This window comes from Brasilonema sennae CENA114, assembly GCF_006968745.1.
GTDB lineage: Bacteria > Cyanobacteriota > Cyanobacteriia > Cyanobacteriales > Nostocaceae > Brasilonema > Brasilonema sennae.
In genome coordinates this window covers 6,792,668-6,908,010 of the sequence record NZ_CP030118.1, presented here as the reverse complement: position 1 = coordinate 6,908,010, position 115,343 = coordinate 6,792,668, and the positions used below count along the sequence as shown (strand labels likewise).

General features: G+C 42.5%; 98 protein-coding genes and 2 pseudogenes. 58 read left to right on the top strand and 42 right to left on the bottom strand.

Annotation, left to right across the window (positions count from 1 at the left end; genetic code table 11):
- Positions 1–9: 9 nt before the first annotated feature.
- Positions 10–810 (bottom strand): aspartyl/asparaginyl beta-hydroxylase domain-containing protein, encoded by an 801-nt coding sequence (locus DP114_RS28765; protein WP_171977758.1) that lies wholly within the window; start codon positions 808–810, stop codon positions 10–12.
- 237 nt (positions 811–1,047) lie between these two features.
- Here DP114_RS28765 and DP114_RS28760 point away from each other — a divergent pair, with 237 nt between their 5' ends.
- The 7 genes from DP114_RS28760 (at position 1,048) to DP114_RS28730 (ending at position 8,381) form a co-directional block, all read left to right on the top strand.
- Positions 1,048–2,517, top strand: coding sequence for an amidohydrolase family protein (locus DP114_RS28760; RefSeq protein WP_171977757.1), 1,470 nt, complete (start codon positions 1,048–1,050; stop codon positions 2,515–2,517).
- Between the two features lie 334 nt (positions 2,518–2,851).
- Positions 2,852–3,298 (top strand): DUF3598 family protein, encoded by a 447-nt coding sequence (locus DP114_RS28755; protein WP_169265359.1) that lies wholly within the window; start codon positions 2,852–2,854, stop codon positions 3,296–3,298.
- Between the two features lie 205 nt (positions 3,299–3,503).
- A complete protein-coding gene (hisS, locus tag DP114_RS28750) occupies positions 3,504–4,892 on the top strand; it encodes a histidine--tRNA ligase (RefSeq protein WP_171977756.1) in 1,389 nt (462 codons plus the stop codon).
- Between the two features lie 161 nt (positions 4,893–5,053).
- On the top strand, positions 5,054–5,878 hold the full coding sequence (locus DP114_RS28745; RefSeq protein ID WP_169265361.1) for an alpha/beta fold hydrolase: 825 nt from the start codon (positions 5,054–5,056) through the stop codon (positions 5,876–5,878).
- Positions 5,879–5,959: 81 nt separating this feature from the next.
- The gene (locus DP114_RS28740; RefSeq protein WP_169265362.1) at positions 5,960–6,868 is read left to right on the top strand and encodes a DUF4437 domain-containing protein; all 909 of its coding nucleotides are present in this window, start codon (positions 5,960–5,962) and stop codon (positions 6,866–6,868) included.
- Positions 6,869–6,945: 77 nt separating this feature from the next.
- Complete coding sequence (locus DP114_RS28735; protein WP_171977755.1) at positions 6,946–7,953, top strand: zinc-binding dehydrogenase; 1,008 nt, start codon at positions 6,946–6,948, stop codon at positions 7,951–7,953.
- 38 nt (positions 7,954–7,991) lie between these two features.
- On the top strand, positions 7,992–8,381 hold the full coding sequence (locus DP114_RS28730) for a nuclear transport factor 2 family protein (protein ID WP_171977754.1): 390 nt from the start codon (positions 7,992–7,994) through the stop codon (positions 8,379–8,381).
- A gap of 12 nt (positions 8,382–8,393) precedes the next feature.
- On the opposite strand, the gene DP114_RS28725 is transcribed toward DP114_RS28730, so the two are convergent.
- On the bottom strand, positions 8,394–8,858 hold the full coding sequence (locus tag DP114_RS28725) for a hypothetical protein (protein ID WP_169265365.1): 465 nt from the start codon (positions 8,856–8,858) through the stop codon (positions 8,394–8,396).
- A 483-nt stretch (positions 8,859–9,341) separates the two neighbouring features.
- Here DP114_RS28725 and DP114_RS28720 point away from each other — a divergent pair, with 483 nt between their 5' ends.
- The 5 genes from DP114_RS28720 (at position 9,342) to rpsU (DP114_RS28700) (ending at position 14,094) form a co-directional block, all read left to right on the top strand.
- Positions 9,342–9,983 carry a nucleotide exchange factor GrpE gene (locus DP114_RS28720; protein WP_171977753.1) on the top strand — a complete coding sequence of 214 codons (642 nt, stop codon included), beginning with the start codon at positions 9,342–9,344 and terminating at the stop codon, positions 9,981–9,983.
- A 172-nt stretch (positions 9,984–10,155) separates the two neighbouring features.
- Positions 10,156–11,904: an Hsp70 family protein gene (locus tag DP114_RS28715; protein ID WP_171977752.1), complete on the top strand. Its 1,749-nt coding sequence runs from the start codon at positions 10,156–10,158 to the stop codon at positions 11,902–11,904.
- A gap of 6 nt (positions 11,905–11,910) precedes the next feature.
- A complete protein-coding gene (locus DP114_RS28710; protein ID WP_171977751.1) occupies positions 11,911–13,134 on the top strand; it encodes a J domain-containing protein in 1,224 nt (407 codons plus the stop codon).
- A 281-nt stretch (positions 13,135–13,415) separates the two neighbouring features.
- The gene (locus DP114_RS28705; RefSeq protein WP_171977750.1) at positions 13,416–13,763 is read left to right on the top strand and encodes an RNA recognition motif domain-containing protein; all 348 of its coding nucleotides are present in this window, start codon (positions 13,416–13,418) and stop codon (positions 13,761–13,763) included.
- 142 nt (positions 13,764–13,905) lie between these two features.
- Complete coding sequence (rpsU, locus tag DP114_RS28700; protein ID WP_048867264.1) at positions 13,906–14,094, top strand: 30S ribosomal protein S21; 189 nt, start codon at positions 13,906–13,908, stop codon at positions 14,092–14,094.
- A 10-nt stretch (positions 14,095–14,104) separates the two neighbouring features.
- Here the strand turns inward: rpsU (DP114_RS28700) and DP114_RS28695 are convergent, their stop codons facing one another.
- Together DP114_RS28695 and DP114_RS28690 are read right to left on the bottom strand one after the other, a co-directional pair.
- Positions 14,105–17,890 carry a tetratricopeptide repeat protein gene (locus DP114_RS28695; protein WP_171977749.1) on the bottom strand — a complete coding sequence of 1,262 codons (3,786 nt, stop codon included), beginning with the start codon at positions 17,888–17,890 and terminating at the stop codon, positions 14,105–14,107.
- A 271-nt stretch (positions 17,891–18,161) separates the two neighbouring features.
- A complete protein-coding gene (locus DP114_RS28690) occupies positions 18,162–18,848 on the bottom strand; it encodes a hypothetical protein (protein ID WP_169265390.1) in 687 nt (228 codons plus the stop codon).
- A 322-nt stretch (positions 18,849–19,170) separates the two neighbouring features.
- Between DP114_RS28690 and dnaX the strand changes: the two genes are divergently transcribed.
- Positions 19,171–22,467, top strand: coding sequence for a DNA polymerase III subunit gamma/tau (dnaX, locus tag DP114_RS28685; RefSeq protein WP_171977748.1), 3,297 nt, complete (start codon positions 19,171–19,173; stop codon positions 22,465–22,467).
- A gap of 79 nt (positions 22,468–22,546) precedes the next feature.
- Positions 22,547–22,816 carry a hypothetical protein gene (locus DP114_RS28680; RefSeq protein WP_172195323.1) on the top strand — a complete coding sequence of 90 codons (270 nt, stop codon included), beginning with the start codon at positions 22,547–22,549 and terminating at the stop codon, positions 22,814–22,816.
- A gap of 63 nt (positions 22,817–22,879) precedes the next feature.
- Here DP114_RS28680 and DP114_RS28675 read toward each other — a convergent pair whose 3' ends face one another.
- Together DP114_RS28675 and DP114_RS28670 are read right to left on the bottom strand one after the other, a co-directional pair.
- A complete protein-coding gene (locus DP114_RS28675) occupies positions 22,880–24,292 on the bottom strand; it encodes a glycosyltransferase family 2 protein (protein ID WP_171977747.1) in 1,413 nt (470 codons plus the stop codon).
- Complete coding sequence (locus DP114_RS28670; protein ID WP_171977746.1) at positions 24,246–25,220, bottom strand: radical SAM protein; 975 nt, start codon at positions 25,218–25,220, stop codon at positions 24,246–24,248. The genes DP114_RS28675 and DP114_RS28670 overlap by 47 nt, the downstream gene beginning before the upstream one ends.
- A 522-nt stretch (positions 25,221–25,742) precedes the next feature.
- Between DP114_RS28670 and ebsA the strand changes: the two genes are divergently transcribed.
- Entirely contained in the window at positions 25,743–26,114 is a 372-nt protein-coding gene (ebsA, locus tag DP114_RS28665; protein WP_171977745.1) for a type IV pilus biogenesis protein EbsA, read from the top strand.
- Positions 26,115–26,428: 314 nt separating this feature from the next.
- Entirely contained in the window at positions 26,429–27,523 is a 1,095-nt protein-coding gene (locus DP114_RS28660; RefSeq protein WP_171977744.1) for a phosphotransacetylase family protein, read from the top strand.
- A gap of 23 nt (positions 27,524–27,546) precedes the next feature.
- Here the strand turns inward: DP114_RS28660 and DP114_RS28655 are convergent, their stop codons facing one another.
- On the bottom strand, positions 27,547–28,032 hold the full coding sequence (locus DP114_RS28655; protein WP_169265376.1) for a DUF3291 domain-containing protein: 486 nt from the start codon (positions 28,030–28,032) through the stop codon (positions 27,547–27,549).
- A gap of 120 nt (positions 28,033–28,152) precedes the next feature.
- Here DP114_RS28655 and DP114_RS28650 point away from each other — a divergent pair, with 120 nt between their 5' ends.
- The 4 genes from DP114_RS28650 (at position 28,153) to DP114_RS28635 (ending at position 30,329) form a co-directional block, all read left to right on the top strand.
- The gene (locus DP114_RS28650; protein WP_169265377.1) at positions 28,153–28,683 is read left to right on the top strand and encodes a PadR family transcriptional regulator; all 531 of its coding nucleotides are present in this window, start codon (positions 28,153–28,155) and stop codon (positions 28,681–28,683) included.
- Between the two features lie 100 nt (positions 28,684–28,783).
- Positions 28,784–29,287, top strand: a complete 504-nt coding sequence (locus DP114_RS28645) for a DNA recombination-mediator protein A (RefSeq protein ID WP_169265378.1) — start codon at positions 28,784–28,786, stop codon at positions 29,285–29,287.
- Positions 29,288–29,317: 30 nt separating this feature from the next.
- A complete protein-coding gene (locus DP114_RS28640; RefSeq protein WP_169265379.1) occupies positions 29,318–29,713 on the top strand; it encodes an MAPEG family protein in 396 nt (131 codons plus the stop codon).
- Between the two features lie 124 nt (positions 29,714–29,837).
- Entirely contained in the window at positions 29,838–30,329 is a 492-nt protein-coding gene (locus DP114_RS28635; RefSeq protein WP_169265380.1) for a YajQ family cyclic di-GMP-binding protein, read from the top strand.
- A gap of 82 nt (positions 30,330–30,411) precedes the next feature.
- Here DP114_RS28635 and DP114_RS28630 read toward each other — a convergent pair whose 3' ends face one another.
- Positions 30,412–30,969 (bottom strand): glutathione S-transferase family protein, encoded by a 558-nt coding sequence (locus tag DP114_RS28630; protein WP_171977743.1) that lies wholly within the window; start codon positions 30,967–30,969, stop codon positions 30,412–30,414.
- Between the two features lie 80 nt (positions 30,970–31,049).
- Positions 31,050–31,514, bottom strand: coding sequence for a hypothetical protein (locus tag DP114_RS28625; RefSeq protein WP_171977742.1), 465 nt, complete (start codon positions 31,512–31,514; stop codon positions 31,050–31,052).
- 444 nt (positions 31,515–31,958) lie between these two features.
- On the opposite strand from DP114_RS28625, the gene DP114_RS28620 reads away from it, so the two are divergent.
- Positions 31,959–32,681 (top strand): tetratricopeptide repeat protein, encoded by a 723-nt coding sequence (locus tag DP114_RS28620; RefSeq protein ID WP_169265383.1) that lies wholly within the window; start codon positions 31,959–31,961, stop codon positions 32,679–32,681.
- Positions 32,682–33,327: 646 nt separating this feature from the next.
- Here the strand turns inward: DP114_RS28620 and DP114_RS28615 are convergent.
- The 3 genes from DP114_RS28615 to DP114_RS28605 form a co-directional block, all read right to left on the bottom strand.
- Positions 33,328–33,732, bottom strand: a complete 405-nt coding sequence (locus DP114_RS28615; RefSeq protein ID WP_169265384.1) for a slr1601 family putative cell division protein — start codon at positions 33,730–33,732, stop codon at positions 33,328–33,330.
- Between the two features lie 235 nt (positions 33,733–33,967).
- Positions 33,968–34,066 (bottom strand): photosystem I reaction center subunit XII, encoded by a 99-nt coding sequence (gene psaM / locus DP114_RS28610; protein WP_169265385.1) that lies wholly within the window; start codon positions 34,064–34,066, stop codon positions 33,968–33,970.
- 84 nt (positions 34,067–34,150) lie between these two features.
- On the bottom strand, positions 34,151–34,384 hold the full coding sequence (locus tag DP114_RS28605; protein ID WP_171977741.1) for a hypothetical protein: 234 nt from the start codon (positions 34,382–34,384) through the stop codon (positions 34,151–34,153).
- A gap of 71 nt (positions 34,385–34,455) precedes the next feature.
- Here DP114_RS28605 and DP114_RS28600 point away from each other — a divergent pair, with 71 nt between their 5' ends.
- Positions 34,456–35,709, top strand: coding sequence for an FGGY-family carbohydrate kinase (locus DP114_RS28600; RefSeq protein ID WP_171977740.1), 1,254 nt, complete (start codon positions 34,456–34,458; stop codon positions 35,707–35,709).
- A 164-nt stretch (positions 35,710–35,873) separates the two neighbouring features.
- On the opposite strand, the gene DP114_RS28595 is transcribed toward DP114_RS28600, so the two are convergent.
- Positions 35,874–36,947 (bottom strand): quinone oxidoreductase family protein, encoded by a 1,074-nt coding sequence (locus tag DP114_RS28595; protein WP_169267179.1) that lies wholly within the window; start codon positions 36,945–36,947, stop codon positions 35,874–35,876.
- A gap of 102 nt (positions 36,948–37,049) precedes the next feature.
- Between DP114_RS28595 and DP114_RS28590 the strand changes: the two genes are divergently transcribed.
- On the top strand, positions 37,050–37,910 hold the full coding sequence (locus DP114_RS28590; RefSeq protein WP_171977739.1) for a helix-turn-helix transcriptional regulator: 861 nt from the start codon (positions 37,050–37,052) through the stop codon (positions 37,908–37,910).
- Positions 37,911–37,973: 63 nt separating this feature from the next.
- Here DP114_RS28590 and DP114_RS28585 read toward each other — a convergent pair whose 3' ends face one another.
- The 3 genes from DP114_RS28585 to DP114_RS28575 form a co-directional block, all read right to left on the bottom strand.
- A complete protein-coding gene (locus DP114_RS28585; protein ID WP_171977738.1) occupies positions 37,974–38,945 on the bottom strand; it encodes an N-acetylglucosamine kinase in 972 nt (323 codons plus the stop codon).
- Between the two features lie 210 nt (positions 38,946–39,155).
- Complete coding sequence (locus DP114_RS28580) at positions 39,156–40,430, bottom strand: MFS transporter (protein ID WP_171977737.1); 1,275 nt, start codon at positions 40,428–40,430, stop codon at positions 39,156–39,158.
- Between the two features lie 39 nt (positions 40,431–40,469).
- Positions 40,470–40,889: a GxxExxY protein gene (locus tag DP114_RS28575; protein WP_169267175.1), complete on the bottom strand. Its 420-nt coding sequence runs from the start codon at positions 40,887–40,889 to the stop codon at positions 40,470–40,472.
- Between the two features lie 68 nt (positions 40,890–40,957).
- Here DP114_RS28575 and DP114_RS28570 point away from each other — a divergent pair, with 68 nt between their 5' ends.
- Together DP114_RS28570 and DP114_RS28565 are read left to right on the top strand one after the other, a co-directional pair.
- Positions 40,958–43,681: a valine--tRNA ligase gene (locus DP114_RS28570; protein WP_171978331.1), complete on the top strand. Its 2,724-nt coding sequence runs from the start codon at positions 40,958–40,960 to the stop codon at positions 43,679–43,681.
- Positions 43,682–43,813: 132 nt separating this feature from the next.
- Positions 43,814–44,257, top strand: a complete 444-nt coding sequence (locus tag DP114_RS28565) for a hypothetical protein (RefSeq protein ID WP_169267174.1) — start codon at positions 43,814–43,816, stop codon at positions 44,255–44,257.
- Between the two features lie 24 nt (positions 44,258–44,281).
- Here the strand turns inward: DP114_RS28565 and DP114_RS28560 are convergent, their stop codons facing one another.
- Positions 44,282–45,367 (bottom strand): ABC transporter substrate-binding protein, encoded by a 1,086-nt coding sequence (locus DP114_RS28560; RefSeq protein WP_171977736.1) that lies wholly within the window; start codon positions 45,365–45,367, stop codon positions 44,282–44,284.
- A gap of 5 nt (positions 45,368–45,372) precedes the next feature.
- The gene (locus DP114_RS28555; RefSeq protein ID WP_171977735.1) at positions 45,373–46,503 is read right to left on the bottom strand and encodes an ABC transporter ATP-binding protein; all 1,131 of its coding nucleotides are present in this window, start codon (positions 46,501–46,503) and stop codon (positions 45,373–45,375) included.
- A gap of 209 nt (positions 46,504–46,712) precedes the next feature.
- Here DP114_RS28555 and mrdA (DP114_RS28550) point away from each other — a divergent pair, with 209 nt between their 5' ends.
- From mrdA (DP114_RS28550) to DP114_RS28535, 5 genes are all read left to right on the top strand, one after another.
- On the top strand, positions 46,713–48,566 hold the full coding sequence (mrdA, locus tag DP114_RS28550; RefSeq protein WP_171977734.1) for a penicillin-binding protein 2: 1,854 nt from the start codon (positions 46,713–46,715) through the stop codon (positions 48,564–48,566).
- Between the two features lie 46 nt (positions 48,567–48,612).
- On the top strand, positions 48,613–48,756 hold the full coding sequence (locus DP114_RS34555; protein ID WP_171977733.1) for a hypothetical protein: 144 nt from the start codon (positions 48,613–48,615) through the stop codon (positions 48,754–48,756).
- A 263-nt stretch (positions 48,757–49,019) separates the two neighbouring features.
- Positions 49,020–50,861, top strand: a complete 1,842-nt coding sequence (mrdA, locus tag DP114_RS28545) for a penicillin-binding protein 2 (RefSeq protein ID WP_171978330.1) — start codon at positions 49,020–49,022, stop codon at positions 50,859–50,861.
- Positions 50,862–50,881: 20 nt separating this feature from the next.
- Positions 50,882–51,352, top strand: a complete 471-nt coding sequence (locus DP114_RS35450) for a transposase domain-containing protein (protein WP_246162858.1) — start codon at positions 50,882–50,884, stop codon at positions 51,350–51,352.
- Positions 51,353–51,600: 248 nt separating this feature from the next.
- Positions 51,601–53,223, top strand: coding sequence for a DUF2079 domain-containing protein (locus DP114_RS28535; protein WP_169267170.1), 1,623 nt, complete (start codon positions 51,601–51,603; stop codon positions 53,221–53,223).
- Positions 53,224–53,479: 256 nt separating this feature from the next.
- Here DP114_RS28535 and DP114_RS28530 read toward each other — a convergent pair whose 3' ends face one another.
- The gene (locus DP114_RS28530) at positions 53,480–54,325 is read right to left on the bottom strand and encodes a M15 family metallopeptidase (RefSeq protein ID WP_171977732.1); all 846 of its coding nucleotides are present in this window, start codon (positions 54,323–54,325) and stop codon (positions 53,480–53,482) included.
- A gap of 100 nt (positions 54,326–54,425) precedes the next feature.
- Here DP114_RS28530 and DP114_RS28525 point away from each other — a divergent pair, with 100 nt between their 5' ends.
- From DP114_RS28525 to DP114_RS28500, 6 genes and pseudogenes are all read left to right on the top strand, one after another.
- Positions 54,426–55,343 (top strand): AEC family transporter, encoded by a 918-nt coding sequence (locus DP114_RS28525; RefSeq protein WP_171977731.1) that lies wholly within the window; start codon positions 54,426–54,428, stop codon positions 55,341–55,343.
- Between the two features lie 204 nt (positions 55,344–55,547).
- Positions 55,548–56,257: pseudogene (locus DP114_RS28520) on the top strand (S-layer homology domain-containing protein).
- 201 nt (positions 56,258–56,458) lie between these two features.
- Positions 56,459–58,366, top strand: a complete 1,908-nt coding sequence (dxs, locus tag DP114_RS28515) for a 1-deoxy-D-xylulose-5-phosphate synthase (RefSeq protein WP_171977730.1) — start codon at positions 56,459–56,461, stop codon at positions 58,364–58,366.
- 537 nt (positions 58,367–58,903) lie between these two features.
- Positions 58,904–59,020 carry a photosystem II reaction center protein I gene (locus tag DP114_RS28510; protein ID WP_169267166.1) on the top strand — a complete coding sequence of 39 codons (117 nt, stop codon included), beginning with the start codon at positions 58,904–58,906 and terminating at the stop codon, positions 59,018–59,020.
- Between the two features lie 264 nt (positions 59,021–59,284).
- Positions 59,285–61,783 carry a DUF3769 domain-containing protein gene (locus DP114_RS28505; RefSeq protein WP_169267165.1) on the top strand — a complete coding sequence of 833 codons (2,499 nt, stop codon included), beginning with the start codon at positions 59,285–59,287 and terminating at the stop codon, positions 61,781–61,783.
- Between the two features lie 104 nt (positions 61,784–61,887).
- Positions 61,888–62,187 (top strand): HigA family addiction module antitoxin, encoded by a 300-nt coding sequence (locus tag DP114_RS28500; RefSeq protein ID WP_169267164.1) that lies wholly within the window; start codon positions 61,888–61,890, stop codon positions 62,185–62,187.
- Between the two features lie 56 nt (positions 62,188–62,243).
- Here DP114_RS28500 and DP114_RS28495 read toward each other — a convergent pair whose 3' ends face one another.
- The 5 genes from DP114_RS28495 to DP114_RS28475 all read right to left on the bottom strand — a co-directional run bounded on the left by DP114_RS28495 (position 62,244) and on the right by DP114_RS28475 (position 65,733).
- Positions 62,244–63,032 carry an Rpn family recombination-promoting nuclease/putative transposase gene (locus DP114_RS28495; protein WP_171977729.1) on the bottom strand — a complete coding sequence of 263 codons (789 nt, stop codon included), beginning with the start codon at positions 63,030–63,032 and terminating at the stop codon, positions 62,244–62,246.
- Between the two features lie 152 nt (positions 63,033–63,184).
- The gene (locus DP114_RS28490; protein WP_169267162.1) at positions 63,185–63,889 is read right to left on the bottom strand and encodes a pyridoxamine 5'-phosphate oxidase family protein; all 705 of its coding nucleotides are present in this window, start codon (positions 63,887–63,889) and stop codon (positions 63,185–63,187) included.
- A gap of 308 nt (positions 63,890–64,197) precedes the next feature.
- On the bottom strand, positions 64,198–64,689 hold the full coding sequence (locus tag DP114_RS28485) for a GNAT family N-acetyltransferase (protein WP_169268850.1): 492 nt from the start codon (positions 64,687–64,689) through the stop codon (positions 64,198–64,200).
- A gap of 2 nt (positions 64,690–64,691) precedes the next feature.
- Positions 64,692–65,156, bottom strand: a complete 465-nt coding sequence (locus tag DP114_RS28480) for a GNAT family N-acetyltransferase (RefSeq protein ID WP_171977728.1) — start codon at positions 65,154–65,156, stop codon at positions 64,692–64,694.
- A gap of 100 nt (positions 65,157–65,256) precedes the next feature.
- Positions 65,257–65,733, bottom strand: coding sequence for a GNAT family N-acetyltransferase (locus tag DP114_RS28475; RefSeq protein ID WP_171977726.1), 477 nt, complete (start codon positions 65,731–65,733; stop codon positions 65,257–65,259).
- 174 nt (positions 65,734–65,907) lie between these two features.
- On the opposite strand from DP114_RS28475, the gene pdxR reads away from it, so the two are divergent.
- Positions 65,908–67,380, top strand: coding sequence for a MocR-like pyridoxine biosynthesis transcription factor PdxR (gene pdxR, locus DP114_RS28470; protein ID WP_171977725.1), 1,473 nt, complete (start codon positions 65,908–65,910; stop codon positions 67,378–67,380).
- Here the strand turns inward: pdxR and DP114_RS28465 are convergent.
- On the bottom strand, positions 67,363–69,177 hold the full coding sequence (locus tag DP114_RS28465; RefSeq protein WP_171977724.1) for a hypothetical protein: 1,815 nt from the start codon (positions 69,175–69,177) through the stop codon (positions 67,363–67,365). The genes pdxR and DP114_RS28465 overlap by 18 nt on opposite strands.
- Positions 69,178–69,364: 187 nt before the next feature.
- On the opposite strand from DP114_RS28465, the gene DP114_RS28460 reads away from it, so the two are divergent.
- On the top strand, positions 69,365–72,691 hold the full coding sequence (locus tag DP114_RS28460) for an alpha-mannosidase (protein WP_171977723.1): 3,327 nt from the start codon (positions 69,365–69,367) through the stop codon (positions 72,689–72,691).
- A 43-nt stretch (positions 72,692–72,734) separates the two neighbouring features.
- Here the strand turns inward: DP114_RS28460 and psbN are convergent, their stop codons facing one another.
- Positions 72,735–72,866, bottom strand: a complete 132-nt coding sequence (psbN, locus tag DP114_RS28455; protein ID WP_169263313.1) for a photosystem II reaction center protein PsbN — start codon at positions 72,864–72,866, stop codon at positions 72,735–72,737.
- Positions 72,867–72,949: 83 nt separating this feature from the next.
- Here psbN and psbH point away from each other — a divergent pair, with 83 nt between their 5' ends.
- A complete protein-coding gene (gene psbH / locus DP114_RS28450; RefSeq protein WP_169263314.1) occupies positions 72,950–73,156 on the top strand; it encodes a photosystem II reaction center phosphoprotein PsbH in 207 nt (68 codons plus the stop codon).
- Between the two features lie 75 nt (positions 73,157–73,231).
- Here the strand turns inward: psbH and DP114_RS28445 are convergent, their stop codons facing one another.
- The 3 genes from DP114_RS28445 to DP114_RS28435 all read right to left on the bottom strand — a co-directional run bounded on the left by DP114_RS28445 (position 73,232) and on the right by DP114_RS28435 (position 81,648).
- On the bottom strand, positions 73,232–78,130 hold the full coding sequence (locus tag DP114_RS28445) for an nSTAND1 domain-containing NTPase (protein WP_171977722.1): 4,899 nt from the start codon (positions 78,128–78,130) through the stop codon (positions 73,232–73,234).
- Between the two features lie 343 nt (positions 78,131–78,473).
- On the bottom strand, positions 78,474–80,180 hold the full coding sequence (locus tag DP114_RS28440) for a C25 family cysteine peptidase (RefSeq protein ID WP_171977721.1): 1,707 nt from the start codon (positions 80,178–80,180) through the stop codon (positions 78,474–78,476).
- A gap of 43 nt (positions 80,181–80,223) precedes the next feature.
- A complete protein-coding gene (locus DP114_RS28435; RefSeq protein ID WP_171977720.1) occupies positions 80,224–81,648 on the bottom strand; it encodes a hypothetical protein in 1,425 nt (474 codons plus the stop codon).
- Positions 81,649–82,256: 608 nt separating this feature from the next.
- On the opposite strand from DP114_RS28435, the gene DP114_RS28430 reads away from it, so the two are divergent.
- Together DP114_RS28430 and pth are read left to right on the top strand one after the other, a co-directional pair.
- Positions 82,257–82,553: a TatA/E family twin arginine-targeting protein translocase gene (locus DP114_RS28430; RefSeq protein WP_169263318.1), complete on the top strand. Its 297-nt coding sequence runs from the start codon at positions 82,257–82,259 to the stop codon at positions 82,551–82,553.
- Positions 82,554–82,565: 12 nt separating this feature from the next.
- Positions 82,566–83,207, top strand: coding sequence for an aminoacyl-tRNA hydrolase (pth, locus tag DP114_RS28425; RefSeq protein ID WP_169263319.1), 642 nt, complete (start codon positions 82,566–82,568; stop codon positions 83,205–83,207).
- A gap of 289 nt (positions 83,208–83,496) precedes the next feature.
- On the opposite strand, the gene rpsU (DP114_RS28420) is transcribed toward pth, so the two are convergent.
- On the bottom strand, positions 83,497–83,676 hold the full coding sequence (rpsU, locus tag DP114_RS28420; protein WP_171977719.1) for a 30S ribosomal protein S21: 180 nt from the start codon (positions 83,674–83,676) through the stop codon (positions 83,497–83,499).
- A 121-nt stretch (positions 83,677–83,797) separates the two neighbouring features.
- Complete coding sequence (gene rsmI / locus DP114_RS28415; protein WP_169263321.1) at positions 83,798–84,658, bottom strand: 16S rRNA (cytidine(1402)-2'-O)-methyltransferase; 861 nt, start codon at positions 84,656–84,658, stop codon at positions 83,798–83,800.
- Positions 84,659–84,774: 116 nt separating this feature from the next.
- Here rsmI and DP114_RS28410 point away from each other — a divergent pair, with 116 nt between their 5' ends.
- Together DP114_RS28410 and DP114_RS28405 are read left to right on the top strand one after the other, a co-directional pair.
- A complete protein-coding gene (locus DP114_RS28410) occupies positions 84,775–86,136 on the top strand; it encodes a TrpB-like pyridoxal phosphate-dependent enzyme (protein WP_169263322.1) in 1,362 nt (453 codons plus the stop codon).
- 5 nt (positions 86,137–86,141) lie between these two features.
- Complete coding sequence (locus DP114_RS28405) at positions 86,142–86,999, top strand: sugar kinase (RefSeq protein ID WP_169263323.1); 858 nt, start codon at positions 86,142–86,144, stop codon at positions 86,997–86,999.
- Between the two features lie 98 nt (positions 87,000–87,097).
- Here DP114_RS28405 and DP114_RS28400 read toward each other — a convergent pair whose 3' ends face one another.
- On the bottom strand, positions 87,098–87,964 hold the full coding sequence (locus DP114_RS28400; RefSeq protein ID WP_171977718.1) for a TauD/TfdA dioxygenase family protein: 867 nt from the start codon (positions 87,962–87,964) through the stop codon (positions 87,098–87,100).
- A 351-nt stretch (positions 87,965–88,315) separates the two neighbouring features.
- On the opposite strand from DP114_RS28400, the gene DP114_RS28395 reads away from it, so the two are divergent.
- From DP114_RS28395 to DP114_RS28385, 3 genes are all read left to right on the top strand, one after another.
- The gene (locus DP114_RS28395; RefSeq protein ID WP_169263325.1) at positions 88,316–89,152 is read left to right on the top strand and encodes a 3'(2'),5'-bisphosphate nucleotidase CysQ family protein; all 837 of its coding nucleotides are present in this window, start codon (positions 88,316–88,318) and stop codon (positions 89,150–89,152) included.
- 193 nt (positions 89,153–89,345) lie between these two features.
- Positions 89,346–89,516 carry a hypothetical protein gene (locus tag DP114_RS28390; protein WP_169263326.1) on the top strand — a complete coding sequence of 57 codons (171 nt, stop codon included), beginning with the start codon at positions 89,346–89,348 and terminating at the stop codon, positions 89,514–89,516.
- A 223-nt stretch (positions 89,517–89,739) separates the two neighbouring features.
- On the top strand, positions 89,740–90,591 hold the full coding sequence (locus tag DP114_RS28385) for an ABC transporter ATP-binding protein (protein ID WP_171978329.1): 852 nt from the start codon (positions 89,740–89,742) through the stop codon (positions 90,589–90,591).
- A 2-nt stretch (positions 90,592–90,593) separates the two neighbouring features.
- Here the strand turns inward: DP114_RS28385 and DP114_RS28380 are convergent, their stop codons facing one another.
- Complete coding sequence (locus DP114_RS28380) at positions 90,594–91,277, bottom strand: tetratricopeptide repeat protein (protein WP_171977717.1); 684 nt, start codon at positions 91,275–91,277, stop codon at positions 90,594–90,596.
- A gap of 255 nt (positions 91,278–91,532) precedes the next feature.
- On the opposite strand from DP114_RS28380, the gene DP114_RS28375 reads away from it, so the two are divergent.
- On the top strand, positions 91,533–91,859 hold the full coding sequence (locus DP114_RS28375; protein ID WP_169263327.1) for a YbjQ family protein: 327 nt from the start codon (positions 91,533–91,535) through the stop codon (positions 91,857–91,859).
- A 386-nt stretch (positions 91,860–92,245) separates the two neighbouring features.
- Complete coding sequence (locus tag DP114_RS28370) at positions 92,246–92,875, top strand: hypothetical protein (protein ID WP_171977716.1); 630 nt, start codon at positions 92,246–92,248, stop codon at positions 92,873–92,875.
- Between the two features lie 508 nt (positions 92,876–93,383).
- On the opposite strand, the gene DP114_RS35975 is transcribed toward DP114_RS28370, so the two are convergent.
- Positions 93,384–95,714, bottom strand: coding sequence for an NACHT domain-containing protein (locus DP114_RS35975; RefSeq protein WP_305764688.1), 2,331 nt, complete (start codon positions 95,712–95,714; stop codon positions 93,384–93,386).
- A 242-nt stretch (positions 95,715–95,956) separates the two neighbouring features.
- Here DP114_RS35975 and DP114_RS28355 point away from each other — a divergent pair, with 242 nt between their 5' ends.
- Entirely contained in the window at positions 95,957–96,667 is a 711-nt protein-coding gene (locus tag DP114_RS28355) for a CHAT domain-containing protein (protein ID WP_246162855.1), read from the top strand.
- A gap of 519 nt (positions 96,668–97,186) precedes the next feature.
- On the opposite strand, the gene DP114_RS28350 is transcribed toward DP114_RS28355, so the two are convergent.
- Together DP114_RS28350 and sufR are read right to left on the bottom strand one after the other, a co-directional pair.
- Positions 97,187–97,447: a hypothetical protein gene (locus tag DP114_RS28350; protein WP_169263329.1), complete on the bottom strand. Its 261-nt coding sequence runs from the start codon at positions 97,445–97,447 to the stop codon at positions 97,187–97,189.
- A 159-nt stretch (positions 97,448–97,606) separates the two neighbouring features.
- Positions 97,607–98,284 (bottom strand): iron-sulfur cluster biosynthesis transcriptional regulator SufR, encoded by a 678-nt coding sequence (sufR, locus tag DP114_RS28345; RefSeq protein ID WP_171977715.1) that lies wholly within the window; start codon positions 98,282–98,284, stop codon positions 97,607–97,609.
- Between the two features lie 232 nt (positions 98,285–98,516).
- Between sufR and sufB the strand changes: the two genes are divergently transcribed.
- The 4 genes from sufB (at position 98,517) to DP114_RS28325 (ending at position 103,567) form a co-directional block, all read left to right on the top strand.
- Positions 98,517–99,956, top strand: coding sequence for a Fe-S cluster assembly protein SufB (gene sufB / locus DP114_RS28340; protein WP_171977714.1), 1,440 nt, complete (start codon positions 98,517–98,519; stop codon positions 99,954–99,956).
- 104 nt (positions 99,957–100,060) lie between these two features.
- Entirely contained in the window at positions 100,061–100,849 is a 789-nt protein-coding gene (sufC, locus tag DP114_RS28335) for a Fe-S cluster assembly ATPase SufC (protein WP_171977713.1), read from the top strand.
- A complete protein-coding gene (gene sufD, locus DP114_RS28330; protein WP_171977712.1) occupies positions 100,849–102,279 on the top strand; it encodes a Fe-S cluster assembly protein SufD in 1,431 nt (476 codons plus the stop codon). Before sufC ends, sufD begins: the two co-directional genes overlap by 1 nt.
- A 19-nt stretch (positions 102,280–102,298) precedes the next feature.
- The gene (locus DP114_RS28325) at positions 102,299–103,567 is read left to right on the top strand and encodes a SufS family cysteine desulfurase (protein ID WP_171977711.1); all 1,269 of its coding nucleotides are present in this window, start codon (positions 102,299–102,301) and stop codon (positions 103,565–103,567) included.
- 104 nt (positions 103,568–103,671) lie between these two features.
- Here DP114_RS28325 and DP114_RS28320 read toward each other — a convergent pair whose 3' ends face one another.
- From DP114_RS28320 to DP114_RS28300, 5 genes are all read right to left on the bottom strand, one after another.
- Positions 103,672–104,160 carry a hypothetical protein gene (locus tag DP114_RS28320; protein ID WP_171977710.1) on the bottom strand — a complete coding sequence of 163 codons (489 nt, stop codon included), beginning with the start codon at positions 104,158–104,160 and terminating at the stop codon, positions 103,672–103,674.
- A gap of 125 nt (positions 104,161–104,285) precedes the next feature.
- Positions 104,286–105,128, bottom strand: coding sequence for an ABC transporter ATP-binding protein (locus DP114_RS28315; protein WP_169263336.1), 843 nt, complete (start codon positions 105,126–105,128; stop codon positions 104,286–104,288).
- A gap of 46 nt (positions 105,129–105,174) precedes the next feature.
- A complete protein-coding gene (locus DP114_RS28310; protein ID WP_169263337.1) occupies positions 105,175–107,181 on the bottom strand; it encodes an ABC transporter ATP-binding/substrate-binding protein in 2,007 nt (668 codons plus the stop codon).
- Between the two features lie 184 nt (positions 107,182–107,365).
- Complete coding sequence (gene ntrB / locus DP114_RS28305) at positions 107,366–108,205, bottom strand: nitrate ABC transporter permease (RefSeq protein WP_171977709.1); 840 nt, start codon at positions 108,203–108,205, stop codon at positions 107,366–107,368.
- A 50-nt stretch (positions 108,206–108,255) separates the two neighbouring features.
- Positions 108,256–109,617: a CmpA/NrtA family ABC transporter substrate-binding protein gene (locus DP114_RS28300; RefSeq protein ID WP_171977708.1), complete on the bottom strand. Its 1,362-nt coding sequence runs from the start codon at positions 109,615–109,617 to the stop codon at positions 108,256–108,258.
- 518 nt (positions 109,618–110,135) lie between these two features.
- On the opposite strand from DP114_RS28300, the gene DP114_RS28295 reads away from it, so the two are divergent.
- The 5 genes from DP114_RS28295 (at position 110,136) to DP114_RS28275 (ending at position 114,812) form a co-directional block, all read left to right on the top strand.
- A complete protein-coding gene (locus tag DP114_RS28295) occupies positions 110,136–110,996 on the top strand; it encodes a DUF6671 family protein (protein ID WP_171978326.1) in 861 nt (286 codons plus the stop codon).
- A 279-nt stretch (positions 110,997–111,275) separates the two neighbouring features.
- Positions 111,276–111,821: an outer membrane beta-barrel protein gene (locus tag DP114_RS28290; protein ID WP_169263340.1), complete on the top strand. Its 546-nt coding sequence runs from the start codon at positions 111,276–111,278 to the stop codon at positions 111,819–111,821.
- Positions 111,822–112,150: 329 nt separating this feature from the next.
- Positions 112,151–114,178: a sulfite reductase, ferredoxin dependent gene (gene sir / locus DP114_RS28285; protein WP_171977707.1), complete on the top strand. Its 2,028-nt coding sequence runs from the start codon at positions 112,151–112,153 to the stop codon at positions 114,176–114,178.
- A 128-nt stretch (positions 114,179–114,306) separates the two neighbouring features.
- Positions 114,307–114,555 carry a hypothetical protein gene (locus DP114_RS28280; protein ID WP_171977706.1) on the top strand — a complete coding sequence of 83 codons (249 nt, stop codon included), beginning with the start codon at positions 114,307–114,309 and terminating at the stop codon, positions 114,553–114,555.
- Positions 114,552–114,812: a type II toxin-antitoxin system RelE family toxin gene (locus tag DP114_RS28275; protein ID WP_171977705.1), complete on the top strand. Its 261-nt coding sequence runs from the start codon at positions 114,552–114,554 to the stop codon at positions 114,810–114,812. Before DP114_RS28280 ends, DP114_RS28275 begins: the two co-directional genes overlap by 4 nt.
- Before the next feature lie 131 nt (positions 114,813–114,943).
- Here the strand turns inward: DP114_RS28275 and DP114_RS28270 are convergent.
- Positions 114,944–115,270: pseudogene (locus DP114_RS28270) on the bottom strand (DUF2887 domain-containing protein); the annotation flags it as partial.
- Positions 115,271–115,343: the final 73 nt, after the last annotated feature.

Here is a 115,343-nt window from a genome sequence, read left to right as displayed (position 1 = left end):
TTGTGAAGATTAAGCCCCTAAAGCTTTATCCCACTCTAACTGATGAGCTAAACCATACTTGATAAAATCTTCAATTTTGGCTTTATCACTTTTACCAAAAACACCTAAACTGTAAGGATTATCTTGCATACGTTGTGTGACTTGTTCTTTTTCAAATCGTATTAATTCTTCTCTAGGCTTATCTGTTTTTAAAAAGTCTACAACCAAAACAGTTCTGTCATAATTGGTGTAATTATGCGGACAGTGTGGATAGCTGTGATCTAAAACCATGAATTCTCCTTCATGCCAATAAAGCTGCTCATGGCATATTTTCATCGCTATATCCCCTGGTGGCACAATCAATCCTAGATAGCCACGATTCATATGAGGGTTATCGTTCACATGCAGTTTGATATCCAAGCCCGGATGAAATGTCCCAAAATAGACATTTCTAATCACATTATCATCAATTAAGTTGACTTTTTCGATTACATTAGCCAACTTTGGAAAATATTTATCTCTTAATGCAAGTGATTTTGCTGATGCATCATTTTGGCTATAATTAGGATATTGTATTTGATGAAATTGAATATATTCTTCAATGAAGATACCTTGATATAAAATTCCAAAAGCACTATATTTTGAATTTCCTTTGGTTTGAATTGTTTTACTTTTAGGTCCTAAAACATCATAAGCAAATTGTAACTCTTCATTAGATGCATGTTTAATAAAGTGTGTGAACTCATCTCTAATAACTTGCCAGTTATCTTGAAAGCTGTTCAAAAAAGGAAATTGTTTTGGCTCTAGATGATACTCATTAAAACTTTCCATTATCTTTTCTCCTAAAGAAGATTGAATAAAAAACATTACATGGTGAGCAAATTTGGTCTGCGTCCCAGTACGATATTGGAATTCCTGATTAAAGCAGAGTATTTATCCATCACTAGTTAAAAGACCATGCCTAGAGTTATAGTTATAAACTTATACAACGGTTGAATCAAATAAAATCATCTGTGTTGATATTCTTAAACTTTTGAGTTATGTACTTATTTTAGTGTGAGGTCTAGTGTGTCTGAAGCTCCCATATTAGATAAAATAATCAAAAATGTACGAGTAGTTCGTCCCCGTCATGATGTTGTCGAACTACTTGATTTAGGAATTAAGGATGGAAAATTTGCTACTATTACTCCTAATATTAGCCCAGAGCAAGCCAAAGAGGTCTTGGATGGCAAAAACTTGCTGGGCTTTCCTGGGGTCGTAGATGCCCATATGCACATCGGTATCTATCAACCCCTGGACAAAGATGCTGTGACTGAAACCAAAGCAGCCGCAATGGGAGGAGTCACAACTAGTCTTAATTACATTCGTACAGGACAGTATTATCTCAACAAAGGTGGTTCTTACCACGATTTTTTTCCAGAAGTATTAGCGTTATCTGCAGGTCATTTTTTTGTTGATTATGGGTATCACGTCGCACCTATAGCTAGTCAGCATATCAACGAAATACCCCTACTATTTAAAGAACATGGTGTATCTTCGTTCAAAATATTCATGTTTTATGGCGGTTATGGTTTGCATGGTTTGTCAGACCAGCAAAACCTCTTTTTAATGATTAATAAAGAGGAACGTTACGACTTCGCCCATTTTGAATTTATTATGCGCCGTTTAAGTCGCTTGATGGAAGAACATCCAGAAGCACGAGAAACTATTAGCTTAAGTTTACACTGCGAAGTTGCTGAAATTCTCAACGCCTATACCAAAATAGTTGAAAATAATTCTAATCTTAGCGGACTGCACGCTTACAGTGCAGCGCGTCCCCCTCATTCCGAAGGTTTAGCTATTTGTATTGCTTCCTATTTAGCACATGAGACGAACTGTGCAAATATCAATTTGTTGCACCTGAGTTCGCGCAAAGCTATGGAAGCAGCTTTGACTATGCAAACTGCTTTTCCCCATATCAATTTTCGGCGAGAGGTTACCGTCGGACATTTGCTATTAGATGTTGATACCCCCACCGCTACTTGGGCAAAAGTAAACCCTCCTATTCGTCCGCGTGCCGATGTGGAATACTTATGGCAAGCAGTACTCAACCATCAGGTAGACTGGATAGTAAGTGACCATGCTTGCTGTTCTGCTGAACAAAAAAGAAGTGCTAAAGACCCAAATAATATTTGGTTGGCAAAGTCTGGTTTTGGTGGTACTGAATATTTACTTTCTGGTGTCTTTAGTGAAGGAAGTAAGCGGGGAATGTCGTACAATCACATGGCTAAGCTGTTATCGTGGAATCCGTCGCGACGCTTTGGTTTGTTACAAAAAGGGGATATCGCCATTGGCTACGATGCTGATTTAGTACTGGTAGATCCAAATGAAACCTTTGTGGTACGTGCTACTGAATCGGAGTCACAACAAGGTTACACACCCTTTGAAGGGGTGGAGTTAACGGGACGGGTAAAAAATACGTTTTTACGTGGAAATCTTATTTACAATAATGGACAGGTTGTAGGTTCACCCAGTGGACGTTATCTCAAAAGATGTTAGAGCAATCTCGATTTAAATCTTGTTGCTTATAGCGAGTTGTATTCAGAGATAGAATTTACTAAACGAACCGCCAAGACGAGGCAGTGCGTTGCGGAGCCAGTACTGCAGGAGGGTTTCCCTCCGTAGGTATCTGGCGTTGGGGTTCCCGAGCCAGTGCGTTGGGCGGGTTCCCCGACTTGAAGCACCTGGCGTCCCGTTGTAGCACCTGCCGTGCCAAGAGCGCAGAGGAAGAGAAAAGAGAAAAGAGTAAGTTATCTGTATGAATGCAACTTAGTATTACTTGTTGCTTAAAATCTTTATTAATTGCTATCTGCAAAGACAAAGGAGTTGTGTTATGTCTGCGATTCGAGAAGAAATGCCTGTACTTACTCGCCACGAAGGAGATTGGGTAGGTACGTATACAGTGGTTGATACAGAGGGAAAAATTGTTGATAAATATGAATCTCATTTAACCTGCCAATTTCCAGAAGACGGTTCCCATTCCTACTACCAAATCAATCGTTACAAGTGGTCTGATGGGAAACATGAGGAGTATGAGTTTCCGGGAACTTACCGAGACAAAGCGCTGTGGTTTGACACGGAACGTATTGACGGAAAAGCTTGGGAAGTCGATGATGCAACGGTTATTTTGTGGTTCTCTTATAAGACCGTGCCAGATATGTACTTGTATGAAATGATTGTGATTAGTCCTTGCAATAATCATCGCGCCCGCACTTGGCACTGGTTTAAGAACCATCAACTTTTCAAGCGAACCCTGATTCAAGAGGAACGGCTAAGATAAGAGGTTGAGCGATCGCACAGAATTTGTAAAATGGATCTTCAATGCTTCAGGTGTGTTAAGCAGTTTAACGCACCTGAATAGTGTAACCTTTTTAAATTTTATGAGTCATTGGTAAATGCTTATCTGTACTTGATAAAATTTTGGACTGTTACCCATTAATTTCTTTCTTCAATTACATATTAACTAAAATTAGCAAGGCAAAGGCATGGCAAAAAGTGACAAAATAAATTTCTCGACCCCAAGTGGTTTTCCAGAATTTCTTCCTGGCGAAAAGCGTTTGGAACTTTATTTACTAGATACCATCCGGAGAGTTTTTGAAAACTACGGATTTACACCAATAGAAACTCCTGCTGTGGAACGCTTGGAAGTTTTGCAAGCAAAGGGCAATCAAGGCGACAACATTATCTATGGTCTTAACCCTATTTTGCCACCAAATCGTCAGGCAGAAAAAGATAAAGCGGGTGAAACAGGTTCGGAAGCAAGAGCTTTAAAATTTGATCAAACAGTTCCTTTGGCAGCGTATATTGCTCGTCACCTAAATGAGTTGAGCTTTCCTTTTGCTCGCTATCAAATGGATATGGTGTTTCGTGGAGAAAGAGCAAAAGATGGTCGATTTCGTCAGTTTCGTCAGTGTGATATTGATGTTGTCGGTCGTCGTGAACTGAGTTTGCTCTATGATGCTCAGATGCCTGCGATTATAACCGAAATTTTTGACGCAGTTAATATCGGTGATTTTCTGATTCGCATCAACAATCGTAAAATTCTCACTGGTTTCTTTAAATCAGTAGGAGTTGAGGAAGAAAAAATTAAATCCTGTATTGGGATTATTGACACTTTGGATAAAGTCGGTGAGAACAAGGTAAAAAACGAGTTAGAAAAAGAGGGAGTGTTAGCAGATACTACTCAAAAAATCATCTACTTTATTCATATAGATGGCACTGTAGATGAAGTTCTAGATAAACTCAAATACTTAACAACGTCAACACCAGAAGCTGAGGAATTTGCTCTTGGAGTCACGGAATTAGAAACAGTTATTTGTGGAGTTCGCAATCTTGGAGTTTCAGAAAACCGTTTTTGTATTGACTTATCCATTGCTCGCGGTTTGAATTATTATACAGGTACAGTGTACGAAACAACCCTAATAGGACATGAAGCTTTGGGCAGCATTTGTTCTGGTGGTAGGTATGAAGAATTAGTGGGGATGTTTTTGGATGAAAAAATGCCAGGTGTTGGCATTTCTATTGGCTTAACTCGCTTAATTAGTCGGTTGATAAAAGCTGGTATTCTCAATACCTTCGCGGCTACTCCAGCGCAAGTTATGGTAGTGAATATGCAAAATGATTTGATGCCTGTTTATTTGAATGTGTCGCAAAAACTGCGTCAGGCTAAAATTAATGTTATCACGAATTTTGAACAGCGACCTTTGGGCAAACAATTTCAATTGGCTGAAAAACAAGGAATTCCATTTTGTGTGATAATTGGTTCTGAAGAAGCTACAGCGCAAAAGGCGTCTCTCAAAGATTTGAGAACACGCGAGCAAGTGGAAGTCGCGTTGGAAGATTTGGCGGAGGAAATTAAACGCAGACTAGCATAATTCCTCGTATTCCTCGTTCCCAGGTTTCACCTGGGAATGCCCTCAGAGAGGCTCAGCCTCCTAAAATATACTACTAAAATATACTAGAGGCAGAGCCTCTAGCAAGGCGTTACCAGGTTTCACCTGGTAACGAGATGAAAACTTAAATTTATCAGGGGGATATGAACAAACCAATCAAGCGAGCTTTTTTAGACACCGAAGATGGGCAGATTCTCTACCGCATTGGTGGCGAGGGAAGTCCTCTGCTTTTACTACATCAGCAGCCAATGAGTAGTAACGAATATCGAGACTTAATGCCTATTTTGGCAAAAAATCGATGCGTCATTGCTATGGACTTGCTGGGTTATGGTGATTCAGATAAACCCCCCAAAATGTACTCGATAGAGGACTACGCTAAAACCGTCATTTTGCTTTTAGACAAATTAGGCATAAAAACTACAACCATCTTGGGACACCTAACAGGTGCTTTTGTAGCAGGAGAAGTCGCAGCAGAATATCCTGAACGAGTCGAAAAACTTGTCTTATCTGATCCCATTGTCTTAGGTGAAGAAGGAAAAGCAGCCCTATTACAGCAATTTTCAGAAGGTTTTCAAATAAAAACTGACGGATCCCACCTGATGGAAAGATGGGCAGCCCGTGCAAAGTTTGTAGAATCTAATGAATTAAATCACAGGTTAGTTTTAGATGATTTAAAAGGCTTTGGCTATCCTTTCTATGCCGTTTGGGCTGTAGCAAACTACTGTTTAAAGACGCAAGAAAGATTTACACAAATAAAATGTCCCTCCCTAATTCTATGGGGAACTGAAGGTATAAAACAGTTGGAACAGCTGGGTTTAGCAAATGCAGACAATCACCATTTGATTTTAACAGCAATTCCTCATGCAAAAGTGATTGAGATTGAAGGCGGAACTACATACATGATGCTCCAGAGATTTGAAGAAATATCGAAGGTAGTCATCGAATTTTTAGAAGAGAAAAGTTTTTAAAAAATATACTAGAGGCAGCAGCCCAGTAACGAGATGAAATCAACAATGTAACGATATTAGTGGCAATTAGGAAGAAAATACATGGAAAATAAATACGATTGTGCACATGAAGAAGAGGCTGATGACTTTTTGCATATAGCCTCTGTACCGGAAGATTGGGGTGGAGACGGTAGAGGGCGTATGAATCTATCGGGAAGGCGCACAGCAATCTCTAAAGAGTACGTACCTCGCCAGTACCAGTTCTTTGACACGAATACTGTGCCAGAAGAAGACGGGTGGCGAATTAGTGGAATGCCAGAGAACGTAGTATCCGGAAGACGTAAGTTACTCACGTGGCATGACTGTGGTGCATGTACTTCAAAAGTGTTGCTACCGCCCCAGTTTGAGGCACCGTCTGGTATATTCACAGCCGATCTGGAGATTTTTGTGCTTAAGGGTGTAATCCAATTGGGCGAGTGGCAACTCAGCAAGCATGGTTACTCCTTTATCCCCGCAGGAGTCAACGTTGGATCTTGGAAAGTGCTAGGTGGTGAGGAAGCAGAAATCCTCTGGATGGAGAACGGTCCTATTCCATTGAAGTATAAAAATGCACAAAAAAATCATCTAGATGCTAGGGTAGGTGACTTCATTCCAGGATTGGATAGTAAATTGCTACCGTGGGGCAAGACAGATACAGTTCAATTTGAAGTGTCAAAAAAGAAGTACCTAAGGAAAGATGGTAACGGGGGTGGAACATGGCTCCTTACTGTCTTGCCACATTATGACGGCAAGTATCAAATGATTCAATCTTATAATGAAGAAGCATATGGTTTAGTTGGATACTGTGATATAGGAGATTACCGATTCGGGAAGAATCACTTTGGCTATAGTCCTAGCTTTAGCACTCTTCCTAGGCACAAGACTGAGGATGGTGCTTTATTCTTCGTAAGAGTTGATAGGGATTTATCAAAACTTGGAACAGTCTTGTCATATGCATCTCCTGGTGCATAGAAATTGTAAGCAGCTTAAAACAGGTATTTGGTTGTTTGAAAAACGATGGCTGATAAGACATGACTCACGTATAAGAAATGATTTCAAAAACCTATAAAAAACTGGTTGCAAAACAGTTTGCCCAAGATTTCAAATCAGCTATTGAAGTCGTAGAACTCCCCATTCCCGAACCTGCACCAGATGAAATTCTCATTCGCAACAAATTTGCTGGAATCAACGCTGGGTTTGACACCTTACTTTGCCGAGGCGATGTCAGCTACATTAACTTAACTCCTCCCTTTGATTTAGGTGTGGAAGCACTGGGAGAAGTTGTAGCAGTAGGCAATAATGTCAAAGATTTCCAAGTTGGTAATGCTGTAGTCACTACCATACGCGGCGGAGGGTATCGCGAGTACCAAGCGATAAATGCCAACCTTGCAATCAAGGTGCGCCAAGCAACGCCAGAGGTGCTAACCCTGATACCTACTGGTGTCTCAGCAATGGTAGCCTTAGAACAAGTGGGGGAAATGAAAAGCCAAGAAGTTGTTTTGGTGACAGCTGCGGCGGGTGGAACCGGACACATTGCGGTACAATTGGCGAAGTTAGCGGGTAACCATGTGATTGGTACTTGTGGAACTGATGCAAAGGTAGAGTTACTGGAGGAGTTGGGGTGCGATCGCATCATCAACTACCGCACACAAAACCTCAATCAAGTCCTCAAGCAAGAATATCCCAATGGCGTTAACCTAGTTTTTGAATGTGTGGGTAAACAAGTCTTTGATACTTGTGTGGATAATTTAGCAGTTCGCGGACGTTTAGTCGTGGTTGGTTTCGTTTCCGAATATGGCAAGAATTTTGAGCCTGTGACACAAGCGCGAATTTATCACAAGTTGTTTTGGAAAGCAGCTTCGGTGCGGGGGTTTCTTATGCCTCTGTATAAAGAGTATATGACAGAGGGACGCGATCGCCTCTTCAATCTCTTCTACACAAACAAGCTAAAAGTTGCTGTTGACTCAACCCAATTTCACGGCATAGAATCCATTACTGCTGCTGTCGAATACCTCCTTAGTGGTCAAAATTGTGGCAAAGTCGTCGTCAGGTTTTAAAAAACAATCATATATTTAGAAGTACACAGGAAGTCACAATGACACAACAGTCAGAAAATACTTTAAAAGTTGCTCATCAAGCATTTGAACACTTCCAACACGGTTTAGCAACAGGCCAGTGGAATCACTTCTTGGATATGCTCACAGAAGACTTTAGCTTCTGGTTTCCTATTGGGAAATATCACGGTTTACATCAGGGAAAAGAAAAAGCTAGAGAATTTTTCCAATATATTGCTGAATCATTAAGAGGTGAACTCATTTTAGAGCACGTTACAAGTAACGAGACAACAGTCGTGTTTGAGTTCCGCGATGAGGGAACGTTGTTTGGAGAACTTTACAAAAATCGGGTAGCAGTTTCCTTTGATGTGCGGGGAGACAAAATTTGCGGTTATAGAGAATATTTTGGCAGTGATGGTAAATCGAATTGAAGTAGGACTGCGTTAATTTTTATCAGCATTTTTCTGATTCAATTCTCTGCACTTAGCCTCTGCTGCTTGATAAGCCTCTAAGTAATCCTTAGCACCCAACATCACATTCCCGTAATACTCGTAAGGTGGATCACCATAAATTGGCAATGGATCATCTTCTGGATAATCTTCTTTAGATTCTTCTATGATTGCTTTTAGTTCCTTCACGGTGAAACGTTGTGCTGTAAAGTAGCAAAGTTGTTGAGCATTCTTGTTAAGGTACGCTAATGTTGGATCGACAATACAATCTTCCAATTCCATCCAACCGTGTTCGATGGGTTTGTATGGCTTGCCAGCAAAAACTAAAAAACCTTGTACGTAAATTGCTCCCTCAGTCGCTAATGCTGCTCTGTAAGCATTATCAAACGGAGTTTTAGCTTTGCTTTTTACACGTTGGGCAATCTCAAGAGAAAGCGCTTCATTCAGTGGTTTGTTCATTGAGAGCGAGCATTAAGCCATGACTCTAACATAGTATCACTTGTAAATCCCTTGACCAAATGAATCATAGCGATTTTCAATTTGCAATACACTAAAGACCTTACATTATGTATATTTGCTCTGATGTTAAGCGTCTACACGAGTAAGTTCATAAATAAAACCGAATTCCTATATTGGATTTATAAATATTAACCGCCCTTGGCGACACGCGAGTGCGTTCTTTGAGTGCGACGAGTGCGTGTCCGCAGGACATAAACGCCTCCGCAGGCTAGGACGCCAAGAAACACATATATATATAAAAGTTTCACGGAGCGCGTAGCGTGCCGTAGGCATACGCCAGTGGTGCCCGTAGGGCAAATCAATTAGGATTGCTATAGCGAACTGCTTTGTTATCATTGTGATCAATTAGCTAATATTAGCAGTAGCATATATTTGATTGAACAGTTAGAAACTTTACATAATTTTTATTATTGGTAAAATGAGATGAGCTTCAGTCACAATAACAATAAAGATTTTCAAGAATTAGAGAAAATTTTACAGAACTTACTCAATGATAATTTACAGAGCTATTTAGATAATCTCTTGAAAAATAATCTAGAAAAATCTATCAAAGAATCTTTAAATGAATATGTATCTGAACAAATAAAAATACAACGTGCTTCTTACACAAATACTAACGCAATTCTAGATAATACTGCTGCGATTAAAGAATTAAATGAAAAACTTGAATACACATTGGCAGAACTGAACGATTTTAAGAACTCTGTGGAAAACATGCTTGTGGAGCAGCGTCAGAAGAATGGGGAACTGCAACGAAAGATTAACTATTGGGAACAGTCAGCCATAGAGTTTTTTCGGTTATTAGAGAGGGCAGTTGATTACGAAACAGATGAACACAAACTGTTAATCAATAGAATATTAGATGGTTATAATGGAATATTTCTGAATTTAGGAATGGAGCGTATCATTCCACAAGAAAAAGAATCTCTTTCTGAAAGATTTCATGAAGCAATTGATGAGGAAGAATCAGATATAATACCAGGCAATATCGTTAGATGTATCAGTTGGGGTTACAAAATTGGTGACAAAGTTCTTGAGAAAGCAAAGGTTGTTGTAGCAAAATAACTAGCACCATAACAGGAAAAAATCAAAATATGCTCTAGGCATACGCTTTGGATGAGCGCCTGTTACTTTTTTGCAAGAGGTACAAAAAAAAGTGCATAGCTTGTTGAGTGTATGCACTTTTTTTAGCATGACAGCTTATAAAATTTACAGTGATAAAGGAATTAGTTAGGCAATGACAAAAAATTATGCTATCGGAATTGATTTAGGAACATCGACATCTGAAATTTGCGTCTACCGAAATAATGAGTCATTTCCGATTCCTGATCCTGTGACAAAAATGGCGATTATTCCCTCAATTGTTGCTATTAATAAAAAAGGTGAAATCTTAGTGGGAGAAAATGCCAGGAGTTGGGTTGATGTCTCAAATCGAGGGTCTCGTGAAATCAAGCGGAAAATGGGAACTGGAGAAACAATAAAACTGCTAGAGAAAGAGTATCGACCTGAAGAAATTTCTGCTTTAATTCTTCGTCAACTTAAGGAAAATGCGGAAGTTGCACTAGGAATAGAAATTCGAGAAGTCGTCCTTTCTGTTCCAGCCAACTTTCCAGATGCGGCTCGACAAGCTACACTCAATGCAGGTGAATTGGCAGGATTAAAAATTATTCGCCTGATAAATGAACCAACAGCAGCCGCTTTAGCTTTTGGAATCAAAAATATTGATGTTGAAGAACAGCTTGTTGTCTTTGATTTTGGTGGTGGTACATTAGATATCACTGTACTGGAAATGCTTGCAGGTGTTCTTGATGTAAAGTGTAGTTTCGGAAATCCTCAATTGGGGGGTAAAGATTTCGATGAAGCAATGATAAGATTACTTCATCGAAAATTTAAGACAGAAAATCCTGAGGCAGAAATTTCTCAAAAAGCTCATGGTGCACTGAAAGAAGCTGCAGAAAAAGCTAAAAAAGTTCTTTCTACACAACAATCGTATGATGTACGAATCCCGTATTTTGCAGCAAGTCATGGTGAATTTCTTGACTTAGAGGTGGAAGTGACGCAGCAAGAGTTTGAGCAGGCGATCGCACCTCTACTGCAAAAGGCGCGAGACTGCATCCATCAAGCACTAAATGCCAAAAATCTGCACCCCAGTACAATCAATCGAGTATTACTTGTAGGTGGAACAACTTACATTCCTGCTGTTCGCCAATTAGTCGTCCAGATGTTTGGTAAACAAGGAAAAGCACTTGATGTTGGTGCAGACTTAGCTGTGGGTGTTGGTGCATCTATTCATGCTGCTCTAGCCAAAGGTTTCATTCCTCAGGATTCCGGTGTTATTCTCACCGATGTAGCTCCTTTTGGATTGGGTATTGAAGTGGTGAGTTACGTAGGTGGACAGTATATGCTTACCTATGAACCTTTGATCCAACCCAATACAACGATTCCTTATTCTACTCTGAAAACTTACACTCTTTTGAAACCAGATCAAAAGCGGTTAAAAATTCGTCTCTATCAAGACAACACAGGGAGAGCAAAGCTACCAAATGAAGCTATTGACACAGGAATAGAAGCACAGATCACAGATATTCCTCCAGCTGTTGATGGTATTCCCTATGCAGTGCAAGTGGAATTTTCTTATGACATTAATGGGATAGCTAAACTAAAAGCGACTATTCCTAATATTAATAAAAGTGTAGAGCTATCTTACGGTTCTTCAGCCAAGCGCATGGCTAACAAAGATATAGCTGATGCTGCTTCTCGTCTCAAAGAACTGTGGAAGCAAAATGCTAAAGCAAGACAATACGAAGGACTTATTAATAAAGCAGAAAGGTATATGGCTGGAATACCTCCTCAAGAAAGATCGCCGTTATCTGATATTGTTATGGAACTCAAAAAAGCTCTCATGAATGACAATATTCAAGAAATTCAAAAAGCAGGCGATAGCCTTGTGGACTTATTGTTTGATTTAGAAAATCACATGGAATAATCATAGATGGTATATGAACTCTATCATATCCTGGAAATTTCCTCTCAGGCATCTGCTGATGAAATAAAACGAGCTTATTTTCAGTTAGTTCGTAAATATTCTCCAGAAAAAGATCCAGAACGGTTTCAACAAATTCGGATAGCGTATAACACGCTCTTCGACTCAAAATCACGAGAAAATTATGACGCCATGCAGAAGTATGGCGAACAAGTTAAAGATCTGATCTCGCAAGCTCAAAATAAAATGCAGGTAGAAGAGTGGTCAAACGCCATTCCTTTACTTAAGCAAGTTCTTGTATTAGCACCAAGAATTGACATAGCTCGTCATCTACTCGGTCTTTGTTACATTCACACTGAAAATTGGGATTTTGCTGTGAAAATCTACACAGCACTAACGAAAACTAATCCAAACATGACACTTTATTGGAGTAACTTGGGTTCTGCTTACAAACTGCAAGCTGAATGTTCCGATAATGAAGATTTTAGTAAAATTCCAATTTATCATAATGCTCGTGACTCCTTTCAGCAAGTAGTCAAATTAGAACCATTTAATTCTGCACCCTATTTAGATATAGCGGAAACTTATCTTGATCAAAAAAATTACTCTGAAGCACTTGCTTGGGCAGAACGTGCTATTGGTGCTGATGGGAAAGCTGATTCTAATGACTTTGAAGCACTTTTCTTTATCTGCCGCATTCACTTTTACAGTGGTGAAGTACAAAAAATAGAAATCTTAGGCAGGAGAATTATATCCTTACTACCGAAAAACTCAGACATTCGACGATACGCTGCTAGTAGATTTGCTAACATGGGAATCGAAATCGCAAACATTGCTGCAAAGTCTAGTAACTTTGATATGTGGAGAGCAGCTTTTCAATTCCTCAAAACAGCTACGGATCTAGAACCAGATAATTTAGATATTCAAGAAATTTGTACAAAAGTTGAGGAAACCGTTGCAGCTATTGACCAATATGAAAATCTCAATCGTGATTATCTCATCAATCAAGGATTTAAAAGACTAGCTGCTTTTTGTTTAGCTGATTATTTTAATTTTTATGATTCACAGCAAGAAAGAAAAACTTTTTTGAATGACATACTCACAGAAATTTTAGTCTCTCCCGCCAGCACAATTTTTGCGTCACTTGAGAGAATTAAATTTTACTATCCTGCGGTGTATAAGCTGAATGTAGAACTTTTTCATCGAATCGAGCAAGTGGCTTGTGTACCTTAACACCCTTTAGTATAGTAGTGATCCGCAAATTTGTGATAACTATTGTCACAACAATCAGGTGCTAAATCTGCTGCAAAGCAAGGGGCTTGGGAAGCCAAGAGCTTATGTTGTTAATCAATTTGAACATTTCTGAACTTTTTTCATAGAGACAACAGAATCTTGTCATCTTATGCTAAAATTACTAACGAGGAATTATATTCGGTTGTGTAGTTTGTGTTTATCTATTTACAAGCGTCTCTCCGAATCTAACTTTCTACAACATTTGATTCTGGAGATGTTTCATGTCGATTTACGTGGGTAATTTATCTTACCAAGTTGAGCAAGATGACCTCAGACGGGTTTTTGAAGAATATGGGACGGTGAAAAGTGTTCAATTGCCAGTAGACCGGGAAACAGGTCGTGTGCGAGGATTTGCTTTTATAGAAATGGCAGAAGAGGCACATGAAACTGCAGCAATAGAAGCTCTAGATGGTGCTGAGTGGATGGGTCGTAACCTCAAGGTTAATAAGGCTAAGCCCAAAGAGAACAGAGGCTCATCTGGTGGTGGTGGTGGTAGATACGGCGGTGGCGGTGGCGGTGGAGATAGAGATAGAGGAGGATACTCTTCTCGCGGACGCGGCGGCTACTAATTAAGCTTTGCGATAAAGAATTTAACTCTAAAGTCTCAAGGGCAGACAAAGAGTCTGCCCTTTTTTGCGCTTCAGCTTAACTTACGTTCCTCAAACTTATCCGACCATTTATTCATTTAATCAATTTAAGGAGGAGATAATAATGACCCAAGTGATTCTTGGCGAAAATGAAGGAATTGAGTCAGCCCTCCGCAGATTTAAGCGAGAAGTTTCCAAGGCAGGAATTTTTCCGGACGTGAAGAAACACCGTCACTTTGAAACACCCCTTCAAAAACGTAAACGCAAAGCAGTTGCCAAGCAAAAGCAGCGTCAGAATCGTTTCCGCTATTGAGGGGAACTGTTTAAAAAGAAAACTTACCTGCAATTTTAAAAGCTGCCCAGTAGTAAGGGTGATTATAGAGCTTGGTTTCGGCTGACATTTCACGACTTCTATGTAATTCTGTTGTTAAACTTGCCCTAATTTTTTGCCCTTCTTGAGGTAGTTGGTTGAGTAATTCTTCATACCATTGTTTCAGTTCACCAGCAGTCAGTTCCTTAAGCCACGCGGTTGTTTCCGCCAATGCTTTGGCTGCTGATTTATTTTGTTGAAGCCGCAGATAAAACTCTATCATAACCAAAGTAGTAGCAGCTGATTCCACACTCCACACAGTACTCAATACATGATTAACTCTTTGACTAAGAAAGGCAGTGACTATTCCAACATATTCAGTCGTGATATTCTGGTTGCTAGTCATGGTTGTTTCACAAGTTAAAAGAGTCATAAGGTTATAACTTGCAATTGGCTTTTTGCAGATTTCCTCTAGAGTTAATTTCTCTTCACCTGCTAATAGAAATTCTGATTTGTGCGGCTGATTTAAATTATCAGTTACATAGCCTGTAAAGTGAAAAATATTGTAATTTTCAGATAGAGCATTTTCTATCTGTTGTTTTGTAGCTTGTAAGCCTTGAATGCGTCTGCAATAAGTAAACATCTGGCTAATAGCTTCAGATTCAAGTTCAGCAAATTGTGGTGTCGGATAATTTATGCTTTCTTGGGGTTCCACAATGAGTAATGATTGGTTTTGAACCTGCAAGAGTTGTTGGGATTTGAAAGAAAACCCGATTTGGATGCTAGGTAGATAGGTACATGTATAATTGTTTTGCTTTGAGGATTGTTCTTCCCAAACAGAGGAAATATTCAAAAGGGCGTGAAGAGGAAATCTGTGTAAGTCGCGGTGGGGAATTAAAATCAGATTGGTGATGTCCTCAAGCTCATTCACAATTGTAGAAAAGTTGAGAATTTGTTTCAAATTCAATAACCATCTATCCATTTCTGCTTGCCATGGATGGACACTTTTGTCTGATGCGTCGTTAGTTTGAAGTTGTTGATATGAGCTGTATTGTTGATTCCAATCTTTTAGCCAATCTTCAAATTCAACCAAGCGTTGTACCATCTCGGGTAAAGGCAGTTGATCAATCACCCTATCAAGTACGGGTTTAAAAATGAGAATAGGTTCTGGAGACTTGTATTTAATGATGAATGTGTGTAAGGCGCAAGGGCTAATATGCCAGTAAATAATTGCAGTTGTAGGATTAAGAAGCTGCTGAATTGACTGATAGCTAAGTGGTTTGATTTCATCTGTCCAACCATACAGAAGCCAAGTTAAACAAGCATTTTTGCCACGTTCGGCGATTTCTATAGCTTGCGCTATCTCACCAGACTGCACAGCGATATCAACTGCTAACTGTTCAAAACCTGCAAACTTGAGTGCTAACTGTTTTTTCTCTTGATCAGATTGAGTCGTTTCGCTGAGTAAAAATTGTATGAAATCTGTTCCATATAGATGAAAATCTTGCGCTTGGGAAGTTTGCCCCAAAGCTACAAGTGTTTTGATCAGGTTTTGCAAAACCTCCAGGTGTAGTAAAGCAAAGGGTTCAGGTGTGAGAGTATGAAGCGCCTGATTGTAGGCAGTGACGGCTTGTTGCCAATAATAGGAGGGTGTAGAATGTCTCTTACCTTGATCGTAATAGGCATTGCCAAGCGCGAGATGCAATCTGCCCCAACCTTCTGGCTGTGTATTTTGATCAACATATTTCAGCCCTTGTTCATAGCTTGCTAATTTCTCTTCAAGCCCTTGTTCATACACCTGTGCTGAACGAGAGTGTGAATTGTTCCTATAAACGACACTTTCTGCTGCATTCCCTCGGGCGATCCAGGCTTCCCAATACTCAGGTTTGATTTGTAAAGCGCTATCATATGAGGCGATCGCTTCTTCAAATCTCTGCAAATAAAATAGCAGCATAGCTCGGTTGTACCAAGCTAATTCAAACTGAGGATAAAATTCTATCGCTTTATCATAACAAGCAATTGCCTCTTCACGCTGTCCGAGATTGTCCAACGCCACAGCACAGTTGAACCAGCCTAAATAGTAGTCGGGTTTGATTTCTAAAGCTTTTTCCCAGGATGAAATTGCATCATCCCAGCGTCCCAAACTGAACTGTACCACACCTTTATCAATCCAAACTTCATGAGAATTTGGATCGATTTGAGCCGCTTTTTCATAAGATGCGATCGCATCTTCATGTTTTCCTACTTTCTCCAACGCACCAGCCAAAGCGTACCAAGCTTCCGAGAAGTCGCTTTGAATTTCTGTTGCTTGTTCTAAGCTGGCAATTGCATCTTCAAATTCTCCTAAATCAGAAAGTTCCACACCTCGTTTGTACCAAGCTAAGTGAAAGTCCTTTTGGATTTCTAAAGCTTTCTCATATGAGGCGATCGCATCATAATTTCGTCCATCCTGCGCCAATGCCAGACCTCGATAATACCAATTATCTTGGTCTTGTGGTTGCAGTATGGTTGCTTTATCGTAACTGGCAACGGCTTCCGATGGACGCCCTAATCTCTGCAATGCTATACCTCTGCCAGACCAAGCTTCTGGGTAATTAAACTTAATTTCTATAGCTTTATCAAAGCACAAAATTGCATCTTCAAAGCATTCTAGTTCACCTAATGCCCCGCCTCGGTAATACCAACATTTATAAAAGTCTGGTTTAAGTGCAATTGCTTCGTCGTAAGATGCGATCGCATCATTAAATTCTCCTAAATAAAATAGTGTTAGCCCTCGGTTAAACCAATATTCCTGCGAGTTGGGATTAATTTCTATAGCTTTGTTGTAAGATACAATTGCTCCTGATAAATCACCTGTTTTAGCTTGGTTAAGACCTTCGTAAAACCAAGCTTCTGCTTGTTCTAAAGTCGTTTTTTGTTGATTTTTTGGTAAAGTTGTATTTATTGATGCTTCGCTTTGAGAGCCTAACCCAGAAGCCAGTTCCTCAACTAAACTTGTACTCTGCTCTAACCTAACTAGCAATTCATCCAGCCTGACAGCAATTGGTGACTGAAGATCGGAAAAATCTTGGGTTGTAGGACTTTGTGAACCTGCTTGCACGCTTTGTTCTACCCCGTAGTAGTAGGATTCTTCCTCCTTTTGCTCATCTGATGAAGTCCAGGCAGATTCTGGTATTAGCAAATCAACACCTGGTTGATCAAATTGCCATATAAATTGTTCTTGATTGTTGATATACTCTTCTTGTGGAGGATTGAAAAAGGGTGCAGGCATCGCTGCAGAAATATTGTCTGAATCCTCTATGCTTTTGTTTTGTGTCAACCCCTGTTCTAATTGGGTTCGCACTGTTGTATCAGTTATGGTTTGCGTATCTTGTGTTTGATCACTTTCCCAATACGAATTGTCTAAGTTTCGCGTCAACAATCGTATGCCAATGTCGTAAGATAAATCTCCAACCTTCCCAACACCCAACTCGCCTAGTTGCACCATTTGTTCTGCTAATTGGTTATTTGGTGCTGGCGATTTTAACAATCTTTCCCCAAAATCTAGTAGCCAATCTATCCAGCGATCATTGGAGATACGCTTTTCCATTCTTTGTAGATATTTAATCGCCCACTGTTGCCCTCTTCCTTGATGCACACCTTCCAGCAGTTGGGTAAATAGAAATTCTAAATCCGCATTTGTCAATGCGGGTGGAGGTGTCATCTTTTGTTCTTCTGCGCGATATACAGAACGAGTCTGCTTTTTCTTGAAAAAGAACTTCAAATACTTCTTAATCCACTTAAGTAGCCACTTGAGCATTTCGGCAATTATTGGAGATTAGATTGGTCATCATCAGATTTTAGCGAGCACAGTGTTAAAAAGTTATGTTGACTTAAAAACCTATAACAATTGAATGAGCGATCGCACAGTCAGTTGAAAATATAACATACCATACTAACACTCACATAAGGAAAATTGTTTACTACTTAAGTATTTTTACTTAAGTCACAAACTCGTACACAAAATTTTACCCAGATGTCTAAAATCTGGTATTTTCATCTACAAAATACTTTGATCGTCAAGGATTGAATTACGATTCAGCTTGATTTGTAGTAGATTCATTCGCCGCTTGGAATTGATCAAGCAAAGCTTGGATAATTATTTGTGGATCGTCTGTCTCCATTCCTAATTGCTCGCAAATTTGCTTGCGTAAATTCTCGTCTTGCTGTATCAGCACAAATAACTGATCTAAAGTAACACTTTGGTATTCTCCTTCTGGAAGATTTTCTTCTTCCATATCATCGTGTTGCTGATTTTGAGTTTGTGTCGTTACAGGAGTTTGCTTGAGTGCATCTGGCCCAGTATACTCCCAGATTGGCTCGGCAGCTGTGCGCGTTAACAACTGCATCCCAATATCATAGGCGACGTTTCCCACTTCTCCAATTTCCAACTCACCTAGTTGTACCATTCGCGAAGCTAATTCGTTATTGGGTGTGGGTGATGCTAACAATCTTGCACCAAAACGTTCCAACCACTGCACCCAACGTTCTTCTGGGACGCGATGTTCAATATTATTTAGCCATTTCTGCGCCCATGCTTGTCCTCGTGCTTGATACACACCTTCTAATAGTTCTGTAAACAGAAATTCCAAATCTGTATCGCTTAAAGGTGGAGGCGGTTCTTTATGAACGTTTTCCCGTGTTTTAGCTGGACTCTGATTTGAGCCAAACAAACGTTGCAAAAACTTTTTGAACCATTGAATTAACCGCTTGAGCATCTCCCGCACCCGTAAGTGTTGGTGGTCATCATAGATTGTAGCGGTGTCTAAGGACAACCTGCTAGACGTTTGTCAACTACACTCTGAAGTTTTACGAATATCGAGTAGAATATACAGACACAAAATTTTTCGCTCACTTTAGTCAAGAAAATTAGCATCAAGTCGGATGATATCCCCAAGCTAGACTTTCTTGGCTGTATGGTATATTTGTACTATAAAAAAGAATCATCAATACCTGAAGTTACGTCATAAATTTAAAATGATCTAACCCAAAGTCATGGGTGCTAGTTATTAACCATCAAAGGCATTGACATCCTCATCTATGTCTTACGAACCCCTGCACCACAAGTATCGCCCAAAGAGTTTTGCTGAACTGGTGGGACAAGAGGCGATCGCTACCACCCTAACAAACGCTATCCGCGCCGCCAAAATAGCCCCTGCCTACCTGTTCACCGGTCCCAGGGGTACAGGGAAAACTTCCAGTGCTCGCATTTTGGCAAAATCGCTTAATTGTCTCAAAAGTGACAAACCCACGCCTCAACCCTGTGGTGTGTGTGATGTTTGTCAGGGAATTACTAAGGGCTATTCTTTAGATGTTATTGAAATAGACGCTGCCAGCAACACTGGTGTTGATAATATTCGCGAAATAATAGAAAGAGCGCAATTTGCTCCCGTACAGTGTCGGTACAAAGTTTATGTTATCGATGAGTGCCTGACTGGAGACTCTTTGGTCTTGACTGATAGGGGACTTGTTAGAATAGATGATCCCAATATCAAAGGCAAAAGGGTTCTTAGTTATAACGATTCATCGCTCAAGTGGGAATTCAAGAAAGTTCTGAGATGGCTAGATCAGGGTGAGCGTCAAACTCTGGTTATTAAAACAACTAACCGAGAAATCAAATGCACGGGCAATCATTTAATTAAAACAGACCAGGGATGGGTACCAGCAAAAGACGTAAAAGAAGGAATGAGGATACTATCCCCTGTGAATGTGGATGCGGTACTCTCATCTACAAATTTGGCACAGATGGACGCATTCGGAGATTTGTTCCTGGGCACCAATTTAAAGGTAATACCTACGGGCAAAAAACATACGATCTGGAATCCATCCTTAAAGAAGCTGAATTACTCCGTCCCTTATGTGCCTGTGGTTGCACAGAAAAACTTGATATCCCTACCTTTTTACAACAAAAAGGTAGAGGACTTGGTAGCATGCAGTCTCACTGGAAAAGACATCCATACAAGAAAGGGCACGGAATTTGGGAACTTAGAACAGAACATTTCCTTGCCAATGCCGAAGTTCTCCAACCAGAAACACTGGGACTTATTTACGGAACGCTACTGGGAGATTGCTCCGTCACTTACCCAAATAAATTCAGTAGATTCCCTAGATTGGCTTTCGGACATGGACAGCAGCAGCAAAAATGGTTGGAATACAAAGCCCAACGCCTTGCAGTACTCCGACCAAAACTTTTCTCAGCACCTAACAGAGGCTACGGTTCTGGAAATATCGCGGTCTATTGCAACACATCCTGCCATCCTCAACTCAGGGAAGTTTTTGATATCGTCAAACCCAGTGGGGATAAAAAACGGGTTTCGATGGAGTGGCTCAATCAAGTTACTCCAGAAGGACTTGCTTGGTGGTACATGGACGACGGCTCACTCAGTTTTACCACTTCAGGAAGTCCAAGGATTAGATTACACACAGAGGGATTTTCTCCCGAAGAAAATCAAATCCTTGGCGATTGGCTTGCAGCAATGGGGTATTCAACAACAAAAGTTTACAGCAGAAGTAACGGAGACAAGACATACTGCTACATTAACGTGGGTGCAAGCAGTAAAAAATGGATCTCAGACCTTCAAAGATATTCAATTCCCACAATGGATTACAAGTTTAGAAACTGTTGAATCTGTTCATCTGGGTGAAATTGAGCGAGTCTATGATATCGAAGTTGAGGATAATCATAACTTTGTTGCTAACGGGCTTTCCTTGCATAACTGTCACATGCTCAGTACACAAGCATTCAATGCGCTACTAAAGACACTCGAAGAACCACCGAAACAAGTTGTCTTTGTACTAGCAACAACTGACGCGCAACGAGTCTTACCTACCATAATTTCTCGGTGTCAACGCTTCGACTTTCGCAGAATAGATTTAGAAGCGATGACGAAACACTTGAGTCACATCGCTTACAAAGAAAATATTGATATTACTATCGAAGCGATAACCTTAATAGCCCAAATTGCTCAAGGCGGATTGCGAGATGCAGAAAGTCTGCTCGATCAGTTAAGTTTATTGTCGTGTGAAATCATACCTGAGCGAGTTTGGGATTTGGTTGGTTCAGTTAGCGAACGCGATTTACTTTTCTTGCTGAATGCGATCGCCTCTAACAACCCAGAAGCTGTTTTAGATTGCGCTCGTCAAATCTTAGATCGCGGTCGAGAACCTTTGATTATTCTCCAAAATCTCGCTGCATTTTACCGAGATTTACTCATCGCCAAAACTGCCTCTAATCGCAACGATTTAGTTGCTTGTACTCCCCAAACTTGGGAAGCACTGATTGATTTTGCCCAACACTTTGACATCAGCACAATCTTGGTGGGACAGCAACACTTGCGAACCGCTGAAGTGCAACTAAAAAACACCACACAACCGCGTTTGTGGTTAGAGGTGACGTTGCTGGGATTGTTACCCTCAGCTCATATCTCAGTTCCGCAAAACGGTAGAGGCGCAGTTTCCGTACCAACGATTTCGCTGCCTACAGTTTCACCATCTTTAGGAAAAAGTGAACAAAACTCAATTACAAGCCGTGAACCACCTTCAGTATCAGCACCAGAAAACAATTCAAAAACTGTAGAACCAGTTAAAATTGACCAAACCCATACCTTACCAAAAACTCCTGCTACCCCCTCATCACCACAACGAACCCCGATTTCTCCTAATCCTCCAAAACCACAGCCTGAAATAGAAGTACCTATTTCAGTATCCCAAACACAGGAAGTTAGTCAGAGCACAGAAATAGACTTAACTCAGGTTTGGCAAGAAGTGCTGAGTAATCTCGAACCAATCTCAACACGAGAGCTATTTCGTCAAATGTGCTATCTTGTAGAATTTGATGGTACTGTAGCTCGTGTTGCTATTCCAAAAGCATGGTATAAAAAAGTACAATTAGATCTTCCCATAATCGCAGCAGCATTTAAGAAAACTTTTAAATGCGAAGTCAAGATAAACCTAGAAATAGCAACGACATCAACTTCTGCCCGACCTCAAACTTCTCGTCAAAAAAAGCCCACGACTCGTCCGAGTTATGAACCTCCATCCGCGCCTTCTCCAGAAGTTCCCAAATCAACCAAACCACCGATAACAAAATCCCCAAATCCAGCAAATACTCCTGCGGTGGAAAGTTCACACACAACTCATCGCAGTGATCCACCCTCCCCAACTCAACCATCCGCGTCCACACCCGATTGGGAAGTTGATGAAGTCACAGCCGCCGCACAAAATCTGGCACAGTTCTTTTATGGAGAAGTCATCCCATTGACACATGACACAGAACGCTCAACTTCAACAACCCCAAGTGAGTGTGAAGATCAACCAGAAGCTGATGATGAGTTTTAAATCAGTGAACAGTCAACACTGAACAAATTGGAGAAGAAGTCACAACTTAGAAGTCAAAATAAAAATTTGGGACAGGATTTTGACCTCTTCCAAATTAAAACCCTCCCACACGGAGAGGGTTTTAAACATTTATACTCAAGAGTCAGTTATTCACGAAGCCAGTTTTTTCGTAATATTCATTTCTTCGGAACGCCAGACACCTAAGTCGGGTTTGCCAGAGCCGGAACGAGGAGCCAGTACTGTTCAAAGCAGCGTGGCATTTTGTGCCATAGTCCTTGTTTCCCGACAGAGGTATCTGGCATTGGAAACCCTACCAAAAGCACGCTGGACTCACCTCCTGCATGGCTAGCGCTCCTCCTGAGTTCTTTTTGATAACTACTGACAACTGCTAACTGCTAACTGGTCAGTACGTTCATTCTTCATCTTTGCCTTGATGTACTGTTTTTACCCATTTCAACCGCTTGGGACGTACTGACATCCGGGCGGTTGTGCTACTTATGACTACTATCCAATGGAGCATGTAAAATGTGCCACGCAATGCCTGTAAGAGCAGCAGAAAATAAGTAGATATTTGGAATTTATTGTCTTGACGTATACGTCTTAGACCAGCAAACATACCTGCCATTGACATCGTTACCGTCAAGCCTGTCACTGGACTAAAAATGGGTGGACGATGTCGTGCGATCGCCATCAATAAATCTGGCACAGCAGCTGTGGGTAAAATGTACTGAATCAGCATAAACACGAATAGATCCCAGGTTTTACGCGTACCCATGCGATTTCTGAGAATCAAATCCCAGTAATCTAGATACCGCTGATATCCACCTTCTGCCCAACGGTTACGTTGATGCCAAAGGGCGATCGCATTAGTCACACCTTCCTCTTCTACCGTTGGGTTGAATACACACTTCACTTCCCATTTTTCTAGATGTAAGCGCAGTGTCAGATCCAAATCATCGGTAATTGTTTCTTCATTCCAGCCACCGCCACACAAAAGTGCTTTTCGCCGGACAAATTGACCGTTACCCCGTAGTTCGCCAATACCACCATTCGTACTCCGTTGGTGTTGTAGGAATGTATCAAATGCCATTTCTGAGGCTTGACCTTTTGTCCAGAAATTCTCTTTGGCGTTGGCGATCGCCTTTCGTACCTGCACGGCACCTACGTTCTCTCGTTGAAACAACGGTATGACACGCTGTAACATATCTGGTGAAACTTGGGCATCGGCATCAAATACCGCCAAAATTTCTCCTTTTGTCAGCGCTAACACCTGATTCAACGCTCCTGATTTTCCTCCTCCTGCTTCTGGCTTTCGTCGCAGTACTTTCAGTTGGTCGTATTCTTGGGCTAGTTCTGATAGTAACTGCGGCGTCCTATCGCTGCTGTTATCATCAATGATCCAGACTTCGTATTCCCCTTCTGGGTAATCTAGATTACAAAGATTTTTGACTAATCTGCCTATAACTGCTTCTTCATTTTTTGCTGCCACCAACACAGACACAGATGGCAAATCTCCCTGCATTTCTTCTGGGTGGGGTTTGGATCGGGCGAACACTACCACAAAGGCATGAAATCCTATGATAGTGGTCAGTCCCAATACAAACAAACTCCCCCAGGAAACTAAATGCAGAGCGATAGTACCACTCCAGACTATCGTCAAAACTAGAGCGGCTTTGCGTCTACGACCTTGAAACCGGGATGGAGGAAACACGCTTACGGATGTCTCCTCCTCCAACTCCTCTGAACCAGATAGATCAGATAATAGGGAATTGAGCGGATCAAGCTCGTTGTAAGAATCGTTTTCGGGCCAGGAATTCGCTGGCATAGGTTACTTGATTTAACCACCAATATTTATCTACACCCATAAAGAAGCTGGGTATTAGGTAACACCAAACTGTGCATCCTTCACATACCTTGAGCTTACCTTGAGACTGGCGGTATTTTTCAACTTCCTCAGACTCGCGATACAGTTCGTAAAGTCGCCCATTAATGGGAACTCCACTTTGAGCGAAGTGGTAGCAAGGTAGCAGCAATTCGTCGTTAGGAGAAATAGCAATGACAGCATCTACCGCTTTACAGCGGGGATTTTGTGTATCATTGCCCCCAGCCTCAATAAAAGCTAGTGCAGCCTTATTGTAACCGACATTGTTATATTTCTTCGCAGTGACTTCTATTGCCGTTACCATTTCTGGTGTCGGATTTTTGTTCGAGTTGTAGTGTTCGTGTGCTGTAAAGGCTGGATTTAGCCAAACCCGAACACCAAGTTTTTTGCCTAATTCTCCAATTTCTTCTATCCGCTGGTAATTCTGAGCGGTGACAGTGTGGTTGAGTACAGGGTATTCTCCAAAAGACTTGGCGATCGCCACCGACTCAACCAAGTTGTCAAAAATTTTGACTCCGCGAGATTGATCGTGAGTCTCAGCATCTGAACCATCTAAGGAAAAATTTAAATAGTCTATTAATCCCCGAATTTCCTTAGCTTTCTTCGGATACAAAATGGTGTTTGTTGTCATACTGGTGGCAAAACCCAGACGTTTCGCCTCTGTATAAATTTCTCCCACATCATTCCGCAGCAGTGGTTCACCACCTGTAAAGTCCACATATCTGACTCCCAAGCGGCGTAAATCCTTCAAATTGTGCTTGATTGTTTCAAAATCTGCTTCTTTTCCAGGTTCGAGTGACCAAATATTACAAAAATGACATCTAGCATTACAACGGTAGGTTAAGTAGTAGTTTGCAACCAGTGGAGCCATAGGGTAAAAGCACTTAAGTGTTATTTAGGACATCTTTAAACAAAAAGTCAAAATTGAGAAGTCAGCCAGTGCTCGATTAAGTTTCTTGACACAAACGAGCCAGTGCGCACTTTAAGCAAAACTAGGGGTGTAGGGGAGCCACTGCCCTTCGGGTATCTCCTGCACCAGACGCTACGCGTTCGCCCTCTGGGCGTGCGCTTACGCTTACGCAGAGCCGGCACGAGGGAAACCCTCCCGCAGCGCTGTCTCACCCTGCGCGGGTTAAGCGCGTTGAGGAGCCACTGCGTTGCGGAGAGCAGCGCCTTGCGGAGCCAGTCCTGCAGGAGGGTTTCCCGACCTAGGGATCTGGCGTTGGGGTTCCCCCCGTTGTAGCAAGTGGCGTGCATGTGGCGTGAGCCAGATGCCTGGCTGTCGGGAAACTTAGCCTGTGCACTGGCTCCCCTTACCCCCTTACACCCCTTTTTGAGGACACAAATCATTAAACTACGCAAAGAGTCAAGTTACTTAAGGAGTATTTATAAAATGTCATTTGAACAATTGCACCCCGCTACTCAACAACAAGCAAGCGTCTACTTGCCCTACATTCAGGGTAACAAGCGTAACTTCTTACCTTATGCGATTAGTCTTTATCAAAAGGGTGTTTTGGAGGGATACCGCAAGATAGAAGGCAGTGATAACATTCCCTTTGTCGCCACTTGGAATGTTGCGACTCTGCCCTCAGACTTAACCCGTTGCCGAATGCAGTTTGATGGCAACGCCGAGTTGAGTTATGAAGTCATGATGGCAAGCTTTGAGTTTATTAATTTTTTAATTGAATTCATAGAAAATTACGAACGCTATCACGTCACTGATTTTTCTCAAGTATTTTACCGCAAACTTCTGCGTTTTGAGTGAAGTATTATACGCTATTTTGACCAGGTCATTCTATCATTGTCGGTTTTGGCTATGCTACCGTAAAAAAAAGCTGTTGTTAGAATCATCAACATTTCCTTAAGTTGAGCAATTATTCCTATGGTTGAGTAGGAGTTCCCTTGAGCGGTACCGGCAAAGCTCGTATACCTTGCTTTTTTGTGCCTCCTATAGAAAAATTGTGCGAATCCCAAAGCAGCGTGTCCGTAAGTTTTGTGGATAGGCTATCTACAGCTAAAATCAAACTGACTGCTAAATGTTGAAAGTTACCTAAACTTTTGTAAAGTAGGAGTGCATGCGTGCCAAAATCCGCTAAGTATTTATTAATTGGATCTACGGAGGCTTACTGTGGTAAATCTGCAACAGTCCTAGGTTTGTCTTATCAACTACAACAAAACGGGCTGGACATTGCCTATGGCAAACCGCTAGGTACTTGTTTAAGTGAATCTGCAGGAACGATGGTTGAGGAGGATGTTCAATTTATTGCTAACAATCTCAACTTACCAAAAAACCGCGTTGCAGCCACGATGCTGGCTTTAAATGAAGTCGCCGTGCAAAAACGTTTGCAAGGGTTAGACAAAACCAACTACCAAAACTTGCTGCAAGTGCAATATTCGCAAATACAAGTTGGCGACTTGGTGTTACTAGAAGGTCCAGGTAACTTAGAAGAAGGCAGTTTGTTTGATTTGTCTTTGCTGCAAGTAGCAGAAGTGGTGGATGCTGCGATACTTTTAGTAGCCCGTTACAAATCGCTGCTTTTAGTTGAAGCACTATTGTGTGCTAAACAGCGTCTGGGCGATCGCTTAGTTGGTGTTGTGATCAACGATATCCCCGCAGAACAATTACAAGCCGTCAACACCACTATTCGTCCATTTCTAGAACAGCAGGGTATCCCTGTGCTGGGGATGTTACCGAAAAGTGTATTGTTATGCAGTGTTAGCGTGCGCGAACTGGTAAACCAGTTAAAGGCTGAAGTTCTTTGTTGTGGCGATCGCCTGGATTTGATGGTGGAAAGTTTGGCAATTGGGGCGATGAATGTGAATGCAGCGGTGAAGTATTTTGCTATGCGCCGGAATATGGCAGTAGTTACAGGGGGCGATCGCGTAGAAATTCAGCAAGCGGCTTTGGAAACTTCCACCCAATGCCTAATCCTCACCGGACAATTACCTCCTCCCTCCTTCATCCTCAATCGTGCAGAAGAACTTGAAATCCCAATCTTATCAGTTGATTTAGATACCTTAACAACTGTGGAAATTATCGACCGCACTTTTGGTACAGTTCGTGTCCATGAACCCCTAAAAGTCGAGTGCATTCGCCATCTCATGGCTCAACATTTTGATGTTGATCGCTTGCTTGCTTTGCTGAATTTAAATCCAGCTGCGGCGATATCTTGAAAATTTTTAACACTAAGTTCGATTCAGTCATGAAGATCGAGAGTAGGGGTATCGTACTGGGATGCGGTACCCTTACTTTTTTTTCTGGGATGTAGTGGTACTCCCTTTGGTGATGCTGGTTCTGGAATTTGCCGCTTTTGCTGATTATCTGATGGCTGAAGCACTTTGGTGAAGTGTCCCTCAGACACCATTCGGCGGTAAGCTTCTGAGGCTTCAGGTAAAGTTGTATCTTCTTGCTGCCAGTGAACAACTGCGGCTTCATCACACCAACGGGGCAGATATCGCATAGCTTGGCGATGTGCCCCAGAGTTACGGTACTGTCGCATTGCTGACTCATCCTTCCAAAGCGTCACAGTCCAAGCGCCTGCCTGCTTGTCACCTATAAGTTGACCGCCCAAAAACCCAGGAATGTTAACGATTTGCCATGATGAAAGCGCAGTGTGCCATAAAAAGCCTGGAAAATAACGAGGTGACACCAGATGCAAGCGTGTGACTGAAACTAATACCATTTGACGTTTTTCCTTTGTGTTGAGAGTTTTGAGGAGCTTTGTATGCAACTTGTAAATATGCAACTAATTGCATATAAATAAAATATATTCAATTAGTTGCATATGTCAAGGAGAATTCCTATGGCTTTAGCTCACGCAATATTGGCATCTCTGGTGGATCATTCCTGTAGTGGGTATGATTTAGCCAAGCAATTTGATGGTTCAGTCGGCTTTTTCTGGTCAGCAAGTCACCAGCAAATTTATCGGGAGTTATCTAAACTCGAAGCTCAAGGCTGGATTGCCTCCGAGACAATACCGCAAGAAGGACGCCCAGATAAAAAGCTTTACCAAGTTACACAAGAGGGTAAACAGCAGCTTAAGAAGTGGATTGCACAGCCATGTGAACCCACACCAATAAAAGACGATTTACTGGTGAAAATTTTTAGCGGTTATGTTGCTCAAAAGCAGACAATTTTGGAAGAGTTAGAGCGTCATCGTCACAGCCACCAAGAAAAATTGTCTACATACAAAGTTTTAGAGCAACAATACTTCAAAAATCCTCAACAACTGCCAGAACAAGCAAAATTTCAGTACCTGACTCTACTCAATGGCATAAGTTATGAAACATATTGGCTTGCTTGGTGTGAACAAGCAATTGGGCTATTAAGTTAAGCAAATAGAAAAATAGCATGACTACATGACAAATCGCTGACAGAGAACTCCCCTACGTCTGTTACAATAGCTAGGTCGTTTAATCTGATTTTGTCCGTCTTTGAGTCAGTCAACAGACCTTATCAACGTCGATACATTAGCGCAAGAACTGGCGACAATCCAGCAAACAGGTTCTAAGCGAATTGCCTTGCTGGGTTCCCGTCATGTCCCCATTACCCATCAGAATCTAATTGAGATGATGACCTACGCCTTGGTTTTATCCGGTAATCGAATGATCACCTCTGGCGCTACGGGTACAAATTCAGCTGCTATTAGGGGAGCAATGCGGGCTGATCCGAATTTGTTAACGGTGATTCTACCTCAAAGTTTAGAACGCCAACCTCATGAATCGCGTCAGCAATTAGAAAAGGTGATGCATCTAGTGGAAAATGCTAGCAAGGATCATATGTCTCTTGCCGAAGCCAGTTACTTGTGCAACAAGGAGATTGTCTCCCGCTGCCAGCAACTGATATGTTTTGCATTTCACGACAGCGGCATCCTGCTGCAAACTTGTAAAGATGCAGAAGAACAAAGAAAGGTGGTGACATTATTCTACTTTGATTAATCATGTGTCATTGACTTTTGTATTTGACTAATGACTATTTTTTTGTACTCTATTGCAGCTGCTGCAGCACTCATCTATCTACCGTTTTTAGTGGTAGCTTATGCCCGTGTTCGTGTTGGGTATGATTTGTCTGCTCCCCGCGCCATGTTTGATAAGCTACCACCATACGCTCAACGAGCAACTTGGGCACACCAAAACTCGTATGAAGCGTTTATGATTTTTTCGGCCGCAGCATTAATGGCATACGTAACGGGTGTTTTTTCTCCCCTAGCTGTAGCGGCTACCATCGCTTTTCTTGTAGCTAGGTTGCTATACTCCATTTTTTATATTTTGAATATACCCGTTTTACGCTCGCTCATGTTTGGCATCGGCTCCCTTGGATCTGCTAGTCTTATTGTCCTGAGCATCATTCAAGCAAATAGCTAATGAGCAAATGAGCATTAGTTAGTGGTTAATCATTTATTGGTTAGTAAAAAATTCCATAACCACTAACAACTAATAAAAATCAATTACCAATCCAAAATGCAAAATTTAAAATCTAGAATCTTCTATGGCTTCTACGTATTCCTTTGACATTGTGAGCGATTTTGACAGACAAGAATTGGTCAACACTATTGACCAAGCTGTACGAGATATTAAAAGTCGCTACGACCTCAAAGATACTCAAACAACTGTTGAGTTAGGTGAAGAAAGTATAACGGTGAACACCGACAGTGATTTTACTTTAGAATCCGTACACAACATACTGCGGGAAAAAGCAGCAAAGCGCAATCTTTCGCAGAAAATATTTGATTTTGGCAAAGTAGAATCATCTAGTGGAAACCGGGTTCGTCAAGAAATCAAACTTAAAAAAGGCATTGATCAGGACAATGCTAAGCAAATTTCTAAGTTGATTCGTGACGAATTTAAGAAAGTACAACCTTCAATACAAGGCGACGCAGTACGTGTGACTGCTAAAAATAAAGATGATTTACAAGCTGTCATCCAACGCCTAAAGCAAGAAGATTTTCCGGTTGCTTTGCAGTTTACAAATTATCGTTAGCCATCCGCTATTCCCTTCATTCGCTGATTCAAAATTATTTTTTTGAATCAGTGAATGAGCGAATATGAGCGTAAGCGAGTGATTAACTGCGTCCGCCTATACTTATTTGAAAAGCTGGACGTTCAGATATCTGTTTCATGTAGTTTAATACAGCCGGGTAGGGGCTTAGATCTAACTTGAGCAGGATGGGAATGTAAGAGAGAATAGAACCTACAGCCACGTCAGCAACTGTGAATTCATTACCCAGCAAAAAAGGTTGATGCTCGAAAATTCCATTCAAAACAGTCATCAAGTTCGGCATTTCTCGTTCTCGGTTTTCTTCCCCAAAAATTCCTGGTCCCAAAGTCGCATTGGCAAACAACACCCATTGAGCTAATTGGGCTTGTTCCTCTGGAGAGTGGGCAGATTTACCATACTTGTCTGCTAAATATAGCAAAATTGCCCCAGATTCCCAAAGCTGGAAATCTCCATCAACAATTGCTGGGACTTTGCCTATTGGGTTAATTGCCAGATACTCAGGCTGACGATGCTCACCTGCTTGCATATCAAGCTTGACAAATTCATAGGGAATTTCTAGTTCCTCTAAGTACCACTGAGCAATTGATGCACGACTACGTGCGCCGCCATAAAGTTTTAGCATGAGCAAATCAGTAAACAGTTAACAACCATCAGTCATCAGTAATTATATTGTGATTTCTGAGACTGAAAGTAAATAACCGATTAAAGAACTTTATGAGTATTGGGGTGCTGTTTGACGTTATCTTCTTTGGTGACAACTCGCGAGACATTTAACACCCGCTTGCGTTCAGTAGAATATTTAAAATCTGTATAAGTTGTGCCCAAAGGTATCAGAGATTTAGCAGCTTCACGACGCTTGTATGTGCGAGCTGCGGCGATCGCCCGTTCCACAAAATCATCACCAAATTGAGCCGTCTGGGGAAACTCAGGAGGCATTTGAGATTTGTCTTGGTCCAGCACAGATCCCAAAGTTGTGGCGCAAGCAAGCTTGAAGGAGGTAGGAATACCTTTAACAAGTGTTTCCAGTGATGCAGAGGCAATAGGTTCTATAACCTCGATCTGATATACTTCTCCATCTTCTTTGACAAAGCAAGTTGCCAATCCGATCACAATGTAATCATCGGCTACTAAATCAGGAGCATTGGAGTAGGAGGTAACGGTTGTCATAAGAATATTTTATCAAAACTTCCAAAAACAGAGAGAATTTAAAATTCCGCAACGCAGCATAAGAGGTGTTTTTGTTCTTCTGTGCTCTGACACTTGAGTTGGGGAGTTTTTTTTATGCGGGCATTCTGGCATTTTATCAATTTGTTGCCTACGCTACTTGAATAGTCTACTAAATTAATCTTTATATTATCTGGAATTTGCCTTGGGGAAGACGTATCAATTATTAGATTCAAGCATCTATTGGGTATGCTTTACGTTTATCTGGTTAAACACAGATCAGGCAACCTCTGGCTCTGGTCGCCGTAAACTCTTATGCTATAAGGGCTTGTGGCATTACTTATGAATGACTCATAGACACCTTAACAAGTGACACAGTTAGAAAACCACAGAAGCTTGGAACCTTATAAGTTGATCTCACAGAGCAAGCCGCTCAGGTAGTAATATATGAACACTCATTCATCTTTCCCATTTGGTGGCGAACAAAATCACCGCAACCCATGTGTCTCACACACTACAAAAGTACGACAGGAGCAAGGGACTAACGGTAGCAGTAAATCTTTTGGGGACACCTACTTGCGCTCGGATGCTATAACAAAAGCCCAACAAGGGCATTACATTGAGGCGATCGCCCTGTTGAATCAATTAATTCATCGTCATCCGCACAACGCTATTGATTACAACAATCGAGGGCTAATTTATTTTCAAAGTGGTGAAACGCAAAAAGCGTTTTGCGATTATAACACAGCATTGCAACTTAATCCGAAATTAGCCAGTGCTTATAATAACCGGGCAAATTACTATGCCGCATGTGGAGAGTTAGCAGAAGCAATTGCTGATTATGATCGGGCTTTAGATCTCAACCCAAGCCACGTTAGGGCGTGGATAAACCGAGGTATAACCTTGCGTGATTTAGGGCAATACGAAGAGGCAATTGAAAATTTTGAGGTTGCTCTGCTGTTTAATCAATTAGAAGGTCATGTTCTAGCAGAACGAGGTAGGACTTATCATCTTTGGGGAGATTGGAATTGTGCGATCGCCGATTATCGTCGCGCCTTGACTCAACTGCCTTATCCTAGCTTCAAAACGGGAGAGTCCGGTTCACACTTACGTTTACAAGTCGAAAATTGGTTACACGAGTTGCTACCAACGCAGCATCCTACCTGGTAGATATTGCATTCATCGTCACTGGCATAGCCTCTGTATGAAACACAGAGTGAGAAACATCCTGATAACGGTGTAATGGCTAATAGATGATAACTATATAGCTGCTATACAAAACTTGACTAAACTTTTTCAAACCTAGTCATTCAACTAAAGGAAACTTTAGAGGGTTTGCTTCCTGCTTCTACCAAGGGAGTCGGCTCCTTCTTGTGAGGCAGTGCGTTGCGGGGGTTCCCCCCGTTGTAGCACCTGCCGTCCTACAGGCGTAAATTCGGGTGTAGGCCAGCCTATTTTTTTTGACTCCGAGCAATTTTTCTTGAAGCTTTTAGCTATTGTTCATCCATTATTTTCAGCAAATTTAACGAATCGTGATCTCCAGTTCGACCTTTTTACAGGCTTGCTAGTTTTGAATCAGCTGTGGTTTACAAACCAGATGATTTTGGGCTTTGGTTTTCAGCATTGTCACTAAAGTATCAGAAAGCTACAACTGTGTCAAACTTCTCTTTATGACTAATTATGAAAAAGTTTAGTAAAGTATTTGGCTATTTAGTCAAGCTCCTAGATAGTAAGCGACTAGCTATGAACTATCAGCTTTTAGCTTTACTACCAAATTCCAAATTTGTTTATGGAATAACAATTACAAGGAAGGGAATTAGTTTGATTCTGGTTGTTTATGTTCTATAGTATCTTTTGGGAACACGACCTGACGCTGATTAGGGTCAAATCGATAGCCCTGTTCTTGCATAATCATCTTAGCTTGGCGCGGATCGAAATTACGGCTAAATTCTCCCTGCAACTGATATACACGTTCTTCCATCTGATTGACATCAATGCGGATTGTTCGTAATTTTTCTTGCTGCGACCAATGATAAGGTAAAAGCTGCATGAGAGCAGAGACTGCTGCTGTTGAAATGACAACGTTAACAGCTATCTTTGCCGTAGTTTCCAGTGCCATCACTTGATAAGAGCGTTGACGAAGATGCCGCTTCCGTCGAGGAGTGACTCGACGCTGTTGTGGTGGTTGTACCGGAAGTCTAGAGGGTTGAAATGCGTTCATGGTGATAAAAAGAACCTCGCTAAATGAGTAGACGCATGCCAAATGCACACCTGCGTCTTTTGCAGTTTTGTTTAGCTGCCATATTACTTCAATTTTTTCGGACTTGGTACACTGATCATCTGTCAAGTAAAAAACCTGGCATTTATACGTATACAGTCTCGAACAATTTACGACAATACCGCAAAAGTCCGAGAACTGTACCCCGTACTACCAGGTTACTCAGCTCTTCAGGGTCTTATGAATTGTAAAGTGTTGTACACAAACGCCAAGCCAGAATGCCTGGAATCAGCGCGACAACTAGAGCAATGTACACTTGGGTATCTGAAATAGACATTGTTTGAAACCTCTCAATTTCAAAAGATATTGAACATTTCGTTTACTACTTTTCACTGTTTTGCCAAGATAAGGAAATAGGTTGTTACAAGATGAAACAATAACTAGTGATCAGTGAGCCAGCACTGCAGGAGGGTTTCCCTCCGTAGGGAACTGGTGAGTCCAGCGCTGCGGGAGGGAAACCCTCCGGAGCCACTTCTGTGCGGAGAGCAGCGCCTTGCGGGGGTTCCCCCCGTTGTGGCGACTGCGGAGGGTTCCCCCCGTTGAAGAATGTGGCGTCAGGCGACTGGCGTTCGCCGTAAGGCGTGGCGTTAGCCATAGGGCGAACCCGTAAGGGTCATTAGTTATTAGTCATTAGTGAGAATAAAATATAAGCAAAAATTATAAAAAATGAATTTTTATTTGGGAATAGACTTTGGCACGTCAGGTGCAAGAGCGGTGGTTGTTGACGAGCAAGGTTGTATTCAAGCGGAGGGGCGATTTCCCTTTGAGAAGTCAGAAGTATCTGAGTTGGCAAATTCTTGGCAGAAAGCTTTATTTAGCTTGCTTGAGGGAATTCCTCAAGAATTGCGGCGAGAAATAAGAGCAATTGCGATCAACGGTACGTCTTCCACAGTTCTGCTGTGTGATGCTGCGGGGAAACCTGTAGACACACCGCTGCTGTACAACGACGCACGGGGAGCAGTGGTGATAGAGGAATTAAGAAGCATAGCGCCTGCAAATCATACAGTATTAAGTGCTACTTCCAGCCTTACCAAACTTATGTGGATGTCGCAATTGCCATCTTTTGCTCAAGCCAAATATTTCCTGCATCAAGCAGACTGGTTAGCATTTCTGCTGCATGGGCAGTTGGGTATTACTGACTACCACAATGCTTTAAAGCTGGGTTATGACGTGGAAGAATTGAAATACCCGAAATGGCTAGAAAACTTAAAAATAAAAATTCATCTACCTAGAGTAGTAACTCCTGGAACTCCGATTGCAGAATTACGCGCTGAAATTGCAGATCAATTCGAGTTTCGTCGAGATTCTATGGTGTGTGCTGGGACAACTGACAGTATTGCAGCTTTTCTTGCTAGTGGTGCCAAACTCCCTGGTGAAGCAGTGACTTCGCTTGGTTCAACACTCGTGCTGAAGCTGTTGAGTGATACCCGCGTGGAAGATTCGAGGTACGGGATTTATAGCCATCGCTTCGGGGATTTGTGGCTGACTGGCGGTGCTTCCAATACAGGAGGTGCAGTGCTACAGCAATTTTTTACTAAAGCCGAATTAGAAAGCTTGAGTTGTGAAATTGATAGCTCAAAAGTTAGCGAGTTAGATTACTATCCCTTGTTGAAAGCTGGGGAACGCTTTCCGATAAATGACTCAAATTTATTGCCAAGACTGGAACCGCGTCCAACTAGCAACGTAGAATTTTTGCATGGGTTGCTAGAAAGCATTGCTCGGATAGAAGCCAGAGGGTATGAATTATTGCAAGAATTGGGAGCTGAGCGATTAACCCAAGTTTATACTGCTGGTGGTGGTGCGGTGAATCCTACATGGACGGCGATTAGGGAGCGGATTTTGCAAGTTCCTATGGTGCAGTCTGTGAATATGGAAGCGGCTTATGGGACGGCGCTATTGGCGATGAGGGGAGTGGGATAAATGAACCGCACCAGAGCGAATTTGCGGTGTGGATGTTCCTCCCGCAAAGTTCGCGGTGGGCGCAGAGGACGCAGAGGAATAGGGGGAGATGAGGGAGAAGAGGAGGGGGGACAAGGGGATGCTACGGACTTGAATTTCTCTCTGTGTTACATCTAAGAAACAGGTTATTGCGTATTTGGTACAAGTACGCAGTATTCTAGTCCTTTTAGCTTTGCCGCCTTGTCAATTGCGTGGCTAATGTCATCCAGTTTGAAAGCGTGGGTTTGAATTGCGTCTAGCTTAAGCATTCCTGCGGTAATCATCCGCAGAAGTTCCTTCGGTGCCTGCCTTGGGAACATATGTGCTCCTGTAATCGTCAATTCCATGTGCATGATTTTCGGGTAGGATAAGGGAATTTCTGCTTTGACTCCTCCCAGAAAAACCGCTGTTCCGCGTGGGCGAAGGGCGTTGATACAGGCTACCGTTGGTTCTGGGGTACTTACCCCACCTAGAACGTCCAAAACCATATCAGCCCCGCCAGCAGCCTCGCTAATACGTTCAGTGTATTCAGCAGCATTACCTGAAAGGGAAGCGGTAACTACCCGTTTGGGGTCAAGCTGCACCAGTTTTTCGAGAGTCACGCGATCGCGTCCGACGACTACTATCTTGGATACCCCCATCGCCAACGCCACTAGCACTGCTGCTGCTCCCAAGTTACCTGTAGCACCGTTGACAATCAGAGTTTGACCGGGACGCAACTCGCCACGTAAAAAACCACCATAAGGAATTGTCAGATAACCTAAGCAGGCTAATTGATTCAGGTCAATAGTTTCTGTGTCTTCTAGTGGTGTTAAACACTCACCCGGCCATAGGATTTTTTCAGCAGATGTGCCATCCTTCCACAGAGATTGCATCTGAGGCGAAGCTGCTGCCAATCCAGTCCAGCCGATGAGGATACTATCAGGTTGTCCGCCTTGGGTTTGAGACGAGATCAAAGGGTCGCAGAAGACTTTTTGACCAACTTGCAGTCCAAATACATCATCAGCAACTGCTTCCACCACCCCAATGGCACTTGGACCAGGTGTGAAAGGTAGGGGAGGCAGCATATAGCCGAGTTCTCCGGAAAATACCTGCCCTGCAAAAGAAAGTATAGGCGCACGTAACACCCGAACAATTGCACCACCAGATCTAAGAACCGGTTCTGGTACTTCCTCAACTTTTAGCGGCTTTCCAAGTTCGTATAAACGTGCAGCTTTCATGAGATCATTGCTTAAGCTCTAACAAGATTACTGTAAAACTCAATTTATCCAAGTACCAGGAGTGCATTTATCCTGGTATTAATTCTGCTAGGCTAGAGTTTTATGGATGACAAGCAACGACGCAGAGAACTAGGGGACTTTCTCAAGACACGCCGCGCCCGCCTTTCACCCAATAATGTAGGTTTACCGGAAGGTACACGCCGTCGCACGCCTGGATTAAGGCGTGAGGAGTTGGCTGGGCTGGCAAATGTCGGTTTGACTTGGTACACTTGGCTTGAGCAAGGGCGCGACATTCAAGTGTCAGCCCAGGTTATTGAAAGCATTGCACGAGCGCTGCAGCTAAGTCCAGATGAGCGAACGCACTTGTTCGCGTTAGCACGTTGTGAAATACCTGCAGCTCCATATTTATTAGAGGAAACCGTTTCCCCTGCACTGCAAGATATTCTTGATAGTCTCGGAACCAGTCCAGCATTAATTAGAGGACGGCGGTTAGACGTCTTAGCTTGGAATCAGGCGGCGTGTGCAGTATTTTTAGATTACGCCTCGATGCCACCTGATGAACGCAACAGCCTCTGGATCATGTTTACCAATCCAGCCATACGACAGATGCTTGGAGATTGGGAGGGACACGCCCAACGATTGCTGGCTAAATTTCGTGCTATGTGCGATCGCTATGCTGGTGATTATCGGTTCACACAACTAGTAGAGAAGCTGCACGCAGTCAGTCCAGAATTTTGTCAGTGGTGGCAGAAGCATGATGTACAGGGAAGATCTGCAGGTTGCAAAGAATACGAACATCCGGCTGTTGGGCAATTACTGCTGAATCATACGACTTTACAAGTTTCACATAACCCTGAATTGGAGGTAGTAGTATACACGCCGTTACCTGATTCGGATACTTTAAGAAAACTGCAACAGCTACGGGATTTACACAGGTTAGAAAAATTCTTACTTAAGTCCTAATAATTTCAAAGTCGGGTTTGGGAGTTGCCCAAGCATAAAGAAGTTTCACAAATTAATCAACAGCTAAAGATTGGGTAGAGTCAAACTCTGTAACGCCAACAACCCAGCACCTAAAGCCGGTTCATGTCGAGGAAAAATCACTTTTGCAGAAGGAAACATCGTGAGAACAGATGCAGTGAATTTATCATGAATTCTTGATTTTCCTTGCCACACACTTCCAGTGGTGACGACTTCAAAACGTTCATTGTTACTAAAAAGTGCCTCAATAACTGTAGAGGTCGCTTTGATTAACTCTTTCGCCGCGTCATCAATAATTTTTTGAGCAACTTCATCTCCATAAGCTGCTACGTTATCAACAATAGGTGCCAAAGCAGCAATCTCTTTCACACCCCATCCTCTTCGATAAATAACTTCAATTAAATCTTCTATAGTCGCAAGTTCAAGAGACTGTTTGAACGCTTCAACAAGACTTGTTGACATCTCCCGTCCATCATAAGCTTTTAATGCTGCTTGCATACCAGCAACAGCAATTTGATAAGCGCTACCTTCATCTCCTAAAAGATAGCCCCAACCGCCAACTCGTTTTGTCTGTCCATTATGATTTCGCCCAAAAACTATAGAACCAGTACCTGCTGCAACTACAATTCCTACGGGATAACCAACTCCCCCTACTAAAGCAATCAAAGCATCATGACAAATGATAATATTAGATGCAGATAATTTCCAAGTTATAGGAAGCAAGCTGCTATTTTTTAATTCTTGTACTATACCTTTTACGACCTCGATATCTTCTGGACGACCTACACCTGCTAGCCCAATGCAAATGGCTTCAATTTTAATATTATCTGTTAACTTTTGTGCTTCAACGACGGCAGTATAAATTGCAGATTGAATTGACAGTAGTGTTGCTTTTGTACCTATACTTTGATAATTAGATGCTCCTGCTTCACCACGACCAAGTACTTTACCTTTATCATCTATCAATAGACAAACTGTTTTGGATCCGCCGCCATCAATTCCTAGAACGTAACTCATAGAATTTGGAATTTTAAACCGCAGTTTAATGCAGGTTACTTTATATTATATGGCAATACTATTTGAGTTGTGAAAATTATTTTGTGAACGAACCGCCAAGTCGCCAAGGACGCCAAGAAAAGAGAAAAGAGAAAAGATAGAATTTCAGGAATGATTCCGGATTGCTATATCAGCGTTCATCTATATTTCTTGATTTTTGCAATTTATCGCTTAACTTTTTTGACGACTGTTCTCCTCGTCTAAAGGAATAAAAAATAGAGTTATCATACCGGGAATTGTCAGTAAACAGACTAATATAAAGAATAATGGATATCCAACTTTTTCTTGAATATAACCGCTGATTAATCCAGGTAACATCATACCTAATGCCATAATTCCTGTAGATATGGCAAAATGAGAAGTTTTGTATTGACCTTTGGAAATATACATCAGATAAACGCTAAAAGCTGTGAACCCAAAACCATATCCAAGTTGCTCTAAAGAAACTAAAAGATAGACTAATGCAAGTGAGGGTTTGGCATAAGCCATATATACATAAAAGATATCAGGTAAGTTCAAAGCTAAAGCCATAGGAAACAGACTCTTTTTTAATCCATACTTGGAAATCACAAACCCTCCTAAAATACCTCCGACAATTAGGGAAATGACTCCAAAAGTACCGTATACTAAACCGACTTCCGATGTCGATAATCCCAAACCTCCAACTTCTGGTTTATCTAATAAAAATAACGAGGCTAATTTAACAAGCATTGCCTCACCAAATCGGTAAAGCAAGATAAATGCTATAATAGTTATTATTTTATATTGTTGAAAATATGAACCGATAACATTCCAAAAAGGTAGTCTGTTTATTGCTATTTGTGATTGGTGTTGAGAATCCGACTCAGCCGAAGGTAGAATAAGTTGATGGAAAATAAACAGTATTGCCAAAACTAAAGCTGAAAAACCAAGAGCAATAGTCCAGCTTAAAGGAGTATTGTTGAGAGAGAATTCAAGCTGACCAGCTAAAAACACTAAAAATCCTGAGCCGAAGATAACGGCAAGACGATAAAAAAGTGAGCGAACACCAGAAAAAAATGCTTGCTGTGCTGGATTTAGACTTAATAGATAGAAACCATCAGTAGCAATGTCATAAGTTGCGGAAAGAAATGCTCCTATAGTTAACGCTACAAGGGAGATAAAAAAGAAATTTGGTAACTGTAAAGAAAAGGCTATCAAACCCAAACAACAGAACATAGCAAATTGGCTGGCAAGAATCCATGTTCTTTTGGTTGAGTAAGTATCAACGATAGGTGCCCACAACATTTTGATGACCCAAGGGAGATAAAGAAAACTCGTCCATAAGGCAATTTGAGTATTATTTATTCCGAGTTTTTTGTAGAAAATGACAGAAACTGTGTTGATGATGACGTAAGGTACGCCAGAGGTAAAGTATAAGGTAGGGATGAAAGTCCAAGGGGAACGGGACATTGTTGGATTTTTCATGAATAATGAACCGCAGAGGCGCAGAGGACGCAGAGAGAATTAACAAGAGAGTACGATACGTTTAATACCTTCTTTGAGGATAGGGACATTGAAGTTGATGAGAAGGGCGAGGGGATGATTTGTCATTTTAAGGTAAGAAATGACTTGAGCTTCGTGGATAGGAGCTAACTTCTCCACAGCTTTCAATTCAACAATGAGGACATCACTAATGAGAAAATCTAATTCGCCTTCGCCAACCTGATATCCTTTGTAATTCACTGCTACTGGCGGCTTAGACTTGTAAGATATCCCACGCATCTGAAATTCCACCTCTAAAGCCTTGTGATAAACCGACTCCAAAAACCCTGGTCCCAACAGCCGATGCACCTCAATCGCCGCCCCAATCACTCCTCCCGTCAGCTGTCTCATCTCCTCTCCTAACTCTCTTCTCTCTGCGTTCTCTGCGCCTCTGCGGTTCATTTCCTCTTTTCCTCCTTAACCCTGTGGCAAAATTTATAAAAGTCCTTCCACAGTATCCTTTTCCCAGCATGATCGCATCAAACATTAACCTTCCTAGTCTTTACGAACCCTTCTCCACCGAAGCCAAGTGGCAAAAATTCTGGGAAGAAAACCAACTCTACAAAGCTGATCCCAACAAAGGTGGCGAATCTTACTGTATCGTTATCCCGCCGCCCAACGTTACCGGCAGCTTGCACATGGGACACGCTTTTGAGATGTCGCTGATTGACACCCTTGTACGTTATCACCGGATGAAGGGACGTAATACCTTATGGTTACCCGGAACTGACCACGCCAGCATCGCTGTGCAAACAATTCTGGAAAAGCAACTCAAAAAAGAAGGTAAAACTCGCTACGATTTGGGACGCGAGAAATTTCTAGAACGCGCTTGGCAATGGAAGGCGGAATCTGGAGGGGCGATTGTTCATCAATTGCGACGCTTGGGTGTATCGGTGGATTGGTGGCGGGAACGCTTTACGATGGATGAGGGCTTGTCCAAAGCTGTTTTGGAAGCTTTTGTCCGACTTTACGAGGAAGAGTTAATTTATCGTGGCGAGTACTTGGTCAACTGGTGTCCGGCTTCCCAATCTGCAGTGTCGGATGTGGAGGTGGAAAATCAGGAGGTCAATGGAAATCTCTGGCATTTTCGCTATCCTCTTACGGATGGTTCTGGTGATGTTGAGGTGGCGACGACTCGACCAGAAACGATGTTGGGTGATACTGGTGTGGCTGTGAATCCCAATGATGATAGATATAAGCACCTGATTGGGAAAACCGTAACTCTACCAATTATGAATCGGGAAATTCCGATTATTGCCGATGAGTTTGTTGACCCCAGTTTTGGCACAGGTTGTGTGAAGGTGACTCCAGCACATGATCTTAATGACTTTGAAATGGGCAAGCGTCACAATCTGCCGTTGATCAATATTATGAATAAGGACGGCACTTTGAATGAAAATGCTGGTTCGTTTCAAGGACAAGACCGCTTTGTTGCTAGAAACAATGTGGTTTATCGTCTAGAGACTGACGGGTTTTTGGTGAAGGTGGAGGATTATAAGCATACTGTTCCTTATAGCGATCGCGGCAAAGTTCCCATTGAACCCCTCCTCTCGACTCAGTGGTTTGTCAAAATTCGTCCTCTGGCTGATAATGCGCTAGAATTTCTTGACCAAAAGAACTCCCCAGAGTTTGTCCCCCAACGTTGGACAAAGGTGTATCGTGATTGGCTGGTGAAGCTGAAAGATTGGTGTATCTCTCGTCAACTGTGGTGGGGACATCAAATCCCTGCTTGGTATGCGGTGAGTGAAACAGGCGGAGAAATTAGTGACAATACACCGTTTGTTGTGGCGAAGTCTGAGGCAGAAGCACAGGAGAAATTAGTTGCACATTTTGGTGATAATGTCAAGATTGAACAAGATCCAGATGTGTTGGATACCTGGTTTTCTGCCGGACTCTGGCCTTTCTCTACTTTGGGCTGGCCCGAACAAACTCAGGACTTAGCGACTTATTACCCCACCACTACTTTAGTCACAGGTTTTGATATCATCTTTTTCTGGGTTGCCAGAATGACAATGATGGGTGGGCATTTTACAGGACAAATGCCGTTTAAGGATGTTTACATCCACGGGTTGGTATTGGATGAAAATGGCAAGAAGCAGTCTAAGAGTGCTGGTACTGGCATCGATCCGTTGTTGCTGATTGACAAGTACGGTACTGATGCCTTGCGTTATACCTTGATTAAGGAAGTCGCAGGGGCAGGGCAAAATATCCGCTTGGAGTACAATCGCAAAACGGATGAGTCGTCATCGGTGGAAGCATCCCGGAATTTTGCGAACAAGTTGTGGAATGCGGCGCGGTTTGTGATGATGAATTTGGATGGGCAAACGCCGCAACAACTGGGAAAACCAAGCGTCAGTGAGTTAAGTGACTGTTGGATTCTCTCTCGCTACTACCAAGTTGTTAAACAAACTAATAACTATATCGACAACTATGGATTAGGAGAAGCCGCAAAGGGACTTTACGATTTTATCTGGGGCGACTTCTGCGATTGGTATATTGAACTTGTTAAATCTCGTCTCCAGAAGGATTCGGAACCCACTTCTCGTCGGACTGCACAACAAACTCTTGCGTATGTGCTGGAAGGAATTTTGAAATTACTTCATCCTTTCATGCCTCATATTACCGAGGAGATTTGGCAAACTTTCACACAACAAGGTGAGGATTCCAAGCAAAGTTTATCTTTACAATCTTACCCGGAAGCTGAGAGAAACTTAATTGATCCCACTCTGGAGGAACAGTTTGAACTGCTGTTTGGTATCATTCGTACAATCCGTAATTTGCGAGCGGAAGCGGATGTTAAACCGGGGATAAAAGTGACGGTGAATTTGCAAACTGAAAGCGAGAATGAACGCCAAATTTTCACAACCGGACAGTCTTATATTAAAGATTTGGCAAAGGTTGAGAATTTAGTCTTTGCTGGTGAGCAAAATAAAGAAACGTTCGCTGACGTTGTTGGTACTGTACAAGTGCTACTTCCGCTTGCTGGCGTTGCTGATATCAGCGTGCTGCGAGCCAAAATAGAAAAACGCTTGAGCAAGGTAGAAGGAGAAATTAAACCTCTGAGCAATAGGTTAAATAATCCTAACTTTGTGGAACAAGCACGACCAGACGTGGTAGAAGGAGCAAGAAATGCTTTAGCAGAGGCTGAAAAACAAGCAGAAATTTTGCGCGATCGCCTACGTAGGTTAGCATAGTTCCGAGGGATTATTTAATGTTAGTTGTTAGTAGTTACTTATATAAAAGTATTCTTAACTACTAACCACTAGCTATTCAAGAATTTATACTATCTTTATGTATTAAGTGTACAAAAACAAACACAAAATTCTATGCTGTATCTAGCCCAAGTGCATAAAAACGAATTTTTAAATCAGCTTCAGTTGCGATTATTAGCACGTGAGGAAGCTGAAAATATGTGGTCGCTTATTCCAGAAGAAGCTTTGATTCTTTTGGGTAAGGGCAAATTTTTAGCTGAGAACTTACTCGTTTTGGTAGAACTTTCTCCCGCAGGGGATATAGAAAGATTGGAAAATGCCACAAATTGGGTGCTAAATTTGGTGAAAGTTTACCTAAGCACTGGTATTACTCCAGAGTTTTTGCAACAGGAAGCGGATCGAGCAGAAGAGTGGCGACAAAATCTAACGTTGCAAAATCAAGATTTAGCACGTCGTTCATTAGAATTGGAAGCCCGTAGAGAACAAATTCAAGCCTTAGAAGAAAGTTTGAAACGAGATAAAAGTGGCGTTCAAAAAGAAGAGAGTGCTAGTTCTTAGATTTTGGATGACAGCCTCAGCATTTTAGCCACTGGTTAATTCAGTCCAGTAACGTTCATAAACTTCTTCAATTTGCCCTAAAGGAGCTATACGTTCACACTTATTGAGAATTGACTCTGGGGGAAACAAGCTGGAATTATTCTGCACTTTTTTTGGCAATTGCTCAAACGCTGCACGATTGGGTGTAGAAAGATTCAGGCGTTGACTCGTCTTTGCTGCTACTCCTGGTTGTAAAATCCAATTGATCCAAGCATAAGCCCCTTCTACATTTGGGGCTGTTTTAGGAATAACTATAGTATCTGTCCATAGTGAGGTACCACTTTTGGGAATCACATATTTTAGTTTCGGGTTTTCTTTAGAGAGTTTCACAGCATCTGATGAGACACACATTGCTAATAATAAATCTCCTGCCAAAATTTGATTGCGCCAAGCATCTGTTGTGAAGGCTGCAACTGATGGTTTTAGAACCTTCAACTTTTCATATGCTTGTTTAATTTCCTTTTCGTCTTTTGAGTTGTAAGAGTAACCCAGCATCCGCAGAGTTCCACCCATGACTTCTCGGATATCATTTAGCAACGTCATTCGCTTAGATAATTGTTCTTGATTTTGCCAAAGATAGTCCCAATCTTCTGGCGGATTTTTTAGCTTTTCCGAATTATAAATAAAACCTGTTGTTCCCCAATTAAAAGGTATACTATGGCGGTTATTGGGATCGTAAGTAGGGTTTTGAAACCGGGGAAAGAAATTATCTAAACCAATTAAGCGCTGATGATTTAATTCTGTGAGTAACCCTAAGTTGACCATTTTTCGCACCATGTAGTCACTTGGATTAATGACACTATAAGCACCTCCACCCCCAGCTTGCAGCTTACTTAACATAGTTTCATTGGAGTCAAACACATCCGCCTGTGGCTTGATTCCTGTTTGGGCGTTAAAGGTTTTGAATAATTCTTCATCTGTATATATATCCCAAGTATAAACAAAAAGTTGGTCGCTAGAACCTTTCGTTGCAGAATAAGCTCGCACATCACCGAGTCTCCAGCCACAACTCGCTAAAGATAAGCTAGAAACTGCTGCTATGCTTTTTAAAAATTTCCGTCTGTTAGTCATGACTTTTAAGTTTTAACTAAAGCCAAACAATCAGTCTCACCCCACCAAGCATAAATAGGAGTTTCACGATTTGGCAAATTACCAAAAGTATTGGGCTGTAAAACGGTCATGCGTACACCGTTTGTCAATTGCACAATATAATTAACGTGGGTTCCGAGATACATGATGTTGACGAGCCGTCCTTCAAAGCAGTTCGTTTGCAAACTGGGTTTATAAAGCGAAAGCTGAATTTTTTCTGGACGTACGCTGACGACGACCGCTTGGGATATTTCAGTTGGTGTGTCATGCTGACGAGCAACTACAATTGAGAATCCGGTTTTTGTAAAAATTATGACAGTTGAAGCATCTACACCTGCTATCTCACCTTCAAATAAATTAGTATTACCAATAAAATCAGCGACAAAGCTTGTGCGTGGTTGTTCGTAGATTTGACCTGGGGTGCCTATTTGTTCAATTTTGCCTTGATTCATCACAGCAATCCGATCCGACAAGGATAATGCTTCTTCCTGGTCGTGAGTCACCATAATAAAGGTCAGCCCTAGTTGTTGATGTAAATTTGAAAGTTCAACCTGCATTTCCTTACGCAATTTTAAGTCTAGCGCCCCAAGAGGTTCATCTAGTAGCAAGACTGCGGGTCGATTCACAAGTGCCCGTGCTAATGCGACTCTTTGCTGTTGACCACCAGACAGTTGACTGGGAAAGCGCGATCGCAACCCTTCCATTTTCACCAGTTCCAAAGCTTCTTTAACTCTGCTTTGAATTTCCGTCCTGTGTATTTTTTTTAACTGTAGTCCAAACGCGACATTATCCCAAACATTTAAGTGATTAAACAAAGCATAGCTTTGAAAGACTGTGTTGACAGGTCGGCGATAAGGGGGAACGCTTGTCATGGACTGACCTTGAATCAATACCTTACCAGCATCGGCTGTTTCAAACCCTGCAATTAAGCGTAGGGTAGTTGTTTTGCCACACCCAGAAGGACCTAGAATACTGAAGAATTCTCCGTGTCTGACGCCTAAGTCTACCCCGTGTACTGCTGGATCTTGGTTAAAAAATTTGAAAACGTTATGCAGTTCAACATCCAACGACTCAATAGCCGTCCTCCCAGCCTGATTCTGCGTCAAATGTTGAGCCATAATCCACCAGTTAGATCCTATTATCTTCAGTTTTTTTGTCTATTAATATAGTCGATTCGGCAAACCACAGGTTACACTTTGGTTGATTCGACTCTCCAAGAAGAATTTACAAAAAATATGCTGTTCCGGTTATCTTAACGCGGAATACAGAAAAGAATTTCACCTAACTTTATACCAATAAAAATTATTTTGGAATTGGATATTTTTCTATGTCTACAGTAAAGTCCCGTCCTAGCAGCAAAAATAGAGAAGTACGTACAGTCGGACAAGGTTTGCAGCCTATATTTTTTATTGTATTTACCTTGTTGATGATCACTGGTATCAATATTCGCTTAGGATATTTGCAAATTCTTCAAGGACATAAATTCAAGGAACGAGCACAGGCAAACCGGGTTAGGACAATTTCAAAACAACCAGAACGAGGTAATATTTTTGACCGCAATGGAAAACTGTTAGCGACAACTCGCTATCCGCGTTCTGTATACTTGTGGCCAATGGCACACACTAAGCCATCCTGGTCAGTCGTCGCTCCGCGTCTTGAGAAAATTCTTAATATACCCCAAGAGGAGATAGAAAAGAAGTTAGACGAGGCTGGTGCTAGCGCCACTAATTTAGTACGGATTGCTCGCGACCTCAGCGACGCAGAAATCACTGCATTGAAGGAGTATGAAAACGAACTACCAGATGTTCAAATTAATACAGAAGCCGTACGCTACTACCCGCATGGCAAGGAGTTAGCTCATATACTCGGTTATACTAGGGAGTTAACGCCCGAACAGTTGAAAAAAAAGAAATCAGAAGGCTACCGGTTGCAAGATGTGATTGGTCAGATGGGGGTAGAAAAAGCGTATGAACAAGTGTTGCGGGGTGAATGGGGTGGTCAGCAAGTAGAAGTAGATAGTAAAGGTCGCCCAATTCGAGTCTTAGGAGAAAAACAAGCAAAAGCAGGTAATGATATTCACCTGACAGTAGATTTAGATGTACAAAAGGCAGCCCAAAAAGCTTTGACATTACCTAGGGGTGCAGTTGTCGCATTAGACCCCAATAACGGTGCAGTTTTGGCAATGGTGTCTCATCCTAATTTTGACCCGAATATCTTCTCGAAGCAAAGACTTTCCCAGAAGGACTGGCAAACTCTACAAGGTAGTGAACATCCCCTAGTTAATCGCGCCTTGAGTGCTTTTCCACCTGCGAGTACTTTCAAAATCATTACCACAACTGCGGGGTTGGAATCAGGTAAATTTTCTCCCAGCACAGTGCTGCAAACTTACGGTTCTCTGACTGTTGGGGGAGTTACCTTTGGTGAGTGGAACCACGCGGGATTTGGTCCATTGGGATTTCCGCGTGCTATGGCTATGAGTAGCGATACATTTTTCTACCAAGTTGGTCGCAGAGTCGGTGGTCCAACCTTGATTGAATGGACTCGCAAGTATGGATTTGGTCAAAAAACCGGCTTTGAGTTTTCAAATGAAGAATCAAAAGGTAATGTTCCAGATGATGCTTGGAAGCGAAAAGTGTGGAAGATGCCTTGGACTGTAGGCGACACTATCAATATGTCCATCGGTCAAGGTGCTTTGCAAGTCACTCCACTGCAAGCTGCGATCATGTTCGCAGTTCCTGCTAACGGTGGTTATAGAGTGAAACCACACTTGCTCAAAGACCATGAAGAAGCAAAGAACTGGCGGGAATCTCTGAATATGAAACCAAGTACTATCAAAGTTCTCCGCGAAGGATTGCGCAAAGTAGTCACAGAAGGTACCGGAACACGATTAAACCTACCATCAATTGCCCCTGCTGCGGGTAAGAGTGGTACTGCTGAAGCTGGTATTAATCGCCCAAATCATACTTGGTTTGGAGCATACGCCCCAGCAGATAAGCCAGAGATAGTCGTTGTAGCGTTTGGTGAAAACTCTGGTGGACACGGTGGTACCGACTGCGGGCCAATTGTCTTACAGGTCTTGCAAGAGTATTTTCAGAAGAAGCATCCAGGTAAGTATCAAAAATCTGAGTCTGAAGAATCAAAAGTGAAAACTAGAAACTCAAGAGATAGATCTGGAGATTAACAACAAAGAACGCAGAACACAGTTCTCATAAGCACGTTTGTACTCAATGACCTTACCCCTCGGCTTAACAAGGGGTGAGGTTTTTCGTTTTTTACAAGACTTACCCAACACGCATGCGGCGATCGCCCCCAGCACTTGGCGAGCGTTTTCAGCCAAATTTTCACCAGAATCCCTAATTTTCTCTGAATAACGCTCATTAGACCAATGCGCAAAAGTGAGATTTTTGATGGTTCTGTTAAGGGTTAAGCGTTCCCAACTTCTCCAAAAAGTCTATTGATGTATTTCCTCATGCAAAATACTGACAACAATTTGGTTTATTCTATATAACAAAAACCAAATCACAAATACTCCACTACCGGGGTTGTTTTTCTTGTAGTCCCAGGTAGAAATTTGGTGTGAAATTTGGCGCGATCGTATACAGTTCATGCGATTCTCGGAATCGCTATTTGTGACATGAGGCTACTGCAACAACCTCAATTAGCGAGCAAAAAAGAGACACGTACTGTAGGACGGGGTTTCCAGCCGTTGTTCTTCATCATATTTACCTTATTGATGACAGCTGGTATTGGTGCTCGTCTAGTATATTTGCAAATTGCGGAAGGTCCAAATTATCGCAAGCGAGCTGAGGCAAACAGGATTAGGATGATTCCCAAACAACCGGAACGGGGTAATATTTTTGACCGTAATGGCAAGCTACTAGCAACAACTCGCTATCCGCGTTCTGTCTACCTGTGGCCAATGGCACACACCAAGCCTTCCTGGTCAATCGTCGGTCCGCGTCTGTCCACAATTCTCAACATTACTGTAGAAGAGATAGAAAAGAAATTAGACGACGCTGGTTCTAACTCTTCTTTAGTGCGGATTGCTCGTGACTTGAACGAAGCGGAAATTACGGTATTGAAGGAGTACGCTAATGAACTCAAAGACGTAGAAGTTCATACAGAAGCTGTACGCTACTACCCACAGGGTGACAAGTTAGCTCACGTGCTGGGTTATACTAGAGAATTGACACCCGAACAGTTGAAACGAAAGAAACAAGAAGGTTATCGCTCAGGAGATATGATTGGTCAAATGGGGGTAGAAAAGGCGTATGAACAACTACTGCGGGGTGAATGGGGTGGTCAGCAAGTAGAAGTAGATGGTAAAGGTCGCCCAATTCGAGTGTTAGGAGAGAAACAGGCAAAAGCAGGTAGTGACGTTCACTTAACTATAGATTTGAATGTGCAAAAAGCTGCTGAAAAAGCTTTAACCGGACGTAACGGCGTTATTATTGCACTAAACCCCAATAACGGGGCTGTTTTAGCAATGGTGTCTCATCCCACCTTTGACCCGAATCTTTTTTCCAAGCGAAGACTTTCTAAAAAAGATTGGGAAAGTATACAAGGCGAAAACCATCCCTTGCTGAATCGTGCTGTTAGTAGCGCCTTTCCACCCGCCAGTACTTTCAAAATAGTCACTACGACAGCAGGGCTGGAATCCGGCAAATTTTCTCCCGATACAGTACTACCAACTTATGGTTCCTTGACTGTTGGTGGAGTCACGTTTGGAGAATGGAACCATGCTGGATTTGGTCCATTGGGATTTACAAGAGCTTTAGCAATGAGTAGCGATACTTTCTTTTACCAAATCGGTAGAGGAGTAGGTGGTCCTACCTTAATTGAATGGACTCGCAAATACGGATTTGGTGAAAAAACTGGCATTGAGTTCATCACTGAAGAAACGAAAGGTCATATTCCAGATGAAGCCTGGAAGCAGAGAACGTGGAAAATTCCTTGGACTGTGGGAGATAGCATTAATATGTCCATAGGTCAAGGAGCTTTGCAAAGCACACCACTGCAAGTTTCTGTTATGTTCTGTGTCCCAGCCAATGGCGGTTATAAAGTGAAACCACACTTGCTCAAAGATCATGAAGAAGCAAAAAACTGGCGAGAATCTCTGAATATGAAGCCAAGTACCGTCAACACTCTACGTGATGGACTGCGGAAGGTGATAGCTGAGGGTACGGGTAAAGCTCTTAATGTGTCAACAATTCCTCCAACATCCGGTAAAAGTGGTACGGCTGAAGCATGGAAAAATCATGTGAAAGCAAACCATGCATGGTTTGGAGCATATGCCCCGGCTGAAAAGCCAGAAATTGTGGTGTTGGCATTTGCTGAACACTCTGGCGGTGGTGGCGGTAGTGTTGCTGCGCCAATGGTGTTACAGGTGATGCAGGAATATTTTCAACAGAAAACGGCTGGAATCTCCGTCTCTTCTAGGGCAGACAAGGTAGAGGGCAGGCGTTTTAGTCATTAGTGAGCCAGCGCGGACGCCACATGCCTACGGAGGGAGACCCTCCTGCAGCAGTGGCTCGTCTTGGGGAGCTACTGCGTTGCAATAATGCTCGCTTAAGGCAAATGGGAGGTGAAATCAAGAAAAAACTGTTCGCCTTTTATTTACGAGAACAAGTCATCCCATCTCAAACCATAACGAGCGCAATTATAAGTACCTCTTGTGTTAAGCAACGACAACGAATACTTTCCACACATGTAGTTGTAGCTTTGGTAATCGCCATGAGTTTCTGGTCATCCGACTCTGTTGTATCGGTATTTAAAAATCTGATTCATGGCTTGGCATGTCTACGTATCAAGGATTTGATACGTTTTCAAACACCAACTTCTTCATCAATTACCGAAGCAGGGCAGCGGACCGGAGCATTTGTAATGACTCGTTTGTTTGAGATGGTCAACAAACCATTTTTTATTGGTGCAAAATGTGAACCTCCGACTAGCGCCGCAACGTGCTAGCAACAAATTAAAGAAGCACATTTTTCTTCACTTTCTGAAAACCATGCTATATAAGTGTTATAAAATGTGCTTCTTAAGAGTAACCTGATTTGAGCCTGTAGATATTTGTTTTAAACTTTACTATCTAGTGCAGAATACTTCTTTTATGTCAATTTTTTCGCTCGTACTGCCTATCTAGCTTTTCGCAATGCTTAGCGGCACAAACATCTACACAAGAGTATTTTTAGAACTATTGGATTTAAATAGTAATGCTTGAAAAGCGCTTTGACCTAATCAAAAACAATTTTGGCTTGAAGATTGCACTGACATTAGCAGCATCTTTTTTCATCTTAATGCTAGTTTTTTGCCTTCATCGCTTCTACACTTTCTACGCATCTTACGACCAAGGTCTTTTCGACCAGTTATTTTGGAACACTATACATGGACGTATCTTTCAAGGTTCTCTCTCTTCTGGTCAATCCAGTGCTTATACCCAAGATGGTCAAATACAGACAGTGTTCTACTGCCATTTAGGACAACACTTTGTCATTGATTTCTTGCTATGGATGCCCATATATGCATTGTTTCCCACTGGCGCGACTCTTGTTGTTTTACAAGTTAGTTTGATAACTGCTGCGGGGTTAGTCTTGTATGCTCTATGTCGCCACTATTTACCTCTTTCTATAGCTATTTTAATCACTACCAGTTTTTATGGAGCTAATGCTGTAATTGGACCAAATTTAGCCAATTTTTACGAGCATTGTCAGATTCCTTTGTTTGTTTTCTCTTTACTTTTGGCTTTAGAAAAACGTAAATGGTGGCTTTTTTGGCTCTTCCTAATTTTGATATTAGGAATACGGGAAGAAGCAGGAATAATTACATTTGGTATTGGTCTTTATCTATTTTTAAGTCGTCGCTATCCGCGCTTAGGTCTAGCTGTATGTTTAATTAGCTTCAGCTATGTCACAATCGTGACAAATGTAATTATGCCCTTGTTTTCTAATGATAATTCGCGACTTTACTTAACTACTCGTTTTGATCAATATGTTCCAGGAAATAATAGCCCCAGTACTTTACAGCTTCTATGGGGAATTATTACCCATCCTAAAGAACTGATACAGAGTTTGTTGACTCCGTTTGACAAGCGAGTAAAGTATTTTCTCGGTCAGTGGCTACCGTTAGCTTTTATACCTGCTATCTCACCATCAGCTTGGATAGTTGCAGGTCCTCCATTACTAGTGTTGTTGATGCAAGATGGTCAATCTGCTCTTGCTATGAGTATTCGCTATGCCTTAACTGTAGTTCCAGGTTTATTCTACGGCACAATTTTGTGGTGGTCTCAACATCAAGAGCGATTTCAACCAAGTTTTCGTCGCTGGTGGATCAGATTTATTATCCTATCTATTTTCTTCACAATTACATCTAATCCTAACCGTGCTTTTTACTTTTTAATTCCAGAATCTATTCATCCTTGGGTTTATGTTCCTCTAACTCGTCAGTGGGAACATGTCGGACATATCCGCTCATTAATGCAGTACATCAAGAGCGATGCTAGCGTTTCTGCAACTACTTATCTGCTTCCACATTTGGCAACTCGTCGGGGAATTATTCGTTTGCCAGCTATACAGTTACGACTCGATTCGGGAGAGGTTATAGACGTTGATTTCGCCTTAGCAGATTTGTGGCAACTGCAACAATATCAACCAGCCTTCAAGGGCGATCGCCAGCAACTGCAAGATTTTATAGCTTTTATTGACCAACTTTTGGCTCAAGGCAAGTATGGACTTGTGGATGTGCAAGATGGAGTTGTTTTGCTGCAAAAGAAAGTTGCTTCTCAACCTCAAGCAATAACGCGTTGGTTGGAGTGGAAAACACAAATCCAAAAAGTTTAGCAATATTCAGAAATTTTCTTCTAGCAATCCTATTTGATTTGTGAAAATCGCACATCCCAGATTCCCGACTTTTTAAAGAAGTCGGGAATCTTGTTGTTCACCTAATCGCAAGCACCCCTGCGCGGTTTTCCTTGGGAGCATCGGGAAGAGTGCAGCTACGCCCGTCAGGATGAGGCGATGATGGGCGCGTTGTCAAAATTTATTTTGTAGGCAGAAAAGTCAATCGAGCGAACAAATGCCTCATCTGTTTACTCCCTCATCTCCCCCCACTCCCCGACTCTTCCTGTTGTGAGATCTGAGCAGGTTTCAAATTTCTGGCTTTGTAGAAAGTTTCCAAGCTGTCGCGATCGCCCACAAAACGCCAGTGCCAAGGTTCATAACTCACACCTTGAGCATTGTTGTTAGGAAAGGATATTTCAAAGCTGAAACGTGCTGCATTCGCTTGTAGCCATTGATAAGCCTTAGTTTTTTCAAAGTTGGTAGTGAGATTTGTTGCTGGTACTGTGCCATCCCCAACATCTAAAGCATAACCTGTGTGATGTTCGCTATGACCAGGGGGGGCGCTGACAGCAGCCCGTTGCGCTGGCGTCTGATTCCGCTGGGCACCAACGGTAAAAAACAACTGTTCTTGCTCTTTTATAGAGCGAAAAGCAGAAACAGGTACTAATGCCACACCTGCATTCCGTGCGGCTGCTGCCATTTCTATAAACTTTTGCGCGGCTGCTTTTCGCATTCTCAGACGTCTATCACTAGAGATCGGTTGTAGTTCAGACTCAGGCGCTTCTGAGTAAGGAAAATGACCTAAAACTGTATTATCTTTTGAGGTGGCGGAATTACCCGATTTTGACGGAGTTGCGGGAGTTGAACTCGCAGGGGAAGGTTGAGAATCTTTCGTCTTTTTTGGTGTGACAACGAAAAATAAAAAACCGCTCGCAACGGCTATCAACAGAACTCCTACCACTCCACCAATGATCAAATACAACGGGCGAATGCTGACCTTTTTGGGTGCTGCATCAGGAGTATCACGCAAAGCTTCCGGAATATCTGGGCCGGAACTAGATGGTTTGTTTTGCGGTTTCTCGGAAAACCCAGCATTATCCAAAGCTCAACTCCTGCGTTTGCTCAATATCATAACAAATTGTAAACTGGAGAAAAGGGAACGCAATAGGTAAAATGTTGCATCTACATCTATAGGTTTAATTTTGACAAACCTCCTAGAACTCTATCTCAAATTAGTGTTCCTAGTCCTAGTAGGATACATTTTAGGACGCAGGCTGTCTACGACAGTTCCAAAGCGTTTGGGACAGTTCCTTTTTTGGATAGGAGTGCCGATAGGTATTATCGTTTTTCTACGCAAAGCTGACTTATCAGGACAAATTTGGATTGCACCAGCGATAGCCTACTGTGCCATTTTACTAGGAGCACTTTTCGCTCTTGCAGCAATTAAAGGACAGGCTTATCTCACAAATACCGCTCCCCGAAAATCGACTCAAGGGAGTTTTATCTTAGCGGCGATGGTGGGTAACACAGGATATCTTGGGTATCCTGTTACCTTGTCACTTGTTGGCACACAATACTTTGCTTGGGCGTTGTTTTATGATTTGCTGGGGACAACATTGGGAGCTTATGGACTCGGTGTTGCCTTGGCAGCTCGTTTTGGTGGTGGTATTCATAGTCATTTGCAGGTTCTTAAAGCAATTGCTATCAATCCCGCTCTATGGAGTTTTGGGTTTGGCTTGCTGTTTCGGGAAGTCAAAATCCCTGCACCCGTTGAATTTTGGCTAGACTTAGTTGCTTGGAGTATGGTAGCTCTATCTCTAATCTTGATTGGGATGCGATTAAGCAAACTGACTTCGTGGCACAGTTTACCAAGGGCAAGCATCAGCATCGCAATCAAAATGCTACTCGTCCCCCTGATTTTAGGTAGTATACTACCATTTTTTGGTTTAACTGGGACAATTGCACGGGCGATTGTTCTGCAAATGGCTATGCCGCCAGCTTTTGCTACGCTGGTGATTGCCGAAACTTTTGATCTCGACCGCGACCTTGCTGTGACTGCATTGGCTATGGGTTCTATGATGTTGCTACTGACTCTGCCAATTTGGTTGTGGCTGTTTTGATTTTAGGAAATTTCTCCGCACGCAACATTACTAAACAAAATGTCGTCAATAAATGTGCTGTGTTTAGGTGCAAACAGCTAAACCAAAGTTGGTAATTCTTGCATTCACAGTTGCAGTCCAAAGTGGTTGTTATCGTAAATTAGGGGTAGAAATCACCAACTCAAAATATATTTCATTTTAAATTTTGAATTTTGAATTGTTATCATGCGTCAGCTTATAAGTACTCTTTCATTGGTCGGACTACTGCAATTAGTTCCTAACATAGTTTTTGCCCAAGAAAAACCCAGCACTGAAAAAACATCCAACCCAAGTGCACAGGTAGTTGCTGCCAAAGTGATGACGAACTACCCGGATGGACAGTTCTATCCAGAACGTTTGTTAAGTCGGGCAGAATTAGCCTCTATTATGGTGAAAGCTTTTCATCTGGAGAAACGACAAGCTGTTACCAAAGAGAATGTAAAAGTGACAGATGTCGCTTCTTCCAATCCAGCATTTAATGACATTCAGATAGTCTTAAAAACTGATATTATGAAAGGCTATCGCGGCAATCTTTTTTTTCCAAATCAAAGAATAACTAGGGCTGAAGCTTTGGCGATTTTTGCTCAGGCATATGGAGTCTTTCAGTTTCCAGACCAAACTGTAAATGAAATACTTTCCCAATATCCAGATGCCGGTTCTATTCCTGCTTGGGCAAAAAAGGCGATTGCCCAAAGGGCAGACGCCAGAGGCGTATCGCCACAGCAGCAACTGAAGGATTTATCAATACAGATACACAAGGCAATCTTTCACCCTCTCAACCCATGACTCGTGGGGATATGGCTTATATTTTGAGTAAATATTTGCAAAGACAACAGCCACAAGCCGAAACACCAGAAGTCCCAGGTGGTAATAATAGCCCAGAATCTTCTCGCTGAAGCAAGCATATACATTGTTTTAAGTACTCTTAAGATTTTACGTAAAACTTTGTAAATGCAAAGGTGTTGATTTCCGTTCTAACTATTGCTGTACCTCAACTTCAGTCTTGGTAAATAAATGCGAGACTGTATGAGATACTGCTTTACCTGAGCGTGGGAAAATCAAAAATACGAAAAAGTTAGAGAGGAAAACACTACAATATGCATTTGAGTGAAATTACCCATCCTAACCAGTTGCACGGTTTATCAGTTAGACAACTGCAACAAATTGCCCATCAGATTCGAGACAAACATCTCCAAACTGTAGCAGCGACTGGGGGACACCTGGGACCAGGATTGGGTGTTGTAGAGTTGACGTTGGGGCTTTACCAAACGCTAGACTTAGATCGCGATAAAGTCATTTGGGATGTAGGACACCAAGCATATCCTCACAAACTGATTACAGGGCGTTACGATCACTTCCATACTTTACGGCAAAAAGATGGAATCGCTGGTTACCTTAAGCGCGGTGAAAGTAAGTTTGACCACTTTGGCGCAGGACACGCTTCTACTAGTATTTCTGCGGCTTTGGGTATGGCTTTAGCGCGGGATATCAATGGCGAAAAATTTAAAGTTGCTGCTGTCATAGGTGATGGTGCACTGACTGGCGGTATGGCATTAGAAGCCATCAACCATGCTGGACACATGCCCAAAACCAATCTGCTGGTTGTCCTCAACGACAACGAGATGTCTATATCTCCCAACGTCGGCGCAATACCCCGCTACTTAAACAAAATGCGCCTCAGTCCGCCGATGCAGTTTCTCACAGATAACTTTGAGGAACAGTTCAAGCAAATTCCTTTCGTGGGTGAATCCCTTTCTCCGGAACTAGCACGGATCAAAGAAGGGATGAAGCGCTTGGCTGTTCCCAAAGTCGGCGCAGTGTTTGAAGAACTCGGCTTTACCTACATGGGACCTGTAGACGGGCATAATTTAGAGGAATTGATTGCGACTTTCCAACAAGCACATCAAATCCCAGGACCAGTTTTGGTACACGTCGCAACAGTCAAGGGCAAAGGCTATGAAATTGCCGAACTAGATAAAGTTGGCTACCATGCCCAAAACCCCTTCAACCTGACCACTGGAAAAGCCGTTCCTTCTAATAAACCCAAGCCCCCTGCTTACTCCAAAGTCTTTGCCCATACCCTAGTTAAACTCGCTGAACAAAACCCCAAAATCATTGGTATTACTGCCGCAATGGCAACAGGGACAGGGTTGGACAAACTGCAAGCCAAACTACCCGATCAATATATTGATGTGGGTATTGCCGAACAACACGCCGTCACCCTTGCTGCGGGATTAGCAACTGACGGAATACGTCCTGTTGTCGCCATCTACTCCACTTTCTTGCAACGCGCCTTCGACCAAATCATCCACGACGTCTGTATCCAAAACTTGCCAGTATTCTTCTGTCTAGACAGGGCGGGAATCGTCGGTGCTGATGGTCCGACTCACCAAGGCATGTACGACATTGCTTACCTGCGTTGCATTCCTAACATGGTACTCATGGCACCCAAAGATGAAGCAGAACTGCAACGAATGATAGTCACTGGTGTTGAACATACCACAGGACCAATCGCCATGCGCTTCCCTCGCGGTAACGGTTACGGCGTTCCCCTGATGGAAGAAGGTTGGGAAGCCCTAGAAATCGGCAAAGCAGAAATTCTCCGTAACGGTGATGATGTGTTGATGCTAGGTTACGGCACAATGGTGAATACGACACTGCAAGCTGCGGAAATTCTCTCAGAACATGGTATCGAAGCCACTGTGATTAATGCCCGTTTTGCTAAGCCTCTAGATACCGAATTAATTTTCCCATTAGCTCAAAAAATTGGGCGCGTAGTCACCTTGGAAGAAGGTTGTGTGATGGGCGGCTTCGGTTCAGCAATCGCAGAAGCGCTGTTAGATGCGGACATCGTTGTTCCTGTTAAACGCATTGGTGTGCCAGATGCTTTAGTGGAACATGCTGAACCAAATCAATCTAAAGCACAAATCAGTTTGACGAGTCCTCAAATAGCCCAAACAGTATTACAAGCTTTCTTCAAGCGAGAACTTTCTGCTGTCGGCTAAACTGTTGGCAAATCTAATGTAGGGTGTACATTGCTCAGGAATTATCCAGAAAGTGGGCAATGTACACCTTAATTTTTTGTGGAGGTAAATAGGTCAGGCAAAAGAAACGCGCATTTTATAGCTAAACCTTTGTTTGGTTAAAACCCTTGCCCCAAGTGCGCTCATAGGGATTGCCGGAGGCGCTTGCACGCCTAACGCTAAAAACTAATAATATATTTCGTCTGTTGCTAGGAAACATCTGTCTCAAGTAAACGTCTAACCCTAACTAGAGACATTAACGATCTCACCGCTTAAAATTAAGGAGACAAAAACGTCAGATAACCCTAAACTAGGACACTAGTTGCGCGGTTAAATTATTTGTTAAGTTTCTTTGCAAACAAAGTAAAAGACTTCTTACCTACTCGGTAAAAAGCAACTGTTTGGACATCTACGATCAGTGTTATCCAAAAAGAGAACAATATTTGGGTAAGATAAAGAAGCTATCTTTTCTGCATCGCAGACACTGGAAGCTTCTCATATCCGAAGGAGATATCTCTAATGCTGACTTTAAAAATCGTTGTTTATATAGTTGTTGGCTTCTTTGTCTCTCTGTTCGTCTTTGGATTTTTGTCGAACGACCCTGCTCGTAACCCTGGTCGTCAGGATGGCGAGTAAAAGCGCGACAAATCTTCATTCGACTACCGGAAGGCGGACTACATTTTACGCCAAAGGACACTTAGCTCAAATTGGGAAACCCTAACGCCCGTCGCCTGCATAGGAATACCTCCTGTGAGCTTACGCTCAGACTTCATAGTGTCCTCCTCCGGGGCGGCTTGCCTAAATCTTAATCTAGATCAAAGGCAACAGCTGGAAGGCACAATGTGTAATGTCCTTCCAGCTATTTATTGGCTGTTTGTTAGCTTGATTCGGTGCTAGATTATGCCTCATCCAGTTCCGCCGCCCGAACCGTCTCCTATTTTTGAATCTTCACAATCTGCAAATCCTATATCAGTCGTAACGACTGACACACAAGCACTAAAAAAACAGAAATCAGTAAGACAACAAGAAACGACTCCACTGCAAACTGCTGGGCAAAAGCCATTAATTTATAGTGCGAAAGCTTTAGCAGCACCAAGTGATCCGGAAAGTTTACCGCCGGAACTTTCTCCCATCACTGCTTCTAAAAGTGCAGCTTCACTGGGTGAGGTTTCAGTTGGCTATCCGCTACAGCAGCCCGAAACCACTCATCCATCCAATGGTGACACTACAAATCCACCAACTAAAACATTTTTTGCTGGAGAACCAGTTGCTCAAACACTCACTAAACTGAAAAACTTATCTCAAAAGGTGTCGCGACAGGTAATCAAGACAGCCCAAACACCAACTCAGGGTGAGGCCTCAACCGAAAAATCCCCGAATGAGCAACCAGTACACATCGAATTCAAGACTCGCAACCAAACAACTGATCCATCTACTCCCATCCCAAATTCCCAAACTCAGTCAGCACCAACAGAACCAAGGGTCACAACTGAGCAAAAAAGTCAACCATCTGGCACAACTCCACCATCCAATACGCCGACAAGTGGAGGAAGAATTGTGGAAGTGACTTCTGATAGACAAGAGTATGACGAGCAGCGGCGGATTGTCACGGCTGAAGGTAATGTGGTAGTACGGTTTGATGGAGCTGTTGTAGATGCCGATCGCCTGCAAGTCAGTTTGAACAATTTGATTGCAGTCGGAGAAGGAAATGTTGCTTTAACACGGGGCGGTCAAGTTTTACGTGGTGAGCGCTTTACTTATAACCTTGTCCAAGATAATGGAGAACTGACAAACGGCAGAGGTGATATTTTCTTACCAACAGCAGGGCAAGATTTATCTTTCCTACCCACGGACATCACAGCGGGAGGAACACCAGCGCGTCCTCTGAGCGATCGCATTACAGAAAATCAACCTTTGCAAGCAAGCAGTCCTGGTGGACTCAACATTAACGTAGGTGGTGGAAGCGGTGCGAGTAACCTAGCTGCGCCAAAACAAGGCGGTCAAGTCAGACGAGTACGTTTTGAAGCTGGACGAGTTGATTTTAATCCCCGAGGTTGGCAAGCAAGGGATGTCCGCCTGACGAACGATCCTTTTTCACCTCCAGAGTTAGTCATCAGGGCAGACAAAGTGACTCTGACGCGCGAGACGCCTTTACGAGACCGAATTAAGACACAGGGACAACGTTTAGTTTTGGATCAACGAACGTCTTTACCCATTCCCAAAAATGAGCAGGTGATTGACCGTAACAAGCGAGATGTTACCCCTGCGATCGCATCTATTGGCTTTGATGGAGATCAACGAGGGGGCTTATTTGTTGAGCGTAGCTTCCAACTCATCAATACAGAAGGGACGAGCTTTAGCATTGCACCTGAATTCTTCGCTCAAAAAGCAGTCACTGGTAACGTTGGTAATTTTGTATCGCTGTTTGGCTTAAAGTCAAGATTGAGGTCTACTTTGGGTCCACGAACGGATGTAACGGGTTCTGCATTGTTGACGAGTCTTGACTTAGGGGATATACAAAACAATTTGCGGGCGAATTTGCAGTTGCGCCAGTTCTTAGGTGATCAAAATCCCTACAAGGCAACATTTGAATATAGTTACCGCGATCGCTTTTACAATGGTAGCCTCGGCTTTCAAACTGTCCAGAGTAGTATTGGCGGTATTCTTACTTCTCCTGTGATTCCTTTAGGTAACAGCGGTGTCACTTTGAGCTATCAAGGTAGTGCTCAATATATTGATGCTGATGCAGCCCGTCAAGACTTGCTCAAACCTAACCGAGATAATGATCGCATTTCACTGAGTCGTCTGCAAGCGAGTGCAGCTCTCAATAAAAACTTTTTACTCTGGCGGGGAAAAGGATTACCACCGACACCTACTGAGGGATTACGATATACACCAAACCCAGTCGTTCCCTTTGTTCAAACTTTTGCTGGGCTGACAGGCACTACTAGTTATTACAGCAGTGGTGATACTCAAAACACCTTTACTGGTACGGTTGGTCTAGAAGGGCAGTTTGGTCATTTCTCTCGACCCTTATTTGATTATACCGCGTTTAGAGTTAGTTACTCCCAAGGTCTAAATAGTGGCTTGTCGCCTTTCAAGTTTGACCGTGCTGTTGATAACAGAGTATTTAGTGGCGAAATTGTACAGCAAATTTACGGACCATTCCGGGTTGGCTTTCAAACAACAATCAACCTCGACAGTGGGCAACGTACCAGCACCGACTACATCGTGGAATATAGTCGCCGCACTTATGGAATTACCTTGCGTTACAATCCAGTGCAAGAATTAGGTGGTATAAGTTTCAGGATTAGCGACTTCAATTGGAGTGGTGGTACTGATCCATTTTCTGATCCTTCTGAAGTTAAGCCAGTTGTCAATGGTGTCAGGCGGGATTAGCTTTTTACGTAAAATTTAGACGTGCTTCGTCGCGTGCGTACGTAATCGCAGGATGGGGATGCTTACGACGTAAATTACGAGGATTATCACTAAAATTTTAAATCATGATTACTAAAAGAAAACCCAGACATCCGGGAGAATTAATCAAGCGTCAATACCTTGAACCTCTTAACATGACAATCACTGAACTTGCCGAAATTCTTAATGTATCTCGTAAAACTGTATCTGAGATAGTTAATGAACAGGCAAGCGTGACACCGAATATGGCGCTTCGATTGGCTAGAGCATTTCAAACCACTCCTGAACTTTGGTTAAATCTTCAGCAGAAATATGACGTTTGGTGTGCTGCTAATGAATCAGAAGCTTGGAAAGAAATATCGCCTATCAATCTACAAACTTGTTGATAAGCACAAAATTATACCTCACTTGTGAATCTTCTGCACAACGTTCTTAAGACTTTTCAACGCAAAGCATTTCTAATAGTGTCAGTATCCAATTCTAAAATTGTTGCTATCTCTTGAATACTCATCCCTCGTTGCACAAGCTTTGGCAAAATTTTTAACTTAGCCTTGATTTCGCCTTCTTCTTCACCTTCTGCTTTTGCTTCTTGATAAACTTTAGTCTCTTTCAGCAAGTTTAAATTCAGCATGGTTTCTATTTCCTCGCGGCTTAAGTTAGGAAATTTGTAGACTACGATTGTCTCTATAAATTCTACAACTTTCTTTTGGATGAGAGTATCAGTCAATTCCTCCTTAGCTTTGTTAATGAGCGTTTTTGCGAATTCTCCAGTTTTATTCTCACTCTCTACAACTAAGCGTACAATTCCTAGTCCCAAAGAATCATCTGGTACGTCTTCAAGTTCGTCTAGATAAAAGCGACGCAGATGAGGTTCCAACAAGGAACGATAACGTAGAGGATAGCTACGTTCATTGCTGCGTTTGTCATAAATGACTATTGCAAACCAGTCAGAATTGGGTGGCTGATATTGGGTGAAGTAAAGGAAAATACTTGTAAACAGTCGATCATAAAATTCTTCATCTTTGTAAAACTGAATCTCTACAAAATACAGTGGTTCATTAGAGAATTCTTCAAGAGGAGAAAATACTCCATCTAATCGGAAGCTTTTTTGTTTAATTTCAGGTGCGCTAAACTCATAAGTATTGGTGTTAATCTCAGGTTTGCCAATGATTTCAAAAAAGATGTTGGGAAATTCTTTAAATATCTCGTAGAAAATTGCATCTGTCTTCATACTTACGAGTTACGAATTTTTGAAACATTGTAAACTACGAGGATGACCACTTGGTTAAATCTTCAGCAGAAATATGACCTTTGGTGTGCTGCAAATGAATCAGAAGCTTGGAAAGAAATATCGCCTATTAATCTACAAAGTTGTTGAAAAGTTCACTCCCGCCTGTTATTTGGCTGCGCTTGGCGAGTATATTTTTCTATATATTTTGGTAAAGCAGTTTCTGTATGCAAACGTGGATCAGCAATCGCATCACCAGTAACCACTTGCAAAGGCAAAACACCCGCCCATACGGACAAGCTATAATCTTCCTCATCATCCAATGGTGGACCTGTCCGCACTTTGGCAGATGCTTCTGTAATAGGAAGAGAAAGCACTAAAGTTCCCTGTAATTCTTGACGATTGGGTGGACGTACCTCCGCCCATCGTTCTGGCACAATATGCTCAGTAAAAGCTCGTAGTGCTTCTAGTTTTTGCTCAGCGTCTTGTACAAGGGTAGCTGTACCAAATATCACCACAGAACGGTAGTTCATGGAATGGTGAAAAGCTGACCGCGCTAGTACTAAACCATCTAACAAAGTGACCGTCACACAAACTTCGATACCTGTAAGCAAAGAACGCAACATTCGACTTGCAGGTGAACCATGAATATAGAGTTTGTCTTCCACACGACCGTAAGCAGTTGGAATCACGAACGGTTGGTTGTCTACAACAAATCCCACGTGACAAATCAACCCTTCATCTAAAATTTGATAGATAAGTTGATGTTCGTAATGACCGCGCTGAGGAATTCGCTTAATTGAGGTGCGTTGTGTAGGGGTTAACTGTTCGTGGTTGATTTGATTGTTTAAAGAACTCATATTTATTAACTCCAATTACGATTCTTTTGTGGGATGGGCATCTTGCCTGTGCGCCTCGATTCTTGCTACAAAGACGTACTACTCCCTTCGCTGCTTTTAAATTACACAGGACTTACGCAAAATAATGAAAAATAAACCGCAAAGGACGCAAAGAGCACAAAGTTAAGAGGGTTTAAAAGGGTTTTTGCGTAAGTCCTATTACATATACTCTCTATTTTCTCCTCTGCGTACTCTGCGCCCACCGCGAACTTTGCGGGAGGAACATCCACACCGCAAATTCGCTCTCTGCGGTTTTTTTCAACGCTAATTTACGGTATAAAAGCAGTATCAATTAAGTCCAATTGCATAGCATTGCCACTGGAAAAACCAAGACTTTCATAAACTGGTTGACCCATTGTAGAGGCGTCAAGACGTACTCGCGTACAACCAATTTCTTTCAAATAGTTAACCGTCGTGCTAATTAATTGTTTGGCGATACCTTGTCTGCGGTAAGCTGGTTCAACATAAACGCCCCAAATGTAACCAGTTTTGCGAAATTGCTGCTTGAGAATATTTGGGTAAAGACCTCTGACTGTATAGAGTTGACAACTTGTAGAACCAACAATTACACCCTCAACTTCTGCCACAAATGCTTTGTAAAATAAATCCTGACGAGCCTGCTCTATAAACTGAACGATAATATCAAGCCAATCAGGGTTAATAGCATCATCAGCAACACCAATATCTTTCGACATATGATAGAAGTGCTTTGCAATAAGTGAGTCTTCTTGTTGAGTAGCTTCTCTAATAGCAATTTTCATCTTTACAAATCTAAATGCATGGCGTTACTACTGGAAAAACCAAGTTGCTCATAAACTGGTTTACCTAATGGAGAGGCGTTAAGAATGACTTGGGTACAACCTACTGCTTTCAAATAGTTAACTGTTGTGCTGGTTAATTGCTTAGCAATACCTTGTCTACGGTAAGCTGGCTCAACGTAAACGCCCCAAATGTATCCATATTTGCGGTAATGTGGTATGAGAACATTTGGGTATAAACCTGAGTAAAGTTGACAACTTACAGAACCAACAACTGAACCATCAACCTCTGCAACAAACGCTTTGTAAAACAAATCCCGACGCGCTTGTTCCATGAACTGGAGGGTTATCTCAAGCCAGTTAGGATCAATGGCGTCATCAGGAACACCAATATCGCGCCACATATGATAGAAGTGCTTTGCAATCAGTGTGTCTTCCTGTGGAGTTGCTTGTGTAATCGCAATTTTCATTTTTAAGACTTAGGTAGAAGTTACGAAAGAACAAGACTGTAAGATTGCTTCCTGACGTCGCAATGACGCAGCTATGTTATTTTTGCGTAAGTCCTGAACTTCACAAATCTAAATGCATAGCATTACTACTTGAAAAACCAAGTTGCTCATACACTGGTTGACCTAAGGGAGAGGCGTTAAGAACCACTTGCGTACAACCTATTGATTTGAAATAGTTGACTGTTGTGCTCGTTAATTGTTTAGCAATACCTTGTCTACGATAAGCTGGCTCAACGTAAACGCCCCAAATGTATCCATATTTGCGGTAATGTGGCATGAGAACATTTGGGTATAAACCTGAGTAAAGTTGACAACTTACAGAACCAACAACTGAACCATCAACCTCTGCAACAAACGCTTTGTAAAACAAATCCCGACGCGCTTGTTCCATGAACTGGAGGGTTATCTCAAGCCAGTTAGGATCAATGGCGTCATCAGGAACACCAATATCTCGCCACAAATTACACGAGTGCTTTGCAACCAGTGAATCTTCTTGTGGAGTTGCTTCTCTGACCTGAATTGTAGATTGTGTCCGCATAAGTAACTTCACCTCAAATTTGGAATTATACCAAAGGAGGCTAATGATAGAAAAAGTGTATGTTAGGCAAAAGTTTTGCTCGATAGTCTATTGTTAGGGTAATTTTTCATAGTGGTTTTTTACAAGAGCCACTTTTGTGATTTTATATAAGTCCACTTTGAACGCTCAGCAAGTATGGATTTTGCCCTTACGCTCTTACGCAATTCCCCTTCACCACTTCATCAACAGCTTTACGAAGAACTGCGTCAAGCCATTCTTGGCGGGAGGTTATTACCAGGAAGACGAATTCCTTCTACACGTCAGCTTGCCAAATCTTTAGGGATTTCTCGCACAACTGTGACTCAAACTTACGATCAACTCTTGAGTGAGGGATATATAGAAACTGTTCTAGGTTCTGGTACTTTTGTTTGCACTCAACTTCCTGATGATTTACTGCGTTCAACGCCGATTTCATCAACTGAAAAAATGACTCGTCCACCAGTCAAGTTATCTAAATATGGTGATTCATTAATTCAAACAAAAAATGTCCCTAGAATTCCTGAGCCGGAAATGCCAATTAACTTCCGCTACGGACGACCAGCTTTAGAGCAATTTCCGATCAAGCTATGGCGCAAACTACTTTCTCATTACTGTTGCTCTGATTTGCAATGGCTTGACTACTCAAGGGATATTCTAGGATACAAACCTTTGCGGGAAGCTATCTCTCGATATCTCTGTCGTTCCCGCGCTGTCAACTGTGAACCAGACCAAGTCCTCATTGTCAATGGAACTCAGCAAGCACTCGATTTAATTATGCGCTTGTTCATTGAACCTGATGATGTTATTGCTATGGAAGACCCAGGATACTTAAGCGCACGGCTCATATTTCAGACTCATGGTGCTAAGCTCTTACCCATTAGTGTGGATGATTCAGGCTTAATAGTTAAAGACTTAGCTAATAATTCTAACGAACAAATCCGGCTTGTTTACGTGACACCTTCTCATCAATTTCCCACAGGTGCAATACTTTCTCTACCTCGACGGTTAGAATTACTCACTTGGGCACGACAAACAGGGGCTTTCATCATCGAAGACGACTATGATAGTGAATATCGCTATGGTGACAAACCGATTCCAGCTTTACAAGGATTGGATCGCAGTGATTCTGTACTTTATATTGGTACGTTTTCCAAAGTGCTGTTTCCTTCGCTGCGAATTGGTTATTTAGTCCTACCAAAAAGTTTGATTTCTGTTTTTGCTCGTGGTAAATGGTTGAGCGATCGCCATCTCCCCTTACTCGAACAACAAGTTCTCACAGACTTTATCGAGGAAGGACATTTAGAACGCCATATTAGAAAAATGCGATCGCTTTACGATCAGCGTCGTCAAGCCCTTGTGAAGGCATTAAACGTTTATTTTGGAGACAAAGCAACGATTTTGGGAGAGAAGGCGGGAATCCATCTCATGGTGAGATTGCACAGTCCTTTTAGTGATCAAGAGATTATCCAACGTGCTGCTTCACATGGTATTGGGATGATGTCTGCTGGACCTCATTATCTTATACCACATTCTCAAGGAGAATTTATTTTTGGTTACGGTGAACTAACACAGCAGCAGCTGATGGAGAGCATTTGTACGATAGCTCAAATTTTATTTTCCCCGGAATAGCCTCCGCAAAAATAGACCAATTCTTACAAATATATCTTCGAGCCAAAGCATAATTTGGTCTAGCCATTCAAGAACTTGCTCCAGAGGATGTTTTTCATAGCCAATCGTTTGAGCTTGTGCTTCAATCCAATCTGGTTTCGCCTCAACTTGAGTGGTTTGCTGCTGCTGATAAAGAATTTCTCCCTTCTTATCTTTAATTAGGTTGCTCTCAGTTTCTGATTGAGAAATAGGGGAATGGGAAGATGAGGATGACTTCCATACTTTATTTGCGTAGCTTGCTTGTAGAGCAGATTTTGAATTTTGAATTAGCTGTTTCGCTTGACTCAAAACGCTGAGGTATTTTAAATTGATTTGTCTGGTTATCTTCACATCAGGACTCGCGGGCAGAGAAGATTTTGGAGACGAAATCTTCACATCAGGACTCGCAGGAAGAGCAGATTTTGGAGACTCAGATGATGTCACTAAAAATTGTTGTTCGTTAACAACCTCTGTTACTTCATGTAAATCTCCAAACAAATCGTCCATTGTTAACCAAGGATCTGCTATATTCTCGCTTGGTAAATCAGGGCTTTCGGGCAAAGCTGAGGCAAAAGGACGCTGTGGTAATTGTACAGTTTTTGATTTTTTCTTTGAACCTATTGATAAAAATTGGTTAATACTATTTGTTGGAGTTTTTTGTTCTAGTTTATTAGTGTTGCGCTCGCCAAAAAAATAATTAATGGCTCCCCAAATTAGAGCTTGGACTTTCGACGTTTGATGTTGTGAATCACCATCTAATGTTTTTCGTTCAGTGGTCAGTGGCTGGTCTTTACCATAGACAAAGATATTTAGCTGATTTTGAACAGTTCGGAGCAATTGTCCAGTCGTACGAGATATTGTGACTACAGCATTAGATTCTATTTGGGCGATCGCTACGTCTAGTGATGGTAGTTTTTGGAAAATATTAGGTAATTTTTGATACTCTTTTTCCTCTTCGATTCCCGTTGCTTGAGGTAGGGCAGGTATGATTTGAGGACTACCCGTCAATTTGTTCAGCAGACGATCAATTTCAGATAATACTTTTGTTTCGTCTTTGCTTTGAGTCAACTGCCAAGAACGCAATCTAGCAACTTCCTGAAGAATCCGGTTTTGCAATATCTCCTGCTGCTGAAGCGTTAAAATATCGAGAATTTTATTTTCAATCGTAACGAGTACCAAATTACGACTTCCTAAATCTGAAGCAATTCCCCGCACTATTGGGGGAGATGAGACAGTAGGGAGGTAGTGCGTTGCTGCGCCAGTACTTGATGAGGGTTTCCCGACAGAGGTATCTGGCGTTGGGGTTCCCAAGGACGGTGCACCTGCGGTGGAGTCAGGGTGTGAGACAATCAGGGGAGATGAGACAGTGGGGAATATAGAAAAGTAAGGTATCCAGACAGTTAGGGAGTTCTTTTTCCCAGCTTTCCCCAGCTTTGGTGCTTCTGCAATTTCCAGAGTAACCGCTGCTTCTAAAACTCGCTGAACTGGAGTATCTACAGATGAAACAGTTTCGGAGTTAGTCTGACTTTCTTGTAACTGGAATCTGGGTTGTTGCTCATTTGTATGCAGTTGTTTACCGGCTGACTCTGTTGCTTTGTGAATCAGCATATACACGCTCGTAAGTAGAGCCTCTAATGACCAATTAGCAGCGACTTGTACATGCCGTATGGTACGCTCAAACTGTTCACCCCAGCGCCGAGATTGCTGGTGGAAAAAGTTGAAAAGTCTGCTTTGATAACGACCAGGGGTAGCAGGAGGCATAGGCAATTCAAAATTCAAAATTCAAAGTTCAAAATTAAGAAAACAACCAGTGCTAGTAATTGGTCTAGTCCCTAGCTGTGTACAAGTTCAATGCGTGACGTAATGGTGAACTTTTGTTAAGAGTGTTGCTTAGCTGTCGGACTCGCACCAAACAATAAATCGAAAGAGTGTTGATGATAATGAGTTTCCTCATCTTAGCGAAATTATGACCTCTCCAGTATCTCAAGCTAATACTAAATTTATCTTGGAAGCAATAGAGAAATTGCGCTCCTGTGTAAGAGTAAATAATTTGTCATCTTGGCAATGCTTGGAAGCTGACTTGTCTGTGGCTGACATTAGCACCTGCGACTTTTCGCTTTGGAGTCTTGCCCAGTTAAACGCCAAAGGACACATTGGTTGGGTCCTTGGGCAAAATGTGCTATGGTTGGTGCAAAAAGTAGTTATTCCCCAAGATTTACAGGGTTACCCGCTACAGGGCTTGTCTTTGCGGCTATCACTGGTTTGGTGGGCAGACTCTGCTCAAGTTTATGTCAATGGAAAGTTGACGGTTGAGGGAGATTTGTTTGATAGTTCGCCAAGGGTACTACTGAGTGATGCGGTGACACCAGCAGATGAATTTATCATAGCTTTGCGTTTGGTAAGTCCGGGGCATTGTGATGGTGCTCTTGTTAAGTCGCTGCTGATTTATGAGTCTACGGATGAGAATCGCCCAGATCCCGGTTTTGTGGCTGATGAGTTGGCTGTGATGCAGCGGTTTTTGGAAACTTTTGAGCCGCAGAGGTTGGAGGATTTGGCGGGGAGTGTGGCGGGGATTGATTGGGAGGAAACGAACCGCCCTTCGGGTTCGCCAGTCCCCCAAACTCCTGCGGAGACGCTACGCGAACGTGACGGAAGCCGCCAAGACGGGGGCTGGACTCACCAAGACGCGAAGGACGCCAAGGAAGATAAGAAAGAGTTTGAGAAATTACTTTTTGCTCTTCGTCAGAGGTTGCTGGAATCGAAGATTCAAAATCTTGATTCAAAAATTTACTTATTAGGTCATGCTCATCTTGACTTGGCATGGCTTTGGCCTGTGAGTGAAACTTGGAAGGCTGCACAAAGTACTTTTGAGTCGGTTCTTAAACTTCAGCAAGATTTTCCAGAGTTGATTTTTTGTCATTCTTCGCCGGTGCTTTATGCTTGGATTGAAGAGCATCGCCCGGATTTGTTTGATGCGATTCAAGAAGCGGTAAAAGCTGGGCGTTGGGAAGTTGTGGGAGGTTTTTGGGTTGAACCGGAACTGAATTTAATTGCAGGTGAATCTATTGTTCGTCAGTTGTTGTATGGTCAGCGTTATGTGTTGGAGAAGTTTGGCAAGCTTTCTTCTGTTGTATGGGTACCAGATAGTTTCGGTTTTTGTGCAACTTTGCCGCAGTTTTTCGCAAGTGCTGGTGTTGAGTATTTCGTGACTCAGAAGTTGCGCTGGAATGATACGACGAAGTTTGATTATGGTGCTTTTTGGTGGCGATCGCCTGACGGTAGTGAAGTCTTTAGCTATATGTCTGCCCTTGTTGGTGAAGGTATCGATCCTGTTAAAATGGCATCCTACGCGTGTGAATGGCAAACTCAAACAGGTCTTTCTGACGCCCTTTGGCTTCCTGGCGTGGGTGACCACGGTGGCGGTCCCACTCGTGATATGTTAGAAACTGCCCAGCGTTGGCAAAAATCTTCTTTGTTCCCGAAGCTAGAATTTACGACTGCCGAAAATTATCTACAGCAAATCAAGAATAGACAAGAAAATAATTCTCCCCCAGCCTCCCCTGCTTCCCCTCCCTCCTTCCCCACTTGGGAGGACGAACTTTATCTAGAATTCCATCGCGGCTGTTATACCACCCACGCTGACCAAAAACGTTGGAATCGTCGTTGTGAAGGATTATTGTACCAAGCAGAACTGTTTGCGGCTTTGGCAACAATTAGCTCTGGGGTGACATATCCGAAAGCTGAACTAGAAGCGGCGTGGAAAAAGGTCTTATTTAATCAGTTTCACGATATTCTGCCTGGTTCTTCGATTAATCAAGTTTATGCGGATGCGCTTCCAACTTGGCAGGAGGTGGAGAAAGTTGGCAATGAGATATTGCAGGAGTCTTTGAGTGATCTTGCATCCCAAATAAACTTAAGCGAGCCGCCCCAACCCGATGCTGTACCAATTTTCGTCTTTAACTCCCTGAATTGGCAGCGCTCTTCGGTTGTCGCTGTTGAGCTACCATTACCTCACTCTTGTGTTTGCGTTTATAATCTTGAAGGAGAACTTTTACCTTCCCAACTGAGCAACGACTCAAAGCTGCTGTTTATAGCAACCGATGTTCCCTCTGTTGGCTATCGCGTTTTTTGGCTTTGTCCTCAACTGCCTAAAAAAGGCAATAACATAACCCAGTCTGATGATACCAATTCAAGTTTGCAAAAGCAAGAACATTTTGAGCGAAAAAGATTGAGTTTTGAAAATGAGTTTTTGCGGGTAACTGTTGACGAAGAAACTGGTAATTTGTCGAGTCTTTTTGACAAAGTTAATGATAGAGAAGTTCTCAGTTGTGCTGGAAATCAATTACAAGCTTTCCAAGATAGTGGTCAATATTGGGATGCTTGGAATATTGACCCTAATTATTCTGAGCATCCCTTACCACCAACTCAGCTAAAATCTATTGAGTGGCTCGAAACAGGACTTGTGCAAACTCGTCTGCGTGTGGTGCGTCAGCTGGGTGAATCAGAGTTTTGCTGTGATTACATATTACAAGGGCGTTCGCCAATCCTGAAAATCGTCACGACTGTGAACTGGCAGGAACGTAACTGTTTGGTGAAAGCTGCTTTTCCTCTGAATCTAGAGGCAGACTTTGCGACTTATGAAATTCCTTGTGGGACGATTCGCCGTCCGACCAAACCCGAAACTCCAGCAGAAAAGGCGAAATGGGAAGTCCCTGCTTTACGTTGGGCAGATTTGACAACTCCTGCCACCGTTAACAACGATCATACATACGGTGTTAGTCTGTTAAACGATTGTAAGTATGGGTACGACAGCCAATCCAATCAATTACGCTTAAGTCTGTTACGCAGTCCAAATTGGCCTGACGAGGAAGCAGACAAAGGATTTCATGAATTTACTTATGCTTTGTATCCTCATGCTGGTAGCTGGGAATCAGCCCATACAGTCAGACACGGTTATGAATTGCATCTACCAATGGAACTAATGATGTTGAGTTCCAAGCATCACCAGAACAACAAGTCTTTACCACCAGTTGGTAGCTTCTTAGATTTGTCGGCTGAGAACTTAATATTAATGGCGTTTAAGCAAGCAGAAGACAACCCAAAACAATGGATTGTCCGATGTTACGAATGTCACGGACAGACAGCCGATTTGCAGTTGCAAAGTGATTTAGGGTTGACTCTGGGAGAGTCAGTGGACTTATTAGAGCACTCTTTGCCCACACCCGAATTCTCATCTGGGCAACAAATCTTTACGATTCAACCCTGGAAAATTAGCAGCTTTAGGGTTAGCTGAGGGGTTTGTGATTGTGTAAAACACAATCACAAACCCATGAAATCTAATCTTCGTGATCTTCAAAGGGATCGCTCAATTCCTTACCAGGAGGGCCAAAAGAGGTGTAGATGGAGAACGCCGTAATGAAGATCACAACAGCGCCGACAGAAATACTAAGAACTATTGCGGGTTCCATGACAAGTATCGATTATGTGTCCTATTCCTATAGAATATTACAGAAGATTAAAAAATGCTTTGGCAACTCATCTTAGGTGAACTATGGCACAAAGGACGCAATTGGGAGATATCCTCAAACCTTTAAACTCTGAGTATGGTAAAGTGACTCCAGGTTGGGGTACTACCCCCGTGATGGCTGTTTTTATTTTGCTATTTTTCGTGTTTCTGTTGATTATTCTGCAACTCTATAACAAGTCCTTCACGATCCAAGATGTTTTGGTTGACTGGCGGGCTTTGGGCGTTAAATAATGTTCCTAGTCCAAAAACCTGGATAACACTGTGTTACTCCACACCCGGCTTTCGTCCGGGTTTTTTTGTCAGTTGTTAGTGGGCTGTTCCAATACCATCGCAAAGGTGGCGATCGCTGTCTTCTACCTCTTTGCTATACTTCAGATAATCCCCCACCGAATCACAAGCACTGCTCATTAGCGTATCTAAATCGAAATCCCGCAGAATAATGCTAAAACCTGCAACAGTGGCAAGGGTTTTGCCGTCGTGGCTGAAGACGACGCTACGGGGTCCTTTGTGATCATACTCAGAAAGAGAGAGGGTGTGCAGTAGCTCACCTTTGAGGTTCCAGAGTTTGGCTGTGTTGTCAAGACTAGCAGTGGCAAGGGTTTTGCCGTCGGGGCTGAAGACGACGCTAAAAACATCGCTACTATGCCCAGAGAGGGTACGCAGTGGCTCACCTTTGAGGTTCCAGAGTTTAACCTTATTGTCACTACTAGCAGTGGCAAGGGTTTTGCCGTCAGGACTGAAGACGACGCTGTTGACCCAAGACTGATGCCCGGAAAGGGTGCGCGGTAGCTCATCACCTTTAAGGTTCCAAAGTTTGACCGTTTTGTCGGAACTTGCACTAGCAAGGGTTTTGCCGTCGGGGCTGAAGACGACGCTAAAAACATCGCTACTATGCCCAGAGAGGGTACGCGGCGGTTCGTTAGTTTCAAGGTTCCAAAGTTTGATCGTTTTGTCAAGACTAGCACTAGCAAGGATTTTGCCGTCGGGGCTGAAGACGACATCATTGACAACATCCTGATGCCCAGTAAGGGTTTTCCGTTCTTTACCTTCCTGGTTCCAAAGTTTGACCGTTTTGTCCAAACTTGCAGTGGCAATGGTTTTGCCGTCAGGGCTGAAGACAACGCTACTGACAACATCCTGATGCCCAATGAGGGTGCCCACTTGCTCACGTTTGCGGTTCCAAAGTTTGACGGTGTTGTCGGAACTTGTAGTGGCAAGAGTTTTATCATCAGCGCTGAAGACGACTTTCGTTCCAAGAAGGGTCTGCGGTTTCTTCTCCTCTAAGTTCCAGAGTGTTACCGTGTCGTCATTAGCAGTGGCAAGGGTTTTGCCGTTGCGGCTGAAGACGACTTTCTTTCCGGGAAGGATCTGTTGTTCCTTACTTTCAAGGTTCTCAACGTTCCAGAGTTTGACCTTGTTGTTTTCACCAGAAATGGCAAGGGTTTTCCCGTCAGAGCTGAAGACGACATCATTGACCATAGTACCCTCATCCCCAGAGAGGTCTATCTTTGACTGATTATCTGTAAGGTTCCAAAATGTGACGATTTTGCTCTTCTGACTACTAACAGTGACAATGCTTTTGCCGTGGTCGGGGCTGAAGACAACTTTAGTGACTTGATCCTCATGCGGGAGGGTACGCGGTTCCTTGCTGAAGACACCCCTAGTGACGCTAGCCTCATGCGGGAGGGTACCCGGTTGCTTACTTTCGCGGTTCCAAAGTTTGACGGTGTTGTCGGAACTTGCTGTGGCAAGGGTTTTGCCGTCGGGGCTGAAGACAATGCTATTGACACCTAGCTTATGCCCAGTAAGGGTTTGCTGTTCTTTACCTTGAAGATTCCAAAGTTTGACCGTTTTATCAAAACTTGCAGTGGCAATGGTTTCGCCGTCAGGGCTGAAGACGACATCATTGACAAAACCCTGATGCCCAATGAGGGTGTGCAGTGGCTTACCTTCGCGGTTCCAAAGTTTGACTGTTTTGTCGTAACTTGCAGTGGCAATTGTTTCACCGTCTGGGCTGAAGACAATGTTAATCAGACTTGGCTGATGCGCGGCGGAAAGTGTGTGCAGTAGCTTACCTTGAAGATTCCAGAGTTTGACTGTTTTGTCGTAACTTGCAGTGGCAATGATTTCACCGTCCGGGCTGAAGACGACATCATTGACAACATCCTGATGCCCAATGAGGGTGTGCAGTTCCTTACCTTGAAGATTCCAAAGTTTGACCGTTTTGTCAGAACTTGCAGTGGCAATGGTTTCGCCGTTGGGACTGAAGACGACCTTATTCACCGTATCCTTATGACTAGTCAAGCGATTGCGCTCTTTGACTCCATAAACTGCTTTTTGCAACGTTGTTACAAGCAAAGGCTCGCTTACTTTGTGTTCTTTCAAAATCTTTCCTGCCTTAATCTGTTGGATCAGAGCATCCAATTCTTTATGAGAATCAAACAGTGACGAGGAAGATCGAACTAGAACATTGGCTTGAGTTATTTCCGCTTGTTGTTTGCGATGGAAAGAAAGAATTCCCAAGCCAGCAGTCAGAATTAAAGCGATTAATGATCCGCCAGCTATTCCCCAAGCTGTTCTGATTTCGCGACGGCGACGGGCTTCTTTTTCTCTTTCTTGGCGATCGCTTTTTTCTGTACAAGCAGTCACATACTCAGTTTCTAACTTGTTTAGAAAACTCGTATGTTTCGCTAACTCCTGAGCTTCTTTTAATCTTCCTCCTTCATCATGCGTCAAATAATCCTCGCTTTTTTGCTGCTTTTCCCAATCCAAAGCTGCATCACGTATATTTTTGCGTAGTTGTAAGTTTATTCGATTATCATCTAACCACTGCAGCAACCTCGGCCAGTGGCGGATTAAGGCTTCATGTGCTATCTCCACCTCTTCACGATTTGTCGATCCGTCTACACTTGTAACTACTAATCGCGCCCCTTCACCCGCTAACCGCTGCACCAACCGCTTAGTAGTTGCCAAATCACCACCCGCAGGTACTAATTCATCTAACCAAACTCGCTGTCGGGTGTCACGACGTTTCTCTCCTTGTAATGCATTTTCATCCAAACGTGTCAAGCGGATGAAAATATTCTTAACTTGGTCTTGTTCTGCGGGTGACAAACTATTGTAAACATCATCGGCAGTTTGAGCGATCGCCTTATTCACACCACCAATAGCCTCATACTCCACAGTCCGCAACCATCTACCATGTCGGTGCTTCCACATCTCCAGCAATGCATGTTGCAGTAGTGGCATTGCTCCTGGTTCACCTTGCACATTATCCAGAATCAAGTTGCTCAAGCCTGCTTCAAACCGTAACCCTACCTTCGCAGCTTGCATTTCCATCGCTTTGCGCAATTGGGCAGCATCCATCGGACCAATTAGTTTTTGCCTAGCTTCCATCAAATCTTTCAAATTGCGATAGGGCGCACATTCGCCCCAAAAGTCTGCCCGCATAGTAATGACGACTTTTTGGTGTGGAATCAGGCTTAACAATTTTTCGATGAAACTCACCCTCTCGGCTTCATCAGTACAGAGGGTAAACAATTCCTCAAATTGGTCGATGACTAATATTGTAGATTGTGCTAGCACTTGGGACAGACTAGTTTCCAGTTGTTCGATCGGGTTACTACTCGGTGTCATGTATACTGAAAGCAAACCAATCTGTTTTTCCTGTAGCTTCGGGATCAACCCTGCTAACACCAACGATGACTTACCACTGCCAGAACCGCCTAATACAGCTAAAAAGTTGTGTTCAGTGAGCTTTTGTTGCAGTTGGGCAATTAATTCTTCTCGCCCAAAGAAAAATTCGCGGTTTTCGACTCGGAAAGGATACAGACCGAGAAACGGGCAACGAGAATCATAGATTGGTGGTTGCTGACCTAATGCCAAAGCGTTGAAGTTGAGGTCAACGATTTCCTCACAGAGGTTGTTAACTTCTTCTAAAGTTTGTTCTCGTTCTTTGAGGACTTCTTTGCTCAAAGCTGTGGCATCTGCTCCCAGGGTATTTTTGAGCTGCCCCTCTAGCTGTGCAAACTTCTTTTCGAGGACAGGCGATCGCTCTGGTAACAACTGCACAAGCCGTTCTAAACCATACTGAATTTCCGCGTTGGTCAGTTCTCGGTCAAGCTGGTCGCTAAATAAGGGTCGTCCTCCCAAACGGCTGAACAGTGCCGGTACAGTCACATCGCCACGTTCTGCAAGAGTTGCTGTCGCCTCATGCAATGCTGAGTCAACCTCCCCCGATTGTCTCAATTGGTAGTAAAATTTCTCTGTTAGTGCCTGAGCCGTCTTGATAGTGACTTTCTCCGTCATCGCCACCACCGCAGGCATCCCCAAATCTCGCACCAATCGCTGCCCTAATCCCCCTAATGCTCCTTCTGCTTCTGGGCTGGCACTCTCACAAGTACAGAGAAAAGTAAAATGAGGTAGCCCTCTAGCACCTCGTAACTGGCGAACTCTTTCTATTAACTTTGTGGCTGTCACCACCTCAACTGTATTATCACTTTTTGACCAGTACAGGAGGGTTTCACCATCATCCATGACTTTACCGTGGCTAACAAAGTGCAGCATTGTATACTGCTTTGTGCGATCGGTTAGTTGAGCGCAAAGTTCATCTAGAGTGGGTAAGCCAATAGCACCGTCAACTGTTGCTAACACATCGGTAGGAATATCACCCAAGGCTACGCGCACGCTCTTCACCGTAGCTTCCACATCAAATATGTCTAATTTATACCGACTTGAATCCGAGGGACTAGCCACTAGTACCAGCGCCTTTAAATCTCGCCGCCCGATGGCAGGAAACAGTCGGTCGGTAATCGCAGGAATATAAAAAGAGAAAGGCACTCTTTGGTTAAGTGCTAAGATTTGCCATTCGCCATCAATGGGAGCACATAGTCTTTCCCAACGTAAAGTTCGCAGTTGTTTATCAATAGCTTCAATAAACAGTAACACCCGCACTGTTTGCTGATTCTGACTCAGTGCCCGGATAAATCCATCACGCACTTCGTCTCGTAACAGCGCTTTACCCAAAAATGTACCGTAATCTCGTACTTGCCCTTGAAGACTAGTCAAATGCTGCAAATCTTCAGCACTCAAACAGAGATTACCTTCCAACCGCAATGGTAAAAGAACGCCTGGTTGAGTGTGTTCTACGACAATTGGCCAGCTATCTCCTGATTTGCGTTGGATGGTAATCTCGAAAGTGTTCATGAGTTCTCTTTAATACTGGTAAATGCTAACTTGCTATTGAGGACTGGGGACTGGAAAACAGATTTAGTGATAAAATCTTTCAATTTTCGATCCCCAATTCATATCGTTTCCGGTTGAATCTGAATAATTAAAAAACCGCAGAGGCGCAGAGAACGCAGAGGCAGAGAGAAAGGAGAAATCATTCCGATACAAACGGATTTGATATCACATACTATTTCTTTGTGAGGCTGTGCCAAATTTTCTTACTTCTTCTTTCTTTCTTTCTTTCTTTGTGTCCTTTGCGTCCTTTGCGGTTCGTTCCTCATATAATTGGGCGTATCTCTGGCACTTTACGGGCAAGCTATCATGGAGAATTGGTATCAATTAAATTCAATTTATTCAGACTTTCACGTAGACTAGTTATAGCTAAAAGCGCAGCCTGAAGTTTTGCTTTATCGTCATCTGAAGCTTGCTGGGCTGTGTTGACAAACTGTTCTAGTGCTTGAATCAAGTTTGTCTGGGCTTGCTGGATAGCGCTTGCATCGGCTGTCTGAGGCGTTGCAGGCGCAGTCGGTAAATTGATTGTCTCTATTACTGGGCGATCGCCTGTGGAACTATCACCCACAACTAGCCTAACTGCGGGGTCGCCAATAATGGCATAACTGCGAGCATCGTTGTTGGCTGTCCACATTCCAGACAAATTTATTGGATTGGCGATCGCACCATACTTAATTTCTTCTAATTCTGTACTCAAATCAGACGAAAGTTCAGCATAGCGTTCGTTGAAATACTCGACAGCTGACCCCACAGGATGACCTTCTAGCAGTCGCTTGAGAGTACTTTGAAACACTGCTAACTGTTTACCAGTTTTTTCCCAGACGAAAGAGCAACCCCAAGCGCGTTCTACGTGCCCGATGACTGCCAAAGCACCTCCATTGGGGTGACTGAGGAGTCGTCGGGGTAGAGGAGCAACAAAAGCATGGGGAGCAATTTCTAACCTCTGCGTTGAGCCTTTTCTATGGCCAAATTCATCAAAACGGGGCGTACCAGCACCATAACAAGCAAAGTGAAAAGCAATTAGACCTAGCAAACGAGCATCGTTACCGATATCGTCCGCAGAAAAGTAAAATTCTTCGGGAATTGGTTTATTGCCCCACTGGGCTTTACCAGGCCAGTCCTGACAAAGTAAAGCGCCCTGATGACGTAGTTGCCTTTCATCCCCATGAGGAAAACCCATGCCATGACTGGCAGTGAACAATACAGCAGGTGTTTCCTCTCCTCCTAACAATTTGCTCAACCGCGCCTTTGTGGCTTCTTCTGCTAGTAAGGTTTCTACTGTCCAATTATTCTGTTTTTGGGAACTCACCATCCAATCAGCTAAAGGCTGAATCAATTTTTCAGCACTGAGTTCAGTAGCTGCGTCACCCTGAGTACGGACGCCGAAAAAGGTAGCGCGGCGAGGCAGGTTTAAATTACCAGTTTCAGCCTGGACGACACTACGAGCATACTGAGCATATTCTTGCGGCGTATCGAAGTAAATTCGACCCACTGCATACTGTACGTCGAGTTGATACTGGAAACGATAAGGAATGCTTTCTGGGTCACCAACGATCAGCAGATAATAAGGCATTTTCTCTGGATCAGCAGGGCCGGGGCCAACTCCATGACGCGCCAAAAATTGATTTTTCGACTCACCAGGACGATAACCCTTGGGGCCAGTGTATTCCTGATAATAGTTCTCGTGATTTTTCGTCGCTTGCCTTTGCCGATGTTCTAACAGTTCTTTGAGCGCTTCTTTGATTGCTGGGTCGGCATTATAGGTGAAGATAACTCCCCAACCTGTCTGTGCCAGGTCTTTAGGATCTACTCCTTCTATCGGTGCAAAATCAGGTTCTAAACCTTTGACGTGCAGATCCTTTTTCTTGAGTTCACTAATCTCTACAGGGTCAAACTCTTCACCTTGGGCAATCTTAGAAACCTGTTCAGGTGTCAAAGGAGGTAGCAAATACTCTCCTGAGGCACCGTCAATTCCATTGAAATACAGCTCTTGTGTTAGCTGTTCTACGCTCATATTATGTGTATCCTTATATTTCCAACTTACAGACACTGTTTCATTAACTGCCAAAGGCTGCCGACCACACTGCATGAGCGACTTCCGGTTTATCAATGGCGTTGTGAGCACCTATGAAAAGATCTAGTAGACTCGGAGGGACAACAATATATTTACTACTTTCTAAGTTGTAAATTTTACCTGATTGAAAATTGTAGGATTGTTCCAGGGGTAGCATACCTTTTGGATCGTTAATAATTTCCAAACCATCACCCTGAATCCCATAACAACCAATGCCACCTACGCCGGGATATTCCTTCTGGGTACTCTCACTATTAGGGTCAAAGTCTATATCTTGCTCCCTAAATATTCCGAGTGTTCCCGCCATAGGATAGGCATTCTTGACAGCCTTATCATGCTCAGATTGGGTAGTAACAATCGGCCCTGCAACTTTACCATCACTAATAATGGAGCGGAAGTAACCAGGAAGATTGTTTCTAAAAGGGACATTTGAGCAGAAAGACCACAGTGATAGAGCACCTTGTATTAAGACAAGAGAATTAACTGGACGGACTAATTTGTTATTGTCTTTGGTACCTGCAACGGTAGCTGAGACAAAAATACATCCAAAACTGTGCCCCATCAGATGAAATCTTACAGTATTATCTGTCAGTTGTTGAAGTCTGTTTAACAAATTGAAACCAGTGGTTTGACCGATTTTCCGAGCGAGGTCTTTCATCTTCCAGAAAGATAACAATCTCGGAATGTTCAAAAATGCATCTGTGGCTGATTTCACACTATCCCCAATTCCGAAGCTGACATCTTCGTTTTCTTCTGCAAGGGTAGCTTCATATATACTTTCAGGATCTAGATTTAATGATTCGTTTTCGCTCCACGCATCTGTATCTTCTCCTTCACTACTCAAAGATGCTTCCTTAATCAAAACCTCGTAGGCTTCACGCACCTCTGATGGTAATGTATCGGGTGCTACGTCATACTCTACCGCTGCTGTAAAAATTGTTCTGAGCGCAACTCTTGCAGCTTCAGTATCAGCAATGCTGTGAGCATACTGATTGATTAACTCTTCTTGAGAAGTATCTGTAGTGTCAAAGGACACAATTGTTTTGTCTAGAGACACTGCATTGAGATCTTCATCTCCCCAAGGCTTACTAGGCCAATGTAGACCAATCAACAACGGGCGAAATCCTGGTCGCAACTGTTGCATTTTTTGAATATCAGCCTGGTTTTTAGCCATAGCTGCAATCCATTTGTCGTACTGGTTTTTTGCTGCAGGAATGTCACCTTGCCATCCGTGGCTCATCAAAAAGACATCTGTGATTGGCTCTTTAGACTTTCTTGCGCTAGATAAGATCTCTATTACCTTTTGGCTGATGAACTCTCCATTGTTTTGGCGTTCTTTGCCTTTAGCATCAAGAGCGATGAGATAGTATTTCAAGGAAGTTTCGACTAATGTTTTTTCAATTGCCATAAGTAAATTTTCTTGACCCCGGTTGCATTTTTATTTTGTAACTTTTCTAACTGTTATATAGCAAGATTTTCATAAAGTGAAAAAAATGTGTTTCTTTGATTTGTTGCTAGCACAGACTTTCGCCGCTAGTCAGAGGCTCAGTTCTTGCACATTACCGTATAACTCCGCAAAAATTATACTATAATTTTTGCTTGTGTGAGTTCTTACAACTTTATTATGGAAGCTTTATTTAGCACAACTTCATACGTAGTTAGTATTGTTTTCTTAAAAAAGTTCCCAGTTCTTTTTTGGATTAAAACCAAGAGTATTTCCTAGTAAGTTCATGTTAAGTCATGGTGTTCTTTCTTCCGGAATATAGATGTGGGTGGTGTTTTGAGAACTTCAGAAATTTGAACTTTAGTTGCTCTGATCTAAACTTACTGCCTCAGACTCCGCCACCAAAGTCGGCAAAGTCGGATCTTCAAGTCGGCTCAAGTCGGATTTTGATAAGTAAGTCGGCTGTTGGAGCATTAAGTAACTAAAATTATGATCGCAGCAATGACGGTAACTATTGATTAAACTACATATGTGGGTTTCCAATGCGGTTTTTGATGTGACTGGAGAAAAATATGAATGTATTTGGTATCGGTTTGCCGGAAATGGCTTTAATCTTTGTGGTAGCACTGTTAATCTTTGGTCCGAAAAAGCTACCAGAAGTTGGTCGCAGCTTAGGAAAAGCAATTCGCGGTTTTCAACAAGCTTCTAGCGAGTTTCAAAACGAGTTTCAAAAAGAAGCAGTTGAGTTGCAAGAAGCAGTGAAAACGACTGCTGAACTAGATACCAAGCAAACAACTCAACCAGAAACTAAGCAAATAGAAGCAACTAAGTTGGAGCAAGACACTGCGAGTTCTGCCCAAAAAAGCTAGACAGAAGGCAAAATGACAGAAGCTGTTGCTAAAAAAACTTTGGTCATTCCCCAGCTAATTGTCGGGTTGGGGAACCCAGAACCCAAGTATGATCAAACACGCCACAATATTGGTTTTGCTGCTGTAGACGCGCTATCTCGTTCTTGGAAGATTCCCTTGGCAGAAAATCGCAAGTTTCAAGGCGAATATGGCGAAGGAATTGCACCAAATAGAGATAAAATCCGTTTGTTGAAGCCATTGACTTATATGAATCTTTCAGGACAAGCAATGCAAGCCGTGACAAGCTGGTATAAGCTGCAACCTGAATTGGTTTTAGTTATTTATGATGATATGGATTTGCCTTTGGGAAAAACTCGCCTGCGCTTATCTGGTTCCGCTGGAGGACATAACGGTATGAAAAGCGCGATCGCACACCTTGGGACACAAAACTTTCCTCGTTTACGTATTGGTATTGGTAAACCAAAAAATGCAGCGAGTAACGACGAACATGGTACTGTTTCTCATGTCTTAGGACGATTTTCTGCTGCTGAAAATCAGATGGTTTCTGTTGTACTACAGTTTGTGGGCGAATGCGTAGAACTCAGCCTGAATTCGGGAGTGGAAAAGGCAATGAATATTTGTAACAGCCGCTCTTTTGATAGTTCGCAATCTTAGTCGTGTATTTTTGACATTCCCAGTACTGGAAGAGGTGAGCTTAGCTCACCTATTTCAAAAAGAAGTAGAATTGTTGGGCTGAGTGCGACTGTTCTTGACTTCAAATATTACAAATAATACATGAGTCTCTAACTCACCTGGCGTATTCTATAGTTTTGAAAAATAATTAGATCGTACCCCGGTAGGGGTACGATTCATCTTGTCTAATTTTTGTATCAAGGCTACCGAATCTATTTAAGCTTCTCTAACAAGCGTGAACGTAGTCAAGCAACGTCAGTTCCAATTCGGTTTATCTCATACTTCGCTTGCGTCTTGCAGCTACAGCCTTGCGTTTACGTTTTTCTAATGGTGTTTCAAAGTGTCTGTGAAACTTGACATCAGCTAAGATTCCTGCTTTGGAAACTTGCCGTTTAAATCGACGCAAAGCCGAATCAATTCCTTCATTGTCTCCTAAAAGCACCTGGGTCATTCTTCTTCCTCATGAACAATACTCTGATTGTAGTGCGACTGCAACCGGGAGCGAAACTCCCCTTGACAAAAGTAGGAGAACCGGAAAAGTAGAGGGAATCACCGAAGAAGAAGATTGATGACTAATGACTATCTTGATCGGGCATTTTGATAGAAAGAGCTAATTGATATAATTGACGACGGGGAAAGGAAATTTCTTTTGCTAACTGACGGCTGGCTTGCGATCGCGATATTCCCTGACTCATGATCTTTTGCAACTCTGCTTTGAGTTCTTCTTCTGAAAGTTGCGGTTGAGTAGGTGGTGTTCCTCCCACAACCAAAGTGTATTCACCTTGAGGTTCGCGTTGGCTGTAATGAAGAATTGCTGATTCAATACTTCCCCGCAAAAATTCCTCATACAATTTAGTTAACTCCCGCGCGATGACAATTTGGCGAGTGTTTCCAAAGACTTCTGCTAAATCTTCCAAAGTTTCGCGTAGGCGGTGGGGAGACTCGTAGAAAATGAGTGTGCGAGGTTCTGTTGCTAGGAATTCTAAGTGCGATCGCCTCTGTTGACTTTTAACTGGTAAAAATCCTTCAAAAACAAATTTATCCGTTGGTAATCCAGCTGCACTTAATGCAGTCATTGCTGCATTTGCACCAGGAATTGGCACAACTGTTATCCCAGCCTCAACAGAAACTTTAATGAGTTCATATCCAGGATCAGAAATTCCTGGTATACCTGCATCAGTCACCAGAGCGATCGCTTTCCCGTTACTGAGTTCCTCTAATAACTCTGGAATCCGACTACTACGGTTGTGTTCATGGTAACTTACCTGTGGCGTTCTCACTTGAAAATGTTGTAACAATCTACCAGTGTGGCGTGTATCTTCCGCCGCAATGATATCCACTGTCTGCAAAACTTTCACTGCCCGGAATGTCATATCTTCCAGGTTACCAATAGGTGTGCCGACAACGTAAAGTGTTCCTGGTTTTATATCCATGAATAAATATTATCTTGTGTGTTGAGTGGAGCTTCTGACAATTTTTAATTGTGTGTATTCTATCCAGCGAAAAGCGTACGATAGAAAGAAAAATTTATTGTAGTCACTTTTGAGCAATGGACACGATCAAATACACGCTTAGCGAAAACCAAATACCACAGTCCTGGTACAATATCCAGGCTGATTTACCCACGCCGATGGCACCAGTGTTACACCCTGGTACATATCAGCCAATAACAGCAAAAGACTTAGAACCCCTTTTTCCAGCGGCGCTGATTTCCCAAGAGGTTACCACTGAACGCTGGATTGAAATTCCTGAGGAAGTACAATCAATTTACCGTCAGTGGCGACCAACTCCACTTTACCGCGCCCGACGCCTAGAGGAAGCTCTTGATACCCCTGCTAAAATTTACTATAAGTACGAAGGTGTCAGTCCAGCTGGTAGCCACAAACCCAATACAGCGATTCCACAGGCTTATTACAACAAGCAAGCAGGGGTAAAGCGCCTGATAACAGAAACTGGTGCAGGACAATGGGGTTCTTCGCTGGCAGTTGCTGGTGCTTTTTTTGGCTTAGAAGTCGTGGTTTACATGGTAAAAGTAAGCTATCGACAAAAGCCATATCGTCGCGCTTTTATGGAATCTTTTGGTGCGCGTGTTATAGCTAGCCCCAGTGATGAAACACAAGCAGGGCGAAAGATTCTCCAAGAAAATCCTGATAGCACAGGCAGTTTGGGGATCGCCATTAGTGAAGCGGTAGAAGTGGCAGTTCAAGATGAGCAGACAAAATATTCATTAGGTAGCGTGTTGAATCATGTGCTACATCATCAGACTGTCATCGGTCAAGAAGCGCTGACACAACTGGAGCAAGCAGGTGACTATCCTGATATTATCGTGGGTTGTACAGGTGGCGGTAGTAATTTTGCTGGTATTGCCTTTCCTTTCATGGGTGCAAAGCTGCGCGGTGAGCAAAGTGATATCAAATTTGTGGCAGTTGAACCGGCTGCTTGCCCAACCTTAACTAAGGGCAAATATACATATGACTTTGGCGATACAGCACATCTCACTCCCCTTGTCAAGATGTACACTTTGGGCAGCACCTTTGTTCCCCAAGGCATTCATGCAGGTGGGTTGCGGTATCATGGTATGGCACCTTTGCTCAGTCACGTTGTAGATTTGGGTTTGATTGAAACAAGAGCTTTCACACAACTTGATTGTTTTGCATCTGGTTTAACTTTTGCCCGTAGTGAAGGTATTTTACCTGCCCCTGAAGCTAATCATGCAGTCAAGGGTGCGATTGATGAAGCACTACGCTGCAAGGAAGAAGGAGTGAGTAAGACCATCCTATTCAATTTGTGTGGTCACGGTCACTTCGATATGCAAGCGTACATGGATTATCAGGCAGGATTGTTACGCGATACTGAATATAGTGCTGAAGAAATAGCGATGGCGCTGTCAGGCTTGCCTGTGATTCGTTGAACTATATGAAAAAAAGTGGGTTATTTGTCGGTTTAGTCACTTTAGATTTGATTTACCTTGCCCAATCTCCTCCTCAGAGTAATCAGAAAATAGTCGCTGCTGACTACACTGTTGCTGCAGGTGGTCCAGCAACAAACGCGGCTGTTACTTTCAGTCATTTGGGTAATCAAGCGACAGTCTTGGGCGTAGTAGGTTGTCACCCAATGACGCAGTTGATAAAAGGAGATTTAGCAAATTATAAAGTTGAAATAATTGACCTTGATCCCAACACACAAAACGCGCCACCAGTTTCTTCTATTATTGTCACCCAAGCAACTGGTGAACGCGCAGTCGTTTCCATAAACGCTGTCAAAACTCAAGCAAACCGTGAATCTATTTGGCCAGAAATTTTACAACACGTTGACATTGTTTTAATAGATGGACATCAAATGGCTGTTGGAAGTGAAATTGCCCAAATAGCTAAAGCGAGGAATATCCCAGTTGTTATCGATGGTGGTAGTTGGAAAAACGGCTTTGAGAAAGTCTTACCTTTTGTAGACTACGCTATTTGTTCTGCTAATTTTCATCCGCCCAACTGCGAGACTGAAGATGAGGTTTTTGCTTATCTGAGTGGATTTGGTATTTGTCACATTGCCATCACTCATGGAGAAAAACCGATTCGATATCTCGAAGATGGAAAAGCTGGCGTTATAGATGTACCTGCTGTTCAAGCTGTTGATACACTAGGGGCTGGAGATATTTTCCACGGTGCTTTTTGTCATCACATTTTACAGGAAAGTTTTACCACTGCGTTGCAGCAAGCAGCTCATATGACTTCATTTTCCTGTCAATTTTTTGGCACGCGCCGCTGGATGCATTCTTAGTAGTCGATTGCTGTGCTGATTTTACAATCGCTGAAAAGGCGAGAGTACTCTAGGAAACCGAATCGGAGATTAGAGCATAACAAGCCAATTGACAGTATCTAGACATAAGTGTTGTCCACAACTCCTAAGCGTAAAGCGACGCGTTTATACTGCGTGGCATCGTACGGAGTGCCTGTGTGCATAACTTGCGAGTTGTCCCAAAAAACAATATCGCCCGGTTGCCAAACATGAGCGAAAACTGGTGTGCGATCCAGAACAGTCTCAAATAGTTCTTGCCAAAACTGTTTTGCCGACTCTGGTTTCTCTTCCATACCAACAGGAATCGATGTGTCTGAGCCAAGATATAATCCTTTGTGCCCAGTCACTTTGTGGGTTGATACGATTGGATGCACTTTCATAGGAACATCACTCTCAGACTCACTAAAGACGGGCGACAAATGATACATATTCATTGACTCTAATTGCCGCTGATGTTCTGGTTCAAAGTTGTTGTATGCTTCTATCATGTCGAGAAATTCAGTCGTGTGAGGTTGTCCATCGACTCCTTGAGGTATTTCCACTCCATAAAGCATCACCACATACAGAGCATTCATATCCAGTCCTTCCGTTTTTGGAAGGTGGTCTTTGTCATGATGCCATTGCCAAGCAAACTTGCCCACAATTTCCTGAGTATGTCCTTTGGGATTTCCTAAGATATGTACACCTGGAGAAAGTAAGTTTGGATCGATTTCGGGATCATTGGGTTTAGGCTGCTGACGCCCAAGCCTTGAATAACCAAAAGTCTGTTGGGCAAATTCCTTCAACTGTGATGCAGTAAGATGTTGCTGTCTGACGACGATAACACCGTGTTCCCAAAGAGATTTTTTGAATTCCTGTACCTGTTGATCTGTAAGTTGCATGAGATTGCAACCTTGCAGCACTTCGATACCAAGTCGTTGGTGCTGCTGGACTGTCTTGTATTGCATAGAGTAAATCCTTGCACTTTGTAGTGTCCCCTTTCCATCTTCGCGTCACTTTTAGGCGATGTGCAACTTATTCAGTTACAAAGTAATCAAACTTTAACGCCCTACCCAGCTACAAACCGGGAGATTCACAATGTTTCTAGCCATACAATACCAAAGTATATTGAGGAGCAAAGGCATCACAATATTACTTGATGTCGCGGTGAAGCAGTGCGTTGGGGAGGACAGTGCCGACTTGTAGCAACTGCTGAACCCGGAGGGCAAGAAAAATTGCCGTTAGCGCTACATCTTTACGGCTATAAGCACGGGAGTTTTGCGCTTCTCATTCTATTTGATAAGGGGACAAGGCGATAAATGAAAGACTTAGAAAACATTTTAGAACTAGCTCGTTCCGTGGGTTGGGGAGCAACAGATATACTGAGTTCTTATTACCACCAGACTGACGACAAGCTAGAAGTACAATACAAGCAGAATGAGCCTGTCACTATTGCAGATGTCAATGTCAATAATTACATCCTGGAGAATCTACAAGCTGCTTTAGGCAAAGAGAATTTTGCTTACATTAGCGAAGAAACTTACCAAGGGGAACAAGTTCAGCAAGAATGGGTATGGATAATTGACCCTTTGGATGGTACACGAGACTTCATCGAAAAAACTGGGGAATATGCTATCCACATCGCATTAGTGCAGGGAACACGCCCAGTGCTCGCCGTGGTAGCAGTACCTGAAGCAGAAAAGTTGTACTATGCCATAAAGGGAGGCGGTGCTTTTGTAGAAACCCGCGAACGCAAAACTTTACCACTACAAGTATCCTCACGAGAACGCATTGAGGATTTAACTTTAGTTGTCAGTCGTAGCCACCGTAACGAAAGATTAAATTACCTACTGCAACACCTACCATGTCAAAATCACAAAGCAGTTGGCAGTGTGGGCGGCAAAATTGCTGCAATTGTGGAACAACGAGCAGATATTTATATTTCTCTTTCTGGTAAGTCTGCTCCCAAAGATTGGGATATAGCCGCTCCAGAACTCATTTTAACAGAAGCTGGTGGTGAGTTCACTCATTTTGATGGCACCCCGTTGCAATATAACACTGGTGATGTGAATCAGTGGGGTGGTTTGCTTGCAAGCAACGGGCAGTATCACGAGGTGCTGTGTCGGGAAGCCGAAAAGATTTTAGCGGAGTTTTAAAGTTATTTCTAACCGCAGATGGATGCCGGAGTAGATGGACATAGATAGTTTACCTGTGTTTATCTGTCTCCATCTGCGCTTTTATATTAAAAAAGAAGTTCAACATTATATAGTCAACTTTGAATTGCTATATAATGATGGTTTCCACTATTTATTGTTATCTGGGTCAGCTACTGTATTAGGATTGGAACGTATGAAAAGAGAGCGCCGACCAGCTGTCGTGAATGAACGACTTAGAGAGATCATAGCTCAAGTAGAGGCTAGATCGGATGCGAACCATCTTAAGTTACTTGAACCTTCTCAGCCTGTACAGATATTGCCAAAAACGAGTCGTTCTTGTGGTGAGGATGAGACTCCTAATTGAAACAATTGTAACTAATTTTTGCAAAAGTAACAAATAGATTACAGGTTCGTTTGACGTGGTTTGGTCAAATCCTGGTGATTCGTTATCCCCTTGCCATCATACTATAAAAGGCAAGGGATTATTTTGTGTTGCAAAAATATTTAGTGTAAATTTCAAATTTAAGCGTTTTCATCTGGCACAATGGGCACAATATGTGATGAAATTTTCGGATGCGTTGCTACCCATGACTGTTGCTGTTCACTTAGAAAACGTCCACAAAACTTACAATAACATTCCTGTGGTGAATGACCTCTCATTCACTATCAATGCGGGAGATATGTTTGGTTTACTAGGTCCCAATGGTGCAGGGAAATCTACCACAATTCGGATGTTAACCACATTGACAAAACCAAGCCAGGGGCAGATAGAGGTTTTTGGATATGATGTCGTCAGCCAACCCATACTAGCAAAACAGTGTCTTGGTGTTGTGTTGCAAGCAATTAGTGTAGATGGAGATTTAACAGTATGGGAAAATATGGAGCTGCACGCAAGGCTACATCACATTGCCAATCCTGGGCGACAGCGCCTAATTGATCAATGGCTGGAGTATGTTGAACTCGCACCTAGACGTAATAGCTTAGTAAAAACTCTGTCTGGAGGTATGAAGCGGCGGCTACAGATAGCAAGGGCTTTGTTGCATCAACCGCAAATTCTGTTTCTAGATGAACCAACAGTGGGACTAGATCCTCAAACAAGGCGACGTCTTTGGGAAATTATTCGGGATTTGAATAAGCAAGGGATGACGATGTTGCTTACGACTCATTATATGGATGAAGTCGAGTATTTATGTGACCGCATTGGCATTATGGATGGCGGAAAATTAATATCTCTTGGCACTCTACAAGAGTTACGCTCTACTCATGGTGAGGGTTTAGTCGTCAAGCAAGTAGGAGAACGTTGGGAATATGTTTTTTTCCCAACTTTGGAAGATGCTAACTCATATCTTAATCAACAAGAAAACAAAACTGGCATGATGGTTCGTCCCTCTAACTTGGAAGATATTTTTGTTGAATTAACCGGACGCAAGTTGGACTAATTTTATCCTTTCAAAGTTCGTAGCACGGCTTCTATCCTGACTACGCTGTCCTGTTTACCTTGCTTTTGGTATAAACTCCTCGCTTGTTGAAATGCTGCGATCGCATCTTTTGATTTACCCTGCTTCATTAAGATGTTACCTCGCAACTCATAAACTTGGGGATTTTTGGGATCAAGGCTAACAGCTTGTTCGTATGCCCATTTTACATTGTCTTTCTCTCCCAAACGCAATAGAACTGTCGCTAACCCTATGTAAGCGTTGACGTTACTCCGATTACTTTGAATTGCACGCCGGTAGGCGTCCTTTGCTGCTTTATTGTCTCCTAAATTACCACTGACATAACCCAAAGCATACTGATAATCGCTATTGTTTGGATTTAAGGCAACAGCACGACGGTAAGCTTGTAGTGATGAGGGAAAGTTTCCTAGTTGGGCGTAGAGGTAGCCAATGCCAGAATAAATCGTAGCGTTTTTTGGCTCCAGAGTGGATGCTCTTTGATAAAGAGCGATCGCCCCATTATAATCACCACTATCTACTAGCTTGCGTCCTTCTTGTAAAAGTCCTTTTATCTCTTCGCTACTTTGTTGTTGTGGTAATGCATCCTGAGCTTGAGCAACCAAAGGGATTGTTGCCAGAAAGCTCCCAACTAAAAGAACACTTACTATAAATGATGTTCGTTTGTACACAGTAAATTACCTAAAAGTTCCTGCAACTTTTTTTCCACAATCTCCGTGGCTGATTGTCTATTAAAACAGATTTTTTTGATTTTACAAGATCTCTAAGTTTATATTTACAAAATTTTTACGATAATTTTCTTTTTTTTTTGAGATTACAATAAATTAACAGTTTTTTTCATAAAATCTGCTTTCCAAGTATCTGCTTCGACGTTTAAAAATCCAAGCAGGAATTTGAGCCGATAGTTACCTTTTTGAGGGAAATCTATGATTGTAACCACCACTGATGTCATTCAAGGAGCCGTCATTCAGTCATATTTAGGCATTGTGACGGCGGAAGTTGTCTACGGTAGTAATTTCTTACGAGATTTTTTTGCTAGCATCCGGGATGTTGTTGGCGGGCGCACAGGTAGCTACGAACGCCTCTTTGAGGAAGGTCAACGCAAGGCTATACAAGAATTAGAGCAACGGGCATTACGTCTAGGGGCAGATGCTGTTGTTGGTATTGAAGTCGATACTGGCACAATCAATGTTGACCAATCAGGTGTTCTCATGCTTATTACTGCTACAGGTACTGCGGTGAAGCTGCGTTAGCTGTTATCAGTCATCAGTTATTGCTTATAATCTGTTCACTGATAACTGATGGCTGTTAACTGTTCACTGATAACTATTTGCAATTTGATGAAAGACATTAATTTATCATTCCCGTGAAATGACTAGAGATAGAATGAAAACATAATGAAGTTATGTTGATTACGATTGTAAACTTCTGTTAATGATTTTCTATAGTTTTTCGTTTTGTCAAAGTATGAGCACTTAAAAAAACATCATTGAAAATCATGATAGTTATGTGACTAAAGATATAGTTGTTAATTATTTCTTGTGATAGAGATAAAAGATTTTTAGAAGTAGTCTAATTTGAACCATCAGCATAAATAGCTAAAAAAAAGTTTACTGGAGTAGTAAGGGATAAATAGTCTATGTCATATACAAATCGAGCCGGTGATCAAGTCATTACCGAGCATACAGTAGTAGATAGAGGAGCTGATTATCACGACCGTGTTCGTTGGGGTCCTATCATTTCTGGTTTGTTGATTGCCCTAGCAACTCAATTGGTTTTAAGTTCTATTTTTGCTGCGATCGGAGCAGGTACCGTTGAAGGTTCAGGTAGACCGAGAACAATTGCTTCAGATGTCACAGGTAATATTGGTATTTGGTCTACTATTGGTTTGTTGATTTCGCTATTTACTGGTGGTTGGGTAATGGCTCGTGCTTGTGGTCCGATGAACCGCAACACAGCTCTTCTCAACGGTGCAATACTTTGGGCAACAACACTAGCAGTTGGCTCTTGGTTACTAGCAAGCGGAGTATCCGGCGCTTTTGGTGTTGCTGCTTCTAATGCTGGTGCTGTGGTTAACCAGGTGCAACAAGGTGGTGCGAATATACCGCAAAACACACCTAACGTAAGTGCTCAACAGGCAAGAGAAATTGCAGCAAATGTACGTTCCGGTTTATGGTGGTTTGTCTTTGGTTCCTTGTTAGGTTTACTCGCTTCAATGATTGGAGCTGCTACTGGAACTCGCAGTCCACGTACTAATCATTACGCGTAAAAACTTGTTTTAAAAACCTGTTTAGACAAATTAATGTCTCAACCTTCTTTACACAGTACCTTTATTAAGGTACTTTTTTTTATTAAGTTGTTCAACATAATTAAATGTAAAATGTCCGCAGCGAGTGCAACCAATACGCGCATAAGATCCCCCCGCCTGCGGCGATCGCCTTCAAAAGGGGGTAAAAGAGGGTTAACTCAGATCTTGCACCATAATTCTCGTCCGCCAAGAAATAAATTTCTACAGCGAGTAGCCCAAGTCCATTGAAATGGACTGAAATTCTTACTCAGTCTTATGCGCGAAGACTTTAGCTATTAGCCTGGGGTTTAAACCCTAGGCGGGTAATGCGACTGGTGCAAGATCTGAGTTAAAAGCCCCCCTTTTTAAGGGGAGCCAGCGCGTTGGGCGGCTCTGCCGACTTGAAGCGTCTGGCGTGGGTTGGGGGGATCTCCTGACATGAACAAGCTAACCAAACCGTATTGCCTACACCCCTGCGCATCTTAAAAATTCAAATATCTAGTTTCTTCAATCCCATTCCGCACTGCGTACAAAACTTGCAATTAGTAGAATTATGATGACCGCAACTGGTACATGAAATATAATCTGGAATCAAAACAGAAGTTGCTACTGTAGTTTCTTGAATAGGTGCTAAATTCCTTGGAACAGAGTAATTGGCAAAGTGCTGGCGTAATAAATCATGCATAAACCGATAGCCGCCCCCTACTCGTTGTAGAAATAGGCGATTGGTGCAGTAGTCAAGAAACTTGGCATAATTCCAAGGAGCGTAACCATTAGCCCAGAGAATTACGCGTAAAACAAAATGTTTGATAGCTGGTGTTCCACTTCTAGGTATTGCAATAAGCAGTCCAATAATTAATCCATACACTAAACTAGAACTTAAGTCTAGCTTCCATCCGAATATTTTTATTCCTAGAATAAGTATTAATGTAGCCAATAAAAAAGTGATCGTTGATATAATAACAGTGTTAATAACTGATTGGCGAATTCCTTGATTAGGAATAGTTTTGTATTCAATTGGTTGCCCATCAATCCCTAAAATCAGCCCTAAAATCAGCCCTAAAATCAGCCCTAAAATCAGCCCATAAATCAGTCCTTCTCTCAACTGCTGAATGCTTTGTATCAGCCCTAAAATTAACCCTAAAATCAGCCCGGAGACCAGCCCGGAGATCAGCCCGATTGAAGACTTTTTTAGAGAAATTTTTATAATCTCAACTGTTTGAATTTCATCTCCAATCAGCCTATAAATCAGCCCATAAATCAGCCCATAAACCAGCCCGGAAATCAGCCCATAAATCAGCCCGGAAATCAGCCCATAAATCAGCCCATAAATCAGCCCATAAATCAGCCCGGAAATCATGAATTTTATAGTTGTTAACCTAAAAATTATCAGATGATTAATTAATTTAATCTTTTCTATTTTCTTTTCTATTAGATCTCCAATCAGCCCAAAAATCAGCCCGGAAATCAGCCCATAAATCAGCCCAAAAATCAGCCCAAAAATCAGCCCGGAAATCAGCCCATCAATCAGCCCTGTAATCACCCCATTAATCAGCACATTAATCAGCCCTGTAATCAGCGCTCCTATAAGTCCCCATGCAATCAAATTATAAACAAATTTTTGAATTTTCTTTTTCAACCAACTCGGTTGAATTCTTTCAATCAAAAACTCAGTTGCACTTTCATCGTTTAACCTTTGTGCCAACCAGCTTAACCAGCGTTTAGTCTTTTCTGGATCAGGTTGTGTCCCTCTATATTTACGTTTCAGCATCCCGCTGACGTAAGCCTCAAATAGATAACTTAGGCGTTCCTGAGAAGACTTTAACTGCTGCCATTTTTCTATTGATAGTTCTTGAGCAGAAAGTACAATAATATTTAATAAAAGTGGTGTTTTAACTAATTTGCTTAACTCTTCATCCTGATTAATACTGTCACACAATTGTAAATTATCTGTGTTTTGTAAATATTGGTTGACTTGCTCTTGAGTAAAAGGGCATAGTTCCAAAGAATTATTTAGTTGAAGTAAAGCTTTATAACGTTGATACTCTTGTATTCGACTGGAAATAACTAAAGGATTGCTCCATCCAGCGTTTATAAAATCATTAATTTTGTCAACACACTTTTCTTGACGTTCTGCCGCTAATTCATCCAACCCATCTAGAAGGGGTAGAACTTCTTGATTTTCTACTAACTGTTTACCAATATCTTTCCGTACACCATATTTTTTTTTAAGCTGGTCTACTAACCAATCTTTAATACTGTTGATATCATTTTTCCAGGAAGATAAACTAAATAACACTGGAATCGGATGTGCTGAGTCATTTTTAGTACGCTTGACTAGTTCCTGAGCTAACTTAAGAAGCATGGTAGTTTTTCCGACACCAGGATTCCCCAAAATCAATAATCTACCTGCAATATCAGGTTGATCATAGATTGCGATTATTTCCGTATTTTTTAAATGAATTTTTGGTGTGGAACCCACCTTTATTTGACTTGCCCAAGGTAATTCAATCTCAGAGGGATTTTGGTCTGTATCTTGGACAATATAAATCCGATTATGGAGAGAGGTTTTTATCCGGCTTTCAACTTCAGTGCTGACTTGTCTTAACAGTATTTGCCGTATATGATTTCTGGTTTTGGGATTCAGTAATTCATTACTAGCTCTTTGTCCAAAGGAAAAATTCCAATTATTGCGAATATCGCCGCCTATACGCCCAGCATTAACGTTCTGGGCATCGATAAACCCACCTGCAAACTGGGAATTGCGTAAGTCATTATTAGAGACTTTTTTAGGGTCTTTGGGGTTTTCTGACTCCGGCATGGCTTGTTTGAATGTTGTTGGTTGTCTGTATTATATTAGGACTTACACATTGACAAAAATCTGATTATGTGAATCAGACTTATTTGCTGCCCTTCCTTCTTTAATTAGCTGCTAGCAAAATCAACTTATGCACTAGTTAGGCGGATTTTCCTTCCCCTACACCCTTACAACGCCAGGTGCCTCAAGTCGGGGAACCCGCCCACGGCACTGGCTCCCCTTACCCCCCTAGTTTTTGTAAATCTATGCCAGAAACTCCTAATAGACAATCTAAATTCAACTTACAAGGCGCTCAATTCGCTGGAGGTCTTGTAAACGCTGATTCAGTGAATGCCCATCAAATCGGTGGTGATATTACCAACTACAACCAAGTTGGACAAACAGAAGCCAACAATTCTGCAGTCAAAACAATTTTAATTTTGGCAGCAAATCCAAAAAACAGTTTGCCCCTGCGATTAGGTGAAGAGGTGCGAGAAATTGACGCTGCATTGCAACGAGCAAAAAAACGAGAATTATTTGACCTAAAACAGCGTTCGGCTGTGCGTGTTCAAGAAGTTTACCAATCGTTATTGGATTTTAAGCCACAAATTGTTCATTTTAGCGGTCATGGTACAGGTGATGATGGTTTGGCGCTGGAGGATGAAACCGGGAATGTGCGATTAGTAGATACACAAGCTTTGGCTAGACTATTCGAGTTATTTGCTTCTCAGATTCAGTGCGTTGTTCTCAACGCTTGTTACTCAGAAGTTCAAGCCCAAGCGATTGTTAAGCATATTCCCTACGTGATTGGAATGAACAAGCAGATTGGTGATCAAGCTGCAATTAAATTTGCAACAGCTTTTTATAAGGCATTGGGTGCTGGAGAATCGGTTGAATTTGCTTATAAGCTTGGGTGCAACGTTATTCAGCTAGAGGGTATTCCAGAATATTTAACTCCTGTGTTAAAGAAGAAATAAGTAGCTCGTTAAAATAAAGTTAACAAGTTTTGGCAGGGAACGCTTAACAGCGCTTTTCATTTGCATAGACTACAAAGGGCGATGGTAGGGGCACAGCATGCTCATACGTGTCAACTTAACGTTTAAGCCTTAATTCCACGTTGGTTTGACCTCACCCCCGTAAAGCTACGCTTCACATCCCCTCTCCTTAGTAAGGAGAGGGGCGGTTTTGGCGCAAGACAAAACCGGGGTGAGGTCGATCGACAATTGTGGACGAGTATAATAACGCTCAAGCCTTGATTCCACGTTGATTTAACCTCACCCCCGTAAAGCTACGCTTAACGTCCCCTCTCCTTAGTAAGGAGAGGGGCGGTTTTGGCGCAAGACAAAACCGGGGTGAGGTAGAGCGACAATTGTGGGCAAGTAGAATAAAACATAATGTAAGGTAATAACAAGAGTTTCAGCTTAAGTTAACACCAATGAGCATGCTGTGCCCCTACAACCAAGCTGTATTCTACCCAATTGAAAACTGCTCTAAGCTTACCACTTTAAATAAGCTGCCTCAATTCCTTGCTCTCGCCGAATCTTTCCATCTTTTTCAAACCAATCAATCACCTGCTGGGCTGTTAAATCTTCAATGTTCACTTCGTTTTCTTGGGCGATTTGCTTCAAAAGCCTCAGAGATGAGATTGTCAATCGAGTTAAAAATTTCTCTGGTGAGGAGAGCAAAGCAGCATCGACTTTTGTTAACTCTTCTGGAGTTATAAATTGTGGTGCTGACTGTGGTGATGGTAACTCCATAACTTTTGTTTAAGATTTGCCTAAATTTTACTCAAATGTTGCGGTTGTAACGGGTTAGGAATCACTGGTTCGTAAATCCGATAACTAACTACCTATAATCTTTAGTTTAGACTTAATAAAAATGCTCACTTGTTGCGGCTACTCACTTAATGGAAAAACTTAAAGTTTGTTTTTTCGCTCTTGTACTAAATAGCCGCAGCGATGTTCGCCGTTAATAATCCAGTGAGTACGTTCTACTGTACAATCAGGTAAAACTGTAGCAAACATTTCTAATTCATGACCGCAAATGCTGGGGAAAGATTCTGCAACGTTAGATATCGCGCAGTTGTGTTCGGTTAAAATAAATCCGTCGCCTTGTGATGACTCACTCGATTCTACAGGATGACACTCAGCCATAAAGCCCTCAGCTTTCCTCAGTTTTACCAAAATTGCCACCCTTTCTGAGAGGGAAGTGTTTCCCAGGCGATCGCGATATTCTTCTGCTTTGCGTTCCCATTGCTTGCGTAAAATTGAACTAACTTGGTCGTGTCCGACCGTTTCTGCTAATGTGTCCAATAGAGAAACCGCAAATTGACCATAACCATCAGCACCATCTGGACGCAGGCGATCGCGTCCACTACGAGTCAATTGATAAACATGCTGTGGACGCCCCATTCCTCCCTGCACTGACAATGAGAAAGAAATCAACTCCTCGCCCTCTAAATCCTTCAGATGGCGACGAATTGCTTGGGGGCTAATATCGAGCGCTTCGGCTAACTCAAAAGCTGTAGCCTGCGAGTGTTTCAAAAGATATTCTAGAATATCTTGCTTTGTTGAGGACTGGTGGGTAGTCTCCATCGTCGTCCCAAAAGTTCATTTGATTTGCAGAAAAATATAAGTTTGACAACAATGTTGTTGTTAATCTAGCTTAAAATGAATATACATTAAACAACAATGTTGTTGTTTTAGTCTATATAGTTATTTTAGCAGTCTCGTAACCACTCGGTGACGAAACATGGGAATCGGTTAAAAAAGCCCGTCTCCCTTCCTTAAAGAGATTCTACATAGTGAACGCAAGAGAAAACTACCAATGAGTTCCACTGTCAAAACATTAGTCAACCAGCCATACAAGTACGGCTTTATCACCGACATCGAAGCCGACACAATAGCGCGTGGACTAAACGAGGACACCATCCGCCTTATCTCGCTCAAGAAAAACGAGCCAGAGTTCATGCTGGACTTTCGCTTGAGAGCTTTTCGCCAGTGGCAAAAAATGACAGAACCAACTTGGCCAAGCGTTAAGTATCCGGTGATTGATTACCAAAATATCATTTATTACTCCGCGCCGAAACAAAAGAAAGAAAAGCTTAAGAGCTTAGATGAAGTTGATCCCGCTTTGTTGGAAACTTTTGAAAAGCTGGGACTTCCCCTGTCAGAACAGAAGCGACTGTCAAACGTCGCCGTGGATGCGATTTTCGATAGTGTTTCTATCGGAACCACCTTCAAAGAAAAACTCCTCAAAGAAGGTGTCATATTCTGTTCCATTTCTGAAGCCTTACAAGAATATCCAGAATTGGTGCAGAAGTACTTGGGTAGCGTTGTCCCAATAGCAGATAATTATTTTGCTGCGCTTAATTCCGCCGTGTTCAGCGATGGTTCCTTCGTTTACATTCCCAAGGGTGTGAAATGCCCGATGGAACTGTCCACTTACTTCCGGATCAACAATGGCGAAACTGGACAATTTGAGCGAACACTGATTGTTGCTGAAGAAAACAGCTATGTCTCCTACCTGGAAGGCTGTACTGCACCAATGTACGACAGTAACCAGCTACATGCTGCTGTCGTAGAACTCGTCGCCCTCGACAATGCCGAGATTAAATACTCCACCGTGCAGAACTGGTACGCTGGAGATGCAAACGGCAAAGGCGGTATCTATAACTTCGTTACCAAGCGCGGTTTGTGTCAAGGTGTGAATTCTAAGATTTCTTGGACACAGGTAGAAACTGGTTCGGCTATCACCTGGAAGTATCCTAGCTGCGTGCTGGTGGGTGATAACTCAGTGGGTGAGTTTTACTCGGTAGCGCTGACGAATAATATGCAGCAAGCTGATACGGGTACTAAGATGGTTCACGTTGGTAAGAACACCCGCAGTACGATTATTTCTAAGGGTATTTCCGCTGGTAACTCTAGTAACAGCTACCGTGGGTTGGTGAAAATAAATCCGAAGGCTCAAGGAGCGCGGAACTATTCCCAGTGCGACTCTATGCTGATTGGGGATAATGCTCACGCGAATACTTTCCCTTATATTCAGGTACAGAATAATACTGCGAAGGTGGAGCATGAAGCTTCGACATCTAAGATTGGGGAAGATCAATTGTTCTTTTTCGCACAGCGGGGCATTTCGTCAGAAGATGCTATTTCGATGATGATTAGTGGCTTCTGTAAGGATGTGTTTAATCAGCTACCAATGGAGTTTGCGGTGGAGGCTGATAAGCTGTTGAGTCTGAAGTTGGAAGGTAGTGTTGGGTAATTCTCTTCGTGTTCTTCGTGTCTTCGTGGTTCAATAAATATTTAACCGCGAAGGCACGAAGGGCGCGAAGGAGGAAGAAAGAGAAGAGAAGAGAGAGAAGAGCCATGATTATTGAGAATAGTGAAGTTGTGCTGTCAGTACGGGATTTGACAGCTAATGTTGATGGGACGCCAATTCTAAAGGGTTTAAATCTTGAGGTACGTTCGGGTGAAATCCATGCGATTATGGGACCGAATGGTTCTGGTAAGAGTACTTTTTCTAAGGTTCTGGCTGGACATCCGGCGTATGAGGTGACTGGCGGTGAGGTGATTTTCCAGGGGCAAAATCTGCTGGAGATGGAACCGGAGGAACGCGCCAGAAGTGGTATATTTTTGGCGTTTCAGTATCCGTTGGAAATTCCGGGTGTGAGTAATTTGGATTTTCTGCGGGTGGCTTATAATTCTCGTCGTAAGGCGCAGGGTTTAGAGGAATTGGATGCGTTTGATTTTGATGATTTGATTGAGGAAAAGCTGGATGTGGTGAAGATGAATCCTGCTTTCCTGAGTCGGAGTTTGAATGAAGGTTTTTCCGGTGGTGAGAAGAAGCGTAATGAGATTTTGCAAATGGCGCTTCTGGAACCAAAGTTAGGAATTTTGGATGAGACTGATTCCGGTTTGGATATTGATGCGTTGAAGATTGTGGCGAACGGGGTGAATCAGCTGACGAGTCCGGAAAATGCCACGATTATGATTACTCACTATCAGCGATTGCTGAATTATATTGTGCCAGACTTCGTTCATGTGATGGCAAATGGACGAATTCTCACGAGTGGTGGTAAGGAACTGGCGTTGGAATTGGAATCACGCGGTTATGACTGGGTGTTGGAAGATGCGCTTGATGAGGTGGGTGTGTGATGAGCGTTCTAGTTTCTCCTAGTCCAGTTCCTAATTCAAATCCAGTTGATTTGGCGTCTACTGTGTTGGATAGGGATGCTGAACTGACTGGGTTATTAAATCAGATCATAGATGATCACACGTCTTTTGACGGTGCTGATGCTTGGTTGCAGGAGTTACGCGATCGCGCTACGCTTTGGGTGCGTAAATCGGTTCTTCCCACCACTCGCGATGAGGAATGGCGCTTTAGCGATTTGTCGTCTTTGCGGAAAGTAAAGTTTGAAGGTGTTGGGACTCAGCCAGCAGATATCAGTTTATCGGATATTCATTCGATACCAGAAGCTGCGAACCGTTTGGTGTTTGTGAATGGGGTTTATGCGCCTGAGTTATCTGCGGTTGCAGGTTTGCCTGATGGGGTTATCGTTAGTAATTTGGCTGATTTAGGTGTAGGCGATCGCCAGCGTGTGCAGCAGTATTTGGCTCAAACTGAGGGGGCGCATGAGGTGTTTACTGCGCTCAATACGAGTGGAATCAAAGATGTAGCTGTGGTTTGGGTGGCGAAGAATGTGGTGGTGGAAACACCGATTCATTTGGTGTTTTTTACTGCTGGGGAGTCTGCGACGATTTCTCTACCACGTTGTTTGGTGGTGGCGGAGGTTGGTAGTAGTGTGACGTTGGTTGAGGAATTTACGAACCGCAGAGGCGCAGAGGGCGCAGAGGAGAAAGAGGAGAAGAGGGTTTACTTTAGCAATGCGGTTACTGAGGTTTGGCTTGAGGAAAATGCTCAAGTGAATCACACTCGGCTTGAGTTGGAAGGTGCGGAGGCTTTCCACATTGGGAAGACTGCTGTTTCTCAAGCTCGTTACAGTCGGTATACTTGTCATGCAATCACTTTTGGTGGAAGGCTGTCGCGTCACAATTTAGAGATTTTACAGGCTGGTGAGCAAACGGAAACGATTCTGAATGGGTTGACGGTGATTGGGGGGAACCAGTTGGCGGATACTCATAGTGCGATCGCTCTCAATTATCCGTATGGCAGAAGTCAGCAATTGCATAAGTGTATTATTGGCGTTCGCAAAGCGGCTCCTTCGGAGCATCGCGCTCATGCTGTGTTTAATGGTAAGGTTTTTGTTCCTAAGCCTGCGCAGTTGACTGATGCAGCACAGTTGAACCGGAATTTGTTACTATCGCCGAAGGCTAGGGTTGATACTAAGCCTCAATTAGAAATTACTGCAGATAACGTGAAGTGCGCTCATGGTGCTACGGTTAGTCAGTTGGAGGATGATGAAATCTTCTACCTGCAAAGTCGGGGTATTGATCAGGATGATGCTCGTAATTTATTAATTAATGCCTTCGCCGCTGAAGTTATCAACCAAATACCTGTCCCCTCTTTACAAGAAAGACTCACACAAATAGTTAATAGTTATCAGTCAATCACCAATGACTCATGACTAAGGACTCATAACTAATATGACTTATACCCAAGAAAGAACCCTTGCTGATCAAGTCCGTGCTGACTTCCCGATATTACACCAAGAAGTTAACGGCAAACCTTTAATTTACTTCGACAACGCTGCTACGTCACAAAAACCTCTGCTTGTTCTCAATACGATTCGAGACTATTACGAGCAGTACAATTCCAATGTACATCGCGGTGTACATGCTCTGAGCGCTAAAGCGACGGAAGCTTATGAAGTTGCCAGAGACAAGGTTGCTGCGTTTGTAAATGCTGCATCGCGCCAGGAAATTGTTTTCACTCGTAATGCTTCTGAGGCGATCAATTTGGTTGCTTACAGTTGGGGAATGAGCAATTTGCAGCCAGGGGATGAAATCATCCTCTCGGTGATGGAACACCACAGTAATTTAGTACCTTGGCATTTTGTCGCCCAAAAGACGGGCGCGGTGCTGAAGTTTGTTGAACTGGCTGCAGAAGAAACTTTTGATTTAGAACAGTTCAAAAAGCTGGTTTCTGACAAAACGAAATTGGTGTCGGTGGTGCACGTTTCTAACACTTTGGGTTGTATTAACCCTGTGAAAGAAATTTGCGAAATTGCTCACCAACACGGTGCTAGAGTATTAATTGATGCTTGCCAAAGTGTCCCTCATATGCCTATCAATGTACAGCAAATTGGCTGTGATTGGTTGGTGGCTTCTGGTCACAAAATGTGTGCTCCAAGTGGGATTGGCTTTTTGTATGGCAAGTTAGACTTGCTACGAGAAATGCCTCCTTTTTTGGGTGGTGGAGAAATGATTGCTGAGGTGTTTTTAGACTATTCTACCTACGCAGATTTGCCACATAAATTTGAAGCGGGGACACCAGCTATTGGCGAAACTATTGCTCTTGGTGCAGCGGTAGACTATCTTAGCAGTCTTGGTATGGACAAAATCTATACATATGAAGCTGAGTTGACTGGCTATCTGTTTGAGCAGTTAGAACAAATTCCTCAACTTCGCATCTACGGTCCTAAACCTAAAGTAGCAGGTTTGGGTAGAGCTGCTCTTGCTGCTTTTACTGCTGGCGAAATCCACGCTAACGACATATCGACATTATTAGATCAAGAAGGCATAGCCATTCGTTCTGGACACCACTGCACACAACCATTGCACCGTCATTTAGGTCTTGCGGCGACTGCACGGGCAAGTTTATCTTTTTACAATACTCGTGAAGAGATAGATGTTTTTGTGAAAGCGTTGAAGGAAACGTTAGATTTCTTTGGCGGTTTCTTAGAGGGTGTTTGAACAAAAATGTTGAGCGCACTCCCCACCCATCATTTTGATTTGGGTGGGATCTGCCTTTTTAAGAGTTTCAATTTAACGCTATAATACTTCACTGAACAACTCAGTTATGGTGCAGGCTTAACAACAATAGCTCCTGAATTACTGTCTATTGTTACATCAGTACCAGATTCAGGAACTTGAAATAGTGATAAGTCAGTATTAACTGTTCCTTTTAAATAAGTCTCGCCAGCGACTTCGCCTCCTAAATCTATTAAGCCAAAAATTTCTTGCGTGACGGTGTTGAAGTTGAATTGGAAATATTTAGGTATTGATACGCCATCTACAACGTTATTATAAGTAGCAATAACATTCTTCAGAGGATCGAAGAAAGAAACATTGAGCGATTGTAAAACATAAGTCTGTCCAGCCCCTTTTTCTGAAAAAGTTGCTGGCGCGGTGTTTTCATCATAACTAAATGAACCAAGAGCAGAATAATTATTATTACCATTCCAGTTGAAGTTCACGGTAATAGCATGAGCGGGAGTTATTCCCGTCAATGCGATAATTAAAGCTGTTGCAGTTGCTAATGTTATTTTTAAAATGAGTATTCTCATAGCTTTCATGTAGTGGCAATAGAGAATACTATAAACGAAACGAAACCGCTTCACTTAATGGTGAGGGGGCATTTTGATTGCGTTTCCAGGTAGAACCTGGAAACGAGATTTTAGGTTTGTCACATTTACTCGTCGTGCGCAAAGCGGCGGTAGAGGTAATCAAGGACGTGGTTCCGCAGTCTGTAGTATTCTGGATCTTCCATAATCCTCGCGCGATCGCGCGGACGAGAGAAAGGAATTTGGATATCTTCACCAATTTTAGCAGCAGGTCCGTTAGTCATCATTACCAAACGGTCTGCTAGGAACAATGCTTCATCAATGTCGTGAGTAATCATCAACACTGTGCATCGCCGTTCGTTCCAAATTTTCAACAATTCTTCTTGCAATTCTTCTTTGGTGATTGCATCTAACGCCCCAAAAGGTTCATCTAAGATTAAAACTTGGGGACGAATTGCTAAAGCCCGTGCGATCGCAACCCGCTGTTTCATCCCCCCAGAAATTTGCGTCGGCTTTTTATCAGCAGCTTCTGTCAATCCCACCAGTGCTAAATGTTCGCGTACAATTGCTGCCTTCTGTGCTTTTGGCTTACTTGGGAAAACGGCGTTAATCGCTAAGTAAATGTTTTCCGAAGTCGTCAACCAGGGTAACAAAGCATAGTTCTGGAATACCATCATTCTATCTGGTCCTGGTTGAGTGATGGGTTTGGAATTTAGCAACACTGATCCGTGGGTGGGTGTGGCGAACCCAGAAACCATGTTCAGCATAGTTGATTTTCCACAACCAGAGTGACCGATGACGCAGATAAACTCGCCCTCATTCACGGTGAGGTTCACGTCTTGTAAGACTGTATAAGGACCTTTTGATGTGGGATAGATTTTGGAAACGTTCTCAATCAGTAAGAAAGGATTTTGGTGTGTAGCTGTTGCCCCGGACTGTCTGTAAGTGTTAGAAAAAGTGCGCTCGTACATGTCAGTATTTCCCAATTCAAAATTCAGAATCAAAAATCTACAATTCTCAACTAACTGCTGAAACCTGGCGTGAGTTAATAGCAATTTCTGCTACTGAGAAATTGCGTTTAATGTCAAGACTGTTGAGATAGGCGATAGGATCATCAGCATTAAACACACTGCCATCAAACAACTCAATCGGGCCGCGATTATACTTAATATCAAGTAGACCGAGTTCTCGTGCGGCGGTGCTAAACACACTGACTCGACAAACTCGTTCCAGGATTTCTAACCAGTTCCGGGGGAAGGGAATGTCTTCCCAACGTGCCATCTGAGTCATCATCCACAGATGTTCTGTTCGACTGGGACGATTCACACCATCTCCGAAAAATAGGTGATGGGCATACTGCCGCATTGGTTGTTCTAGACTACATACATAGGAGTTTGGATCACCAAGTTGAATGTAATCCTCACTTGTGCTGACATACTCTGGCCGAGATAAAATCTCACGAATATCCGGAAAATTATTTTCATCAGCACAGTATCGACAAGCCTCTAACAAGGCTTTGACTAAGGCGACGTGGGTGTTAGGATAAGCATTTGCCCAGTCTTCCCGAACTCCTAAAACTTTGCCTGGGTGTCCTAGCCATATTTCCAAATCTGTAGCGATGGTAAAGCCTATTCCTTCAATTGATGCCCGGAGGTTCCAAGGTTCGCCCACACAGTAACCATCAATAGTCCCTGCTTGCAAGTCAACGACCATTTGAGCTGGAGGAATCGTTTTGAGGGAAACATCATAGTCAGGATCAATTCCACCAGCTGCTAACCAGTAACGCAACAGCATGTTGTGCATTGAGGAAGGATGAACCATCCCAAGAGTATGGCGTTGGTCTGTAGAGTATTGTAATAATCGTCTAAAGTCTCCCAGGGAATATATTCCTTGGTCGTAAAAACGTTTATCCAGGGTAATAGCATTACCATTACGAGTCAGTGTAAGGGCGCTAACAACTGGTACAGGACGACCCTTATCGCCTCCCACTGTCATCCAAACTGGCATCCCAGAAGGCATTTGCGCTGCATCTAAATATCCGCCACTAATCCCATCAGTAATTCCGCGCCAACTCGCTTCGCGCACCAGAGTCACTTCATCTAAACCATGTTTGGCGAAGAAGCCCTTTTCTTTAGCGACAGCCAGAGGGGCGCAAGCAGTCAGGGGAAGGAAACCTATTTCCAGGTTGACTTTTTCTAAACCATGACGGGCGATCGCTGCTGTTTTCCTTGCCCTAATTTTCTTAATCCGTTTTTGTTGATTCAGGAAGTAAATCATCTCACTGCGCAAGCTGTAGTAGCTAGGATGTTCTACCACTTCCATCCGCTTACGGGGTCGAGGAATATCCACCTCCAAAATGTCTCCAATCTTGGATTCTGGTCCATTTGTCAGCATCACAATTCGGTCGGACAACAGCACCGCTTCATCGACATCGTGAGTCACCATAACGGCGGTGACTTGATTTTCTTGACAAATTTGCATCAACTGTTCTTGCAAATTGCCTCGTGTGAGTGCATCTAGTGCACCAAATGGTTCATCTAGCAAGAGTAATTTCGGGCGAATTGCTAGGGCGCGGGCGATCGCCACCCTCTGTTTTTGTCCACCCGATAACATTGCTGGGGCTTTGTCAGCATGAGGACGCAACCCTACCATATCGATATGCTGTTCTATAATTGCCTTGCGCTCATCCACAGAGTAATCATTCAGCACTGAGTCTACAGCAAGAGCAATATTTTCTCGTACTGTCCGCCAAGGTAAGAGTGAATAATTCTGAAACACCACCATCCTATCTGGACCAGGTCTGGTAATTCTTCTTCCTTCTAGCGTTACCACACCTTCACTTGGTAAATCCAAACCAGCAATCATATTTAACAGCGTGGATTTACCACAACCAGAGTGACCAATCAGAGAGATAAATTCTCCTCTTTTAATCTGAAGGTCAATTCCTTTAAGAGCAATATATTCACCACCATTACTTAAGGAAAAAACTTTATCAATCTGGTCAACAGCAACAAAAACACTCATTTTTTTATCCCTTGTTCTTTATTATTTGTTTCTTACCCTTTGCCATTTACTAATGACAAAGGATGAATAACCACTCTTTTCCCGCGACAAGATTACTTATCTTCTCTTTTTCTTCTTTCTTTGCGCTCTTCGTGCCTTCGCGGTTCATTAAATAAATCTTCTTCGCTCAAGAAGCAACTAACAATTACTTCTGTTCTTCTGGCAAAATTTTCGACTGTACCCAAACCATCAACTTGTCGAGTATCAAACCAACGACACCGATGTAAACGAGAGCCAAAATAATTTCACTGACTTTGTTATTCTGATACGCATCCCAGATAAAAAAGCCAATTCCAACAATACCGGACATGATAATTTCCGCCGCAATAATCGCCAACCAAGCCAAACCAATCGCAATTCTTAAACCTGTAAAAATGTAGGGGAGAGCAGCAGGAATAAGGATATTAAAGAAATATTCCCGACGAGAAAGTTGCAGAACTTTGGCAACGTTGTTGTAATCTTGAGGGATTTGTTTTACACCAACTGCCGTGTTTATTAAGATGGGCCAAATCGCCGTAATAAAAATCACGAACAGTGCAGCAGGTTCGTTTTGTCGTAATGCAGCAAGAGAAATCGGCACCCAAGCCAGAGGTGGTACAGTTCGGAATAATTGAATCATTGGATCTAAAGCCCTGGACATGACTTTACTTGTACCAATCACAATCCCCAAGCTAATACCGACAATTGCCGCAAGTGAGTAACCAATTGCTACCCGTTGTAAACTTGCCAAGATTTGCCAAAATAAACCTTTGTCTGTACCGCCTCGGTCATAAAAGGGATACAGAATCAGTATCCAAGTGTCTTGTATGACCTGGATTGGTCCTGGTAGCGTTGCACCAGGAGTCCAAGCAAACAACTGCCATAGAACTAAAAAGATGGCGATCGCTATAATCGGTGGTATCAAACCAGGATATTGCTTTTGCAGACGGGAGAACCAAGCATTATCACCAGTATTTGTCCGAGAGCGTCTTTGTAGGGTTACCATTGTTTATTTCCTCTTCTAATGTTGTGTTTTTTATTGAGTGATGATTGAGCTCAAACTTTCACTTTCTTAATCTTCAGACTTTGCAAATAAGCCTTTGGATTTTCAGGGTCAAACTTGACACCATCAAAAAATTCTTCAACACCACGAGACGTACTGGTGGGAATGTCCGCAGCTGGAACACCCAATTCTTTTGCAGCTTCTTTCCACAAATCCTCACGGTTAACTTTGTCTATTAACGTTTTGGCATTTGCTAAGGTATCTGGTGGTAAAAAGCCCCAGCGCACACTTTCAGTTAAAAACCAAAGGTCATGGCTCTTATATGGATAGGATACGTTACCTTTTTCGTCTTTCCAATACAGAGATGCCATTTTTTTGTCGTTAACAGTGCGACCATCACCCATGTCATACTTACCCATGAATGGATCATTAAGAATCTCTGCAGGCACGTTAAAGTAATTCCGCTTTGCAAGAATTTGAGCGAGTTCTTTTCTGTTGTTAAAGTTATCGCACCACTGTTGCGCTTCCATGAGACCTTTTAACAGCGCTTTAGTCGCCTTGGGATTTTGATTAACCCAATCTGCCCTCATTGCAAGATATTCTTCTGGATGATTTTTCCAGATTTCTGCAGTTAATACTGGCATGAAGCCAATCTTATCTTTGACAATTCGGTAGGGCCAAGGGTCACCTGTACTAAAAGCATCCATCGACCCCGTCTTCATATTGGCAACCGTTTGAGCTGCTGGTACTGTTAGTAGTTGAACATCTTTGTCTGGATCGACACCCGATGCTGCTAACCAGTAGCGAATCCAAAACTCCTGATTCACTCCAGGGAAAGTCATGGCGGCTTTAAAGATATTTTTTGCTGATTTGAGCTGAGCAAAAAATGTTTCTTTACCAGCAATCTTCACACTAAGACCTTTGCCTTGGTGTTTAGATGCGATCGCAATTCCATTACCCTGAGTATTCAACTGAGCCAAGATATACATGGGTATTTTTCGGTTACCCTTTGTAATCCGTCCTTCAGAAATCAAATAGGGCATAGGCATCTGCCATTGACCACCATCGATACCACCTCCAGCAGCCCCAATTTCTACGTTGTCTCTAGCCGAACCCCAGTTAGCTTGTTTGGAGATATCAACTTCGGTCAGACCATACTTAGCAAAGAAACCTTTTTCCTTTGCAATAATCAAAGGAGCAGCTTCAACAATAGGCAGATACCCTAGCTTAACTTTGGTTGTTTCTGGTTTATCTGCTGCACTGATATTGGTTGCAACAACTTGTTGCACTGGACTTGTGCTGGCAGTGTCGGGAGGATTTCCCAAACAACCCTTGAGGAATACAGATCCTACAGCAGAAACTCCAGCGGTTAATAAAAATTTACGTCGAGAAAATTGATTTGAAAAGTCAGCCATAACATTAAAACTTGTTAATTACAATTGTTTTTGGGTATCCAAATCAGGGCAACAGAACAATTATGTTCATTGCTTTTTTATGTGTTATTCACACCTAATATGAAATCTATTCGCGCCTCAGTTGGATGAACTGAGGTGTTTGTCATTAGCAGAATTTACTGTTGTAAATCAACTTACCACTTTTTCATCAGCAGTGGTTAATGTCTCAAGCAAAATCATTAAAGAAATCTTATATGGATCCTATAAGAAAAATCTTAACTAAATATTTACTTTTATGGCTCGACTCTATTACATAGAGTTTTTTCAATAATAACTATTATCTTTTTGCCCAAGTAAGAAAAAACTATAACTTTTCATTTATAGTAACTATTGTCTTGACCAATGACTCCTTGATGATTTTAAAAAAGTTTTCCTTGACGCTAAATCACTATAAAGTCAAGAAAAGAACCTAAATTAGTCACTCCCATAAAAACAAGAGTGCTCTCCGGTTTATCTTATCTAAGTGATTGTAAAGAATGATGAATCACCATCCTCTATTTAGCAACCGAGTAGCAGTACTGGTAACGATGCACTATAAGGAAAAGGTTATTGCTCCTATCCTTGAACAAGAGTTAGGCATCAAAGTTGTAGTCCCCCAAAAATTTAATACTGACTCTTTCGGTACATTTACAAGAGAAATCAAACGGATAGGAACGCAAATCGAAGCAGCAAGGCTAAAAGCAGAAACAGCATTAGCTATGGGTGAAACTTTAGCAATAGCTAGTGAAGGTACATTTGGTCCACACCCTGCTAGCCCATTTCTGCCTTGTAATCGGGAAGTTGTCATTTTATTAGACAAAACAAACGGACTAGAAATTATTGGTCAAGAAATTTCTACTCAAACAAACTTCAGTCATCGGATTGTGGACAGTTTAGAACAAGCGCAAGATTTTGCAGATGCAGTTGGCTTTCCGGAACATGCCCTAGTCGTAAGCTTGAGTTCTTCACCCACAAGTCAAGATGAAATGATCAAAGGTATCAAGACTACAGAGGAACTTGTAGAAGCAGTTCAACTTGCTTTAAACAGTTCCAAAGATGGCAAAGTTTATCTGGAAACGGATATGCGGGCTTTATATAATCCCACAAGGATGAAAAATATTGCTGCATCGACTCATGACTTAGTCAGAAAACTCAATCACGCCTGTCCCAACTGTTCTTGTCCCGGTTTTGAACTAGTTCAAAGAATAAAAGGATTACCTTGCGCGTATTGTCACGCACCCACACAACTCACGATTGCAGCAGTATATAAATGTCAAAAATGTGGATTTTCTGAACATAAGCTATTTCCAGATGAATTAGAAGAGGCAGATCCAGCACAATGTCTGTACTGCAATCCTTAATGAAAACTGACTGAATGTCGCGAAATTGCCCCAAACCCATATCTGTGCTATGAAAATTATGTGCCAGTCAACTAAGTGTCTACTTTGCCAAATAAAATTCCGGATCAAAAAATAACACCGTGTAATAATAAAAGTCTTATTTATATATAGAAAAATTACTTGATATCTTCTGCATTAATAACAACAGAGAAGGAAATTTTTTCTAAAATTTCTGGAACTTTGTAGTTAGTTTTTCGACATGTATTTAAAATCAATACCTACAAAATATCGGTAAAGATTATGAAACGGTTGCTTAAGTCTTTAGTGACAATTTCTGCATTGTCGTCTGTTGTGGTTGCTCCAATTTTTCTCTCGGCGGGTCAAGCTTCTGCTTTGCCTCGACCAACAGAAAACGGTACTGACGCTAGCTATGTTGGTGTTGGTGGTTCTGCTGGTCTGAGCAATGGTGGGCAAAAGGGTGATGCCGCAGCTGTTGGTGGAAATGTCACAGCTCGTTATAAATTAGGAGACACACCTTTGTCTGCACGTGGTCAACTTCTTTGGGGTAATGAAACAACTGCAATCATCCCACAAATTTCCGCAGATTTAGGGATTGCTAAAGGTACCAATATTTATTTAGGTGCTGGTTACTCTTTTGTGGAGAAAGATGGTAAACCAAGTCCGTTGGGCAACAAAGATGGTGTAGCCCTGACTGCTGGTATAGAATCAGAAGTCGGTAATAGCTTTATGCTTTATGGCAACGCTAACTTAGGAGTTGATGCTTACAAAAATAGCCCTGCTTCTGCTTTCAACGTCAGTGGTGGTGTTGGTTATCGTTTTAGATAAAGCTGTAGTTCAATTGTCGGGTTGAACCACAGCGATAAGCGAATCCTCACAGGAACTATATCCCGTTAGGTTGAGGAATTATAAACGAATCATTTGCCTCTTTTCAAGTGCCAAATGGTAAGTTATAACTCATAACAATAGTATAAGTAATATTGCTGGGTTTATTTAAGTGTGACATCACTGAAAAACCCGGCTTTTCGGCGTGTTAAGATCATCGTATTTCTCTTAATTCCGACCGGATTATCGGAAAAAAATCAGCCGAAAGGGTGCTTCTCAAGTACTTTACGGCACATTGTGATCATTTTTTGAAAAAACTCCGATCCACTCTAATGGTTAAATCTGCTCCTCCGACCACAAGCCGTAAGCCCTCCAAAGTAGAAGCAATCAAGGAACGCAGCAATTCTTTGCGTGAACCTGTAGCAACCGAAATACTTCAAGATACAACTCACTTTAGTGAAGATGCTATACAAATACTAAAGTTTCATGGTTCCTACCAACAAGATAACCGTGATAATCGGGTCAAGGGACAGGAAAAAGACTACCAATTCATGCTGCGGACGAGAAATCCGGGTGGGTTTGTCCCGCCACAGCTGTTTCTGACTTTAGACAAGCTGGCAGATGAATATGGTAGCAACACCTTACGAGTAACCACTCGTCAAGGGTTTCAGATGCATGGGATTTTAAAGAAAAATCTTAAGGCAGCATTTGCAGCTATTATCAAAAACATGGGTTCAACGCTGGGCGCTTGCGGCGACGTGAACCGCAACGTTATGGCACCTCCAGCACCTTTCAAAAATAAGCCTGAGTATCAATATGCTTGGGAATATGCTGACAATATTGCCAGCTTGCTAACACCCCAAACAGGCGCTTACTACGAAATTTGGCTAGATGGGGAAATGGCAATTAGCGCTGAGGAAAACCCAGAGGTGAAGGCGGCGCGAGAGAAAAATGGTACTGGCACAATCTTTCACGACAAAGAAGAACCTCTTTACGGAACTTATTATATGCCGCGCAAGTTCAAAGCTTGTGTGACGGTTCCAGGAGATAATTCGATTGATTTGTATAGTCAAGACCTGACTTTGGTAGTCATAACCAATGACAAGGAAGAGTTAGAGGGATTTGACGTTTTTGCTGGCGGTGGTTTAGGACGAACACATAATAAAGAAGAAACCTTTGCCAGAATAGCAGATCCAATTTGTTATGTAGATAAGAATGACGTTTACGATCTCGTCAAAGCGATTGTTGCGACTCAAAGAGATTATGGCGATCGCACTGACCGCCGTCATGCCAGGTTAAAATATCTCATCCACGATTGGGGCGTTGATAAGTTCCGTTCCCAAGTTGAGGAATACTTTGGTAAGTCACTCGCACCCTTTAAAAAACTGCCAGAGTTTAAATATCATGACTTCCTCGGTTGGAATGAACAAGGCGACGGTAAGCTGTTCTTAGGTATTTCCATCGACAACGGTCGAATTAAGGATGAAGGCGACTTCCAACTCAAAACCGCTTTGCGGGAAATTGTTGAAAAGTATAACTTGCCCATCCGCCTAACACCCCACCAAAACCTCGTCCTCTACGATATCGAACCAAAGAACAAGCAAGCGATTCAAAAGATTCTTAGCAGTCACGGAGTGATTTTTGAACCAGAAAAAATTGACTCCCTTGTACGGTATGCTATGGCTTGTCCAGCTTTGCCCACTTGCGGTTTGGCTATCACTGAATCAGAACGGGCAATTCCAGGAATTTTAGAACGGATTCGTGCGCTTTTGGATAAAACAGGTTTACCAAACGAGCATTTTGTGGTAAGGATGACAGGTTGTCCCAACGGTTGTGCTCGTCCTTACATGGCGGAACTTGGCTTTGTGGGTAGCGCACCTGAATCTTACCAAGTTTGGCTGGGAGGTTCGCCAAATCAAACACGGCTGGCGTTACCTTACATGGAACGGCTGCACGATAATGATATAGAAACCCAGCTAGAACCGATTTTTGTTTACTTCAAACAGCAGCGCCAGACAGAAGAAACATTCGGTGATTTTTGCGATCGCATGGGTTTTGATGCTATCCGCGAGTTTGCTGCTAACTACGAATCTCAAACTGTTGCATCACCAGAAATCACAGACGATGGTGATGGTTTAGTTGAGGCAATGGCAGATTCTACGACTGCACCAATTACAGAAGAGAGCGATCGTCAGGAAGTGGCGATCGCTAACACAACAACTGCGACAAGCAAAAACCGTCATCGCGTTACCCTGCAGGATGAGGTTTACGACAGATTGAAGGAAATCTCTCAGCGTCAAGGCAAGGCGATGACTAATTTGGTGAATGAGGCGCTTTTGGATTATTTGAAGAATCTGTAGTGCATAGCATGAGGTAGGGGCATAGTATGCTGTGCCCCTACTATCGACTTGTATTGTACCCAACACAGAGTATGAGGCGAACCTCATAGTCTAAGAATACGAAAAACAACAAAACCAATTGGAGAAAAATGCCAGCCATTGTTAAACTACAACTCTCCTTGGAAGCTTTAGCAGAAGTGATATCTTCTCTGAATTTAGAAGAAAAACGTCAACTTCAAGAGATAATTGAGCAACAAATTTTTGAAGCCGAAGAAGCGCTGTACGAAGATGATGGACAAACACAGGCAGAAATTCAAGCAGTTCGTGCTGAGTATGCAGTTGGTGAGTACACGACTATGGATGAATATCTTGCTAACCGCTCAAATCAAGCATCATGAGCTACACTATCATTATTTCAAAGTCGGTACAAAAGCAGATTGACGACTTGCCAAATGATGTTATAGAGCGTGTTGTTGAGAAAATCCAAAATCTTGCAGAGGAACCGCGTCCCGATGGAGTTGTCAAATTAAAAGGCTCTGATAACGAGTATCGTATCCGGGTTGGTGATTATAGAGTTCGTTATGAGATTGATGATGAAAGTCAACTCGTGCAACTTTTACAGTGCAAGCATCGGAAAGATGTTTATAGAAAATAATTTGAAAATTACCTTATACCAATTCTCCATGAAGATGCACTTAATATTTATTAAACGAACCGCCAAGACGCCAAGAACGCCAAGAATTAAAGAGTAAGTATTAAGTGCAAGTTTACAGAGAACTGGTATTACTATTCCTTTGATTGCGTTCGCTGTTCTGCTGGCTGGACTTGTGCAACATCTAAATCTAAAGCCTGTGCTACTTGTTCCACAGTTAAGCCCAATGCTAAAAGCTTAGGTACAGCTTCTAATTTTGCTTCTAAACGTCCTTCTTGGTAAACCCGCGTTTGCTTTAAATCGCTTAAGCCAAACATTGCTTCTATCTCCTCTCTACTCATTTTAGGAAATTTATAAACTAAGATTGTTTCTATTAATTCTAGTAATTGTTTTTGTGGCAGTTGCAAATTTACTGATTGCTGGATATGGTTGATTAATTCCCTAGCGGTGCTAATGGAGGAAGTGATCGCCAAAAGAGTCCAGCAAGAAAAGAATAATCAGGATCAATAGTCCTGTGTTCTTGGTAACTTTTAT

Coding starts and splice junctions, on each gene's coding strand:
- DP114_RS28755 (WP_169265359.1), top strand. CDS start 2,852: ATGTCTGCGATTCGAGAAGAAATGCCTGTACTTACTCGCCACGAAGGA.
- DP114_RS35450 (WP_246162858.1), top strand. CDS start 50,882: ATGCCTACGGAGGGAGACCCTCCTGCAGCAGTGGCTCGTCTTGGGGAG.
- DP114_RS28580 (WP_171977737.1), bottom strand. CDS start 40,430: ATGAAAAATCCAACAATGTCCCGTTCCCCTTGGACTTTCATCCCTACC.
- ntrB (WP_171977709.1), bottom strand. CDS start 108,205: ATGGTAACCCTACAAAGACGCTCTCGGACAAATACTGGTGATAATGCT.
- DP114_RS28385 (WP_171978329.1), top strand. CDS start 89,740: ATGACTGTTGCTGTTCACTTAGAAAACGTCCACAAAACTTACAATAAC.
- DP114_RS28480 (WP_171977728.1), bottom strand. CDS start 65,156: ATGAAAATTGCGATTACACAAGCAACTCCACAGGAAGACACACTGATT.
- DP114_RS28670 (WP_171977746.1), bottom strand. CDS start 25,220: ATGGCTCCACTGGTTGCAAACTACTACTTAACCTACCGTTGTAATGCT.
- DP114_RS28325 (WP_171977711.1), top strand. CDS start 102,299: ATGACTTATACCCAAGAAAGAACCCTTGCTGATCAAGTCCGTGCTGAC.
- DP114_RS28615 (WP_169265384.1), bottom strand. CDS start 33,732: ATGAACGCATTTCAACCCTCTAGACTTCCGGTACAACCACCACAACAG.
- DP114_RS28675 (WP_171977747.1), bottom strand. CDS start 24,292: ATGCCAGCGAATTCCTGGCCCGAAAACGATTCTTACAACGAGCTTGAT.
- DP114_RS28505 (WP_169267165.1), top strand. CDS start 59,285: ATGCCTCATCCAGTTCCGCCGCCCGAACCGTCTCCTATTTTTGAATCT.
- DP114_RS28600 (WP_171977740.1), top strand. CDS start 34,456: ATGAATTTTTATTTGGGAATAGACTTTGGCACGTCAGGTGCAAGAGCG.
- DP114_RS28315 (WP_169263336.1), bottom strand. CDS start 105,128: ATGTACGAGCGCACTTTTTCTAACACTTACAGACAGTCCGGGGCAACA.
- DP114_RS28565 (WP_169267174.1), top strand. CDS start 43,814: ATGCTGTATCTAGCCCAAGTGCATAAAAACGAATTTTTAAATCAGCTT.
- pth (WP_169263319.1), top strand. CDS start 82,566: ATGACAGAAGCTGTTGCTAAAAAAACTTTGGTCATTCCCCAGCTAATT.
- sir (WP_171977707.1), top strand. CDS start 112,151: ATGGTTAAATCTGCTCCTCCGACCACAAGCCGTAAGCCCTCCAAAGTA.
- psbN (WP_169263313.1), bottom strand. CDS start 72,866: ATGGAACCCGCAATAGTTCTTAGTATTTCTGTCGGCGCTGTTGTGATC.
- DP114_RS28300 (WP_171977708.1), bottom strand. CDS start 109,617: ATGGCTGACTTTTCAAATCAATTTTCTCGACGTAAATTTTTATTAACC.
- rpsU (WP_048867264.1), top strand. CDS start 13,906: ATGACCCAAGTGATTCTTGGCGAAAATGAAGGAATTGAGTCAGCCCTC.
- DP114_RS28390 (WP_169263326.1), top strand. CDS start 89,346: ATGAAAAGAGAGCGCCGACCAGCTGTCGTGAATGAACGACTTAGAGAG.
- DP114_RS28585 (WP_171977738.1), bottom strand. CDS start 38,945: ATGAGTTACGTTCTAGGAATTGATGGCGGCGGATCCAAAACAGTTTGT.
- DP114_RS28435 (WP_171977720.1), bottom strand. CDS start 81,648: ATGGCAATTGAAAAAACATTAGTCGAAACTTCCTTGAAATACTATCTC.
- DP114_RS28320 (WP_171977710.1), bottom strand. CDS start 104,160: ATGAGAATACTCATTTTAAAAATAACATTAGCAACTGCAACAGCTTTA.
- DP114_RS28535 (WP_169267170.1), top strand. CDS start 51,601: ATGCTTGAAAAGCGCTTTGACCTAATCAAAAACAATTTTGGCTTGAAG.
- DP114_RS28655 (WP_169265376.1), bottom strand. CDS start 28,032: ATGGTATTAGTTTCAGTCACACGCTTGCATCTGGTGTCACCTCGTTAT.
- dxs (WP_171977730.1), top strand. CDS start 56,459: ATGCATTTGAGTGAAATTACCCATCCTAACCAGTTGCACGGTTTATCA.
- DP114_RS28690 (WP_169265390.1), bottom strand. CDS start 18,848: ATGCTCAAGCGGTTAATTCAATGGTTCAAAAAGTTTTTGCAACGTTTG.
- DP114_RS28410 (WP_169263322.1), top strand. CDS start 84,775: ATGGACACGATCAAATACACGCTTAGCGAAAACCAAATACCACAGTCC.
- DP114_RS28405 (WP_169263323.1), top strand. CDS start 86,142: ATGAAAAAAAGTGGGTTATTTGTCGGTTTAGTCACTTTAGATTTGATT.
- DP114_RS28290 (WP_169263340.1), top strand. CDS start 111,276: ATGAAACGGTTGCTTAAGTCTTTAGTGACAATTTCTGCATTGTCGTCT.
- DP114_RS28440 (WP_171977721.1), bottom strand. CDS start 80,180: ATGAGCGTAGAACAGCTAACACAAGAGCTGTATTTCAATGGAATTGAC.
- DP114_RS28355 (WP_246162855.1), top strand. CDS start 95,957: ATGCCAGAAACTCCTAATAGACAATCTAAATTCAACTTACAAGGCGCT.
- DP114_RS28695 (WP_171977749.1), bottom strand. CDS start 17,890: ATGCTCAAGTGGCTACTTAAGTGGATTAAGAAGTATTTGAAGTTCTTT.
- DP114_RS28430 (WP_169263318.1), top strand. CDS start 82,257: ATGAATGTATTTGGTATCGGTTTGCCGGAAATGGCTTTAATCTTTGTG.
- DP114_RS28575 (WP_169267175.1), bottom strand. CDS start 40,889: ATGAACCGCAGAGGCGCAGAGAACGCAGAGAGAAGAGAGTTAGGAGAG.
- DP114_RS28370 (WP_171977716.1), top strand. CDS start 92,246: ATGTCATATACAAATCGAGCCGGTGATCAAGTCATTACCGAGCATACA.
- DP114_RS28630 (WP_171977743.1), bottom strand. CDS start 30,969: ATGCTAAAACTTTATGGCGGCGCACGTAGTCGTGCATCAATTGCTCAG.
- psbH (WP_169263314.1), top strand. CDS start 72,950: ATGGCACAAAGGACGCAATTGGGAGATATCCTCAAACCTTTAAACTCT.
- DP114_RS28640 (WP_169265379.1), top strand. CDS start 29,318: ATGACTATTTTTTTGTACTCTATTGCAGCTGCTGCAGCACTCATCTAT.
- hisS (WP_171977756.1), top strand. CDS start 3,504: ATGGCAAAAAGTGACAAAATAAATTTCTCGACCCCAAGTGGTTTTCCA.
- DP114_RS28445 (WP_171977722.1), bottom strand. CDS start 78,130: ATGAACACTTTCGAGATTACCATCCAACGCAAATCAGGAGATAGCTGG.
- DP114_RS28555 (WP_171977735.1), bottom strand. CDS start 46,503: ATGGCTCAACATTTGACGCAGAATCAGGCTGGGAGGACGGCTATTGAG.
- DP114_RS28460 (WP_171977723.1), top strand. CDS start 69,365: ATGACCTCTCCAGTATCTCAAGCTAATACTAAATTTATCTTGGAAGCA.
- DP114_RS28295 (WP_171978326.1), top strand. CDS start 110,136: ATGAATCACCATCCTCTATTTAGCAACCGAGTAGCAGTACTGGTAACG.
- DP114_RS28620 (WP_169265383.1), top strand. CDS start 31,959: ATGAACACTCATTCATCTTTCCCATTTGGTGGCGAACAAAATCACCGC.
- DP114_RS34555 (WP_171977733.1), top strand. CDS start 48,613: ATGACCTTACCCCTCGGCTTAACAAGGGGTGAGGTTTTTCGTTTTTTA.
- DP114_RS28485 (WP_169268850.1), bottom strand. CDS start 64,689: ATGAAAATTGCTATTAGAGAAGCTACTCAACAAGAAGACTCACTTATT.
- DP114_RS28400 (WP_171977718.1), bottom strand. CDS start 87,964: ATGCAATACAAGACAGTCCAGCAGCACCAACGACTTGGTATCGAAGTG.
- DP114_RS28625 (WP_171977742.1), bottom strand. CDS start 31,514: ATGACAACCGTTACCTCCTACTCCAATGCTCCTGATTTAGTAGCCGAT.
- dnaX (WP_171977748.1), top strand. CDS start 19,171: ATGTCTTACGAACCCCTGCACCACAAGTATCGCCCAAAGAGTTTTGCT.
- DP114_RS28500 (WP_169267164.1), top strand. CDS start 61,888: ATGATTACTAAAAGAAAACCCAGACATCCGGGAGAATTAATCAAGCGT.
- DP114_RS35975 (WP_305764688.1), bottom strand. CDS start 95,714: ATGCCGGAGTCAGAAAACCCCAAAGACCCTAAAAAAGTCTCTAATAAT.
- DP114_RS28395 (WP_169263325.1), top strand. CDS start 88,316: ATGAAAGACTTAGAAAACATTTTAGAACTAGCTCGTTCCGTGGGTTGG.
- rsmI (WP_169263321.1), bottom strand. CDS start 84,658: ATGGATATAAAACCAGGAACACTTTACGTTGTCGGCACACCTATTGGT.
- DP114_RS28710 (WP_171977751.1), top strand. CDS start 11,911: ATGGTATATGAACTCTATCATATCCTGGAAATTTCCTCTCAGGCATCT.
- DP114_RS28635 (WP_169265380.1), top strand. CDS start 29,838: ATGGCTTCTACGTATTCCTTTGACATTGTGAGCGATTTTGACAGACAA.
- sufB (WP_171977714.1), top strand. CDS start 98,517: ATGAGTTCCACTGTCAAAACATTAGTCAACCAGCCATACAAGTACGGC.
- sufR (WP_171977715.1), bottom strand. CDS start 98,284: ATGGAGACTACCCACCAGTCCTCAACAAAGCAAGATATTCTAGAATAT.
- DP114_RS28490 (WP_169267162.1), bottom strand. CDS start 63,889: ATGAGTTCTTTAAACAATCAAATCAACCACGAACAGTTAACCCCTACA.
- DP114_RS28590 (WP_171977739.1), top strand. CDS start 37,050: ATGGATGACAAGCAACGACGCAGAGAACTAGGGGACTTTCTCAAGACA.
- rpsU (WP_171977719.1), bottom strand. CDS start 83,676: ATGACCCAGGTGCTTTTAGGAGACAATGAAGGAATTGATTCGGCTTTG.
- pdxR (WP_171977725.1), top strand. CDS start 65,908: ATGGATTTTGCCCTTACGCTCTTACGCAATTCCCCTTCACCACTTCAT.
- mrdA (WP_171977734.1), top strand. CDS start 46,713: ATGTCTACAGTAAAGTCCCGTCCTAGCAGCAAAAATAGAGAAGTACGT.
- DP114_RS28720 (WP_171977753.1), top strand. CDS start 9,342: ATGAGCTTCAGTCACAATAACAATAAAGATTTTCAAGAATTAGAGAAA.
- DP114_RS28605 (WP_171977741.1), bottom strand. CDS start 34,384: ATGGCTAACGCCACGCCTTACGGCGAACGCCAGTCGCCTGACGCCACA.
- DP114_RS28350 (WP_169263329.1), bottom strand. CDS start 97,447: ATGGAGTTACCATCACCACAGTCAGCACCACAATTTATAACTCCAGAA.
- mrdA (WP_171978330.1), top strand. CDS start 49,020: ATGAGGCTACTGCAACAACCTCAATTAGCGAGCAAAAAAGAGACACGT.
- DP114_RS28715 (WP_171977752.1), top strand. CDS start 10,156: ATGACAAAAAATTATGCTATCGGAATTGATTTAGGAACATCGACATCT.
- DP114_RS28560 (WP_171977736.1), bottom strand. CDS start 45,367: ATGACTAACAGACGGAAATTTTTAAAAAGCATAGCAGCAGTTTCTAGC.
- DP114_RS28730 (WP_171977754.1), top strand. CDS start 7,992: ATGACACAACAGTCAGAAAATACTTTAAAAGTTGCTCATCAAGCATTT.
- DP114_RS28765 (WP_171977758.1), bottom strand. CDS start 810: ATGGAAAGTTTTAATGAGTATCATCTAGAGCCAAAACAATTTCCTTTT.
- DP114_RS28740 (WP_169265362.1), top strand. CDS start 5,960: ATGGAAAATAAATACGATTGTGCACATGAAGAAGAGGCTGATGACTTT.
- DP114_RS28275 (WP_171977705.1), top strand. CDS start 114,552: ATGAGCTACACTATCATTATTTCAAAGTCGGTACAAAAGCAGATTGAC.
- DP114_RS28650 (WP_169265377.1), top strand. CDS start 28,153: ATGGCTTTAGCTCACGCAATATTGGCATCTCTGGTGGATCATTCCTGT.
- sufC (WP_171977713.1), top strand. CDS start 100,061: ATGATTATTGAGAATAGTGAAGTTGTGCTGTCAGTACGGGATTTGACA.
- DP114_RS28725 (WP_169265365.1), bottom strand. CDS start 8,858: ATGAACAAACCACTGAATGAAGCGCTTTCTCTTGAGATTGCCCAACGT.
- DP114_RS28745 (WP_169265361.1), top strand. CDS start 5,054: ATGAACAAACCAATCAAGCGAGCTTTTTTAGACACCGAAGATGGGCAG.
- DP114_RS28510 (WP_169267166.1), top strand. CDS start 58,904: ATGCTGACTTTAAAAATCGTTGTTTATATAGTTGTTGGCTTCTTTGTC.
- DP114_RS28595 (WP_169267179.1), bottom strand. CDS start 36,947: ATGAAAGCTGCACGTTTATACGAACTTGGAAAGCCGCTAAAAGTTGAG.
- sufD (WP_171977712.1), top strand. CDS start 100,849: ATGAGCGTTCTAGTTTCTCCTAGTCCAGTTCCTAATTCAAATCCAGTT.
- DP114_RS28570 (WP_171978331.1), top strand. CDS start 40,958: ATGATCGCATCAAACATTAACCTTCCTAGTCTTTACGAACCCTTCTCC.
- DP114_RS28475 (WP_171977726.1), bottom strand. CDS start 65,733: ATGCGGACACAATCTACAATTCAGGTCAGAGAAGCAACTCCACAAGAA.
- DP114_RS28705 (WP_171977750.1), top strand. CDS start 13,416: ATGTCGATTTACGTGGGTAATTTATCTTACCAAGTTGAGCAAGATGAC.
- DP114_RS28310 (WP_169263337.1), bottom strand. CDS start 107,181: ATGAGTGTTTTTGTTGCTGTTGACCAGATTGATAAAGTTTTTTCCTTA.
- psaM (WP_169265385.1), bottom strand. CDS start 34,066: ATGTCTATTTCAGATACCCAAGTGTACATTGCTCTAGTTGTCGCGCTG.
- ebsA (WP_171977745.1), top strand. CDS start 25,743: ATGTCATTTGAACAATTGCACCCCGCTACTCAACAACAAGCAAGCGTC.
- DP114_RS28280 (WP_171977706.1), top strand. CDS start 114,307: ATGCCAGCCATTGTTAAACTACAACTCTCCTTGGAAGCTTTAGCAGAA.
- DP114_RS28375 (WP_169263327.1), top strand. CDS start 91,533: ATGATTGTAACCACCACTGATGTCATTCAAGGAGCCGTCATTCAGTCA.
- DP114_RS28495 (WP_171977729.1), bottom strand. CDS start 63,032: ATGAAGACAGATGCAATTTTCTACGAGATATTTAAAGAATTTCCCAAC.
- DP114_RS28735 (WP_171977755.1), top strand. CDS start 6,946: ATGATTTCAAAAACCTATAAAAAACTGGTTGCAAAACAGTTTGCCCAA.